Source organism: Chromobacterium sp. INPA-IVC, from assembly GCF_059047085.1.
The window spans coordinates 1-112,049 of sequence record NZ_JBTNLS010000009.1 but is presented as its reverse complement, the minus strand read 5'-3'; the positions used below and the strand labels follow the sequence as shown (position 1 = coordinate 112,049).

The following is a 112,049-nucleotide window of genomic DNA, read 5'->3' as shown; positions in this document are numbered from 1 at the left end:
GCGCGGATGGCGAGGAAGGCGAACACGAAGGACGCGGCGAAGCCGACGGCGAACACGCCGATGTCGTCGGCGCTCAGCGCGTCGCGGTGCTTGATGAGGCTGTACAGCGAGGCGGCGCCCAGGGTGGGGATGCCGAGGAAGAACGAAAACTCGGTCGCCGCCTTGCGCGACAGGCCCAGGAACAGGCCGCCGATGATGGTGGCGCCGGAACGGCTGGTGCCGGGAATCAGCGCCAGGCACTGGCACAGGCCCACTTTCAGCGCGTCTTTCAGGCTCAGATCATCGACAGATTCCACCGCCACTTTATGCTCGCGCTTTTCCGCCCACAGGATGATCAAGCCGCCGACGATGAAGGCGATGGCCACGCATACCGGATTGAACAGCACGGCCTTGATCTGTTTGGAAAACAGCAGGCCGGCGATGGCGGCGGGGATGAAGGCGATGACGATGCCGAGCAGCAGGTTGCGCTCGCTGCCGGAATGGACGGCGCCGGCCACTGTGCGGCCTATCTTGCGGCGGTATTCCCACACCACCGCCAGCATCGCGCCCAGTTGGATGAAGATTTCGTAGACGTCGCGCTTTTCCTTGTCGAGAAAGCCCAGCAGATCGCCGGTGAGGATCAGGTGGCCGGTGGACGAGATGGGCAGGAACTCGGTGATGCCCTCTACCAGGCCCATGATCAGGGAGTGGAACAGCAGGATCGGATCCATTTGACGCTCGGTTTGGGTGAGTTGATCAGAATGGACGCGATTATAAGCGAGAAGCATGAATGTTGTTGGCAGCTTGTTGCTGATGGCGGCGTGCGAGAAAGCGGCTGCGCCGGAAAGGCGCAGCCGGGATGGTGAGGATGTCCGTTACAGCCGGAAGCGGGTGGCCACGTTTTGCAGGTTGGCCGACAAGGTGCTCAGCTGGCTGGAGGTGGTGGCCAGTTCCTGCACGGTGGCGTTGTTCTCCTCCGCCATCCGCGACACTTTTTCCATGTCCTGCGCCAGGCTCAGGCTGGTGCTGCGCTGTTCGGTCAGCGCGCCGGTGATGCTGTGTATCGTGCGCATGATGGTGTCGGCGCTGCTTTCGATCTCGCGCATCGAGTTGGATGCCTGCTCGGCGGTGCCGGACACGCCCTCTACGCAGTCCAGGCTTTGGCCCATGCTGCTCACCACCTGGCCGACGCCTTGCTGGATCGACCCTATCATCGTGGTGATTTCCTGGGCCGACGTCGTGGTGCGTTCGGCCAGTTTTCTCACCTCGTCGGCCACCACCGCGAAGCCGCGGCCGGTTTCGCCGGCGCGCGCGGCTTCGATCGCCGCGTTCAGCGCCAGCAGATTGGTCTGATCGGCGACGTCGCGGATCACGGTGACGATGTTGCCGATCTGCTGTACTTCCTTGGTCAGGCTGTTCATCTGCCGGGCGGTATCGTCCACCGAGGTGGTGACGAAACGTATCTTGCCTACCGATTCCAGCACCTCATGGCCGCCGCGGTTCGCCAACTGGCCGGCCGCCTGGGCCTGTTCAGAGGCCTCGGTGGAGTTGTCCGCCACTTGGTTGATGCTGACCGTCAGTTGTTCTATCGAGGCGGCGGCCGAGGTGGTGGCCTCAGCCTGGGTCTGGGCGCCGTCGGCCACCTGCTGCGCCATGCCGGACAAAGCGCGGGCGGAGTCGGACACCTGATGGGCGTTGTCCTGAATGCTTTGCACCATCTGGCGCAGCTCCTCGCGCATTTCCTGGATGTCGCGGGCGATCAGCATCGCCTCGTCGCGGGCGGGCGGTATCGGCTCGCTGAGGCCGGACAGGTCGCCCAGCTTGATCTGATGCACCAGATCGGCCGAATGGCGCAGCGGCGAGGTGATCATGTTGGAGATGATCAAGGCCACGGCTGTCGCCAGCAGCAGCGAGGCCAGCGCGGTACCGAGCAGGATGGCGATCGCCTGCTGGCTGGACGCCATCGCCTCCTGCATCGACTTGTCCAGACGATCCTGCTGACGGTCGCGCAACGACAGCAATGCGGCGATGAAAGCGTTGTTGGTCGGCGCGAACTGGGTCTCCAGCATCTCGCGCGCGGCGTCGGTCTGGTGGCTGCGCATCAGCGCGTACAGCGGGTCGAACAGCGGGCGCTGGCTGTCCTGCGCCGCGCGTATCTTGGCATACAGTTGGCGCCCCTCCGGCGTGGACAGCATGGGTTCCATCTTGTCGAGGTCGGCCCGGTTGGCGGCGCGCAGGTTTTCCACGTTGCGGATCTGCCGCTCCACTTTCTGCGGGTCCCGGGCGAGCACGCCGTCGCGCACGCCGCGGCTGATATAGAGCAGGTTCAGCGCGATGCGCTGCGACAGCATGATCTTGGGATAGCGGTCTTCCTTGATCTCGGTGATGTTGTTCTGGATGGTGTGCAGCTTGTTGTAGGCGACGAAGACTACGGCGCAGAGCAGGAGGATCAGCAGCGAGAAGCCTCCCAGCAGCTTCTGGCGGACGGTGAATTGATGCAGCATGCGCGCCTCCCGGCAGGTATGTCGTGATATATCAATTCGTTCTAGCTCATTCACTAGTAGAAATTCATACGCATAAACGCGTATGGGGGACAGAATGCCGGGAGAGGTGGAAGGGCCGGCGAGGTGCCGGCCGTAGGGTCAGGCCAGGCTGGCCTGAAGACTGGCGGCGTAGTCCGCCACTTGTTGCAGCAGGCTGCGCTGGCCATCGGCCAGCTCGCCGGCCTGCAGCTCTGCCAATTCCTGCTGGAAAGCGGGCCAGGACTGGGTGAGCCGGTTCTGGCACCAGGCTTTCCAGCGTTTGGCCTCGTCGCCGGACAGGGTGTCCGGGAAGTTGCGCGCGCGGTAGCGGAACAGCAGCTCGGCCAGTTGCGGGTCTTCGAACAGCGCCATTTCGCCGGCCAGTTGTCCGGCGGACAGCCGGCGCATTTTCTGCAGCACTTTGCGGTCGTTGTTGGAGACGAAGCCGCCGTACAGGTTCTGGTCCACGTCTTGCTGTTCGCCGGCGTCTCGCTGATAGACGCGGCGCCACAGCGCCGACAGGTCGGGCAGGGCGCGGGCGGTTTCAGCGTGGCGGTGGATGGCGGCCAGGTCCATGCCCCAGCGGGCGGCGTTGTCGTCGCCCAGCGCTTTCAGGTTGGCCACCACGAACGGCGATTTGTTGATGTGGATGGTCTTGACCGGCAGCCGCGCCATGCCTTCGGGCAATTCGTCGGCGCGGGTGAACATGCGCTGGCGGATGTCGTCGGCGGAGAGGCCGCGCAGTTCGGCAGGATCGTGGGCCAGGTCCCAGACGATCACCTCGTTGGCGTTGGTCGGATGGGCGGCCAGCGGCCAGATCACCGCCATATTGCCGCGCTCGACGCCGTACATGCCCGAGACGTGCAGCACCGGCTTGGGGTCGTGCAGCGACAGCTGAACCTTGACCGCGTCCTTCTTGCGCAGCGTCAGGTAGTAGTCGAACAGCTTGGGCTGGCGCTGGCGGATCAGCCGCGCCAGCGCGATGGTGGCGCGTACGTCGGACAGCGCGTCGTGCGCCGATTCGTGCGCCAGGCCGTTGGCGGCGGACAGGTGTTCCAGCTTGAAGCTGGTGCGGCCATCCTCATGCTTGGGCCAGGCGATGCCTTCGGGGCGCAGCGCGTAGGTGGCGCGCACCAGATCCAGCAGGTCCCAGCGGCCGCAATGGTTTTGCCACTCGCGGGCATAGGGATCGATCAGGTTGCGCCAGAACAGGAAGCGGGTGACCTCGTCGTCGAAGCGCAGCGAGTTGTAGCCGACGCCGATGGTGGCGGGGGTGGCCAGCTCGCGCTCGATCACGCCGGCGAATTCATGCTCAGCCACGCCTTGCTGGCGGCACTGCTGCGGCGTGATGCCGGTCAGCAGGCAGGCTTGCAGCGTGGGCAGGTAGTCGGGGGCGGGACGGCAGTACAGCATCACCGGCTCGCCGATTTCGTTCAGCTCGGCGTCGGTACGGATGCCGGCGAATTGGGACGGCCGGTCTTGGCGCGGCACGGCGCCGAAGGTTTCGTAGTCGTGCCAGAAGAATGTGTGATTGGACATGGTGGCGGCGGAAGCGGTAAATGCGGCTATTGTCGCACCGCCGCCGCCCGCCGGGCCAGCCTCTAGTCCATCCAGCCGGGTTTGCGCATCTCGATCAGCGCGCGTATGCCTTCGCGTCCCTCGTCGCTCATCCGCACGGTCAGGCTGTGCTCGATGCAGCGCTGCATCACTTGGGGCGTGATTTCCTGCTTGCCGATCTCGCCGATCAGGTGCTTGGTGGCGCGCATCGCCGCCGGGCTGTTCAGCAGCACCTGGCTCGCCATGTGCTCCACCGCGGCGTCCAGCTCGTCGTTTTCCACCACTTGATGGACCAGGCCTAGGCGCTTGGCCTTGCCGGCGTTGAAGCGCTCGGCGGTGATGCTGTAGCGGCGGGTGGCGCGTTCGCCGATGGCGCGGATCAGATAGGGCGCGGTGAGCGCGGGAATCTGGCCGAATTTAACGTCGGCCAGGCTGTACAGCGCCTCGGATACGCTGATGGCGATGTCGCAACAGGCGACCATGGCCACGCCCAGGCCGAAGGCCGAGCCCTGGACCTTGGCCAGCGTGGGCTGGGGCAGGGTGTCCAGCGTGTGCAGCAGCCGCGCGATCTGTTGCGCGTAGCGGTTCAGCTCGTTGGCGGAAAACTGCGACAGCCGCCGCAGCCACTCCGGATCATGACCGGCGGAGAAGCTGATGCCGCTGCCGGTCAGCACCACCATGCGCACGGTGGCGTCCTCGGCCAGCGTTTCCAGCGTGGCGGCCAGGAGACTGATGGTTTCGTCGTCCAGCGCGTTGTGCAGGCCCGGGCGGTTCAGCGCGACGGTGGCGATGCCGCGTTTATCTACGTTCAGCGTTACGGCGTCGGTGCTCATCATGTTTCCCCCTGTCTTGAGAATGGTTGGCCGCCTCAGTCCTGGCGGAAGCGGACGATGGCGCGGGCAAAGGCTTCCACGGCCTCGATGTGCAGCACGTGGGCGGCGCCGGGCAGCACTTCCAGCTCCGCGCCCGGTATCAGTTCCTGCAGCAGCCGCGCCTGGTACAGCGGCGTCAGCCGGTCTTCGTCTCCGACCAGTATATGCACCGGGAGTTGCAATTGAGGCAGCCAGGTGCGGGCGTCGTGCTGGCGGACGCCGTTGATCAGCCGGATCACGGCGTCCCAGTCCACCATGCCCGCCAGCAGCTTCAGATCGTCCAGCATCGCGGCGTTGCCGGCGAGAAAGCGGCTGGAAAACAGCCAGGGCACGCTGATCTGGTAGCGCAGGTCCAGGCCGCCCTGGCTGTTGGCGGCGATCCAGCTGTCGCCGATGTGGTGGTTGACGGCATCGGCCCAGGCCAGCGTGCCGGCCAGCAGCAGGCGGCTCAGCCGGTCCGGATGGCGATGCGCCAGATGCTGCGCCACCATGCCGCCGTAGGACAGGCCCGCCGCGTACACTTGCGGCAGTTGCAGCCAGTCCAGCAGCGCGGCGGCCAGATCGGCCTGCTCGGCCAGCGCGTAGAGTTCGCCCGGCGGATGCTCGCTCTGTCCCTGGCCGAGGAAGTCCATGCGGATCACCCGGAAATGCGGCTCCAGCAGCGGCATCATCAGCGTCCAGCCGACGGTGGACATGGTGATGCCGTTCAGCAGCAGCAACGGCTGGCTGCCGTGGCCGCTTTCCTCGTAATAGATCTGATGTCCGGCTAGCTGGGCGTACGGCATGGCGGGCGCTCCTGTCCTGGGCGGTGTCGTGCTTATTCATTCTAGAACCGGGCGCGCCCGGCTGAACAGATGGCGGACGCAAATCGCCAGTGTAATGTCGATGACATTTATTGTCGGTAGATTATCCAGGTTGAGCGGAATTCAGGCAGTCGGTCGAGAAATATGCAAACTTGCGTCGAGCCATCCCCTCCGGCCGGGGTGGCGGGGTGGTGCCGGGAACTGGAGCAGATCATCGGACAGCGCCGGCTGCAGCCGGTGTTCCAACCCATCGTCGATCTGGAGGCTGGCAGCATCCTGGGTTACGAAGGGCTGATACGCGGCCCGTCCGACAGCACGCTGCATTCGCCGATGATGCTGTTCGAGGCGGCTGAGCGCTGCCAGATGCTGCTGTCGCTGGATTTGGCCTGCCTGCGCGCCTGCGCCGAACGCTTTGCCGAGCTGGATCTGCCCGGGCTGTTGTTCGTCAACATCAATCCCGAAACGCTGTTGGCCGAGGAATCCCGTCCCGGCGCGCTGCTGTCCTTCCTCGCCCGCATCGGCCTGGACCCCAAGCGGGTGATCTTGGAGTTGACCGAAACCCGACCCAACGGCGGTTACCTGGCCTTGCGCGAGGTGACCGCCCGGCATCGCGGCGACGGCCTGCGCATCGCGCTGGACGATCTGGGCGAGGGCTTTTCCAACCTCAGGCTGTGGTCGGAGCTGAGGCCGGACTTCGTCAAGCTGGACAAGCATTTCGTGCAGAACATCCATCTTGACCCCTTGAAAGAGCAGTTCGTCCGTTCGATGGCGGACATCGCCCGCGAGTCCGGCGCGCTGCTGGTGGCCGAAGGAATAGAGTCGGCGGCCGAGCTGCGCACGCTGTGCCGGCTGGGCGTGCGTTACGGCCAGGGCTATCTGCTGGCCCGGCCGCAAGCGGCGCCGACGCGCGAGATTCCGCTGCAGGCGGCCGCGCTGCCGTGGTTTGGCGGCCGCCGCCACGGGCTGCGCAACCAGCCGCTGGCGCGCGATCTGCTGCTGGAGGTGGAGCCTCTGGAAGCCGGCGTGCCGAACGAAACCGCCTACCGCCGCTTCGCCGACGATCCGGCCTGCTTCGCCATCCCGGTGGTGCAGGGCGGCGTGCCGGTGGGCCTGCTGCGCCGCCACCATCTGCTGGAAAGCTTCGCCAAGCCGTTCAACCGCGAGCTGTACGGCAAGAAACCCTGCCAGCTGATGATGGACAAGCAGCCGCTGGTGGTCAGCGCCGACCTGACCGTGCACGAGCTGTCCAGCCTGGTGGTGGCGGCCGAGCAGCGCTATCTGGTGGACGGCTTCATCATCGCCGAGAACGGACGCTACCTGGGCATGGGCACCGGCTTCGCGCTGATGCGCAAGATCACCGAGCTGCAGCTGTCCGCCGCGCGCTACGCCAATCCGCTGACCGGCCTGCCGGGCAATGTGCCGATCAACGAGACCATAGACCGGCTGCTGGAGATGCGGACCCCGTTTGTGGTGGTGTACGCCGATCTGGACCACTTCAAGCCTTTCAACGATTTGTACGGCTACGCCGCCGGCGATGCCCTGATCGAGCTGGTCGCCCATCTGCTGCTGGAGTGCGTGGATCAGGAGCGCGATTTTGTCGGCCATGTCGGCGGCGACGATTTCGTCGCGTTGATGCAGTCGGAAGATTGGGAATGCCGGCTGCGGCGGATGCTGGAGCAGTTCGGCGAGTTGGCGGCTCAGCATTTTTCCGACGTCCACCGCGCCGCCGGGGGCTTCGAGGTGGCCTCGCGCAACGGCGAGCCGGTGTTCCTGCCGCTGACCACGCTGTCGCTGGGCGTGGTGCGGGTGAGGGCGGGCCAGTATCTGAGCCATCACGAGATCGGCGCGGCGACGGCGGAAGCCAAGAAGCAGGCGAAGAAGCTGTCCGGCAACAGTCTGTTCGTCGAACGGCGTCAGCCGGGCGCGTCATCGTGCTGTGCTTGCGGCCGTTGAGCATGCGGGGATTGGATCTGGATTTTCTCTCCAAGTGTTTGATGTCTTAAACGCTGGCTTGCCGCAATGCGGCATTTTTCTGGCTGAGGCGCGCAAGCCACAGACAATCGTTCTAGCGCGATCAATCTTGCGATCCCTGCTTGTCAAATTTCTTAAACATGGCATAGGCTGTGTCCACGACTGGCGCATCAGACGCCGGCAGCCGCCCGCACCGCGGCGGGGGAGTGTGAGGACAGGCTTGCCGCAGGCCCGCGTCCTTCCCCTTTCATCGCTCCATCTTTCCCGGCAATGCCGGCAGCGCTTTGCCATGCTGTAAGCGTGCCGGCGGCGCCAAGAGGCGGACGGATTCGTCCGCCGCGTGTCTCAAGCGTCCAAAACAGCAAGCGGCGCCGGCAGGGCGCCGCAGTCGGAGGGAGTGGGAACATGTCGGAAGCCATCGCGGCCAGCAAGCAAGCAGCCAGCCCCATCGCCAGCGCGGTCCCGGCGGGCGTCGTCGCAGGGAGCGAGCCGCCGTACCTGAGGATAAGCGGCGTGGTGAAGAAGTTCGGCGACCACCTGGCGGTGGACCATATCGACCTCGACATCCGCCGCAACGAGATCTTCGCCTTATTGGGCAGCTCGGGCTGCGGCAAGTCCACGCTGCTGCGCATGCTGGCAGGGATGGAAACGCCGACTTCCGGCCGCATCATTCTGGACGGCCAGGACATGCAGGGCCTGCGGCCGTACGAGCGGCCGGTCAACATGATGTTCCAGAACTACGCGCTGTTCCCGCACATGACGGTGGAACAGAACGTCGCCTTCGGCCTGAAGCAGGACGGCGCGCCGCGCGACGAGATCGCCGAGCGGGTGGCGAAGATGCTGGATCTGGTGCAGATGCGCAAATACGCCGGCCGCAAGCCGCACCAGCTGTCCGGCGGCCAGCAGCAGCGGGTGGCGCTGGCGCGCAGCCTGGTGAAGCGGCCCAAGCTGCTGCTGCTGGACGAGCCTCTGGGGGCGCTGGACAAGAAACTCCGGCAGCAGACCCAACTGGAGCTGGTCAACACCATCGAGGCGGTGGGCGTCACCTGCATCATGGTCACCCACGACCAGGAAGAAGCGATGACCATGTCCAGCCGCATCGGCATCATGAGCGAGGGCAAGCTGCTGCAGGTGGGCACGCCGACCGAGATCTACGAATACCCGAGCTGTCGCTTCACCGCCGAATTCATCGGCGAGACCAATATGTTCGAAGGCGCGGTGGTGGTGGACGAGCCAGACCGGGTGGAGATCAATTCGCAGGAGCTGGGCGGCATCATCCACATCGACCACGGCATCACCGGACCCAAGGGCATGCATGTGTGGGCCAGCGTGCGGCCGGAGGACGTGCGGCTGGACAAGCAGCCGCTGCCGCCCGGCGCCAACCGCGCCGCCGGCACAGTGCGGGACATCGCCTATCTGGGCAGCTACTCCGTCTATCACGTGAAACTGGCCGGCGGCAAGATCGTCAAAGCCGTGGTGCCATCGTCGCGCTGGTGCGACGCCAATGAGACCGCGCCAACCTGGGACGAGACGGTCTACCTCAGCTGGCGCGCCGACTCGCCGGTGGTGTTGACCCAGTGACATCCGCGCCCCGGCTCGCCGGGGGCTTCCCTTTTGATCTGCCTTGAGGACTTTATGCTGCGTTTCGCCCATCAGCCGCATCCGCCATCCTATTACGCCGCCACCGCCCACGCCTGGGACCCGCAGCCTCCGCTGCGCGGCGAGGCAAGCTGCGACGTATGCGTGGTGGGCGGCGGGCTGGCCGGGCTGTCGGCGGCGCTGAACCTGCGGGAGAAGGGCTTTTCCGTCCTCCTGCTGGAGGGCTCGCATGTCGGCTTCGGCGCTTCCGGCCGCAACGGCGGCCAGGTGATCGCGGGCTATGCCGGCGATATCGACGGCATCCGCTCCCAGGTGGGCGAAGAAGCGGCCAAGGCGCTGTGGGACATGTCGGTGGAGGCGGTGGAAATCATAGACGAGCGTGTGCGCCGCCATGATATCCAGTGCGACTGGCAGCGTGGCTACGTCAGCGCGGCGGTGAAACCGCGGCACATGCGGGAGTTGGAGGACTGGCAGCGCGAAGCCGAGCAGCGCTACGACTATGGCGGCATGCAGCTGTGGGACCGAGCGGCGCTGCGGGACAAGCTGGCCAGCGAGCGTTACCAGGGTGGCTTGTTCGACCCGCGCTCCGGCCATCTGCATCCGCTCAACTACACCCTGGGCCTGGCCCGCGCGGCGCTGGCCGCCGGCGTGGCCATCCATGAGCAGACGCCGGCACTGAGCATCGAGCAGGGCGACGCGCCCAAGGTCTTCACTGAGCACGGCGTCGTGCGTTGCCGCCACCTGGTGCTGGCCTGCAATTCCTATATCGGCGCGCTGGCGCCGCAGCTGGAGCGGCGCATCATGCCGGCCGGCACCTATGTGATCGCCACCGAGCCGCTGGGCGAGGAGAGGGCGCGCGCGTTGATCGCCGACAATATGGCGGTGTGCGATACCAATTTCGTGCTCGACTACTACCGGCTGTCGGCCGACCATCGTTTGCTGTTCGGCGGCAAAGTCAGCTATTCCGGCCACGAGCCGCGCGATCTGGCGGGCTCCATGCGCGCAGACATGCTGCGCGTGTTCCCGCAGCTGGCCGATGTCGGCATCGATTACGCCTGGGGCGGATTCTGCGACATCACCGTCAACCGCGCGCCGGATTTCGGCCGCCTGTCGGGCAATGTCTACTATCTGCAAGGCTTCTCCGGTCACGGCGTCAACATCACCGGCCTGGCAGGCAAGGTGGTGGCCGAGGCGATCGCCGGCACCTCGTCGCGGCTGGACCTGTTCGCCAAGATCCGCCACCGCGACTTCCCCGGCGGCAAGCTGCTGCGCACCCCGGCGCTGGTGTTGGGGATGGCTTATTACAGGATGAGGGATTATCTATAGGGATAGACCTCGGTTTAGGCTATCGAAAATTTGTGGCCCTTCGCTTCATTTCCTATTTTCGCAAAAAATAGAACACCATTGAATAGACCTCTGTGGTCCATTCTAAACAGTTTGCTCGTAGTTTTAAAATCGGGCACATTTTATCGGTTATGAACTAGAAATGGTAGATAAGCTGCTCCAATCTATGAGGCTGATATCAATAGGTAGTGTCGTGATTGGAATCAGCTTCGTCTTGCTGAATTTGCACACGACGCACAGCTATGGCCCTGGCTTTTACTGTGGCAAGCATTTTTTCGATCCACTCTTGGTCTGTGAGCAGAGATGCAACATGCTGGTCTGTTAATAGTTGCCTATAGGAAGTTTGATGAATCAGTGTGGAAATTTCGTTACGCACAGCCGGCAGATCACTCAGACGAATCCCGCAAGGATCGGTCGTGAATGATTTCAAAGCAGCTTCAACGAGATCGGCTGGAATTTCGCCGCAAGCAAGAATCTCTTCCGCAACATCAGCAAGTGGGTCATGTGGAAACAACTTTTTTCCACCTTCAAACATTTCTAGAAAATGCTGTCCTACCCGATGATCATGATGGAATTGCAGCATCTCAACACCCGGCCATCCCTCGAATCCATGACGAAGCGGAAGTTCTACAACCCAAGCGCACTGCTCACTTGGTCGTGGTAACTTCTGAGGCCCAAGAGGGATGTAGTCGTCAAATGGGTTTTCAATGTTCCTTAGCTTAACCCGATATATCACGCCCACGCCTGAACTGATGGGTCGCCAGCCATCGACGTTTTCGCGACAGGTTGCAAAGAATGCACTTACATTGAAGTCATCAGTTAGATCTAGGTATCCAGTTGGAATTCCATAGTGCTGCGCGAGCGCAATTTCGTTCAAATCCAGATTCTGGCTGGCGGCATGATGGCTGATGGGGTGTCGGGTCAGTTCGCGGCCAAACCACCAAGATTGGGCTAGTCGAATAGCGATCTTAGCTTGATCAGAAATGGAGGCTTCGAAGATGTTCACTATATCTGTGGACTGTAAACCTCGAGTGATTGTTGTGAGCATCGGGGCGTGGCGAGCATTCTGGCCTCTGTAGAGCGTGGAGATAGAGAGCGGGATTGCTCCACCCTTTCCTTCATCAGAATACCAATACCAGCAGTCCTCACGGTGAGACCGATGGTCAACATAGTTTCTCGATATTTCGAGAAGCGCTGTAGCCGGGACTATTTGCATGGAGGGCTTCCTATGAGCTAATGGGAAACAGGGGATAAACCACGGCCCCCGACAGCCGAAACGGCGCAACCATGGCCTGTCCCAAATCTACCAAGCTCATTGGCCGTGCATGAACAATTTTTCCAGATCGCACATGGTCAGGGCCGTAGGTTGGACTAAGCTTGCGTAGCCCAACGTTTACCGTGAGATATGGCGATCAATATTTATGGGGCCGTGGGTTTTCTCGGAAAGCATTTGGCTTCATTTGTTTAGCCCAACTTACGGTCCAAGTGCAACGTCATTGTGCATATGGCGCGGGCATGCTCTATCACATAAGCGGCGCATCCCCTTAATGGTGATGCGCCGTTTTCTTTTGGGTCAAGCCAGAGTGGTGGATTAGGTACCGTGTAGGTCGATGCAGAGCAGGCGAAGCCCAGCGTCTACCGTGATGCATTGGAATCAATGGTCAGAACAAATACCCCCCTGCATACAGCGCTGTCGCCGCATTATTGATGATGGGCGCGTCCGGCGGCAGCCGGTCGGGCAGGAAGTTGGCGCCCAGCGTCGCGCCCATCAGGTAGACCCGGCTGCCGTTGACGTGGAATGCCGGGCCGCCGGAATCGCCGGTGGCGGTGCTGCTGTTGTTGGATGCCTCGACAATCAGCGCGTCGGTGAAGTAGAGGTCGGGACGGCTCTGGCGCAGAACCTGGGCCTGGCGGGACGCGATGGCGGCGTTGCGGACCTGGAAAGGGTGGGACAGGTTGAGCTGGCCGCCCTGGGCGTTCAGCACGTCGCCGAAGCCGGTGACGAACACGCCTTTGCCAGTCGGGTCCTGGCGGTAGAAGGCCAGGTCGCTGTTGCTGTAGGCCACGCGGTGCAGCGGGCTGGCGGCGATGTAGTCGCGTATCGGCAGCTTGGCCTTGAAAGAGATGAACATCAGGTCGTAGTCCCAGCGGCCGTGGCCGTTGCGGAATTCGATGTCGCTGCTTTCCGAGTCCAGTCTTTGCTCTTTCGCCGGCAATGGCTGGCGGGTGTTGTCCGGCGTGGTGGTGGGGTAGTCGTAACCGACTTTCAGGCCGTCGAGGAAGCCGGTGATCAGATTGGCGACTTGGTCTTCGTTCCACGCCGTCGGCGTGGCGATGCCGGCGCGCACGCACAGATTGTGCTTGGCGGTGACGATGCCCTGGATCTGGTTGGCGTCGATGACCAGCACGCCCGAGCCGGTGAAGCGGTCGTTGCTCAGCCTGACCGAGCTGAACTGGATCTGCTCCCTGACCGCTGGCGGCAGTTGGGCAAAGGCGTTCAGCGCGTCTCGCTTGGCGGTGTCGTTGAATTGCATGTTCCGCTCCTTCAGTCTGGGGCCGGCGGGGCGCGCGGCGTTCATTCGCAGGGACGAGGAGGGGGCCGGTTTGTGAAGGGCGGCCGGCGCGGGGCCCCGCGGAAGCCGGGAGGACTCAGTCGAAGACCAGCCGATTGCCGACGGCGATATTCGTTTGCCTGGGCAGGAAGTGGCGGGCGTAGCCGCTGCAATGGCAGGCGAAGAGCTGGGTGCCGGCCTGGGACTGGAAATAGCGGCGGACATTCAGCAGCCGCAGCGGGCCGGCGCTGCGCAGGTGGAAGCCGCCTATCACCGCCCGCACGCGGCTGTCGCCGCAGACTTCCATCGCGTAATCGACGGTGTGGCGGATGCCGGAGTGGGCGCAGCCGCTGAAGATGATCAGGCCTTTTTCCGTGCGGCAGACCAGAGCGGAGTCGTCTTCCACCCGGTCCGGCGCGCTGCGGCGGGTTTGCGGCCACTGCCGGCCCATGGCGCGCCGGCCTTCGCGGTAGGTTCGGCGCGGAATGCGGCCGAGAAACACGAAGTCGTCGGCGAAAGGGTAAGGCTCCCGGTGCAGCTGAAGATCGAAGCGATTCTCCATATCGGCCGGCATGGCCGGGATGCCCAGCCGCCGCAGCTGCCATGGGCCCAGCATGGCGGCGCGCGGCAGTAAGGCGTGAGGATGCGCGATCAGCTGCGGCCGCTTGTCCGCCGGCAGGATGGGGGACAGCGCGGCGAGGCCGCCGCTATGGTCGTAATGGCCATGGGACAGCACCAGATGGCTGAGCGTGGACAGATCGACGCCCATCTTTGCGGCGTTATCCAGCAGCAGGCCGCTGCGGCCGGTGTCGAACAGTACGCGGTGTCCGTTGTGCTCTATCCATAGCGACAGGCCGGCCTCTGCCTGCAGGGCTGGCCGGTGGCTATGGTTTTCCACCAATACGCTGACTCTCATCGGGGTTTGGCGAGCGTGCCGCGTCGCGTCGGGATCAATGCTGGTCTGGTCATTCTATGGGTGAGCAAGGATGGGATTACTGGCCGCGCATGAACAGCTTGTCGAGGTCGCGCATCGTCAACCGGCTCCAGGTGGGGCGGCCGTGGTTGCATTGGCCGGAGCGTTCGGTGGCTTCCATGTCGCGCAGCAGCGCGTTCATTTCCGGCAAGGTCAGCTGGCGGTTGGCGCGCACCGCGCCGTGGCAGGCCATGGTGGCCAAGAGCTCGTTGCGGCGCTCGGTCAGCACCTGGGTCAGGCCGAATTCGCGCACGTCCTTCAGCACCGCGCGAGCCAGGTCCACCGGATCGCCGTCCTTCAGCCACACCGGCACGCCGCGCACGGCGATCTGGGTCGGCGACAGCGGCGCCAGCTCCACGCCCAGCCGCTTCATCTCCTCGCCGTGTTCGTGGGCGGTGGCCACTTCCATGCGGTCGGCGGCGAAGGATACCGGCAGCAGCAGCGGTTGCAGCGGGATGGAGTCGGCTTCCAGCGCGGTTTTCAGCCGCTCGTAGACGATGCGCTCATGGGCGGCGTGCATGTCCACTAGGATCAGCCCTTCGGCGCACTGGCTGAGGATGTAGACGCCGTGCAGCTGCGCCAGCGCGAAGCCCAGCGGCGGGATGCCGTTTTCGTCGTGGGCGGGCATCGCCAGCACCGCCGGATGCGGGAGCGGCGCGGCGGGGGAGGGCATGGCCAGCTCGGAACGCGACAGCGCCCGCTCTTCCTCGCGCAGGCCGCCGAACATCTTGTCGTAAACGCCCACCGCCTCGCGCGCCACATTCAGCGGGATGGACTGCTGCTGATATTGGAAAGGCTGCGGCGCCGGCATGCCGGACGAGGCCGGCCGGGGCGAGGCGCTGGCGAACAGCGGCGCCGATTCGCCGCGCGGCAGCTGCGGCGCGGCCGGTTCCGCGCCTTCCACCTGCACCGTCGGCGCGGCGCCGGCGCTGGTGCCGGCCAATGCCTTGTGCACGCTGTGGAACAGGAACTGGTGCACCGCCTGGCTTTCGCGGAAGCGGACTTCGATCTTGGTCGGGTGCACGTTGACGTCCACGCCGGACGGCTCAAGCTGGAAGAACAGCGCGTAAGCTGGATGGCGGTCGTGGTGCAGCACGTCGCGGTAGGCCTGGCGCAGCGCGTGCTGCGCGGTCTTGTCGCGGACGAAGCGGCCGTTGACGTAGAAGTACTGGGCGTCGCGGCTGGCTTTGGAGTAAGTGGGCGAGGCGACGAAGCCGGTCAGCGCCAGCGGGCCGGCCTGGCTGTCCAGCGGGATGGCGGCGGCGACGAAGTCCTTGCCCAAGAGCGCTGCCACGCGGTCCTCGGCGCTTTGCGACGGCAGCCGCCAAGCCACCTTGCCGTTGTGGCGCAGCAGGAATTCGACATGGGGGTGCGCCAGCGCGATGCGCTCGAAAGTGGCCGCGCAGTGCGCGTACTCGGTGTTTTCGCTTTTCAGGAATTTGCGCCGCGCTGGGGTGTTGAAGTACAGATCCACCACTTCCACGCTGGTGCCGTGCGGATGGGCGGCCGGCTCCACCGGATGCAGCGCGCCGTCGATCGCGATGATCTGGTGGGCGTGATCGGCATCGTGCGGCCGGCTGATCAGCGTCAGCCGGGACACCGACGCCACGCTGGCCAGACCCTCGCCGCGGAAGCCCAGCGTGGATACCGATTCCAGATCGTCCAGCGAGGCGATCTTGCTGGTGGCGTGGCGGTCCAGCGCCAGCGGCAGGTCGTCGGCGGCGATGCCGGCGCCGTTGTCGGTCACCCGGATCAGCTTGATGCCGCCCTGGGCCAGGTCCACGCTGATCCGCGTCGAGCCGGCGTCCAGGCTGTTTTCCAGCATTTCCTTCAGCGCGGAGGCGGGGCGTTCCACCACCTCGCCGGCGGCGATCTGGTTGACGAGGTGGTCGGGCAGGCGTTGGATGCGTGTCATGGGCGGCGTTTGAGAGTGATGGCAATGCAAAAGGCCGCACTCAAGGCGGCCTTGTCGATTCTACTACGGATCAGCCGCGGGCGGCCGCGCGCTTGTGGCGCCAGATTTCGATCAGCCCGGGCAGGAACGAAACGAAGATGATGCCGAAGATCAGCAATTCCAGATTCTTGCGCACGAAGGGCAGGTTGCCGAAGAAATAGCCGGCGTAGGTGAAGCCGACCACCCAGGCGACGGCGCCCACCACGTTGTACTTGAGGAACTGCGGATAGTGCATCTTGCCGATGCCGGCGACGAACGGCGCGAAGGTGCGCACGATGGGCACGAAGCGGGCGAAGATGATGGTCTTGCCGCCGTGGCGCTCGTAGAAAGCGTGGGTCTTGTCCAGGTACTGCGGCTTGAGGATGCGCGGGAACATGTCGAACAGCCGCATGCCGACATTGCGGCCGATCGCGTAGTTGGTGGCGTCGCCCAGGATGGCGGCGACAATCAGCAACAGCACCAGCAGGTGCGGGTTCATCTGGCCCATCGCGGCCAGCGCGCCGGCGACGAACAGCAGCGAATCGCCGGGCAGGAAGGGCGTGACCACCAGGCCGGTTTCGCAGAACACGATCAGGAACAGGATGGCGTAGATCCAGAGACCGTAGGCGGCCACCAGCTGGGTCAGGTGGGTGTCGATGTGCAGGATGAAGTCGATCAGAAACGTGATGGCTTCCATGATTTCCGTTATGAGCTAGGTGGGCAAACGCGAAACTGGCCGGACAAGCCGGCCAGTCGTTCAGAAGGCGATGATCAGACCACCGCTTCCTCTTTTTGTTTCACCGGCTTGATCATGTGCTCGCGCTTCACGCCCAGCCACAACGCGATCGGGCTGGCCACCAGCACCGACGAGTAGATGCCGAACACGATGCCGATGGTCAGCGCCATCGCGAAACCGTGCAGCGCCGGGCCGCCGAATACCAGCATCGACACCACCATCATCTCGGTGGAGAAGTGGGTGATGATGGTGCGGCTCATGGTGGAGGTGATGGCGTTGTCGATCACTTCGGCCACCGCGTGGCCGCGCATGCCCGGCTTGCGGAAGTTTTCGCGGATCCGGTCGAACACCACCACCGACTCGTTCACCGAGTAGCCCAGCACCGCCAGGATGCCGGCCAGCACGGTCAGCGAGAATTCCCAGCGGAAGAAGGCGAAGCAGCCGAGGATGATCACCACGTCGTGCATGTTGGCGATGATGGCCGCGACGGCGAAGCGCCATTCGAAGCGGATGGCCAGGTAGAGCATGATGCCCACGCAGACCAGGATCACCGCGGTCAGACCGTGGGTGACCAGCTCCTCGCCGACGCTGGGGCCGACGAAGTCAACCTTGCGCAGCTGCACGGTCGGATCGGCGGCCTTGAGCTGGCCCATCACCTTGTCGGACAGCTGGGCGGTACTGGTGCCCGGCTTGTTCGGCAGGCGGATCATCACGTCGCGGCTGCTGCCCAGATTCTGCACCGTGGATTCGCCCAGCTTCAGCGCGTCTACTTTCTCGCGGATCTGGTCCAGGTTAGCCGATTGCTGGTACTGCAGCTCCAGCACGGTGCCGCCGGTGAACTCCACGCTGAAGTTCAGGCCGCGGGTGGCCAGAAAGAATACGGCGAGCACGAAGGTCACCAGCGAAATCGCGGTGGTGAGCCGGCCGTAGCTCATGAACGGGATGTCCCGTTTGATGCGGAAAAGCTCCATGGTTTAGCCCTTGTTTTCCGGTTTCCACACCTGGCCGATGGCCAGCGAGGTCAGTTTGCGGCGACGGCCGTACCACAGGTGAACCAGGCCGCGCGACACCACCACCGCCGAGAACATCGAGGTCAGGATGCCCAGGCAGTGCACGATGGCGAAGCCGCGCACGGGGCCGGAGCCGAAGATCATCAGCGCCAGGCCGGCGATCAGCGTGGTGACATTGGAGTCCAGGATGGTGTGCCAGGCGTGGTCGTAGCCGGCGTGGATCGCCGAGTGCGGCGGCATGCCGTTGCGCAGCTCCTCGCGGATGCGCTCGTTGATCAGCACGTTGGCGTCGATCGCCATGCCCAGCGCCAGCGCGATGGCGGCGATGCCGGGCAGGGTCAGCGTGGCCTGCAGCATCGACAGCAGGGCGATCAGGAAGAACACGTTGATCGCCAGCGACAGGCCGGAGAACACGCCGAACAGGCCGTAGTACAGCACCATGAAGACGACGATGGCGGCGAAGCCCCACAGCGTGGCGTGGAAGCCCTTCTCGATGTTTTCCTTGCCCAGGCTCGGTCCGATGGTGCGCTCTTCGATGATGTTCATCGGCGCGGCCAGGGAGCCGGCGCGCAGCAAGAGGGCGGTGTCGTTGGCTTCGGCGCTGTTCATGCTGCCGGAGATTTCCACGCGGCCGCCGCCGATCTCGGTGCGGATCACCGGCGCGGTGACCACTTCCTTGCGGCCTTTTTCCACCAGCACCATCGCCATGCGTTTGCCGACGTTTTCGGCGGTCAGCTGGCGGAAGATGGCGGCGCCGGTGCTGTCCAGGTTGATGCTGACGGCGGGCGCGCCGAACTGGTCGAAGCTGGGCTGGGCGTCGTTGATATTGTCGCCGGTCAGCTCCACGTCGCTCTTGAGCAGGATCTTGCTCTGGCCGCGGGAGGTGGCTTCGTCCAGCAGCTCGTAGCCTGCGGGCACGTTGCCGGCCAGCGCTTCGGCCACCTTGCCCTGGTCGTCCTCGACCATGTGCACTTCCAGCGTGGCGGTGCGGCCGATGATGTCCTTGGCGCGGGCAGTGTCCTGGATGCCGGGCAGCTGCACCACGATGCGGTTCGGGCCGGCCTGCTGGATGATGGGTTCGGTGGTGCCCAGCTCGTTCACGCGGTTGTGCAGCGTGGTGATGTTCTGCTTGACCGCGTCGTTCTGGATCTTGGTGATCTCTTCCGGCTTCAGCGTCAGCAGCAGCTTGTTGGCGGAGTCGTCGGTGCGGACCGCCAGGCTGGGCAGCATGCGGTAGGCCACGTCCTGGGCCGACTTCAGCGTGTCTTCGTCACGCAGCTGCACTTCCAGCGTGTTGCCGTTGCGCTTGATGTTGCCGTAGCGCACTTGCTTGTTCTTCAGCTCGCGGCGCAGATCGCCGGCATAGCGTTCCATCGCCTTGTCGGTGGCGGCTTGCATGTCCACTTCCAGCAGGAAGTGCACGCCGCCGCGCAGGTCGAGGCCCAGGAACATCGGGTTGGCGTGAAGCGCCGTCAGCCAGGACGGGGAGGCGGGCAGCAGGTTCAGCGCGATGATGTAGTTGTCGCCCAGCGCGTGCTGGATGGCGTCGCGCGCCTTCAGCTGGGTGTCGGTATCCTTGAAGCGGACCTTCAGGCTGTTGGCGTCGAGAAAGACGCCGTCGGGGCTGATGTTCTGCGACTTGAGCGCGTCTTCCACGCGGCCCATCACGGCGGAGTCCACCGGAATCGACTGGCGCGAGCTGGAGACCTGCACCGCGGGGGTCTCGCCGTAGAAATTGGGCAGCGTGTAGATTGCCGAGATGATCAGCGCCACCACGATGACGAGGTATTTCCAGAGAGGGTAGCGGTTCATGTTCTAGTTCTGGAGTGGGAAATGAACAAGGCCGCCTGCGGAGCGTTCCGGGGCGGCCGTGATGGGCTTACAGCGACTTCAGCGTGCCCTTTTCCAGCTTAGCGCCGACGGCGCTGCGCTGAACGTGGATTTCCACGTTGTCGGCGATTTCCAGGGTTAGGTATTGTTCGCTGACTTTGGATACGCGGCCGACGATGCCGCCCTGGGTGACCACTTCATCGCCCTTTTGCAGTTCGGACAGCATTTTCTGGGTTTCCTTCATGCGCTTCTGCTGAGGGCGGACCATCAGGAACCAGAACAGCACGAAGATCACGATCATGGGCAGGAAGCCCATCAGGTCGAAACCTGCGGGAGCTGCGCCGCCGGAGGCGAAGGCGGGAGTAATGAAGGACATCAGGGAAACTCCTAAATTTCGTTATGACTTCAAGTTCGAACAGGGCATTGTAGCCATGCTCCATATCTTTTCCAACTATGGAGCGCGGCAAGGGCCTGGGACCGTCGGCGCGGGGCCGCGGTTTCCCGCCCGGCGCGCTTAGTTGACGCCGCGCGCGCGTTTGGCCGCGAACTCCAGGCGGAAGTCCTCGAAGCGGTCTTCCTCGATCGCCTTGCGCATCTCGCGCATCAGTTCCTGGTAGTAGAACAGATTGTGGATGGTGTTCAGCCGCGCGCCCAGGATTTCGCCGACGCGATGCAGGTGGTGCAGGTAGGCGCGGCTGAAGTTGCGGCAGGCGTAGCACGCGCATTCCTCGTCCAGCGGCTTCTTGTCATCCTTGTAGCGCGCGTTCTTGATCTTGACGTCGCCCCACTGGGTGAAGATCCAGCCGTTGCGCGCGTTACGGGTCGGCATCACGCAGTCGAACATGTCGACGCCGTTGGCCACGCCGTGCACCAGGTCTTCCGGCGTGCCGACGCCCATCAGGTAGTGCGGCTTCTCGGCCGGCAGCATGTCCTTCAGCTCGGTCAGCATCCGGTACATTTCCGGCTTGGGCTCGCCCACCGACAGGCCGCCGATGGCGATGCCGTCGAAACCGACCTGCATCAGGCCTTCCAGCGACTCCTGGCGCAAATCGGTATAAAGGTTGCCTTGCACGATGCCGAACAGCGCGTTCGGGTTTTTCAGGTCGTCGAAGGCGCGGCGCGAGCGTTCGGCCCAGCGCAGGCTCATCTGCAGCGATTTTTGCGCGGTGGCGTGGTCCACCTGGCCCGGCGTGCACTCGTCCAGCTGCATCACGATATCCGAATTGAGCACGGTCTGGATCTTCATCGAGATTTCAGGGCTCAGGAACAGCTTGTCGCCGTTGATCGGGCTCTGGAAGGTGCAGCCTTCCTCGGTCAGCTTGCGCATGTCGGACAGGCTGAACACCTGGAAGCCGCCGGAGTCGGTCAGGATGGGTTTGTCCCAGCCGATGAACTCGTGCAGGCCGCCGAACTGCTCGACGATCTCCAGGCCCGGGCGCAGCCACAGGTGGAAGGTGTTGCCCAGAATGATCTGCGCGCCGATGTCGTTCAGCTCGACCGGGCTCATCGCCTTGACCGAGCCGTAGGTGCCTACCGGCTGGAAGACCGGGGTCTCCACGGTGCCGTGGTTCAGCTCCAGCGTGCCGCGCCGCGCGCCGCCGGAGGTCTTGTGTACGGTAAACTTCAACATTATTCGAAGTATCGCTTCAGGGTTTGTTTAGCAAAATCAGTCCGCTAGTATACAGCAAGCGCGCGGCCTGCGTCGGTGTCGCAAAAAAGTGCTTGCCAAGATGGGGAGGCTCTTATAATATGCACACCTCGACGACAGGCACGTAGCTCAGTTGGTTAGAGCACCACCTTGACATGGTGGGGGTCGTTGGTTCGAATCCAATCGTGCCTACCAAATTAAATGCATGGAGTTACAAGTGAAAGTCTTGCGAACTACCACAACCCGACATACTCACGGAAGCTGAGCCTTGCGGGTTGTACCATGCGAAAAAGAAGTGCGGCTCAGGCCGCACTTTTTTTTTACCCTTTTGCTTTAGACTCGATCACAAAAACCTCTCGCCCTCGTTGGAGTTGACATGCCAGACATTCGCTTGCCGGACGGCTCGGTCCGTTCTTTCGACAAACCGGTAACGGTTCATGAAGTGGCCGCGTCCATCGGCGCCGGTCTGGCGCGCGCCGCGCTGGCGGGCCGCGTGGATGGTCAGCTGGTGGATACCAGCTACCTGATCGACCGCAACGCGGATCTGGCCATCGTTACCGACAAGGATGCCGACGGCCTGTCCATCATCCGCCACTCCACTGCCCACTTGCTGGCCTATGCCGTCAAGGAGCTGTTCCCGGAGGCGCAGGTGACCATCGGGCCGGAGATCGAGAACGGCTTCTACTACGACTTCGCTTACAAGCGCCCGTTCACGCCGGAAGATCTGGCGGCGATCGAGAAGAAGATGGCCGAGCTGGCGAAGAAGGATATCCCGGTCGAGCGCTACGAGCTGCCGCGCGACGAGGCCATCGCCTACTTCAAGAGCATCGGCGAGGCCTACAAGGCCGAGATCATTGAATCGATCCCGCAGGGCGAGGTGCTGAGCCTGTACCGCGAAGGCGAGTTCACCGACCTGTGCCGCGGCCCGCACGTGCCGTCCACCGGCAAGCTGAAGGTGTTCAAGCTGATGAAGGTGGCCGGCGCCTACTGGCGCGGCGACAGCAAGAATGAAATGCTGCAGCGCGTCTACGGCACCGCCTGGGCCAAGAAGGAAGACCTGGACGCCTACCTCTATATGCTGGAAGAGGCGGAAAAGCGCGACCACCGCAAGCTGGGCGTGCAGCTGGATCTGTTCCACCTGCAGGACGAGGCGCCGGGCATGGTGTTCTGGCATCCCAAGGGCTGGCAGCTGTGGCAGAGCGTCGAGCAATACATGCGCGACAAGCTGAACCGAGAAGGCTACAAGGAAATCCGCACCCCGATGATGATGGACGCCAATCTGTGGGAGCGTTCCGGCCACGCCGCGAACTACCGCGAGAACATGTTCATCACCGAATCGGAAAAGCGCGACTATGCGGTGAAGCCGATGAACTGCCCGGGCCATGTGCAAGTGTTCAACAGCGGTCTGCGTTCCTATCGCGACCTGCCGCTGCGCTATGCCGAGTTCGGCTCCTGCCACCGCAACGAGCCGTCCGGCGCGCTGCACGGCATCATGCGCGTGCGCGGCTTCGTGCAGGACGATGGCCACATCTTCTGTACCGAAGACCAGATCAACCAGGAAGCCAAGGATTTCCATCGCCTGGTGATGGAAGTGTACGACCGCTTCGGCTTCGACAAGGTGTCGATCAAGCTGGCCCTGCGTCCGGAAAAGCGCATCGGCGAAGAGTCTACCTGGGACAAGGCCGAGGAAGGCATGCGCGAAGCGCTGCGCGCCTGCGGCGTGGAGTGGGAAGAGCTGCCGGGCGAGGGCGCTTTCTACGGTCCTAAGATCGAATACCACATCAAGGACGCGCTGGGCCGCTCCTGGCAGTGCGGCACGCTGCAGCTCGATTTCATGCTGCCCGAGCGCCTGGATGCCGAGTATGTGGCGGATGACAACAGCCGCAAGCGCCCGGTCATGCTGCACCGCGCGGCGCTGGGATCGCTGGAGCGTTTCCTCGGGATTTTGATCGAAAACCATGCCGGCGCTTTCCCGCTGTGGCTGGCTCCGGTGCAGATGGTGGTGATGAATATCACCGAAGCGCAGGCGGATTATGCCGGCGAAGTGGCCAAATCTCTTGAGAAACAAGGCTTCCGCGTTGCGCTTGACTTGAGAAACGAGAAGATCGGCTATAAAATTCGCGAACACAGCCTGCAGAAGTTGCCGTATCAGATCGTGATCGGCGACAAGGAAAAGGCAGGCGGTTTGGTTGCCGTGCGCGCCCGGGGCGAAGATCTGGGCCAGCTCACGCTGGATGCGTTCATCGCGCGCCTCAAGGCTGAGATGCCTGGGGCCTGATCCAGCGGCGGCATACTTATCATTTATTAGGAGATTTCAGCTATAGCTCAGGAACGCGAAGCACGGATCAACGGCGAGATTACCGCTCGTGAGATCCGTCTGGTAGGTAAGGAAGGTGAGCAGATTGGCATCGTCAGTCTGCGTGAAGCGATGGCTCTGGCCGAAGAGGGCGATGTGGATCTGGTGGAGATTTCCCCGACCGCTCAGCCCCCGGTGTGCAAGCTGATGGACTACGGCAAGTACAAGTACGAGATGTCCAAGAAGCGTCACGAAGCCAAGCAGAAGCAGAAGCAGGTTCAGATCAAGGAAATCAAGTTCCGTCCGGGCACCGACGATGGCGACTACAACGTCAAGTTGCGCAACCTGGTCCGTTTCCTGACTGAAGGCGACAAGGCCAAGGTCACCCTGCGCTTCCGCGGTCGTGAGATGGCACACCAGGATATCGGCCTCGCGCTGCTCAAGCGCGTGGAAGCCGACCTGGCGGAAGTGGGCACTGTGGAACAGTTCCCGCGACTGGAAGGCCGTCAGATGGTCATGATGATTGCGCCGAAGAAGAAATAATCGGTATAATCATTTTTCGACACGGCAGAGTGCGCTCTGCCGTGTCGATTTTGTAGGTCGGCAACGATCTGCTCAAAAGCGTGACGCAGCGGTTTCAAGAGCCTTCGGGCCACCCTGTGTCTAATCTAAACAAAATTCAGCAGGAGCATTTCCATGCCGAAAATGAAGACCAAGTCGAGCGCGAAGAAGCGTCTCAAAGTACTGGGTGGCGGTGGTTTCAAGCGTGCACACGCCTTCAAGCGTCACATCCTGACCAAGAAGACCACCAAGAACAAGCGCCAATTGCGCGGCACCTCCATGGTGGACGCGACCAATGTGGCCTCTGTTCGCGCCATGATGCCCTACGCTTAAGGAGACCTGAAATATGCCACGCGTAAAACGCGGTGTAACCGCACGTGCTCGTCACAAGAAAATCCTCGCCCTGGCGAAAGGCTATCGCGGCCGCCGGAAGAACGTCTATCGCATCGCCAAACAGGCGGTGATGAAGGCGGGTCAATACGCCTACCGCGACCGTCGTCAGAAAAAGCGTCAGTTCCGTCAACTGTGGATTGCCCGTATCAACGCAGCTTCCCGTGAAAACGGCCTGCCGTACAGCAAGTTCATGAACGGCCTGAAGAAAGCCGCTATCGAAATCGACCGCAAGGTCCTGGCCGATCTGGCCGTGTTCGACAAGCCGGCTTTTGCGCAGATCGTCGAAAAGGCGAAAGCAAGCCTCGCTGCTTAATCGCCGGGACGGATCTGAAGGGAGGCAAGCATTTGCCTCCCTTTTTTTCTTCCGGCCGCCCTTTCCAGAGCGCTGATCAGAGCGGGTATGCTCAATGCCCGGTGTGATCAGCCTTCTATTCGCATACGGTGTGGGACACGATGAACAACGTTGACGCGATTCTCCAAGCAGGCCAGGCGGCAGTCGCCGCCGCGGCCGATCTGATCGAGCTCGAGCAGGTCAAGGCGCGCTTCCTTGGCAAGAGCGGCGAGCTGACCGAACTCCTCAAGCAGCTGGGCAAGCTGGCGCCGGAAGAGCGCAAGTCCGCCGGCGCTACCATCAACCAGGCCAAGCAGGCGTTCGAAGCCGCGCACAACGACAAGCGCGACCAGCTCAACGCCGCCAAGCTGGAAGCCCAGCTGGCCGCCGAGGCGCTGGACGTCACGCTGCCGGGCCGCGGCTCGGCCGGCGGCGGCCTGCATCCGGTGGCGCTGACGCTGGAGCGCATCGCCGGCCTGTTCCGCACCATGGGCTTCGAAGTGGCCGACGGCCCGGAAATCGAAAGCGATTTCTACAACTTCCAGGCGCTGAACATTCCGGAAAACCATCCGGCCCGCGCGATGCAGGACACCTTCTACGTTGAAAACGGCGACGTGCTGCGCACCCATACCAGCCCGATCCAGGCGCGCTTCATGGAAAGCCACCAGCCGCCGATCAAGATCGTCGCGCCGGGCCGCGTGTACCGCGTCGACTCCGATGCTACCCATTCGCCGATGTTCCACCAGATGGAAGGCCTGTGGGTGGACGAGGGCGTCTCCTTCGCCGATCTGAAGGCGGTGGTCACCGACTTCCTGCGCCGCTTTTTCGAGCGCGACGACCTGCAGGTGCGTTTCCGCCCGTCCTTCTTCCCGTTCACCGAGACTTCGGCTGAAATCGACGTGCTGGACGAGCAGGGTAAATGGTTGGAAGTGGGCGGTTGCGGCATGGTGCACCCGAAAGTGCTGAGCATCGCCAATATCGACCCGGAAAAGTACACCGGCTTCGCCTTCGGCATCGGCCTCGACCGTTTCGCCATGCTGCGCTACGGCGTCAACGATCTGCGCCTGTTCTTCGAGAACGATCTCAACTTCCTGAAGCAATTCAACTGATCGCGCACGGAGCCGACTATGCAATTTTCCGAACAATGGCTGAGAAGCTGGGTCAATCCGGCGCTGAACACCGAACAATTGTCCGACCTGCTGACCATGGCGGGCCTGGAAGTGGAAGAGACCGTCGCCGCGGCGCCGGCCTTCAGCGGCGTGGTGATCGCCGAGGTGAAGGAGTGCGTCAAGCATGAGAACGCCGACCGCCTGCGCGTGACCAAGGTCGACGTGGGCACTGGCGAATTGATCCAGATCGTCTGCGGCGCGCCCAATGTCGCCGTCGGCGTGCGCATTCCCTGCGCGCTGCCGGGCGCGGTGCTGCCCGGCGACTTCAAGATCAAGCCGACCAAGATGCGCGGCGTGGAATCCAACGGCATGCTGTGCTCCGGCAAGGAGCTGGGCGTGCCGGAAGACGTCGACGGCCTGATGCTGCTGCCGGCCGACGCGCCGATCGGCCAGAGCATCCGCGATTACCTGGGCCTGGACGACCAGCTGTTCACGCTGAAGATCACTCCCAACCGCGCCGACAGCCTGTCGATCCGCGGCATCGCCCGCGAAGTGGCGGCGCTGACCGGCGCCGCGCTCGCGCCGGTGGCCATCGAGCCGGTGGCGCCGTCCATCGACGATACCCGCCCGGTCAAGATCGAGTCCCGCGAGGCTTGCGGCCGCTACCTGGGCCGCGTGGTCAAGGGCGTCGACGCCGCCGCGGCGACGCCGGCCTGGATGCGCCAGCGCCTGGAGCGTTCCGGCCTGCGCTCGATCTCCGCGATCGTCGACATCACCAACTACATCCTGCTGGAGCAGGGCCAGCCGATGCACGCTTTCGATCTGGCCAAGATCGAAGGCGGCATCGCCGTGCGCCAGGCGCGCGCCGGCGAGAGCCTGTTGTGCCTGAACGAAAAGACTGTCGAGCTGCAGGCCAAGCACTTGGTGATCGCTGACGATGCCAAACCGCTGGCGATGGGTGGGATCATGGGCGGCGAGCACAGCGGCGTCACCACCGCAAGCCGCGACATCTTCCTGGAATCCGCGTTCTTCGCGCCGGAAGCGATCGCCGGCAAGGCGCGCGAGCTGGGCTTCGGCTCCGATTCGTCCTACCGCTACGAGCGCGGCGTCGATTTCGCGCTGCAGCGCGAAGCGATTGAACGCGCCACCCGCCTGGTGCTGGACATCTGCGGCGGCGAAGCCGGCCCGGTGGTCGAGGAAGTGGCCGAGCTGCCGAAGCGCCAATCCGTCAAGCTGCGCGTGGCGCGCGTGGCCAAGGTGCTGGGCGTGGCGCTGTCCTCCGAGCAAATCGGCGACATTCTGTCCCGTCTGAGCCTGTCCTACACGCTGGCCGATGAAGTCTTCACCGTGCAGGCGCCGTCGTTCCGCTTCGATATCGAGATCGAGGAAGACCTGATCGAGGAAGTGGCGCGCGTCTATGGCTATAACGCCATCCCGGCCGACGCGCCGCGTTCCGGCATGCGCATGCTGGCGCAGCCGGAAGAGAAGCGGCCGGTGGATCAGCTGCGCCACCTGCTGGCTAGCCGCGATTACCAGGAAGTGGTCAGCTACGCTTTCGTCGATGAGCGCTGGGAGCGCGATTTCGCCGGCAACGACAACGCGATCCGCCTGCAGAACCCGATTGCCAGCCAGATGAGCGTGATGCGTTCGACGCTGATCGGCGGCCTGGTCGACGTGCTGGCCGGCAACATCAACCGCAAGCAGCCGCGCGTGCGGCTGTTCGAAGTGGCGCGCGTGTTCCTGCGCGGCGCGGACGGTTTCGACCAGCCGGAACGAGTGGCCGGTCTGGCCTGGGGTCCGCGTCTGTCCGAGCAATGGGGCGCCAAGGCCGAGCGCGTTGATTTCTTCGATGCCAAGGCCGATGTCGAAGCCTTGCTGCATCCGATCAAGGCCGAGTACCGCAAGGCGGCCCACCCGGCCTTCCATCCCGGCCGCTGCGCCGAGGTGCTGGTGGATGGCAAGGCGGTCGGCGTGATCGGCGAGCTGCATCCGCAGTGGGTGCAGGCCTATGATCTGGTCAACGCCCCCGTGCTGTTCGAGCTGGATCTGGCGGCGGCTATCGCGCGCAGCCGCATCAAGGCGCAGCCAGTCAGCAAGTTCCAGCCGGTGCGCCGCGATCTGGCGCTGCTGGTGGACGAGGCGGTGACTGTGGCGCAGCTGCTGTCCGCGTTCGATGCCAAGCGCGCTGAAATCGTCACCGATATCGCCTTGTTCGACGTTTATCGCGGCAAGGGCGTCGCCGAAGGCAAGAAGAGTCTGGCCTTTAGCGTGCTGATGCAGGACAATAGCCGAACCCTGACCGACGAGGATGTGGAGCCGGCGATGCAGGCCCTGCTGGACGCGGTGTCGGAACTGGGCGCGCAACTGCGCGTGTGATCAAGATGTGGGCGGGCGGATCCCAGTGGGTCCGCCCGTCGATTGTGGTTTAGAAGTTTGAGGGGAATGTCATGACTTTGACGAAGGCTGAACTGGCCGATTTGCTGTTTGACCAGGTTGGTCTGAACAAACGCGAAGCCAAGGACATGGTCGAGTCGTTTTTCGAAGAGATCCGGCTGGCGCTGGAGTCTGGGGATTCGGTTAAGCTGTCCGGTTTCGGCAACTTCCAGTTGCGCGACAAGCCGCAGCGTCCGGGCCGCAATCCCAAGACCGGGGAAGAGATTCCCATCACCGCCCGCCGTGTGGTAACGTTCCACGCAAGCCAGAAACTCAAGGGAATGGTTGAGCAATACCATGCTAACAAGCAAGGCTGATCTGCCGTCGATTCCGTCCAAGCGTTACTTCACCATCAGCGAAGTCGGCGAACTCGCTGGGGTGAAGCCGCATGTGCTGCGTTATTGGGAGCAGGAGTTTTCCCAGTTGCGCCAGGTGAAACGGCGCGGCAATCGCCGTTATTACCAGCATCACGAGGTTTTGCTGGTGCGCCGCATTCGCGAATTGCTGTACGACGACGGCTTCACCATTCAGGGCGCTCGCCAGCGGCTGGGAATGGGCGATGATAGCGAACGCCCGGTTACCGCGCAGGAAGTGCGCGCCGAATTGGAATCCATCCTTGAATGGTTGGATTCGGGTATTGGCAAAAAATAATAAATCAGTTACACTGTGTTTCTCTTGAGTCGGGGTGTAGCGCAGCCTGGTAGCGCACCTGCATGGGGTGCAGGGGGTCGGAAGTTCGAATCTTCTCACCCCGACCAATAAGACCTAAAGTTGTATCAAACTGAAACGCCAGCGCAAGCTGGCTTTTTTGTTTTCATCTCCCGACTTCTATTCGCATCACGATTTTATTTCTCCTTCCTATTATCGGTTTTATCCGATGCCAGTTTGTCCTTCTGTTGCTGATATACTCGTTTGGGTTTTATCGCGAATCGATAAACCGTTTTCAAGTCATTGTTTTTCCTAGCCGAGCATTCGAATGAGCGTTACCCGTCCCGATTCCCCTTGTGTCGCCCTGTGCTCCACCGCTTTGGGCGACAATGTTTGCCGCGGCTGCGCGCGCACTTTCGCCGAAGTGGGCCAGTGGTGCTTCATGTCCGCCGAGGAGAGGGAGGCGGTATGGCTGCGCTTGCCGGCGCGGATGCGTTTACTGCAACTGGCGGCAGCCTGCGGCGCGCTGCTGGAGCTGGATGAAATCGACGGCGTAGAGTGGGGGCGCTTGCCAGCAGGCGGGCATTACCGGCTGGACGAAGCGGGTTGGCTGCGCTGGCGCGACGCCGCATCTGCGGGCGAAGACGCATGCGATTGCGCGGGCCTGTCGCTGGAGCGGGCGGCGGCATGGCTGCGGGAGAGGTGAATCGAAAGGACGATATGGCGGACAGTTCCAAGGCGGATTTCTGGGAGCAGCGTTACCGTGAAGGCGTGATGCCATGGGAAGGCGGGCGGTTGCCGCCGTCCGCGCGCGAGTTTTTCGCCGCGCAGCCGCCGTGGCGGGTGTTGATGCCCGGTTGCGGCAGCGCGGCGGACATGCCGCCCTTGCTGGGCATGGGGCATGAGGTGCTGGCGGTGGATTTCAGCGAGGCCGCGATCGAGCTGGCGGCCAGGCAGTGGCCGGAGGCGGCTGGCCGATTATTGCTCGCCGATTTTTTTCTGCAAGAATTGCCCGTTTTCGACTGCGTGTTCGAGCGGGCTTTTTTGTGCGCCTTGCCTGTCGGCATGCGCAGGCAATATGCTGAACGGGTTTCCGCGCTGATTCGTCCCGGCGGGGCGCTGGCCGGCGTGTTTTTCGTCGCCGACACTGAGCGGGGGCCGCCGTTCGGCATTGATGCCGAGTCCCTGGCGGATCTGTTGTCGCCGTGGTTCAGGCTGGAAGCGGATGAGGCGCTGGGGCCGAGCGTCGCGGTTTTCCGCGACAGCGAGCGCTGGATGGTATGGCGCCGGCGTGGATTTGATGTGGATCAAGTTTCCGGGCGAGAATCGGCTGGCAATTGCGGCGCGCATCGGAAAAAATAACGTCCTAATAAAAAATAGCGGCGGCACAGCCGGCAAGAGGAGAGCAAATGGAGTGGTTTTGGCGCTTGTACACGTTTTCGGAAAAAACGTTCTGGAACACGCTTGGCAAGAAATTGTGCAGTTTTTTCTTCATCAGCCTGTTCCAGCTGCTGATGGTGGCCTACAGCTACCACGCCTTGTCCGACATTCGCGACAGCCTGCGCGGCGCTGGGGTGTCGCCGCAGATCATGGCGGGGGTCGAGGCGAGCATAGACAGCGCGCTTTACTGGACGCTGGGGCTGTGGGCGTTGAGCTTCGTTTTCATCGCTTTCATGGTCTGGTATCTGCGCTACCTGATCGTACGGCCGCTGCGCATGATCATTCAGATCTTCAACGAGATCGGCGCCGGCGCCGGCGATCTGTCGCGCGAGATTCCCACCATCACCTATGACGAGATCCGCGAGTTGTCGCTGTCTTACAACCGCTTCTTGCTGAAGATGCGGGAAATCATCAGCAAGGTGAGGCTGATGACGGTGCGCATCGCGATGGATTCCGCGGTGACGCGGCGCAACGTCACCGAATCTCTGGGCAGCGCCCGCCAGCAAGACGACCTGGCCAAGCAGGTGAGGCAGGCTAGCGATGATTCGACGCGCGGCGCGGGGCTGGTCACCGAGCAGACGGAGGCCATCTCCACCACCACCGCCGAGAACCTGAAAGTGGCGCGCGACTCTTACCAGGAGCTGCGCCTGGTGACGGATAGCATTCACGACATCAGCCGCAAGGTCGGCCATTTCAACCACACGGTGGAGGATCTGAGCCAGCGTTCGGCCAGCATCAAGACCATTGTCGATCTGATCAAGGACGTGTCCGAACAAACCAATCTGCTGGCGTTGAATGCCGCCATCGAGGCGGCGCGCGCCGGCGAGAGCGGCCGAGGCTTCGCGGTGGTGGCGGATGAGGTGCGCAAGCTGGCGGAGCGGGTGAAAACCGCCACAGACGAGATTTCGCACAATATCGACGGCATGCTGGGCCTGGTGGCGAATACCCAGCAGGAAACCGAGGCCATCACCGCCGATACCAATCAGGCGCGCGACGTGATCTCGCGCGCGTCCGAGCATTTCAGCAAAATGATGGGCGATTTCGAAGCGACGTCCAGCGGTCTGAGCCAGATCGCTTCGACCATGCATGGTTTCGCCGACAGCAACCAGCAGGTGAATCTGAATGTGGCTGAAATCCACCAGCTGGGGCAACTGGTGAGCGGCCGTCTGGGGCAGACGGAAAAGGCGGCGACCGAGCTGACGGTGGCGGCGGAGCAGGTGCAGGAACTGGTTTCCAAGTTCGTCATCGGCGACGGCGCTTTCGATCAGGCGGTGAATCGGGCGCGAGGCGTCCGCGATCAAGTGCAGGGATTGTTGCAGCAAACGCAGCAGAGCGGCCTGGATCTGTTCGATCAGCGTTACCAGCAGATTGCCGGCACCGCGCCGGCGAAATACCGCACCGCCTACGACGCCAAGCTGGAAAAGCTGTTGCAGCCGATGCTGGACGGGGTGGTGGGACAGATTCCGGGCGGCAAGTTCTGCGTGGCGGTGGATGGCAACGGCTACGCGCCGACCCATAACAGCTGGTACAGCAAGCCGCCTAGCGGCGATCCGGCCAAGGATTTGGTCGAGAGCCGCGACAAGCGCATCTTCAACGACGCCGCCGGCTTGCGCGCGGCGCGCAATGTGCAGCCCTTCCTGTTGCAGACTTACAGCCGAGATACCGGAGAAGTGTTGTCCGAAGTGGTGCTGCCGCTGGAGCTGCGCGGCCGGCATTGGGGCGCCTTGCGGGTGGGCTTCGATCCGCACGCCTTGCTGACGCAGGAGTGAGGGCTGGATGAAGAAAGGGAGGCCTCGGCCTCCCTTTTTCGTGTCCGCGATTACAGCGACAGCGGCGTCATCAGCGTGGCGATGCCTAGGCCGATGAACAGCGCGGCGGCGATGGCGTGCATCAGTTTCTGCGGCAGTTTTTTCGCCGCCACCTCGCCCAGCAGCACCGCCGGCACGTTGGCGATCATCATGCCCAGCGTAGTGCCGGCCACCACCATATAGAGCTGTTCGGGAAAGCGAGCCGACAGCGCCACGGTGGCGATCTGGGTTTTGTCGCCCATCTCGGCGATGAAGAAGGCGATCACGGTGGTGCCGAAAATGCCGAAGCGTTCGCGCAGCGCGTCGGTTTCATCCAGCTTGTCGGGTATCAGCATCCATACCGCCATGGCGACGAAGGACAGGCCCAGGCCCCAGCGCATGAGGTCGGGCCCGACCTGGCTCATCAGCCATTGGCCGACGGCGGCGGCGGCGAAATGATTGACCAGCGTCGACACGAAAATGCCGAGGATGATGGGAACGGGCTTCTTGAAGCGGGAGGCGAGCAGCAGGGCCAGCAATTGGGTCTTGTCGCCGATCTCGGCCAAGGCCACCACGCCGGTGGAAATCATGAAGGCTTGCATGGGAACTCCAGGGGCCGCGGACACGCCATGACAAGCCTGCGCCGCGGCCCCGCTGTGCGCAAACATGTCATGGGTCTTGCCAAACGGAAGATCGTCGCAGCGGCCATGGCGAATGCCAAGTATGTTGACCGGTGCCGGCGCTGTCGCGCGCCGAGGCTACTCCCCCAGAACGGAAGCGATTGTAGGGGAATCATTCGGCGCGAGCAAGCGCGGCGCCGATTTCGACGCCGCGGCCGACAGCGTTTCTAGTCAAGCTGGGAGGTGCAGCAGGGGCAGCGGGTGGCCTTTTCCGGGATGGCGGACAGGCAGTAGCGGCATTCCTTGGTGGCGGGCGCGGCAGGGGCGGGCGCGGCTTCTTCGCGTTTCAGCCGATTGATGGCCTTGACCAGCATGAAGATGGCGAAGGCGACGATGGTGAAGCTGACCAGCGCGTTGATGAACAGGCCCAGGTTCAGCGTGGTGGCGCCGGCTTGCTTGGCTGCGGCGACCGAGACATAGGGGCCGGCCTGCTTGGCGCCGTCCTTCAGCACGAAGAACAGGTTGGAGAAGTCGACATTGCCTATCAGCAGGCCGATGGGGGGCATGATCACATCGTCCACCAGCGACTTGACGATGGAGCCGAATGCGCCGCCGATGACGACGCCGACGGCGAGATCGATCACATTGCCCTTGACGGCGAATTCCTTGAATTCCTTCAGAACAGACATGGCTTTTCCTTTTATTTGATAGTGATTATTTTAACTGTTAGTGCATGTTTTGGGCAAAGCTACTGGGTCTGGACCTGCGGCGCCCGCCGGTCCGGCAGGGTGCCCAGCAGCGCGCCGCCCAGGATGAGGAGGATGGCGACGGTGGCCAGAGGGTTGAGTTCGCCTTGGCCGCTGGCGGTGAGCAGCAGCGTGGACAGCAGCGGGGTGGCGTAGGAGAGCGAGCCTATCTGCCGGGGATCGCCAAGCCTGAGCGCTCGCTCCCACAGGAAGAAAGCGCCGCCCATCGGGCCCAGGCCAAGCAGGACCAACGTCGCCCATTGCGCGGCGTTGGGTTGGGCGGCGGGCTCGAACAGCGCATGGCACAGCAGGGATAGCAGGCTGGATGCCAGGCAGAAGCCGCCCATCGCGCTGCCGGAAAAGGCTGGCAGGCGGCCGAGAAGCAGGCTGAAGGTCGACCAGACCACGGCGGCGGAGATCGCCAGCAGGTAGCCCGGCAGGTACTGCTGAGACAGCGCGAGCTTGCCGCCGGTGACGATCAGTCCGGCGCCGATGAAGCCTAGAATGCCGCCGATGATGTGGCGGCGCATCAATCGGGTGCCGGGGCGCAGCAGCGGCGACAGCATCACGATCAGCAGCGGCCACAGGTAGTTGAGCAGGTTGGCTTCAAGCGCGGGCGCCAGCCGGAAGGCGAAAAACAGCAGGAAGTGGTAGCCGAACAGACCGTAGATGCCGGCCAGCAGGGTCAGCGGCGGAACTTTCCAATCGCGGACGCGGTGAATGGACAGCAGGCTGCCGACGCACAGGCTGACGCCGACGACGAGAAAGGGCGGCAGACTTCGGGTCAGCGCGCCCAGCGTGGCCAAAGAGGCCCACAGCAGGATGGCGCCGATGGCGAGCGGTATCGGTTTGTTCAACATCGTTTCTCCGGTGGATGGAGACGATTGTAAAAGGGAAACGCGAAACGAAAAAGCCGCAGCGTGAGCTGCGGCTTATGTATTCTGGCTCCCCGAGCAGGGCTCGAACCTGCGACCTGCGGATTAACAGTCCGTCGCTCTACCAACTGAGCTATCAGGGAACAAAACTTTGAATTGGGTGCCGTGAGGCGGTGTGGCTCCCCGAGCAGGGCTCGAACCTGCGACCTGCGGATTAACAGTCCGTCGCTCTACCAACTGAGCTATCAGGGAACAAATGCACTCGAATTTGAGCCACAGAAGCGGTGGCTCCCCGAGCAGGGCTCGAACCTGCGACCTGCGGATTAACAGTCCGTCGCTCTACCAACTGAGCTATCAGGGAATTGAGTGAGGGCGAACTATATACGGAGCCCGTCGGCCTTGTCAATGCCTGCCGCGGTAAAAAATACGGCGGCGGATGGGCGGGCTGGGAGAGGGTATCTTAGGTGTTTGTTATGCAATGATATTTCATTGGTCATGCCGGAGGCCGCTGGCGATGGGATGGTCGTTGGCGGTAAGATCGGCTATCGAAATCAATGCGGAGTCGACAGAACATGAATGCATTTTGGGATGAATGGTTGAGACAAAAGGGCGTGGTTCGCAGCGAAAATGGCCAGGCGCCGTTGGCGTCCCATCTGGAGCAGGTGGCAGCCGTGGAAAACGGTTCGATATTGGCTCCGCTGGAAAACTTCGTGTTGATCCGGGTGGAGGGCGAGGATGCCGCCGCGTTTTTGCAGGGGCAGTTGTCGAATGATATTCGCGATGTGACGCCGGGCAGCGCGCAGTACAGCACCTATTCCACCGCGAAGGGGCGCATGCTGGCGAGTTTTCTGATCTGGCAGCATGAAGGCGCTTATTGCCTGATGGTTTCCGCGGATATCGCCGAAGCCGTTGCCAAAAGACTCGCCATGTTTGTGTTGCGTTCCAAGGTGAAGGTGACGCTGGATCGAGATTGGTCGTTATTGGGGATGTCCGGCATTTTGGCCAGGGAGGCGTTGCAAAAACATTTCCCTAGCTTGGGCTCGCTGGGAAAATTGCAGGTGGAAGCGCGATCTGAAGCCGCTTTGGTGGTCTTGCCGAATGGCGGCTATCTGCTGGCGCTGAAAGATGATAGCGGACTCGGGGAGGATATCGCTGGCACGGAAGGCTTGCTGCCGGTGCTGACGCAAGCATGGGCATTGCGGGATATTCAGGCTGGAATCGCCTGGGTGGCGCAGGCGACGCAGGAACAGTTTGTGCCGCAAATGGCGAATATGGAATTGATTGGCGCGGTCAACTTCAAGAAGGGGTGCTACCCGGGCCAGGAAATCGTCGCGCGAAGCCAGTATCTGGGCAAGATGAAGCGCAGAATGTTCATGGTGTCATTTGATACCGTCTTGCCGGTTGGGGCCAAGCTTTATAGTCCGCAATTGCCGGATCAGTCTATAGGCATGCTGGCGGCGGTATGTCAGTTGAACGATTCCGCTTATCTGGGCTTGGCCGTGGCGCAATCGCAGACGTGGGAGGCTGGCATATTTGCCGATGAAGAACATACTATTGCGCTGCGTCGGCTGGAATTGCCGTATGCAATCGAATCCGTGACAGAATAATGGGTAATCCATTTTCTTTTTAATCCTTGACTTGCGCCATTTCGATTAGCTACATTACATCCTGTAAATCGCTAAACCAATAATCAAGGGAACATGTCATGGATCTGTCCAAGCTGGAATTCACCGCGCTGGTCGCACTGAAGGCTGACGTAGAAAACGAAATCAAGCGTCGCGAAGTGGAAGAAAAGTCCAAGGCCAAAAAGCAGATTATCGAACTGGCCCGCGCCTATGGCTTGAGCGTGGAAGACGTGTTGAGCAAGGCCGTCGCAGTGCGCAAGCCGGTGGAAGCCAAGTATCGCCACCCCAGCGACAGCAACCTGACGTGGACTGGCCGTGGCCGCAAGCCGGCTTGGGTGCAAGCCTGGATCGACAGCGGCAAGAAACTGGAAGCCCTGGCTATCTAAGCTTGGATTCATATAAAGAAAGCGCCGACTCGGCGCTTTTTTTTTCTACTCGTCTTTCTTGCCCGGCAGCGGCGAGCATCGCTGCTTGCTATAAATAGTGATGGCAGCCTGCGTAGGCGGAACATTGCTTGGCGCGGGGTCTAAACGATACTGGACAAGAGCATGCTGGATTTCTTCGCAAGGGGATCCAAGGGCAAGCAAGATCCCTTGGCCAACGCATCGTCGGCGAAAGCCTATGCGGAAAAACTGAAACAAGAGTTCGGCGCCGGGGCGCACGACAAGGTGACCGAATTGCTGGCGGGTTTGAACTCGCCTTCTTTGGAGCTGTCCGCGGATCAGTTGGAAGCGGTGCTGGTTTTGAATGAGGAGACGCAGCCGCTGCACGATACGCTATGCGTGCAATATCTGATGAATGCCCGCATGCCCAAGGTGCTGGAAGCGCAGTTGCGCGCGCAGATCCTGAATTATGGCAAGCAGTTTACCGATTTTTACCAATATGCATTGCCAGTCCAGCCTGATAATTCTAATGGCGTAAAGGTGCAGGAGCATTTGCCGCTGGTTCTGGCGCGAATGTCCTATTACCTTACTGAATATGCTAAATGGCAGTATGTAAGAAACTATCAGCCAGATGAAGTATTTTGGCTGAATGTGAATCAGCTATACCGCTTTGCCGAGCAGCGCGGCTGGGATAGCCGGCCGGTATTCCTGTTTGGCGAGAAAAACGCCGCAACCACGGCGCAGGATCAGTATCTGGCGCTGCATATGATGTCGGTGCTCAGTAATGGCAATCTCAATGCCAGGCAGATTAATTTCTCCTATGAGCTGCTGGCCTTGCTCAGCAACCGGATAACCATCAGTCAATCGTATTTCGCCGATGCCAGCTTTTGCGTATCCCTGGCCGATCCCAAGCCTGCCGCGCGGGTGAAGGGGGAGGGCGGAGAATGGATGCGTTACTGGAATACGGCGGAGCTGGTGGAGATTCTGCATGGTTGGGCGATCATGATGGAAGGGGGGCGCATTCCCCCCGAATTGAAACGCCTGATCGAGCCAGGCATTGACGCTTCCTTGTTGCGCACCCTGACTCGGGAGTGGGCGGCCAAGCCGGTGCTGTTCGAGCGCGCGGAGCGGGTGGCGGTCAGCGACCGGCAGGTGGAGGTTGCGCATCGCCTGCATCTGCTGCACAAGCTGATCCGCAGGCCGGACGAAGAGCAGATGCAGAGTCAGCGCGGCGTGGACAAGGACAGCTACGAGGATGCCGCCAATATCCGCATCTATGGCTTCGTCACTAGCCGCAAGCGGGACAAGACGCTGTCGCCGTTGCCCGCCACCAGTTCGCTGTCGTTGTCCGGAGAGACCGCGGAAGCGGCGCTGCCCCAGGATTTTCAGCGCTGGTCGCTGGAGAACGTCAGCCAGACGGGTTTGGGCGTGTCGCTGGATGTGATGGGGAACGAGTGGGTCAGCCTGGGCAGCCTGATCGGCTTTCGCGAGCCTGAGCAGGAGGGCTGGAGCCTGGGCATCATTCGCCGGGTCAAGCGCACAGGCCGGGAGCGCATCTATCTCGGGGTGGAAACGCTCAGCACGCGGCCATTGGCGGCGTCGCTGCGACCGACTGATACCCGCCTGATCGATCCCACGCTGCCTCCGGACCAAGTCTGGCTGGCCGGCCACATCAGCCTGTTCATGCCATACCGGCGCGCGGGCAAGGTGGTCAACGCGTTGATTTTGCCCTTGTCGCTGTACATGCTGGGCAAGCAGTTTTACATGACTGCCAGGGGCAAGCATTTTCAGATCGCGCTGGGCAAGGTGCTGGAAAAGGGCAGCGATTGGTGCATGGCCGAGGTGGAGCTGGTGAAGACGCTGGACAAGCTGCCCGTGGCGATGTGAGCGGGACAAAGCATGAAAAAAGCCGGCGATTGCCGGCTTTTTTCATGCCGAAAGCGGCTTACTCGCCGCGGGCAAGATCATTGAGCACCGCGTAGATCGGGCTGAGCGCGGACTCGCCCAGTCGCAGGCTGCGTTGGCCGTTCCAGCCGAAATCGTCATCGGGCAGGTTATGGTTGTCCTTGAACGGCATTTCCAGCGTGAAGGCTAGGCAACCGAACTGTTCGCATACCCAGTTGGTGGCGATGCTCATATTGGCTTTGCCGGCCTCGTTGCGCGGGTAGCCGTGCTCGGTCTGGAAATCGGGGCTGGCCAGCAGGAAGTGATGGCGGAAGCTGTCCGCGAGTGTTTCCAGCTGGGCATTCCACGACGGCACGCCTTCGGTGCCGGCCAGGAACACATAGGGGATGTTCTCGTCGCCGTGGATGTCGAGGAACAGGTCGACGCCGGTTTCCAGCATCTTTTGGCGCACCGCCAGCACTTCCGGGCTGGTTTCCGCGCTGGGGTTCGCCCATTCGCGGTTCAGGTTGGCGCCGGCGGCGTTGGTGCGCAGATTGCCCAGCACCGAGCCATCCGGGTTCATGTTGGGGACCACGTAGAAGGTGGCGCGGTCCAGCAGCGCGCGGCTGGTCGGGTCCTGAGGATCGAGCAGGCGGTTGAGGAAGCCCTCGACGAACCATTCGGCCATGGTCTCGCCAGGATGCTGGCGCGCGGTGATCCAGATCTTCAGGTCCGACTCCACCTCGTGGCCGATGGTCAGCAGGTTCATGTCGCGGCCCTGCACGGTGGAGCCGAGGTCGGATACCTGGCACAGGCCGGAACCCTGGGCCTGGCCGATCAGGTTCAGGTGCTGGTCGTAGGTGTAGGGCTCGAAGTAGGCGTAGTAGATGCTGCCCGACAGCGGAACGTGCTCGATCACCATCACGCCGTCTTCATAATGGGTGGGCACGCGGAACCAGTTGACGCGGTCGTAGGAGGCCATGGCCTGGTAGTCTACCCAGCCTTGCGGGTACGCGCACTCGGCAGCGTTGAGGAAGCGGAAGGTGCAGTGTTGATAGGCAGCACCTTGCACGCGGAAGTAGAACCACTGCGCGAAGTCGGCCGCGTTGTCGCGGCGAATGCGCAGTTGGATGTCTTCAAGGCTGTCGGCGGAGACGATCTCGATGCTGCCGGCGTCGAAGTTGCTGCTGATTTTCATGCGGGGGAACCTGTCGTGCTTGCTCAATCTGGTAAAACGGGATTGTACCGCCGCAGCGTGGCGCGCGCATCCGTTAATGCGAAAACCCCGCCGTGAAGGCGGGGTTGCGGCGACGGGCGCGGGCCTCTCAGACAGTGGCGCGCTTGGCGGAGTTTTTCACCGCGTCCGCGGTGGCGCTGGTGGCGGCCTTGACGCTGCTGTCGGTGAACTCGGCCACTTGCTGGGCTGCCTTGCTGAAGGTGTTGACTGCGGCGGCGGCGGCGGCCACCGAGGTTTTCACCGCGTTCAGCGTGGCGTCGGAGCCGGCGGGCGCGTTCTTGGCCACGGATTCGATCGAGCTGATCAACGATTTGTTGAACAGGCCGACGCTTTCCTCAACCAGCTTGCTCAGCTCGCTTTGCGCGCCGGAGACCACTTCGTACAGATTGCGCGAATGGTTGACGAGCTTGTCGATGGACTGGGTGGCCAGTTTGTTCAGGTGGTTGATCGCTTCCTGGGAGTCCTTGAACTCGGTCAGTTGCCTGGCGGCCTTGGTGTGGTCCTCCAGCGACTGTTTGGACGCTTCCAGTTGCAGTTTGACCAGGCGTTCCGTGCTGTCCAGAGTGATCTGGGCGAAGCGCAGCGTGGACTCGAGACCGGTCAGCGAGAGCTTGTTCAGCTGTTCGTTGTTGTAGGACATGGTGTAAAACCTCCATTGCGTGGAAAATGGGGTCCGACTGTGTTCCGTTGAAGTGGTATTGTGCGCCGCACAATGACGCGTAAATGTAGCACAAGGGGCAGAGGGGTGGTAGAAGATTTGCTCTAGTTTGTTGTATTTATGTTAGATTGCCAGCGCACAACACCACGAAGATAAACCAGGAGCGATAAATGAGTGTTGAGAAACGGGTCATCAAGAAGTACCCGAACCGCCGTCTGTACGATACCGCCACGAGTTCCTACATCACCTTGGGTGATGTCAAGCAGCTGGTTCTGGACAATGTCGACATCCAAGTGGTGGACGCCAAGACTCAGGAAGACATCACCCGCAGCGTGCTGCTGCAGATCATTCTGGAAGAGGAAAACGGCGGCATGCCGATGTTCAGCTATGAGGTGCTGACTCAGTTCATCCGCTACTACGGTCAGGCGATGCAGGGCATGATGGGACCTTTCCTGGAGAAGAACCTCCAGCTGTTTTCGCAGCTGCAGCAAAAAATGCAGGAGCAGACCCGCGCGATGTACGGCGACAATGCGATGCTGAATACCACCATGTGGGGCGAGTTCATGAAGCTGCAGGGTCCTGCCATCCAGAACATGATGGCCAACTACATGGAGCAGAGCACCGGCATGTTCCTGGAGATGCAAAACCGCATGCAGGAGCAGACCAAGCAGCTGTTCGGCGGATTCGGTTTTCCGGGCTATCCGGGCTCGGAGGACAAGGACAAATCCTGAGCGGCGAAAGCCGGCAGGGATCATGCAGGGCCGGGGACGGAAACGCCCCGGCCTTGTTTTTTTGCCTGTGTTTTGACGGCCGGGGAAAGCGAACATGACGGTTGAAGACGAGCGCCTGCGGCGAGCGCAGCGGCTGCACCTGTCCGGCGACGCGGAGGCGGCGGAATCCGCCTACCGCGATCTGCTGGACGACGAGGCTCAGGGCGCCGCCGCCGGGCATTGGCTGGGCTTCCTGCTGATGCAGCGGGACCGCGTGGATGAAGCGCTGCCCTTGCTGGAGCGGGCGGTGGCGTCGGATGGCGGCCATGCCGAGTGGCATTTCAATCTGGGGCTGGCGCGCGCGCGGATGGGGCTGGACCAAGAGGCGGTGAGCGCATTGAGCAAAGCCGTCCGGCTCGACCCGGCCCGCTATTTTTACTGGACCAATCTGGGCGCGCAGCTGATGCGGGCCGGCCGGGATGCCGAGGCCGAGCAGGCGTTGTGCCATGCGGTGTCGCTGAACCAGCATTGCCCGGACGCCTTCCATCTGCTGACCGGCATGCTGCTGCGGCTGGGGCGCCACGGCGAGGCCCGGCGTTGTAATGCCTTGGGCGTGCTGGCCGAGCCGCCCGGGGCGATGGCGCCGATCGCGGTGGGACAGGCCTTGTGCGAGCTGGGGCGGCATGAGGAGGCGAGAGCGCTGGCTCAGGATTGGCTGCGGGAGCGGGGCGACAGCCCGGTGGCCCGGCACATGCTGGCGGCGTTCGGCGGGGGAGAGGCGCCGGCCGCCTGCGACGCCGAATACGTCGGCAGCGCCTTCGACGCCGCGGCGGCCAGCTTCGATCAGGATCTGGCGCGCCTGCGTTATCAGGGTCCGCAGTGGACGGCGGCTTGCCTGTCCCGGCTGGGCATCGCGGCGCATTCGTTGCCCGCGTTGGACCTGGGGTGCGGCACCGGCCTGGTCGGCGAGGCGGTCAGACCTTACGCCAGTCGGCTCGATGGCGTGGACCTGAGCGCCGGCATGCTGGAGCGGGCCAGCGCCAAGGGAATATACGACAGCTTGGACGAGCTGGAGCTGCGTGACTTTCTCCGGGCGGCCGGCAGCACTTACCAGCTGATCGTCTGCATGGACACGTTGCCTTATCTGGGCGAGCTGGACGAGCTGTTCACCCTGCTGGCGGCGCGGGCGATGCCTGGCTGCTTGCTGCTGTTCTGCACCGAAAGCCTGGACGACGGCGAGGCCGGCGATTTCCGGTTGCATCACAGCGGCCGCTACCGCCACCATGTCCGTTATCTGGACCGCTTGCTGCAACAAGGTTGGGAAGTGCTGGAAAGAACGCGGATGCCGGTCAGGGACGAGTCCGGCTGCCCGGTGTGGGGCGACTTCGCCTGCGCGCGAAAACGCTAGGCGTTACGATTGATTCGAAACAAATCATGATGGTATTTAAATGGTATTTGTAATTAATTCATATTGATCAATTGCTCTATTTTGGATATTCATAAAGCCATCGCCATGCGCAGGCGAGTGGCATCGCTTGCGCGTGTTTTTCGTCAATCTCATGAAGGATGACCGCGATGCGCGCCAAAACCACGCTTCCCCTGCTGTTGCTGCTTTCGCTTTCCCCTCTGGCCCATGCTTTGGGCAAGACCCCGGGCACTTATACCAACTACCGCTTCCCCGCCGCCGCGTCGGCGGGCATGGACGCCGTCGACTTCACCATCACGGTGGACCGCGATCCAGGCTATTCCGCCAATGTGTACTGGGCCAACCAGTTCGATCTGGTCGGCACGTCCGGCGCTTATACCGGCATGCAGAGCAATGGCGGCGGCAAGCGCACCTTCCTGTTTTCCGCTTGGGACACCACCGACGCCAAAGCGGGCAGCGCCGGCAGTTACTGCACCACTTTCTCCGGCGAAGGCACCGGCCGCAGCTGCCGCATCCACGTGGACTGGACGCAGGGGCACAGCTACCGCTTCCACGTCGCTTACGAGCCTGGCGGCTGGCTGGGGGTGACCGTCACCGATCAGACCAGCGGCGCGTCGTTCAAGCTGGGCAGCATCAAGACCGCGGCGAGCAAGATCTCGCCGCACAATATGGTCAACTGGGCCGAATACTTCGAGTGGAACAGCAACCGCGCCACTTGCCTGGGGCAGCCCTATAGCAAGGCGACATTCGGCGTGCCGTACGGCTTCGTCGCCGGCAGGCTGGTGCCGGCCAGCATCAGCGGCACCTCGGTCAGCGACGCCTGCCCGGCCTTTTCCAAGGTCACGGCCTACGGCCAGAGCAGCGCGCAGGAAAACGGCATCGGCAACAGCACCCGAGGGCCGATCGCCAATGGCGGCCAGTGCCTGGACGCCAGCGGCGGCGCGAGCGAGGGCGCGGCGGCGATCACTTATGGGTGCCACGGCGGCGGCAATCAGGCCTGGGTGCATGCGAAGGATGGCTCGCTGCAGCTGAAGGACAACTACTGCCTGGAAGAGCATGGCAGCGGCGTCGACATCCGCAGCTGCAGCGGGACATCCGCTTGGACGCGCAGCGGCAGCGCGATACGCAGCGCCAAGAGCGGCCTGTGCCTGAGCGCCAACCGTTCCGGACAGCCGGTCAGCCTGCTGCAATGCGGCGGCACCGCCAATCAGAGCTGGAGCTTGCCGACGCGCTGACGGGAGCGGGGCGAGTCCGGCCGAGACTGGCCGGATTCGCTCAGCCCTCGACTGCCGTTTTCAGAAACGCGGCCTGAAACAGGCACATCCGCAGCGCGCTGCGGTAACGGCCATTGACGAAGAACTCGTCTATCAGTTCGCCTTCCGGCTGGAAGCCCAGCTTCTGGTAAACGTGTATCGCTTTGGCGTTTTCCTTGTCGACGATCAGGTACAGCTTGTACAGGTTGAGCACGGCGAACGCGTAGCGCATCGCCAGCCGGGTTGCCTGGCTGGCGTAGCCGCGCCCCTGGTGTTCCGGGTGGATGATGATCTGGAACTCGGCGCGGCGATGGATGTGATCGATCTCCACCAGCTCGACCAAGCCCACCTTGCGCGCGCCGTCCTCGACCACGAAACGGCGTTCGTTCTGATCGTGGATATGCTTGTCGTACAGGTCCACCAGTTCGACAAAGGCCTCGTACGGCTCCTCGAACCAATAGCGCATGATGTTGGCGTTGTTGTTCATCTCGTGGACGAAGGCCAGATCGTCCCGTTCCAGCGGGCGCAGTTTGAGATTGACGGCAGGGGACGGCATTTGGGTTTCCTAATGAATGGCGAGGGGAAAATGGAAATCGGCGGGCGTTGACGCGACAGCGGTGTGACCGGCGCGCGGCGCGCGAGTTCTGGAGTGGGAGGCGATATCGCCGCAATTGGCGGCGCGTGAATCATGGCGGGATGCTTGGGGAGAGATGCATGAAAAGGAGCGTTCGAGGCTTGCTGCGTCGTTCCGCGCCTTTCCGTTTAAACCAAATGGGTATTGTTAGACAAACCGTTGTATAATCGCGCGATTTTGTTTCCGCCCAAGACGTTGAACATGAACAAGACTCCCCGCGTCGGCTTCGTCTCCCTTGGTTGTCCCAAGGCCGCGAGCGATTCCGAGCAGATCCTGACCCGCCTTCGCGCCGAAGGCTATGAAATCGCTCCTTCCTATGACGGGGCTGACCTGGTGGTGGTGAACACCTGCGGCTTCATCGACTCCGCCGTCGAGGAATCGCTGGGCGCCATCGGCGAAGCGCTGAACGAAAACGGCAAAGTGATCGTCACCGGCTGTCTGGGGGCCAAGGGCGATGTGGTGCGCGATGCGCATCCGTCGGTCTTGGCCGTGACCGGCCCGCATGCCACGGAAGAAGTGATGACGGCGGTGCATACCCACCTGCCCAAGCCGCACGACCCCTTTGTCGACCTGGTGCCGGACATCGGCGTGCGCCTGACGCCCAAGCATTACGCCTACCTGAAGATTTCCGAGGGCTGCAACCATCGTTGCACCTTCTGCATCATCCCGTCGATGCGCGGCGATCTGGAAAGCCGCCCCATCCACGACGTGCTGCGCGAGGCCGAGAGCCTGGCGAAAGCCGGCGTCAAAGAGATCCTGGTGATCTCGCAGGACACCTCGGCTTACGGCGTGGACACCAAGTACAAGCTGGGCTTCCACGACGGCCGTCCAGTCAAGACCCGCATGACCGAGCTGTGCGAGGAGCTGGGCCGCCACGGCATCTGGGTGCGCCTGCACTATGTCTACCCGTATCCGCACGTGGACGAGGTGATCCCGTTGATGCGCGACGGCAAGATCCTGCCGTATCTCGACATTCCGTTCCAGCACGCCAGCCAGAAAGTGCTGAAGCTGATGAAGCGGCCGGCCAACAGCGACAACGTGTTGGCGCGCATCAAGAAGTGGCGCGAAATCTGCCCGGAGCTGGTGATCCGCTCCACTTTCATCGTCGGCTTCCCCGGCGAGACCGAGGAAGACTTCGAAGAGCTGCTGGCGTTCATCCGCGAGGCGGAGTTGGACCGTGTCGGCTGTTTCACTTATTCCCCGGTGGAAGGCGCCACCGCCAACGAGTTGCCGAACCCGGTGCCGGAGGATGTGAAGGAAGCCCGCAAGGAGCGCTTCATGGAAGTGCAGGCCGAGATCAGCGCCCGCCGCCTGGAGCGCCGCGTCGGCCAGACCCTGAAAGTGCTGGTGGACGAGATCGACGACGAGGGCACCGCGGTTTGCCGCAGCTACGCGGACGCGCCGGAAATCGACGGACTGGTCTTTGTCGAGGACGCGGCCGGCATGCAGCCGGGCGAGTTCTACCAAGTGGAAATCGTCGATTGCAGCGAGCACGATCTGTGGGGCGAGCGCCGCTGACGCGCGCCGCGCGGACAAGACAAAGCGTCGGATTTCGATCCGGCGCTTTTTTATTTCGCGTGGGATAGAATTTTTGATATTACGGCCCTTGTGACAAGAGGGTTAACGGTATAATGGCCGTCAGCTTATGACGAGGCCATGTTTGTCAATGTCCTATCCGACTCAAACCCTGGCCGGCATCGCCTCTTGCGATCTCTTGTGCTGCCTCCCGTCCCTGCCCATTCGGGAAGCCGCCAGCCGGATGATGGCCGCCGCCTGCAGCTCCATCGTCGTGCGCGACGAAAAAGGGGAGGTGCTGGGCCTGTGGACCGAATCCGATGCGCTGGAGGCATCGCTGGGGCGCCGAGATCCGGACCTGCCCGTTGGCCAGGCGGTCAGCGCGCAGCTGGCCAGCCTGCCGCACGACATGCCGTTGCCGGACGCGGTGGAGGCCTTCCGCCGCCGCCAGCTGCGCCACGCGCTGGTGTGGAAGCATGGCCAGCCGCTGGGCATCGTCACCCTGACCGATATCGTCCGCAACCAGGGGCTGGAGTCCTTCCTGCTGGTCAAGCGCATCCGCGACCTGCCCGGACCGCCGGCGTGGTCGCTGCCGGCCGCGGCGACGCCGCGCGAGGCGATGGAGCGGATGCGCGAGCAGGGCTTGTCGGCATTGGCGGTGGCGCTGGAGGACGGCGGGCATGGCATCGTCACCCAGCGCGACGTGCTGCGCTGGCTGGCGTCGGACCAGCTACCGGCCACCCTGGGCGAAGGCTGCCGCCAGCCGCTGATCGGCGTGCCGGAGTTCGCCAGCCTGCTGCAGGCCCGGCGTTTGCTGCAGCAGCACAATATCCGCCACCTGGCGGTGTTCGGCGACGACGGCAGGTTGCTGCGGTTGCTCGGCTTCGACGACATCGTGCAGGGCATCGAGCACGAATACCTGCACGAGCTGAACGAGGCGCTGCGCCAGCGCGACGAGGCCTTGCAGCAGTCGCGCCACAGCCTGCTGCTGGCCGACAAGGTGTTCGAGTCGACGATGGAAGGCATCATCATCACCGACCGCAACGGCGTGATCCAGTCGGTGAATCCCGCCTTCGCCCGCATCACCGGCTACAGCCGCGAGGAGGCGCTGGGCAACACGCCGGCCTTGCTGAAATCCGGCAAGCAACCGCCGGAGTTCTACCAGCAGCTGTGGAGCAGCCTGCTGCGCTACGGCCGCTGGCAGGGCGAGGTGGTGAACCGCCGCAAGGGCGGCCTGCTGTACACCGAGCACCTGAGCATCACCGCGATCCGCGACGCCAACGGCGAATGCCTGCACTACGTGGCGGTATTCTCCGACATCACCCAGCGCAAGCAGGCCGAGGAGCGGCTGCATTTCCTGGCCAACCACGACGCGCTGACCAGCCTGCCCAACCGCACGCTGTTCCTGGAGCGGCTGCAGGGCGCGGTGGACCGCGCCGGCGCGGCCGGACAACAGCTGGCGTTGCTGTTCATCGACCTGGACCGCTTCAAGCTGGTCAACGACACCCTGGGCCATTACGCCGGCGACCAGTTGCTGATCCACATCGCGCGGCAGCTGCAGTCGCGGCTGCTGCCTGCCGAAACCGTGGCCAGGCTGGGCGGCGACGAATTCACGCTGCTGCTGGAAGGCGCGGCTGGCGAAGCCCAGGTGGCCGCGCGGGCGCAGGCGATGCTGGACGCGGTCACCGAGCTGTCCGGCGTGGCCGGCCAGCAGATGTTCATCTCCGCCAGCATCGGCATCAGCATGTTCCCGCTGGACGGCCGCGACGCCGATACCTTGCTGGTGCATGCCGACACCGCGATGTACCGCGCCAAGGACGGCGGCAAGAATGGCTTCCAGTTCTACACTCCGGACATGAACGCGCGCGCGCTGGAGCGGCTGAAGCTGGAATACAGCCTGCACCGCGCGTTGGCGCAGCAGGAGCTGGAGCTGTGGTACCAACCCAAGGTGGCGCTGGACAGCGGCGAGCTGGTGGGCGCGGAGGCGCTGCTGCGCTGGCGGCATCCCGAGCTGGGCCTGGTGCCGCCGGACCGTTTCATTCCCATCGCCGAGGAGAGCGCGCTGATCGCGCAGATCGGCGCCTGGGTGCTGGAGACGGCCTGCGCCGACGCCCGCCGCTGGCGCGATGCCGGCCTGGCGCCGGGCCGCCTGGCGGTGAATGTGTCCGGCCGACAGCTCAAGCACGGCGATTTCGTCGCCGAGCTGGAGCAGACGCTGGCCCGCCATGGCCTGGACAGCGGCGCGCTGGAGCTGGAAATCACCGAGAGCGTGGTGATGGAGGACGCCGGCGGCATGGTGGACACGCTGTTCCGGCTGCAGAAGCTGGGCATGTATCTGTCCATCGACGACTTCGGCACCGGCTATTCGTCGCTGTCCTATCTGAAGCGCTTGCCGGTGCGCGGGCTGAAGATAGACCGCTCCTTCATCGACGATCTGCATTGCGACGGCGACGACGCCGCCATCACCAGCGCCATCATTTCCATCGCCCGCAGCTTGGGGCTGGATGTGGTGGCGGAGGGGGTGGAAGAGGAGGCGCAGCGGCGTTTCCTGTTGGAGCAGGGCTGCAACTGCGCGCAGGGCTATCTGTTCAGCAAGCCCTTGCCGCGCGCCGATTACGAGGCGTTGCTGAGCCGCAGCTTGGCGGGCGCGACGGCGGAGGCGTAAAAAAAAACCGGCGTCGGGAGACGCCGGTTTTTCATCGGAAGCCGGAGCTCAGCCGCCGATCCTGTCCTTGCCCATGAACGGACGCAGCACGCTCGGCACGGTCACGCTGCCGTCGGCGTTCTGGTAGTTTTCCAGAATGGCCACCAGGGTGCGGCCCACTGCCAGGCCGGAGCCGTTCAGCGTGTGCACCAACTGGTTCTTGCCGTTTTCGTCCTTGTAGCGCGCCTTCATGCGGCGGGCCTGGAAATCGGTCATGTTGGAACAGCTGGAGATTTCGCGGTAGGTGTTCTGCGCCGGCAGCCACACTTCCAGATCATAAGTCTTGGCGGAGCCGAAACCCATGTCGCCGGTGCACAGCGTCACCACGCGGTAAGGCAGTTCCAGCGCCTTCAGGATGTTTTCGGCGTGGCCCACCATCTCTTCCAGCGCGGCGTAGGAGTGTTCCGGCTTCTCCACGCGCACCATTTCCACCTTGTCGAACTGGTGCTGGCGGATCATGCCGCGGGTGTCGCGGCCGTAGCTGCCGGCTTCGGAGCGGAAGCACGGCGAGTGCGCGGTCATCTTCTTCGGGAGCTCGCTCTCTTGCAGGATGGTGTCGGCGACGGTGTTGGTCAGCGTCACTTCCGAGGTGGAGATCAGGTACTGCGGCGCGGCTTCTTCATCGCCGCCGCGGGTCACCTTGAACATGTCGTCGGCGAACTTCGGCAGCTGGCCGGTGCCGAGCAGCGCAGTGTCGTTGACGATGTACGGGGTGTAGTGCTCTTCGTAGCCGTGGCTGCCGGTATGGGTGTTCAGCATGAACTGGGCGATGGCGCGGTGCAGGCGGGCGATGTCGCCCTTCAGCACGGTGAAGCGGGCGCCGGACAGCTTGGCGCCGGTGTCGAAATCCAGGCCCAGCGGGGCGCCGACGTCGACGTGGTCTTTCGCTTCGAAGTCGAACTGGCGCGGCACGCCGACGCGGCGCGCTTCCACATTGTCGTTTTCATCCTTGCCGGCCGGCACCGATTCGTGCGGCAGGTTGGGGATCACCAGCAGCCAGGCGTCCAGCTTGCCTTGCACGCCATCGAACGCCTGTTCGGCGGCTTTCAGCTCGTCGCCCAGGGTGGCTACTTCGGCCATGATGGCGGAGACGTCTTCACCCTTGCTCTTGGCGATGCCGATCTGCTTGGAAGTGGCGTTGCGCTTGGCTTGCAGTTCCTGCATCCGGGATTGCAGGGACTTGCGCTCGGCTTCCAGCTGATTGAATGCGGCGGTGTCCAGGGTGTAGCCGCGGTCCGCCAGACGGGCGGCGACGGCTTCGATGTCATTGCGAAGTAGATTGATGTCGAGCATGATTATTCCTGTTTTTCACTATCGGGATCTTGCTGGGCGTCTGCATCCAGCTGACGCAAAAAGGCCAGTTTATCCTGAATCTTGCTTTCCAGCCCGCGCGGCACCGGACGGTACCACTCGATGTCTTCCAGCCCCTCCGGAAGATAGGTTTCCCCGGCGGCGTAGGCGTGGGGCTCATCGTGCGCGTAGCGGTAGGCGTGGCCGTAACCCAATTCCTTCATCAGGCGGGTGGGCGCGTTCCGCAAGTGTACCGGCACCGGGCGGGATTTGTCCTGTTTGACGAAGGCGCGGGCCTGATTATACGCGTTGTATCCGGCATTGCTCTTGGCGGCCACCGCCAGATAGATCACCGCTTGTCCCAGCGCAAGTTCGCCTTCCGGACTGCCCAGTCTTTCGTAGGTCAGCGCCGCGTCGTTGGCGATCTGCATCGCGCGCGGGTCGGCCAGGCCGATGTCTTCCCAGGCCATGCGCACGATGCGGCGCGCGAGGTAGCGCGCGTCGGCGCCGCCGTCCAGCATGCGGCTGAGCCAGTACAGCGCGGCATCCGGATTGGAGCCGCGCACCGATTTGTGCAGCGCCGAGATCTGGTCGTAGAAGGCGTCGCCGCCTTTGTCGAAGCGGCGCGCGTTCAGCGTCAGCACTTCTTCCAGAAACGCCGGGTCGATCTCCGCCGAGCCGCGGGTCTGCGCCGCGGTGCGGGTCTGTTCCAGCAGGTTCAGGAAGCGGCGGGCGTCGCCGTCGGCGTAGCCGGTCAGCGTGGAGACGGCCGCATCGTCGAAATTCAGCCCATCCAGCGCGCCTTCCGCTTGCGCGCGTTCGAACAGCTGCTTCAGCTCATCCTCGCTCAGGCTGTTCAGCACGTAGACCTGGGCGCGCGACAACAGCGCGGAATTGACCTCGAACGACGGATTTTCCGTGGTGGCGCCGATGAAGGTGAGCAGGCCGGATTCGACAAAGGGCAGGAAGGCATCCTGCTGGCTCTTGTTGAAGCGGTGGACCTCGTCGACGAACAGGATGGTGCGGCGGCCAGAGCGCTGCAGCGCGGCGTTGGCGCGCTCAACCGCCTCGCGGATGTCCTTGATGCCGGCGAACACAGCCGAGATCGGGATGAACTCGGCGTCGAAGCTGGCGGCCAGGATGCGCGCCAGCGTGGTCTTGCCCACGCCGGGCGGGCCCCACAATATCATCGAGTGCGGCTTGCCGGACGCCACCGCCAGGCTCAGCGGCTTGCCCGGGCCGATCAGATGCTGCTGGCCGATCACCTGATCGAGCGCCTGCGGACGCAAGGCCTCGGCCAGCGGTTTTTGCGGTTCGATGGAAAAAAGATCGGACATGGCGCGATTTGGGCGGGATGGAGCGGAGAAACAGTATACCAGCTGGGGACGGGCATGAAAAAAGCGCCCCGCGGGGCGCTTTTCTCGGCACAACAATCCAGAAGGCTTAGGCGCGCTTCTTGAATTCGTTGGTGCGGGTGTCGATTTCGATCTTTTCGCCGGTGTTGACGAAGGCCGGAACCTGAACTTCGAAAGTGGTGCCAACCAGACGGGCCGGCTTCAGCACTTTGCCCGAGGTATCGCCGCGCACGGCCGGCTCGGTGTATTCCACTTCGCGGATCACGGTGGTCGGCAGTTCCACGGAGATGGCCTTGCCGTCGTAGAAGGTGACCTGGCAGATGTCTTCCATGCCGTCGACGATGAAGTTCAGGGTGTCGCCCAGGTTGTCGGCTTCCACTTCGTACTGGTTGAATTCGGTGTCCATGAACACGTACATCGGGTCGGCGAAGTAGGAGTAGGTGCAGTCCTTGCGATCCAGCACCACCACGTCGAACTTGTCGTCCGCGCGGTATACGGCTTCGCTGCCGGCGCCGGTCAGCAGGTTCTTCATCTTCATCTTGACGACGGAGGCGTTGCGGCCGGATTTGCTGAACTCAGCCTTTTGAACAACCATCGGGTCGCTGCCGACCATGAATACATTACCAGCGCGCAGTTCTTGTGCGGTTTTCATGCTTGTCTAATCCCAAACTCTTGAAATGAAGCCGGGAAAGATTCCCGACAAAACACGGCATTCTAGCTGATTTCGCCGACGAAGTGCAGCAGTCTGGCCGCGAGATCGCCGTCTTTCAGCAGATGCTGTTGCCAGTTTGTCGCATGTTCGCGCCACGCCGGCAGCCAGGGCGCGGCGTCGCGCCAGGCGGCGGCGATGTCGCCGTTTCGGTTCCAGGCCAGGTTCAGCGCGCGCAGCGCGGCGGCCATCCCGGCTGGCAGGCCGGCGCAGTATTGCTCGAGAAATGCTTCCAGCTTGGCGAGGTGGGCGTCGTCGTCCTGCGGGTAGATGTGCCACAGCATGGGCCGGGCCGCCCATTGCGAGCGCACCAGGCTGTCCTCGCCGCGCACGCAGTTGAAATCGCAGCTCCACAGCAGGCGGTCGTAGTCGTCCTGATCGCTCAGTGGCAGCACGTGAACGTCCAGATTGCCGAGGCGGGCATGGTCGCCGGCGCGCAGCGCGCGGCCGAACAGGCCGGCGACATCGGGCAGCACCTTGCCTTCCGGCACCAGGCAGCGCACCGGAAACGGGCCGTCGGCCCAGGCTTGCAGCAGCTGCGCCGCGGCCGGGTTGTGGTAGGCGAACAGGCTGACGCGCAGCTCACCCGGGATGCGCGTCGGCAGGCCGCGGCGCAGCCAGTAGGCGTTTTGCGCGGCGTCATCCGCTTGCCAGGCTGTGCGCGCGTCTATCAGCCCATCCTCGCAGATCAGCCCGCCGCTGGCGGGGTCGAAGCCGGGGAAGAAGAAATGCTTGGTCAGCGGCAGCCTGGGGTGGGGCGAGGGCATTTTGTGATGGCTGAGGGTCCAGTCCTCGGCCGACAGGTATTCCAGATTGATCCACGCCGGCTTGACGGCCTGGGCAGCCATCGCCGCCTCGAAGCTGTCCGGCAAGCGGCAGCCGAAGGCCTCGATCACCGCGTCGGCGGGGACGATATCGGCCGGGAAATCCGTCTGCGGCCAGTGGCGGATGTCGATGCCGGCCAGCGCCTGTCGCGGCAGGGCCGGGTTCAGTCCCGGCGCGATGCGGGCGAAGCTGGCCAGGTCGTCCACCCACAGCCGCACGTCGTGGCCGCGGTCGCGCGCCAGCCGGCGCGCCAAGCGCCAGGCGACGCCGATGTCGCCGTAGTTGTCGATGACGGTACAGAAGATATCCCAGCTGCGAGGTGACATGAGGCGAAACGGATGAATGGACGAACGCCGGCAGCTTAACATGGAAGCGCGGCGCTGCGGTCTTGAGCCGGCGGACCTTATAATCCAGCCATGCCGCGCCTACTCGCCCTGTTTTTGATCGCCCTGAGCCTGCACGCCCGCGCCGATGTCGCCGCGCTGCAGGCCGCGCTGCGCGCCGAGCGCCCGCAGGCGGAGACGGCGGTGGCCGCCTTGCAGCAGCTGGACGCCGCGCTGCTGCGGCCGGATTCGCTGTATCCGGCGCTGGGCCAGCTTCCTTTGGCCCAATTGCAGGCGCTATACCGCCACCGCGGCCAATGCCGCGCGCCGTTGCCGGCGCTGCCGGCCGATGCGCTGCGCTTCGAGCGCGCGCTGTGCGAGGGCGAGGCGCTGCCGCCGGACTGGTTCGCCGCCCATTCCATCCATCCGCTGGGCGGCAGCTACGCCTGGCACTATCTGCAGCGTCATCCTGAATCGGCATCGGCCCTGCAGCCTTATCTGCACGCGCGCGAACGTCCGGAAGCCTTCGCCGGCATCGGCAAACTGGGCGATGACAGCCTGGCCGCGCTGCTGTCCGGCGAGCGCTGGCTGCTGGACGGCGGCGATTTGTGGCGGCGCGACGGCGCATTCTGGCGGCGTTACGGCGCCGGACAATGGCGGCCGCTGGCGGAGGCAGCCGGCTTGGCGCTGAGCCCGCTGGCCGATGGCGACGCCTGTCCGCAGCCGCTGGGCCGGATCTGCGCGCGGGCGCTGCCGCCGTCGCCATGGTGGTGGCGGGCGTTGGCGGGCTTGTCTCTGTCGGTGCTTGCCGGCGCGCTGGTCTACGGCTGGCTGCAGCGCCGCCGGCTGGAGCGGGAGCGGCGCTTTGTGTTGCAGATGCTCACCCACGAGTTGCGCACCCCCATCGCCGGCTTGGGCAATGTGGTGGAGGATTTTCGCTCCGGTTTTGACCAGTTGCCGCCTAGCGCGCAGCAAGGTTTCGGCCGGCTGGCCGACGGCGTGCTGCGGTTGCGCCAGCTGGCCGATGCCAGCCGCCACTACCTGGCGGCGGACGGCCGGCTGGAAGCGCCGCAGCCGCTGCCCTTGTCTGAGTGGCTGGACAGCGTCGCGGAACGTCACGGGGCGACTTACTGTCTGGATCAGGATAGAAATCTGAATCTGCCCGTCTACTGGCTGGGCCTGTGCCTGGACAATCTGCTGCGCAACGCGCGCCAGCACGGCCAAGCGCCGGTCCGCATCCTGGCGGGCTGGGAAAAGGGCCGGCTGCGGCTGGAGGTCTGCGATGGCGGCGCGCTGCCGCGCTACCGGCTGTCCTTGCTGCGGCGCGAGCTGGGCGCCAGCGCCGGCATGGGGCTGGGACTGGCCATTGTGCGGCGGGTGATGAAAAGGCTGGGCGGCCGGCTGGCATTAGAGGGGCCGCCTACGACATTCACGCTGGAGTTGCCGTGTGACGATATTGCTGATTGAAGACGACGCCGAACTGGGCGCGGGCCTGCGCCAGTTCCTGCAACAGCAGGGCTATGATTGTCTGTGGCTGCGCGACGGCTGCGAGGTGGCCGCCCACTGGCGGCAGGCCGAGCTGGCGATACTGGACCGCCAGCTGCCGGACGGAGATTCGCTGCGCCTGCTGCCGCAATGGCTGGCGCTGAAGGCGCTGCCGGTGATCATGCTTACCGCCCGGGTGGAACTGGACGACCGGGTGGCCGGGCTGGAGGCTGGCGCGCGCGACTATCTGACCAAACCCTTCGCTCATGTGGAGTTGTTGGCCCGCGTGCGCGCCCAGCTACGGCCCTTGGGCGAGGGGCAGCTGGCCTGCGGCGGCCTCAGCCTGTTTCCGGCCAGGCAGGCGGCCGGCTGGCGCGGCGGCGAGGTGGCGCTGACCCGCACCGAGTTCGACCTGCTGGCGATGCTGGCGCGGATGCCGGGCCGGGTGTTCACCCGCGACGAATTATTGAACCAGGTGTGGGGCTACCAGCATTTCCCGTCCACCCGTACAGTGGACACCCATGTGCTGCAATTGCGGCAGAAGCTGCCCGACATCCCGATCGAAACCGTGCGCGGCGTCGGCTATCGCTTGTGCGAGGCTGAGGCATGAGGCCGCCGCTATGGCTGGCCCTGGCCTGGACGGCAAGCGCCGCGGCCGCGCCGTTGCTGCCCGCCACGCCGCTGGAGCCTGCCTACCATGCCTTGCTCTCCGGCGACCGCGCCGGCGCTTGGCGTCAGCTGGACGCGCTGGGCGCCGCATTGTCCAGCGCCGCGCAGCGCCAGGCCTGGCTTGCGTTGCAGCATGAGATAGCGGCCGGCCAGTGCGGCCGCGACGCGCCGGCTGCGCCGCCCGCCTGGCTGGGCGACCTGGAGTTGGATCTGATCCAGCGCGATATCCCGCTCAGCCGCTCCTATATTGTCAGGCTGAATGGCGTCAGCCCGCGGCGCGACCTGCGTTGGTCGCTGCGGCTGCCGGACGGCCGCGAACTGCTTGCCGCCGCCAAGACGCGCTACGACGGCAGCCTGTTCGCGCTGGAAAGCGAAGACCAGTCCGCGGCCTTGCCGCCGGGCGTGTATAGGCTGACCGCGCAAAGCGGCGGCGAGACCTGGCGGCAGGATCTGTCGCTGCCGGGCATGGCCGCGCAGGACTGGCTGCGGCGCGATGGGCGCAAGCTGGCGCCGCGTCCGCCTGTCCAGCCGCCCGCCTGTCCCCGGCCCTGGCTGGAGCAGGCGCTGCTGTCGCAGCCGGATTTCGAATTGCGCTGGTGGCAGCGGCGCGAGCTGGGCCAGCCGCTGCGCTGGCCGGCCAATCCCGGCGGCCAGAAGCTGTGGGCCAGCGTGTCGCTGCTGCGCGCCGAGTTTCGCGGCCCCATCGCGGTCCGCCAGATCCACCGCGTGGCCGCGCCGCTGGGACAGTTCTGAGAGCCTGTTCAAAGTCTAGCGAGCTAAGGCGAGACAAGGCGAAAACGGCTGAAGAAGCGGAGTGTACATACGGTACATGAGCATTCTGAAGCTGTTTTCAACGTCGTATCGCCGACGCGCAGCAGATATTGAACAGGTTCTGACATTATCCTGACAATCGTCTATCCCTTTTGCGTTGCAATACGGTCTATTCAAGTGACCGATTTGCGGGAGAGGGAATGACGCGTCTGATCAAAGTATTGCCGTTGGCTGCGGCGCTGGGCCTGCCGTTGCCGGCTTGGGCCGGACTGGTGTTGCAAAATCCTGAGTGGAAGGTGGAGCTGGAGCCGGCCACGCTGGCGGTGAAGGTGACGGCGGCGGGCGAGCCGGCGCGGCTGGTGTCAGATGGCGGACTGGCGCGCAAGGTGAGCGGGGTGCGTCAGGATGGAGAATCCGCAGACTGGCAATGGGACGATGGCCGCTACCGCTGGCAGGCCAGACTGAATGGCAGAGATCTGACGCTGACCCTGAACGCCAAAGCGCCAGGCGAGGTGGAGCTGCTGCGCCAGCCGGCGTCGGCGATGGGCAAGGGGCTGCTGCTGCCTTTGGCCGAGGGCAGCTACATTCCGGCCGGCAGCAAGCTGTGGCGGGATTTTCTGCCCGGCTTCGCCGGCGACGGCCTGGATACCTCGGAAAACCTCAGCCTGCCGCTGTGGGGCATGGACTACGGCCGCCGCAGCCTGCACTGGCTGCTGCTGGAGCCGTTCAACAATCAATTGGCCATCCGCGCCGAGGGCCAGGGCTTCGCCTTGAACCTGAGCCACGAATTCAACCCGCTCAACCAGCAGCGGCCGATGACGCTGCTGCTGCGGCTGGCCGACGACAACCTGCTGGCCGGCGCGCAACGCTACAAGCAATGGCTGGTGTCGGAAGGCCGTTATCAAACGTTGGCCGACAAGATCAAGGCGCAGCCGGACACCGCCAAGCTGATCGGCGCCAGCCACGTCTACCTGTGGGGCAATAATCTGTTGGATGCGTCCGACGTGCGCGACTGGCCCGCCTTCCTCAAGCTGTTGCGCGGACCGGACCCGCTGGCCGCCAGGCTGCGCGGCCGTTTCGACGCCGAGGCCGGCAAGGCTTTGCGCCAGGCCGGCGCTAAGCCGGACCATTACCAGCAACGGGTGCTGATGGAGGCCGTCAACCAGGCGCTGACCGCCGAGGCCCGCGCCGGTTGGCTGGGCAAGAAGCCTGGCTGGAACAGAATGGCCGCGCCCTATCTGCGGCTGCGCACGTTGGCGGAGCGGCTGTTCGGCCCCGCATTGCAGCCGGACGCGTCGCGCTGGGGCGGCGGCTTGTCGCGCAAAACGGTTGATGCCTTGCAGGCGGCTGGGCTCAAACGGCTGTGGCTGGGCGCGGACAACTGGGAGGGGGGCTTGTGGCAGCCGCAGGCGGTGAAGGCGGGCGTGGACGCCGGTTATCTGGTGACCGCCTATGACTCCTACGAAACCGCGTTGCGGCCGGGCGAGCGCGAGGACTGGCTCACCGCCCAGCAGGGCGAGGCGGTGTACCGCCAGTGCGGCGTGACGCTGGCCAATGGCAAGAAGAAGACCGGCTTCCAGCAATCCGGCTATTACACCAACCCGGACTGCGTGCGCGATACCTTGAAACAACGCACCCGCGCGCTGCATGCCGCCGCCGGTTTCAACAGCTGGTTTCTGGACGCCTACGCCACGGGCATGGTGTTTGACGACTACACCTCGGGCCGCAAAACCGGCAAGGCTGAGATGGCCATCGGCTATGAAAAATCGATGCAATGGGTGGCGGACGCCTACCAACTGCCGGTGGGATCGGAAATGGGCAATGCAAGCACCAGCCGCGGCATCGCCTTCGCCCACGGCATGCAGGTTCCGGTGATGGGTTGGGGCGACGCCGATCTGCAGAAGAACAAGCAGTCGCCGTACTTCCTGGGCCGCTGGTATCCGTCCGACCAGCCGGAAACCTTCTTCAAGAAGGTGCCGCTCAAGCAGCCGTATCGCGACCTTTACTATGGCGCGCCATACCGCTTGCCCTTGTACCAAGCGGTGTTCCATGGCTCGGTGATCACCACCAACCACTGGCTGTACGACAATCTGAAATTCTCCAACGCCTACGCCGACAATCTGCTGGCGCAATGGCTGTACAACGTGCCGCCGCTATTCCACTTGTCCGCCGCCAGCCTCAAGGCCCGTTTGCCGCAGCTGCAATGCGCGGACCGCGCCTTCCGTCCGCTGCACGAGCGCTTGGCTACCCAGGCGCTGACCGGCTTCGAGTGGCTGAATGCCGAGCATACGCTGCAGCAGACCCGCTTCGCCGACGGCAGCCGCCTTACCGCCAACTTCGGCGTGGCGCCTGCTGCTTATGGAGAACGGACACTGCCGGCGCAAAGCCTGCTGGCAGAACTTGCCGGCCAGCCGCCCAGGCTGCTGCGGGTGGCGGATTGTGCCGGGGCTTGAGCCGCGATGACAGTGCCGATGTCGTTTCGCAGGCCATGGCGCGGTGGTTTGCCATGGTTGGCGAACGGCGTCGCCTAGCGATTTGAGTGGCGATTTTTAGCGGGAAAATCGGTAGATTTCTGGCGTGGATTTTTATCTTTTAAAATCAGTCTCTTGAAATTGGCATGTTCCCCGTGTGGGCGGGGGGCAATGGCCGGTCCTTTGCTGAATACCTCAGATGCTCGCCATGCAAGCATGGTGTCGTTTGTCATTCAATCTTTCTTCCCGGCTTGCCGCTCTTGGCTGGCGCTTCCTATGCTGCAATGGTTGAGGCTGGAGGAGTCGCCATGCAGCAGTTACGAATTGGCTTGCTGGTTGCCGTGCTGTTTCTTACGGTGGCTGTCGTTTCCAGATCGCTGGCCAGTTCCGTTACGGAAACCTTGCCGGTTTGGCTGGGCAGCGGTGTGACTTTTTCCGCGCTGCTGATTTCTCCCCGCTGGCGCTGGCCCACCATTCTCGCGGGCGTGTGGCTGGCGTCGGTGATTTGGGGCATGGCGGCGCATGGCCTGAATCCGGTGGGGGCGGCGGCCTTTGCCAGCATCGAGGCGGTCAGCGGCGCCATGGGCTGCTGGGTGGCCAGCCTGGGGCGCAACGATCCGGATTCCCCGGCCGGCATGGCCCTGCTGCTGTGCGGGGCGGCGCTGGCCTCCTGCCTGGGCGGCGCGCTGGCCATGGCCTTGTGGCAATGGCAGCGGCCCGGCTTGAACCTGGCGCTGGAGGGGATCGCGTGGATGCTGTCCACCATGGTGGGCATCCTGCTGCTGACGCCGGTGGTGACCGCGTTCCGGGGATTCCATCTGCAATTGTCGGGCGGCATGACGATGATGCAGTTTCTGGGCGGCGGCGCGGCTTTCCTCTTGTTTCTATGCGCGGTGGCGCTGGTTTTCATCGATCACAGCGGCGAGCGCTATGGCCATGTGGCCGCCACGCTGGCCTATCTCCCCATGCCTTTCCTGCTGATCGCCGCTGCTTTGTGGGGGCCGCGTGGCGGGGCCGTCGCCCTGTTGCTGGGCGGATTGTTGATCATTGGCAGAACGGCGCATGGCGGCGGGCCGTTCGCGGTGGAGGAGGGCTTCTCCGGCGAGGCGGTGATCGAGGTCCAGGGCTTCGTGATGATCTGGGCCGCGGTGATGATCGCGGTGAGGGCGTTGTCGGACGGCCGCCGCCAGGCGTTGACCGATGCGCAGTCCTGGCGCCTGCGCTACGAGCGCATCATGCGCGAAGTGGGGGTGGCGACAGTAGAGTATGAGGCGGCCACCGGGCACGCCACCTGGGGCATGGGAGCGGACAAGGTGCTGGGCGAGGATGTCGCGCATATCTCCAGCCTGGACGAATGGCTGGAGCGGATCGAGCCGGACGAGCGCGGATTGGTGGAGGCCACATGGAGCAGCGTGGCCAGCGGCGAGACCTGGGCCAGCGAGCAAAGCTACACCGTGGTGCAGGCGGGCGGCGAGCGGCTGCGGGTGCGGGAGCGCCTGGCCTGCGTGCGCGGCGCGGACGACGAAGTGGAAATGGTGGTGGGCATGCTGAGGCCGGAGCCTCTGGAGAACGGCAATGGCTGACGCCGGCGTATTCCTGATCCACGGCCTGGGCGGCACGCAATACGATCTGGGCTCCATGCACAAGCGCTTGAAGAACGCGGGCTTCGTCACCCATGCGTTGACGCTGCCGGGCCACGGCACGCGGCCGGAGGATCTGTCCGCCGTCAAGATGGAGGCATGGCTGGACGCGGCGCGCGCCAAGTATCGCGAAATCGTCGGCCAGCACGAGGTGCTGCACGTGATGGGCATGTGCATGGGCGCCTTGCTGGCGCTGGAAGTGGCCAAGCTGGAGCGTCACGCCAAGGGCCGGCTGGTGGCGTTGGCCCCGCCGGTGTACATCGACGGCTGGGCCACGCCCTGGTATCGAGGCCTGCGTCCCCTGCTGTATCGGGTTCCCGGCCTGCCTGAGCGGATGAGGGTGACAGAGGAAGAGCCCTACGGCATCAAGAACGAGCAGCTGCGGGCCATCGTCAAGGCCAAGTTTGAGCGCGGTGAGAATTTCCATTACGGCTGGGTGCCGCTGGCCTGCATCCGCGAGGTGGATCGGCTGCGCGCCGCGGTGATTCGGGGTTTGGACCAGATCGCCTGCCCGACGCTGGTGGTGCACGCGCGCGAGGACGAACTGACCAGTCTGCGCTCCGCGCATTTTCTGGTCGAGCGCATCGGCAGCGGCAAGCGGGCTGGCCAGGCGCGCATGGTGGTGCTGGAGGACAGCTACCACATGGTGTGCGTGGACAACGACAGGGAAATCGTCGGCAAGCATGTGCTGGAATTTTTCAATGCCAATGCCGCGGGCGGCTTCGGCATGAACATGGTCGATCCAGCCATGGCCCCGGCGGAAATGGCGGAGCTGCTGGCCTCGGCGCGGGGCGCGCTGGAGCAGGGGGACTTCGCCGGCCTGTACCGCTTGGGCATTCCGGATTTCGCCTGGCTGCAGCCGGGGCGCAATCGCAGCAGCGGCGCGTTTCCCGGGAGCAAGGGCTTGCGGCGGCTGCGGAAGTGGACGGACGAGGGCGCGATATTTTCCGCCTTCGGCGCGGCGGTGATCAACGCCGGCATGGCGGTGCAGCCGGCCACGCTGCTGCATCGCGGCCTGGCCTCGCCCGGCGTGCTGGCCTTGCAGATGCGCAGGGGCAAACTGCTGGAGGCCAGGTGGTTTCCGGACGATCTGGACGCCGAGGACCGGCATTTCGGCGGCGAGCCGCTGTCGGATGGGCCCAGCGAACAGGAAAAGGCGTTCGAGGCCGCCGCCGCATTGTCGCGCACGCTGAACAAGGCACCGGACAACGCCACCTTGCTGACGATGTACGCCTTGTACAAGCAGGGCTCGCAGGGCGACGCCTCGGGAGAGCGGCCGGGCGTCATGGACATGGTGGGGCGGGCCAAGCACGACGCCTGGACCGCTCGGCGCGGGATGAGCCGCGAGCAGGCGATGACCGATTATGTGGCGCTGGTGAACCGTTTGAAGGATGGCGAGAGCCAGGGGGCTTGAGTCCGCCGCCTTGCCCGACTGTGGACGCCGATATGCTCAAGGGCGCTGTGCGGTCCATGATTCCGGGGTGCCGCGCCTGCACGCTATTGCTCGGCCTGCGCGCTTGGCAAGACCCGATAAGTACTGTCACCAATTGAAGCATTTCCCTGCGGCTGCCAGTCTGAATTCCCCAACGGAGCAGGAGATGCAAGATGGCCTTCCCCACCGCAGTCAACAGCCAGATCACCGATGCCGTCACCCAGTTCAACGTCAAGGTGGTGGGCGAGGCCCCCGCCATGGCGATGGGATCGATCTACCAGACCATGGCGCACTCCACCGGCATCCTGTTCGAGAACGCCGTCTCCTCGCAGCAGCAGATGACCACGCTTGCCCAGTCAGTAGCCAATATGGGGGTGATGCAGATTTACAGCGTGGACAGCGCGACAGGGGCGAGTAATGCGGTGCGGATTGACGGCGGCGCGGACAATTTGTCCAGTCTGCTTTCCGCGCTGCGGAACGCGCGCGGGCAATAAGAGCGGCTGACAAAATTCGGTCTCCTGCCCTCGGCCGAGGCGTTTAGCGGCCTGAGCGCAGTTTGGCGGTCAGGCGCCGCCGCGCAGATGCTCCAGCTGCAATGCCACCTCCAGCGCCAGCCGCTGCGTTTGAGCCTGCTTGTCGCGCCAGGCCGGCGTATCCGGCTCCAGCGCGGCCAGCTCCGCTCGCAGGACGCCCAGCTGCTGCATCATTTCCACCTCGGCCGGCACGCAGCCGGCATCCTTCAGGATCTTGTACGACATCCTGAGCTCGGCCGGCGCGGCGGCGTAGCCATCGTCCAAATCCAGCGGCTTGCCCCATCCCTTCGCGTGTTGCAGCTCTCCGCGCTGTTCGCTGGCGCGGATGCCGGCGGCGATCACCGCGTCAAGATCGCGTGGACTTTGCATGGTGGGCCTCCCAAGGGGTGGAAAGCCAAATTATAACATTGGGATGGTTTGCGGTTGGGATATCGCTGTTTCAGCCAGAAAGCGAACCAAGCGCAGCGTCAGGCTTTCCCGCGCGGCGTTGGCGGGCCAGACGGCGTAGACGCCTAGCGCTTCCACCTGGCAGTCGGGCAGGACGACGCGCAGCTTCTTCGCGGCCAATTCGCTTTCCACCAGAAAAGCCGGCGGCGTGGCCAGGCCGCAACCGGCGATGGCCAGTTGGCAGGCGGCATCGACGCTGTTGGCGGTGATGCGCGGCTGGATGGCGAAATCGTGCCGCTGTCCGGCGGCGTCGATCAGGGTTTTGCGTTTGCCGCGCATTCGTATGCCCAGCCAGGGCCAGTCGGCCAACTCGGCTGGAGAGGCCGGCGCGGCGCGCGCGTCCAACAGGCTGGGCGCGGCCACCAGCAGGCGGGGCATGTCGAACAGGCGGCGCGACTTCAGCGCGCTGTCCTGCAATTCGCCGATGCGGATGGCCAGGTCGATGCCGTCCCGGATCAGGTCGCGTTTCTCGTCGCTGTAATCCAATTCCAGCTCCACTTTGGGATGGCATTGGGAGAACGCCGCCAGGCTGGCGGTGAGCGGGCCGCGCGCGAAGAAGGCCGGCAAGCTCAGCCTGAGCGCGCCGCTGGGCTCGGACGCGCGCCCGGCCAGTTCGTTGAGGCCGGCTTCCGCCGCCTGCAGCATCGCCTGGGCGTGCTGGTACAGCGCTTGTCCGTCCGTCGTCAGCGACAGCTTCCGGGTGGAACGGTACAGCAAAGCCGCGCCCAGCCGGCTTTCCAGCTGCGTGACGTGGTGGCTGACCACCGAGGGCGCCAGTCCCAGCGCGCGGGCGGCGGCGCGGAAAGAGCCGGTTTCGATGGTCTTGGCGAAGACGGCTAGCGCGCGCAGTTCGTCTATCATTGTTCGATTTTTTCGATTATTAAATTTAAATTAGTCTTGATTGTAGATCAATTGGCGGCAGCGCATAGTGAGGCGGTACCTCATCATTGGAAGGAACCGCTCATGGACGATATCCGTTGCGCCATCATCATCGATCCCGATCTGCCGCCCGGCGTCATCGCCAATACCGCCGCTGTGCTGGCCATGTCGCTGGGCAAGCGCCACCCGGCGCTGGTGGGGCAGGACCTGCCCGACGCGCGCGGCGAGCCGCGCCTGGGCATCACCACGGTGCCGCTGCCGGTGCTGAAGGCCGGCGCGGACCAATTGCGCGCATTGCGCGCGGCGGCTTGCGGGATGGAACTGACGCTGGTGGAGCTGACCAGCGCCACGCGCGCCACCCGCAGCTATCAGGAGTACGCGGCGGCGCTGGCCTCCACGCCGGAGGAGGCGATCCAGTATCAGGGCCTGGCCCTGTGCGGGCCGGGCAAGCGGGTGCGGCAGCTGACCGGCAGCCTGGGCCTGTTGCGCTGAGGGGGCGGGCATGATCTGGAATTTCATCGCGGCGACCGCGCTGATCACCCTGATGCCGGGTCCGTCGTTGCTGCTGATCGCCGGGGCAGCCGCGCAACGCGGATGGCGCGCGGGCGCGGTCGTGACGCTGGGCGTGGTGCTGGCGGACGCCATCCTGCTGCTGGCGGTGCTGGGCGGCCTGGGTACGTTGGCGCGCGAAGCGCCTGTGGTCTTGTCAGGCTTGAAATGGCTGGGCGCCGCCTACTTGCTGTATCTGGGCGCGGCGCAGCTGCGCATGGCGGGGAAGGCGGGGCTTGCCGATGGCAGGGGAGGTTTTCGCCGCGGGCTGGCCACGACGCTGCTGAACCCGAAAATCATCGTCTTCCTGGCCTTGTACTTTCCGCAGTTCATCCAGCGGGGGGAGGACGCGGGATGGCAGATGCTATTGCTGGGGCCCTTGTTCCTGTTGACGGTGCTGGCAGTGTTCCTGCTGTGCGCGGCCGCCGCGCGGTGGTTGGGCGGCATGGCCCGGGAGCAGGGCGGAGCCTGGCTGGAACGGGCCAGCGGGCTCTGTCTGATCGTCTGTGGACTGTATTCCGCCTTCGTTTAGCGCAGCAGACAAAACTGTTGGCGCCGCGCCGGCGCGCCTTGAGCGGCTGCAAGGCCGGAGTGCGTTGTCCATTTCCTGTCGCCAGGGTTGAAAAGGGCAGGATGCCTGTTTTGCGGCATACCGATGTTTCACCCGGTGTTCGCGGCGGCGTTCAAGCTCAGGTTTGGGGCGCGCGGATGTCAGCCCGCTCCAGCCACTGCCATAGCTCCGGGGCGTTGAAGTCGGCGATCACGGCATCGGCGCCGGCTTCACGCAGCGCGGCTTCCGGCAACATGCCGGCTATGGCGAAGGTGTGCAGCCCGGCTTGCTTCGCGGCGCGGATGCCGGACGGCGAGTCTTCGAAGGCGCAAGCACGCTCGGCGCGTCCGCCCAGCCGGGCCAGACCGGCGAGGTAGGGCAGCGGGTGGGGCTTGCCGTAAGCCAGCTCGTCGCCTATCACCAGCGCGTCCACTCGGGAGGCGAGGCCCAGGCCGTCCAGCATCAACTCGGCATTGGCGCGCGGCGCGTTGGTGACGATGGCGATGGCCGCGCCTTTGGCCCGCGCCCAGTCGAACAGGCGCAAGGTGCCCGGCGTGGGCCGCAATTGGCCGACCGAGGCGCGGAACAGCTTTTCCTTGCGCTCGGCCAATTCCAGGTGCCGTTCGGGAATGTCCGGCAGCAGCGCGCGCATGATGGCTTCGTTGGTGGAGCCGTGGACATGCCGCAGATAGCTGTCATGGTCCAGCTCCCGGCCATGTTCGGACAGCAGGGCGCGGAAGGCGCGAAAGTGGAGTTCGTCGGTATCGGTCAGGGTGCCGTCCAGATCGAACAGCAGGGTGAAGTCGGCTTGGGGCATGGCGGATTCGTGTTCTGGTTCCGCGCCCATGGTAGGCGGCTTGCCGTCGCCGGGCAAGCCGCCGCTTCGCCGCCCGGCGGTTTTCGTCTAACGGGATGGGGCGATGCCCAGCCGGTAGATGGTGGTGCTGCGGTATGGCTGCTCCGGCCGCAAGACAGCGCTGGGGAAGTGGGAGACGTTGGGCGCGTTGGGGAAGTGCTGGGCCTCCAGGCAGAAACCGTCCGATTGCCGGTAGGCGCGGCCGGATGCGCCATGGTAGCGGCCGGTGAGCACATTGCCGCTGTGCAGTTGCAGGCCGGGCTCGGTGGTGAGCACATCCAGCTGGCGTCCGCAGCCGTCTTCCACCGCTCGCGCGGCCAGCCTGGGATAGGGTTCGGCGCCGTCTCGCGACAGCACGTAGCAATGGTCGAAGCCCCGTCCCAGGCGGATTTGCGCGTCGTCGGCGCGTATGTCCCGCCCCAGCGGCTTGGGTTCGCGGAAATCGAACACCGTGTCCTGCACGCCGCGGATCTCGCCGGTGGGAATCAGTTCTTCCGTCACCGGCAGAAAGTGGTCGGCCAAGATGGCCAGCCTGTGGTCCAGCACGCTGCCGCTGCCTTCGCCCGCCAGGTTGAAATAGGCGTGGTTGGTGGTGTTGAACACGGTGGGCCGGTCGCAGCTCGCTTCGTAGCTGATCACCAGATCGCCCGGCGGCTTCAGCGCGTAGCTGACGGTCAGGATCAGCTTGCCGGGAAAGCCTTGATCGCCGTCCGGGCTTTCCAGCCGCAGCAGCACTTCGGGCCGGTCGGGGAGATCGGCCACGGCGGCCACTTGCCACTGGCGGCGGTCGAAGCCTTCCGGTCCGCCGTGTATCGCATGGCGGCCTTCGTTCTGATCCACCTGATGCCACTGGCCGTCAAGCTGGAAGCGGCCGTTTTCGATCCGGTTGGCGTAGCGGCCCATGGTGGCGCCCAGGCGGCCGCCGGCCTGCCGGTAATCGTCCAGCCGGGTATAGCCCAGCACCACCGAGTCGAAACGGCCGTGCCGGTCTGGGCAGCACAGCGACTGCAGCGTGGCGCCCCAGGACAGGATGGCGGCGCTGATGCCGTTGCTCAGCGCCAGTTCTATCTTTTCGACGACTTCTCCGCCGGGCAGGATGCCGAATGCGGCGCGGGTGATCATGGGGTGGCCTCCGATTTGGGCGCGCGGACGGCGCGCAGCCGCATCAGCGCGTCGAAGCGTTGCAGAACGGCGGGCCGCTCGCGGCTGGCCCGCTCCGGATTGATGGGAAACAAGGCGGGATCGCGTTCGCCGCGCAGCAATAGCTTGGCGTGATGGCGGAACAGGTCGGCGGCTTCGTCTGACATCACCCAGCTCAGCGCCCTTCGCGCCAGTGTTTGCTGCTTGCTGCCGGCGAGGACGCCGTAGACTTCCGCTTCCGCGCCTATCGCATCCTGGGGCAGCGCCTGGATCAATGCGGGGTTGTCGCTCAGCCGGCGGCGGGCCGCCACCCGTACGGTGATGCCCAGCGCCGCGCCGTTCTGGCCGACGCGGGCGGCCGGCTCCCAGGCCGAGCCGGGGTAGTCGATCACGTTGCGGTCTATCTCCACCATCAGCCGCCAGCCGTCTTCCGGCCCGTAATATTGCAGGATGGTGGTCAAGGCCAGGTAGCCGGCGCCGGAGCGGCGGGGGTCGGGGAATAGCAGTCCTTGGCGAAGCGCCGGCGCGGCCAGATCGGACCAGCGCGTCGGCGGCTCGGAGCCGCGCGCTTGCAATAACGCGGGATCGGCGACGAAAGCCAGCGAAAAGCCGGTAGGACGGTAGAAACCGTCGGCGTCGCAGCCGCCGGCCGCCGGAGGCGCGATGCGGGCGGCGATGCCCGGGCTCTGCGCGGCGGTGTCGGCCCAGCCCAGCACCAGATCGCCCTCGGGGTCGGACAGCAGAAAGGCGGTCAGGCTGGAGGTGGGCATGCGCCACACGGTGATGGCGACATCGGGCAGCAGGCGGCTCAGCGCTTCGAGGTAGTCGGCCAGCTCATAGGGCTCGAACGAGCTGTAGGCCACCAGATGCCCGCCCGCGCCGCTGCCGGTGGCGGCTTCGATGCGGACGGCGTCGGCGGGCAGCCCCGTCGGGGGAACGGACGGGTTCATGCGCCGGACTCCTCAGCCTCCGCGCCGAGCTCCAGCGCGTCCAGCCGCCGCCATAGCTCGGCGGCGGTGAAGTCGGCGATCACCTCGTCGGCGCCGGCGTCAAGCAGCGACGCGGCGGGCAGCGAGGTGCCGATGCCGAAGGTATGGATGCCGGCGGCGCTGGCGGCGCGCGCGCCGGACAGCGAGTCCTCGAAGGCCAGCGCGCGCTCGGCGCGTCCGCCCAGACGCTGAAGCCCGGTCAGGTAGGGCAGCGGGTCCGGCTTGCCGCGCGGCAGCTCCTCGCCTATCACCAGCGCGTCTATCCTACCCAGCAGCTCCAGCCCGGTCAGCATGCGCTCGGCGTTGATGCGGGGCGCGTTGGTGACGACGGCGATCGGCACGCGGCGGGCCTCCGCCCATTCGAACAGCGCCAGTGCGCCGGGCGTGGGCTCCAGCTTGCCGATGGCGGCGCGGAACAGTTCCTCCTTGCGCTCGGCCAGCCGGCGGTGGGAGTCCAGGGACAGGTCGGGAAACAGCTCGCGCATGATCGCGTCGTTGGGCGCGCCCATGATCCGCTCTTTGTAGATCTGCATGGTGATGCTGCGCTTGTGATCGGCCAGCAGCGTTTGGTAGGCGCCGAAATGCAGGATGTCGGTGTCCACCAGAGTGCCGTCCAGATCGAACAGCAGCGTGAAGTCGGCTTGGCTCATCATTGTTCTCCTTTTTGCTCAAGTCTCAGGCTTTGTGCGGCAGCGCATGGCGGTAGCCGGCGGCCAGGCAGGCCACGGCCATCAGCAGCGGCAAGATAACCAGCATGCCGATCGCATTGACTAGGCCGGCCACTTGGCCGATATAGCCCAATGCGATGGGAACCACCAGCAGGGAAACGCCCACCGCCTGGGTGGCCCCCACCGAGATCAGGCCGACGTGGTCCGGCTCCAGCCGGATCGCGTTGCTGATCAGCAGCGGGAAGAAATTGCCCAGACACATGCCGGCCAAGGCCAGCGCGACGATGGTGGCGGACGGCAGCGCGCTGGCCCACAGCGCGAGAATGGCGCCGCCGCCCAGCAGGATCACCGCCATCAGCATGCTGCGGCCATCAAACCGGGCCAACAGCCGGCTGGAGACGATGCGGCCGAACACGGTGCCGCCGAAGAAGACCGACATCAGGCTCACCGCCTGCGCCGGGCCCAGGCCCAGCCGGCTTTCCAGAAACTGCGCGCCCCAGAAGCCTATGCCCCATTCCGCGCCTATGCCCAGCAACACCGAGCCCCAGCACAAGGCCACCGCCAGCGGCACGCCGCCGCGAGCGGGCTTGCTCGACGCCGCTGCCGGAGCCGGACGGCCGGCGGGCGCAGGCAGGGGCAGCACCAGCGCCAGGGCCAGCGCGGCCGCCAGCAGCGTCCAGCGCCAGGGAATGCCGGCCGCGGCCAGCTGGCCGACCAGCAGCGGGCCGGAAAACACGCCGGCGCCGGCGAAGATGAAAGCTTCCACCATCGCCATGTCGCGGTGTTCTGCCTGATGCCAGGCCAGGCCGGCCTGCACCGCCGATTGCAGCACGCCGCCGGTCAAACCCATGGCGATCGCGGCGGCCAGGGTGCCGGCGAAGCCGCGCGCCTGGGCGATGGACAACACGGCCAGCACCATGGCGACCGCAGCGCCGCGGACCAGCGGGCCGAGGCCCAGCCTGGGCAGCAGCCAACCCCCCAGCAGACCGGATGCGACCAGGCCGCCGGCGTAGCTGGTGAAATGCCAGCCGATCTGGATGGGATCGTAGCCGAACTCGGCGCGCAGGAAGGGCAGGGTGGAGCCCAGCACCGACTGTTGGAAGCCGAACACGGCCAGCACCAGATAGAGGAACCAGGTGGGTCCGTCGCGGCGGAATGGCCGGGTGGATCGGGGGCTGTCTGTCATAGCGGTTGATCCTGAGGTGTGGGGTGGGGGCATCTGAACGCATGCCGCGCCTGGCGGATGGCAGATCCCTGCGCCGCCGGCGGTGGCCGGAGGCCTTGCCGCTGGTGTTTCGACACGGTCCGCAGCGGGCGGCTTGGGCTCCTCAAAACCTGCCCGCCGCGGTGGTTTCTGCCTGTCTTAATCCAGCAGCCGGTGCAATTGCGCGTATTGCAGCAGCATGATGGTCTTGCCGTCGGCGATGTCGCCGCAGTCCACCATCGCCAGCGCCTGTTGCAGCGGCAGTTCCAGCACTTCCAGTTCCTCGCCGTCCTCCTCCACGCCGCCGCCATCCCCCACCTTGTCGCGGGGATGGTATTCGCCGACGAAGAAGAACAGTTTCTCGGTGACGGATCCGGGACTCATGAAGGCCTCGAATACCTTGCGCACATTGTCTATCCGGTAGCCGGTCTCCTCTTCGGTTTCGCGGCGGATGCAGGTTTCCGCGTCGTCCTGGTCAAGCAAGCCGGCGCAGGCCTCGATCAGCATGCCGTCGTGGCCGTTGACGAAGGCGGGGAAGCGGAACTGGCGGGTGAGGATCACCGTGCGGCGGGAGCGGTTGTACAGCAGGATCACCGCGCCATTGCCGCGGTCGTAGGTTTCGCGCGACAGCGTCTGCCAGCTGCCGTCGCGGCGCAGGTAGTCGAAGGTGGTCTTGCGCAGCACGTACCAGTCATCGGACAGCACTTCCACGCGTTGGATGCGCACTCTTTCCCGGGTCGCGGTGGTATTGCTCATGCAGCGTTTCCTTTTACTTGTTCGTCAATCGGTTTGCATTCGGCGCCACGGTCAGCAGCCGCGCCAGCATGGCGGGGTCGCGCTGTTCGGGCGCGGTCATGATGGCGGTGTCCAGCGCGCGGTCGCAGCCGCAGCGGCAGGCGCCGCCGTGACGGCCCAGGCGCTGCACGGCTTCTTCCACCAGCCGGCGCGCGCTGTCGCCGATTTCGGCCATCCGTTCCGCCACCAGCGCGGCGTTGACCGGCTCCTGCGATTCGAACCAACAGTCGTAATCGGTGGGGATGGCCACCAGCGCGTAGCACAGCTCGGCTTCGCGGGCGAGCTTGGCTTCCGGCATCGCCGTCATGCCTATCACGGTGCCGTCCCACTGGCGGTAAAGCCGGGATTCGGCGCGAGTGGAGAATTGAGGCCCCTCCATCACCACATAGGTGCCGCCGTCGCGCGCCGGGACGCCCGCGGCGGCGGCGCTGTCGGCCAGCGCTTCGCGCATGCGGCCGCAGACCGGGTCGCCGAAGGGCACGTGGCCGACCAGGCCGGGACCGAAGAAGGTCTTGTCGCGCATCAGCGTGCGGTCGATGAACTGGTCGACCAGCACGAAATGGCCGGGGGGCACGTCTTCGCGCAAACTGCCCACCGCGCTCATCGACAGGATCTGGGCGCAGCCCACGCTGCGCAGCGCGGCGATATTGGCCTTGACGTTGATGGACGCGGGGGGGATCGCATGGCCCGGACCATGGCGCTGCAGGAAGGCGACCGGCACGCCGCCGAGATAGCCGGTGACCACCGGCGACGACGGCGCGCCGAAGGCGGTGGCGCAGTGGACGGTGCGGGCGTCGGTCAGGCCCAGCAGCCGCTGGAAGCCGCTGCCGCCTATGATGCCGATGCGGGCCGGATGGGATTCAGTCATGGTGGATTCCTTGGGTGGAGAGGCGGCCGGCCAGCGGCGGGGCCACCAGCCGTTCGCGCAGTTCGGACAGCGCTGACGGCGCGTTGCCGCGACAGCGCAGCAGGCCCTCGCTGGCATGCTCGGTGTAGCGCGGGTCGTGGATTTTCAGGTGCCGGTCTATCGCCGGCAGGTAGTTCCAGCGCACGCCGGGGTATAGGGAATGGACGAGATGGTAGGCGTCCGAAGTGGGCGCGATGAACACCCGCACCAGCCAGCCGCTGACGCCGAAGTAATCGGTGGGGCGGCCCATCAGATATTCCAGCTCCAGCCTCTCCTGCGGGAAGCCGGGCATGAACCAGCGGTGCTCGGCCAGCAGCGACACCCAGGCGAACACCGGGTAGGAGGTGAACAGCGGCAGCAGCCAGCCGAAGGCCACGCCGGCCCAGCCGCCGACCCAGTAGAGCAGCGCGCCGGTCGCCAGCAGCGTCGCGCAGCGGGCCAGCGCCGTGGTTTTGGAATGGTTGAGCAGGCTATTGCGCGTCATCGTGCTCAGATTGTTCCAGAAGCCGGCCGGCCACAGCGGGTACAGCAGGCGGGCAAGGAAGGCGGCGTCCGACAGACCGGCCAGATAGCCGCCGGCGAACACCCGGGCGCGGTTGGGGTCCAGTTCCGGGTGGTTGGGCTTGCGGTGGTGGTCGCCATGGGTTTTGTGGCGGCTGTGCATGTCGCGCTTGAACACCGGGAACTGGTAAAAGATGTCGCTCAGCCACCATTGCCAGGCATGGGACGGGCACAGCGCGAAATGGACGGCGTTGTGGCCGAACTCCTGCAGCGCGCGCATGCGGCCGCCGCTCCACAGCGTCACCAGCGCCCAGCCCATGGCGGAGTCGGCCAAGGCGGCCGCCATCACCGCCGCCACGATGTCCAGCCAGGTCCAGACGAAGGGCAGCGGCGCGAGCCAATTGTCGAGCGGACGGTAATAGGTTTCCGGATTGTCGTTGATGCGCGGCAGCAGCCGCAGCCTGCGCATCACCGGCCCGCTGTCGCGGTAATAGAAATAGACGATGCCGCGCATCGCCAGCGAGGCGGCCAGCACCGCCAGCAGGGGATAGAGGGAATTCATGAGGGTTCTCCCGCCGCTGCCGGCGCGGACAGCGCCGGCAGCAGTTCCGCCAGGCTGGAGCAGACCGGCGCATCGCCTTCGTCGAGCCGCGCCCGGTCCTGATGGCCGGTTTCCACCAGCAGCGCGCGCCAGCCGACTTGCCGCGCCACCTCGCAGTCGTGCAGCGTGTCACCGATGAACAGCGTATCTGCCGGCGGCAGCGCCAGCCGGGATTGCAATGCCCAGGCTTCATCCAGCTTGCCCGAGGCGTGGGTGTGGTCCAGGCCGACCACGTGCTGGAAGCTGCCCAGCAGCCGCTTGGCGTCCAGCGTGCGCAACAGCACGTTGCTTTGCGACGCCGACAGTACCGAGGCGCCGATGCCGCGGGCGGCGGTTAGCTCCAGCAGTTCCGCGACGCCGTCGTGCATTGGACAGCGCGCGACATGAGCGTCGAAATGCTCGAGGTAGACGGCGACGATGTCGGCGAACGGATGGCGTTTGAAGTCGAAGCCCAGCCGACCGTAGAACTCGGCGATCGGGAAGCCGAACTCGCGCCGGTAGCGCTCGCGCGTGACCGGTTCCGCGCCGAAGCGCGCGCAGCAGCGGTTCACCGACGCCACCGCCAGATCAATGTCGTCGATCAGGGTGCCATTCCAGTCGAAGACCAGGTGGCGCACTCCGGCCAGCCACGATGCCGCGCTCATGGATGGCCTCCGCCGGGCCGCAGCGAGCCGAGCACGATGCGCGCGGCGATGGGCGGCGCGTATAGCCGGGACGGGCTGACGATCAGGTTGCTGACGCCGATCTGCGCTTCCAGCGCGCCGCGATGGTAGGCGGACAGCCGGGTCAGTCCGGCGCCGTACCAGTGCAGGAAACGGGTGCGCCAGTCGCGCTCGCCCTCGGTTTCCGGAAAGCGCAGGTCTTCGGTGACCGCCATCTGCCAGGCGGGGTCCAGCACCCGGCACAGCTTTTCCTGCAGCTCCTGGAAGCCCAGCCCGCCGGCCAGCAGCGCGTCTAGATTCCCGCCCAGGCATTCAGCCTCGAGCGCGCACAGCGTCATGCCCTGGCTGTACAGCGGATTCATGCTGCCCAGCGCGTCGCCGACCACCAGCAGGCCGTCCGGCCAGCGAGACAGCTGGTCGTAATGGCGGCGCAGGCTGCCGGGCATGCGGAATACCGACACGTCGGACAGCGGCTCGGCGTCCTGTATCACCTGGTGGATGTCCGGCATCGGCAACGCGGCCAGCGCTTTCAGGAACGCGTTCGGGTCGCGGTCCGGGTATTGGCCGAACCAGCCGCCGGTGGTCACCATCCAGCGATCGCCCTCTATCGGGCTGATAACGCCCATCGCGCGCTGATGCGGCGGCGTGGCCAGCACCAGCAGCACTTTCCATTGGCTGGCGAACTCGGGGCGGCGCCGGTAGATGCGCGATGCGTAGCCGAGGTCGGTTTTCACCATGCTTTTTTCCACCGCGCCGAAACCGGCGGTTTCCAGCCAGCCGGGCAGGCGGGTGCCGCGGCCGCTGGCATCCACCAGCGCGTCGGCGTCCAGCGTCCAGGCGTGGTCGTCGTTGCGCAGCCGGACGCCGGCGACCGCCAGCTTGTCGCCGTCGCGGCGGAAATCCACCCCTTCCATCTGGGTGCGCGACAACACCGTGATCTGCGGCAGCCGCGAGACGCGGCGGCGCAGATGGGTGTCGATCAGCCGGCGGCTGCAGTAATGGGCGTGGATGCCGCAGCGATAGCGGTTTTTCCAGCGCCCGGCCTGGTACCACTTGACGTCGTGGCCCAGGTCGGCGACCAACGCGCCGGCCTGCTCCAGCTCCGACAGGAAACCGGGGAAGATGGCTTCCATGATCTCTTTGCCGCGCTGCAAGAGCAGATGGACGTGGTGTTCTTGCGGCACGCTTTGGCGCGCGCCGGTTTCATCGTGGAAATCGCTTTTTTCTACGATGGTGACGCGGGCGTAGCGGCGGGCCAGCGCGGCGGCGGCTAGGCAGCCGGCGATGCTGCCGCCCAGCACCACCGCGTGGCCGGCTTCAACTCGGGGAGTAGTCATTCAATGTCCTCGCGATGTAATCGAGGTCTTCGCCAGTCAGGTCCGGATGCAGCGGCACCGTGGTCAGCGAGCGCAGCAGCCGGGCGGCGTTGGGGCAGTCGCGGCGGTAGCGTTCCAGCAGCGGTAGCTGGTACAGCGGCTGGTTGTCGTACTTGCCGATATCGGACGGGATGCCGCGCGCCATCTGATAGCGCACCAGTTGCCGGCCGTCGTGGCCGATCGCCTGCAGCAGCAGCGCGTAGCCATTGGCCTGGCCATGCGCGGGCAGCGGCAATTCGCGCAGCGCCGGGTTGTCCAGCGCGGCCAGCAGCCGTTCGCGGTTGCTCAGGCGGATGTCGAGATGCCGGGTCAGTTGGCGGCTGCGCGCCAGCCCCAATGCCGCCTGCAGGCCGCCCAGCTTCAGATTGATGCCCACGCTCTGGCCGGTGAGGTTGCCGAAACGGGTGTAGGCGCGGATGCGTTCGGCCCGTTGCGCATTGGCGGTCATGACGAAGCCGCCTTCGCCGGTGGACATGAATTTGCAGTCATGGGTGCTGAAACAGCAGATGTCGCCGATGCGCGCCAGCCAGTCGCCGTTGAGCCGGGTCAGGTGACAATGGGCCAAGTCCTGGATCAGCGGGATGCCGCGTTCGCGCAGCAGCGTCCAGGTCCGGTCAGAGGGAATGGGATAGCCCCACATCGGCACCTCGATCACCGCGCGGGTGCGCGGCCCCAGGCAGCGTAGCAAATCGTCCGGGTCCAGGCCGAAGCTGTCGGGCGCCACATCGCAGAACACCGGCACCAATCCTTGCGCCAGGATGGGCAGCACGGTGCAGATCGGGCAGGTGGGCGCCAGTACCACCTCGTCGCCTGGCGCGAAATCGACGCCGGCCAGCGCGGCGTGGACCGAGGCGGCGCCGGAGGAGACGGCGATCACATGGGGCAGGCCGTACAGCCCGCCCAGCGCCGCTTCGTATTCGGCGACGATGTCGGCGGTGCCGGACAGGCCGCCGCGCAGCGCGCGCGCCAGCTCGGCGATATCGTCCGGCGTGTCGTGGATGCAGGTTTCGGCGATATGGCGCGTTTCCAGCGCAATCGTGCTCATCATCGGACTCCCTGCTGTACCGCCTGCCACACGGCATCGTCGTCGTACAGACGCTCCAGCATGCGGCGGAAATTGGCGAACATCGGCAGCTGCTCCAGCCGTTCGCGCGGGAAGAAGCCGACCTCCACCGCCTCCCGGCCCGGGGGGCAGCGCCGCTCGGGCGTGGCGCACAGATAGATCAGGTCCAGGTGGTAGTGCGGGGTTTTCGGATCGGCGATGTACTCGCACAACACCCGGTACGGACGGTGCAGCGCGGTGACGTCGGCTTCTTCGTCCTCCAGCGCGATGTCGCGCTCGCCCAGCAGCTTGGCGTGGATGCCGGTCTCCTCCCGCACCTCGCGCAGCGCCGCCTCATCCGGCGTTTCGTGCCGTTCGACGTGGCCGCCTGGGTACAGCCAGACGCCGAGCTTGCGGTGGCGCAGCAGCAGTACTTCGCGGTGGGGGTTGAGCACGAAGGCCGAAGCGGTGAAATGCCGCTCCAGCCCGGCGCGCTGCATCGCGCGGTCGGTGATCATGGCGCCTGGTATCCGTTGATGACGTCGGCCATATAGTCCAGCTCCGCTTCGCTCAGCGCGGGGTGTACGGGCAGCGTGGTCATGCCGGAGAGCAGCGCCTCGGCGTTGGGGCAGTCGAGGCGGTATTCGGCCAGCGCCGGGAAGCGATACAAGGCCTGGCAGCCGTAGCGCTTGATGTCGGACGGGATGCCGCGGGCGTCCAGATAGTCGATGAAGGCGCGGTTGTCGGCGAAGCCCAGCTCCAGATTGAGGAAGTAGTAGTTGGGATTGCCGCCTTCGATGATTCGTTTTTCCCGCACCTGGGGATGGCGCAGCCGCTGCAGCAGGCGGCGGGCATGGGTCCGCCGGCAGTCTATCTGTTCGGAAAGCTTGTCCAGCCGGCTGTGGCCCAGCGCCGCCGGCAGCGCGGCCAGCTTGTAGTTGAGGCCGAAATCCGCGCCGTTGAGGTTGCCGAAGCGGCTGTAGGAGCGGCAGCGCTCGGCGAGCTCGGCGTCGTCGGTCAGCACGAAGCCGCCTTCTCCGGTGGCCAGCGGCTTGCGCTCGTGAGTGCTGAAGCAGGACAGGTGGCCGTAGGCGGACAGATGCTTGCCGTGCAGCGTGCTGCCGTGCGAGTGGGCCAGGTCCAGGATCAGCTTCAGGTCCAGTGAGTCGGCCAGTTCGCGCAGCTCGTCCACCTCGGTGGGATAGCCCCACATGGGGATGTCGATCAGCGCGACGGCGCGGGGAGAGACGCGGTCGCGCACCGAGTCGGGGTCGGCGCCGAAGCCGTGGACGCGGGTATCGACGAACACGGGGTTGGCGCCGGCGGCGATGATGGGGTAGACGGTGCACAGCGGGCAGCTGGGCGTCAGCAGCACGTCGTCGCCCGGCCGCACGCCGGCGGCGTGCAGCGCCACGCTGACCGCCGCGCCGCCGGAAGACAGGGCGACGGCTTCGGCGGCGCCGAACCAGCTGGCCAGCGCCTGCTCGTAGGCGACGACGGTGTCGCTGGTGCCGGACAGCGCGCCGCGCAGCGCCCGCTCCAGCGCGGCGAGGTCGTCCGGATACTGCGGACGGTATTTGTCGGAGATCACGCGGTCGGCGGTTTGCGCCGCGGCGATGGTTTCGGTCATGAAAAGCTCCTGTTCGATTACAGCGACAGCGATTCGATGCCGGTGCGTATCCGGCTGTGGGGGTTCTGCAGGCCTTGGGCCACGGCGTCGGCGGAGCAGATTTCCTCGATCACGCGATAAGTGGGCAGCAGGCTGGCGAAGTCTGCCTCGAAGCGGCGGTGTTCGCGTATCGCCTGAAAGAACTGGTGCAGCTCGCCGTGGTAGCCGCTGCGTTCGTAGCCGGAGTCCAGGGGGCCCGGCTGCCAGGCGCCGCGCCAGCGCTTGGCGGCGCCGGTGGGGCGGGTGGCGTGCTCAGGCTCGTGCAGCGTGATGTTCCACAGGTTGTCCAGCTCCACCAGCGTTGAGCTGGAGCTGACCAGCTTCATGTCGAATTCGAAGTAGGGGAAGCTGGTGCCGGCCAGCAAGCTGGCGGTGGCGCCGGAGGAGAAGGCCATGTCGGCCTTGACGATCAGCGCGTCCTCGTGGCGCTGGACGCTGGACTGCACCCGGCGCAGCTCGCCGTCGCCGAAGGTGATGGCCAGGTCTATGGTATGGATCGCCTGCGCCAGCAGGAAGGAGCGCAGCGTGGAGTCCAGGCCCCATAGCGGGGCGCGGGGCTTGTTGGCGTAGTGGTTGAGCTGGATGTGCAGGGTTTCGCCGAATTCGTCCACCTGGGTCATTTCGCGCAGCTGGCGCACCGGGCGGGCGAACTTGAAGTTCATGCCCACGCCGGACACCACCTCGCTGCGGTTCGCGGCGTCGATCAGCGTTTCCAGCTCCTCCAGCGTCGAGCACGGGGGCTTCTCGACGAACACGTTGACGCCCTTGCCCATCGCCAGCAGCCCCATTTCGAAGTGCAGCTGCGGCGGGCCGGCCATGATCACCGCGTCCAGCTGGACCTGGTTCAGCATGTCCGGCACGTTGTCGTGCACCGGGATGTCTGAGATGAAGCGGTGGATGCGCCGCGCCCGCTCCAGATCGCTGTCGCAGGCGGCGACGATCCGTATGTCCTGCATCTGCAGCAAGGACGGCAGCAGGTTTTCCTGCATTTGCGCGCCGATGCCGACAAGGCCAACTTTGATCAAACTCATCGTGAATCTCCATGACGGCCCCCGCGCGGCGCGCGGCGGACCTGTCTTGCTCGGGATTGATGAAAAAGCCTCGGCCCTGCGCGGGTAAGCGCATGGCGGAGTCATGCCCCAATGAGGAAAAGCGACACAGCCACTAGCGAGTTTTTATCGTTGGCATCCGGATTCGCGGGACGCGACGCCCGATGCGAGCGGGAAGGCTCTGAAGGCCTTGCGGGAAACGGTTTCGGACCGGTTATGCGGCGAGTATGTGCCGCAGCCGGCGGGGGAGGCTGCGAATACTGATAGAAAAGACAGGTCTGTTTTAGTCGGAACTGTCAGGCGGAGATGGTCAGGGCGCGTGGAATGTCAGATGCGGCGGGGTTCGCGCGGTGTTGCCATTCGCGCCACATGCAAAAACGCCGCCGGGTAGCCGGCGGCGTCGATGGGAACTCGCGGGGGTCAGGCCGCGTCGTCGACCCAGCGGATGGCCTGAGTGGGCACCGCCTTGTTCTCCACCTTGATCTGCAGCGCGAGGCCGCCGCAGGAGGTTTCACGGTACTTGGCGTCCATGTCCTTGCCGGTTTCGTACATGGCGGCGATCACCTTGTCCAGCGACACCTTGGGGCTGCTGACGCGGTGCATGGCCATGCGGGCGGCGTTGATCGCCTTGACCGCGGCGATGGCGTTGCGCTCGATGCAGGGGATCTGCACCTGGCCGGCCACCGGGTCGCAGGTCAGGCCCAGGTTGTGCTCCATGGCGATTTCGGCCGCCATGCACACCTGGGACGGGCTGCCGCCCATCAGTTCGGTCAGGCCGGCTGCGGCCATCGAACAAGCGACGCCCACTTCGCCCTGGCAGCCCACTTCGGCGCCGGAGATGGAGGCGTTCAGCTTGAACAGGCAGCCGATGGCGCCGGAGGACAGGAAGAAGCGCAGGCAGCTGTCGTCGTCCAGCGGCTGGATGAAGTGGTTGTAGTAGGCCAGCACCGCCGGCACGATGCCGCAGGCGCCATTGGTGGGCGCGGTCACCACGCGGCCGCCGGCGGCGTTTTCCTCGGACATCGCCATCGCGTACATATTGACCCAGTCCATCACGCTCATCGGGTCCTTGGCCACGGTGAGCGAGCTGGTCAGCATCCGGTGCAGGGCCGGCGCGCGGCGCGGGATACGCATCGGGCCGGGCAGGTTGCCTTCGGTGCGCATGCCGCGCTCGACGCTGCTCTTCATCACTTCCCACACGCGGCGGAAGTGCGCTTGCACCTCGCCCACTTCGTGGAAGGCTTTTTCGTTTTCCATCACCAGCGCGGCGATGGACAGGCCGGTTTCTTCGCACATGTCCATCAGTTGCTGGGCGGTGACGAAGTGGTAGGGCACCGGGGTGTCGCTGCAACTGGACTGGTTGAAGTGCTCTTCGTCGACGATGAAGCCGCCGCCGATCGAGTAATAGGTTTTGGTCAGAACTTTTTCGTCATCGACGAAGGCGTGGATCTGCATGCCGTTTTCGTGCAGCGGCAGGTTAGCGGTGTGGAAATCCATGCCGAAGGCCACGCGCTGGTGGGTGCGGCCCAGCGTCAGCTGGCTGGTTTGTTCCACGTCGGCCATCAGGCTGGCGGTGGCGTCCGGGTCCACGGTGTCCGGCAGGTTGCCGGCGAGGCCGAGGATGATGGCCTGGTCGGTGCAGTGGCCCTTGCCGGTGAGGGCGAGCGAGCCGTAGCAGTCGACGTGGACACGGTTCACTTGGTTGAATTTGCCGGTTTCCTTGAGCGCGCCGAGGAACTGGTGTCCGGCCTTCATCGGGCCGACGGTGTGGGAGCTGGAGGGGCCTACGCCGATTTTGTAGATGTCGCTCATGCTGAACATGATGCTACCTCTTTGAAGCTGGTACAGAAGGAGAACAGGCCGCGATCCGCGGCCTGTTTGCTTACGATCAGGCGATCAGATCGTAGAAGATGGCGGAGATGGCGATCAGGCCGATCAGCGTCACGAAGATGTTGCTGGGTTGGCCGGCATATTTCTTCATCGCCGGGATTTTCTTGATGGCGTACATCGGCATCAGGAACAGCAGCATCGCGATCACCGGGCCGCCCAGGGTTTCGATCATGCCCAGGATGGACGGATTGAAGGTGGCCACGGCCCAGCAGGTCACGATCATGAATACGGCGGTGTAGCGGTCCAGCTTGGACGACTCGATGGTCTTGCCCTTCTGGCGCAACTGCTTGATCACCAGGCCGTTGAAGCCTTCCTTGGCGCCCAGGTAGTGGCCCAGGAAGGACTTGCTGATGGCGACCATGGCGATCACCGGGGCGACCCATTCAATGACCGGGTTCTGGAAGTGGTTGGCCAGGTAGGACAGGATGGAAATGTTCTGGGCCTTGGCTGCCGCCAGGTCGGCCGGGCTCAGGCTGAGCACGCAGCTGAACACGAAGAACATCACGGTCAGCACCATCATCATGTGGGCGCGGATCAGCACGCGGCTGGAAGCCTGCTCGGCGTCGTCGCCGTGCAGCTTGCGCTGATCGACGGAGAAGGACGAGATGATGGGCGAGTGGTTAAACGAGAACACCATCACCGGGATGGCCAGCCACAACGTCTTGTAGAAGGCGCCGCTGGACAGCGCGTTACCGAGGCTGCCGGCTTGGTCGATGGCGGCGGTGCTCCATTGCGGGATCAGGTACAGCGCCAGCAGCATCAGCACGACGACGAACGGGTAGACCAGGATGCTCATCGCCTTGACGATGACCTGGCCGCCGAGGCGGACGATGGACATCAGGCCCAAAATCAGCGCCAACGCGAATACCGCGCGGACGGCCAGGCTGGAGCCGACGTCGATGTGCAGCTGGTGAGTCAGGAAGGACAGCACGGTGTTGGTGATGGCCACGCTGTACATCAGCAGGATGGGGTAGATGGCGAAGAAGTACAGCAAGGTGATCAGCTTGCCGGCGCCGAGGCCGAAGTGTTCTTCCACCACTTCGGTGATGTCCGCGCCTTCCTTGCTGCCGGACAGCACAAAGCGGGTCAGGCCGCGGTGGGCGAAGAAGGTCAGCGGCAGGGCCAGGATGGCCATCAGCATCAGTGGCCACAGGCCGCCGATGCCGGCGTTGATCGGGAGGAACAGGACGCCGGCGCCGATGGCGGTGCCGTACAGGCCGAGCATCCAGGTGGTGTCGTGCTTGGTCCATCCGGACGAGCCGGAACGGGGAGCGGTTGAGGCGATTGCTTGAGACATGATGAGGTGCCTTTTACAAAACGAATATTTCGCAATTACTAGGTCCGATGTCCTGAGCCTTGTCTTTCAAACCAGGCCATCGGGAGAAAGCTGTTCTAACCGGCGCGATCCCGAGCGGTGGATGCCTATCCGGTTGACTTGCTGCTCATCGTAAGTGCTTTGTAGTTTGAAAGGTACACATTTAAGAACATCAGTTGATTCTAATCAAGATAAATTTGTCATCAAATGAACAAATGAACACAGTCAGGAAGCTAAAATCGAAATTAATTCATCATGCTTTATGGGTTTTATTGAAATTATTTTTAATTATTAGATATTTTGAGCAATAAAATTTCTTGAAAATGTTTTAATTCATAAATTATTCCAATTTTTATATTTCGCGCATCTTGCAAGGCAAGCTTGGCATCAATTGCTGTGTGGAGTAATTGCTCGGCAACAAATTTGCGTCGCCAAAGAGGCTGAAGTGATGAATCTCAGGATGGAAACCGGCGTTGTCATGCATGCGGATGCGTGGCCTGTCTGCCGGGCGCAATCAGAGTTTTCTTTTCAAGATGCTGAATTAAAACGATTTTTAAGTTTTTTGATTGGGGTGGTGGGGCGAGGGGCGGGAAGGTTGAGCTGTTTGTTCGATTATGATTGAAGTTGTTCGAAACAGTACTATCTCCAGTTGCTGGCATGGTCATAAATGTTCAGTTTCGAAAAATAATTATCAAAAATGAACAATATTACTTTCGAAACTGGTGAGCTTCAGACTGGGGCGCGGCCAGTCCTGGCTTGGGTTTGATCCATGGCCGGCCGCGAGGAGTCAAGCCTGCGGTGGACAGGTTGCCTGATACGATGGCTGATATTGCCAAATTATTTTTTAAATCAATCGCTTGATTTTCTACGTGGCTATTCCGCTGGATAGGGATGGGATGATCGTGCGCTGGCGGCCGTCAACCGGGTGGACGCGGAACGGGACCGGATGCAGTGTTGATTGTTATCAAACACAAATTTACTAAAACGAACATAAAATTTGCGGGAAGTCGCACTGGATGCGAACGGCCCCGGCCCGCGTCCGCTCTGCGCCAGCTTACCCACTATTGAAGAGACGAAACGAAATGAGCCACCCATCCACCCTCGCCTACGTGGTCGACGAGGCAGCCAGCAAGCAGGAAGTGCTGCTGTCCGAGCCCGGCCGCTATCTGCTCAGCGCCGCCATGGCCGGCGCCCTGATCGCCGTCGTGCTCGCGGTCAGCCTGAAACTCGGCCAGGTGTTCTTCGCCGCCGGCGATTCCGGCTATTACATCGCCACTTCCGGCTTCTTCGGCGTGGCGCTGGTCAGCATCATCGTCTGCAAGGTGGAGCTGTTCACCAGCAATGTGATGTATTTCACCGTCGGCCGCCTGAGCGGACGCTGCCGCACCTGCAACCTGTTGCGCAGCTGGGCGGTGGTGTATATCGGCAACCTGATCGGCGTGCTGCTGTTCGTCGCCGTGCTGGCCGGCGCCGGCGGCATGGGCGCGCTGCCCGCCAACCATCTGCTGTTCAGCGTGGTGGAACATAAAGTGCATGCGTCTTTCCTGGAGATCTTCTGGAAGGGCGTGCTGTGCAACTGGGTGATCTGCCTGGCGGTCTGGGTGCCGATGCGGCTGGCCAACGAGGCGGCGCGCTTGCTGATCATCATGTTGCTGGTGTTCGTGTTCTTCTTCTCCGGTTTCGAGCACAGCATCGCCAACATGGCCTTCTTCGCGCTGGCCAAGCTGCAGGGCATGGCCGGCCTGGAGTGGGGCGACATCCTGCATAATATGGTGCCGGCCACGCTGGGCAATATTGTCGGCGGCGCCATCGGCGTCGGCCTGGTGGTGTTCCAGCTGGAACGCCACACGCTGCAGACGGTCTGATGCTGTAGGGAAACATTCCGGCCGGCGGACGGCATGTGGATGTTCGATTTCGAATGTAGTCGGCGCGGTACATGGCGTACCGTGCCGATTTTGCTATAAACCATTGAGAAAATAAGGACATTGGACGCATCTGGCATGTTGCGCCGCGGGATCGAAAACGCGCCGAAAGCGGTGGCTGACTTGACTAAGATCAAGCGAAATTTTCGAATCCGAATGTACGATGTGTTCAATATCTAACACTTACTGGATCAGCCAAGAAGGAGGCACCAGATGGACGCCATCACTCAAAATGCTACCCAAGCCAACCCGTGGCGCGACTTCGCCGCAGGCGACTGGCAGAGCAAGGTCGATGTCCGCAACTTCATCCAGCTGAATTATCAGCCGTACGAAGGCGACGACAGCTTCCTGGCTGGCGCGACCGATCGCACCAAGAAGCTGTGGGATACCCTGGGCGAACTGCTGAAGCAGGAACGCGCCAAGGGCGTGCTGGACGTGTCCGCCGACCGCGGCTCCTCCATCACCGCGCACGACGCCGGCTACATCGATCAGGCCAATGAAGTGATCGTAGGCCTGCAGACCGACGCGCCGCTGAAGCGCGCCATCATGCCGAACGGCGGCCTGCGCATGGTCGAGAACGGCCTGGAAGCCTTCGGCTTCAAGCTGGACCCGATGATCAAGGAAGTATGGGAAAAGTATCGCAAGAGCCATAACCAGGGCGTGTTCGATGTCTACACCCCGGAAATCATGGCTTGCCGCAAGTCCGGCGTGATCACCGGCCTGCCGGACGCCTACGGCCGCGGCCGCATCATCGGCGACTACCGCCGCGTGGCCCTGTACGGCACTGACTTCCTGCGCGCCGAGCGCCAGCAAGTGTTCCACGAGCTGGACAACGCCACTTTCACCGACGAAGTGATGCGTCAGCGCGAAGAGCTGTCCGAGCAATTCCGCGCGCTGGACGAACTGAAGCAGATGGCCGCCAAGTACGGCTACGACATCAGCCGTCCGGCCGCCAACGCCCGCGAAGCGGTGCAATGGGTGTACTTCGCCTACCTGGCCGCCGTCAAGGAACAGAACGGCGCCGCCATGTCCTTCGGCCGCGTGTCCACCTTCCTGGACGTGTACATCGAGCGCGACATCGCCGCCGGCGCGCTGACCGAGGCTGACGCCCAGGAAATGATCGACGATCTGGTGATCAAGCTGCGCATCGTCCGCTTCCTGCGCACTCCGGAATACGATCAATTGTTCTCCGGCGACCCGACCTGGGTGACCGAATCCATCGGCGGCATGGGCGAAGACGGCCGCACCCTGGTGACCAAGAACAGCTTCCGTTTCCTGAACACCCTGTACAACCTGGGCCCGGCCCCGGAACCGAACCTGACCGTGCTGTGGTCCACCCGCTTCCCGCAGGGCTTCAAGAACTTCTGCGCCAAGGTCTCCATCGACACCAGCGCCATCCAGTACGAAAACGACGATCTGATGCTGCCTTACTGGGGCGACGACTACGGCATCGCCTGCTGCGTGTCGGCGATGAAGATCGGCAAGCAGATGCAGTTCTTCGGCGCCCGCGCCAACCTGGCCAAGGCCATGCTGTACGCGATCAACGGCGGCCGCGACGAGAAGAGCGGCGCGCTGGTGGCGCACGGCTTCGAGCCGATCACCAGCGACGTGTTGACCTACGACGAGCTGATGCCCAAGTTTGAGAAGATGATGGACTGGCTGGCCGCCACCTACGTCAAGGCGCTGAACTGCATCCACTACATGCACGACAAATACGCCTACGAACGCATCGAAATGGCGCTGCACGACCGCGACATCATCCGCACCATGGCTTGCGGCATCGCCGGCTTGTCCGTGGCCGCCGACTCGCTGTCCGCCGTCAAGTTCGCCAAGGTTCACATCATCCGCAATGAAGAAGGCCTGGCCGTCGACTACAAGATCGAAGGCGACTACCCGGCTTACGGCAACAACGACGACCGCGTCGACGACATCGCCGTGTGGCTGACCCAGTCCTTCATGGACAAGATCAAGGCCCAGCCGTACTTCTACCGCGACTCCAAGCCGACCCAGTCGGTGCTGACCATCACTTCCAACGTGGTGTACGGCAAGAAGACCGGCAACACCCCGGACGGCCGCCGCGCCGGCGAACCGTTCTCCCCGGGCGCCAACCCGATGAACGGCCGCGACGTGAAGGGCTTTGTCGCTGCGGGCGCTTCGGTGGCCAAGCTGCCGTACGACTCGGCGCTGGACGGCATCAGCTGGACCGCTTCGGCCACGCCTGACGCGCTGGGCCACACCGCCGAAGAGCGCATCCTGAACCTGGCCAACTGCCTGGACGGTTTCTGCTCCGCGCACCCGACCGAGTTCAGCAGCGCCAACTGCACGCCGTTCGATTGCGAAGGCGAGCGCCACATCGCCGGCGGCGGCTTCCACGTCAACGTCAACGTGTTCAAGCGCGAAACCCTGCTGGACGCGATGGAGCACCCGGAACTGTACCCGCAGCTGACCATCCGCGTGTCGGGCTACGCCGTGAACTTCATCAAGCTGACCCGCGAGCAGCAGATGGACGTGATCAACCGCACCTTCCACGGCAAGATGTAAGCTGAGTTAGCCTCAAGCAGCAATGGGCGGGGCTTCCATCCGGAACGCCCCGCCTTTTTCATGGATATACCGGAGATACGGCAATGACCCCACCCATCGCCGCAGACCATACCGCCCAAGGCGCCAGCGCCGGCACCATAGGCTATTTGCATTCCACCGAAAGCGGCGCCGGCGTCGACGGCCCCGGCATGCGTTTCGTGTTTTTCACCTCGGGCTGTCAATTCCGCTGCCTGTACTGCCACAACCCGGATACCTGGAAGCTGCACAACGGCCGCCAGGTCACGGTGGAGCAGGCGCTGTCCGAAGTCGCCTCTTACGCGCGCTTCCTCAAGTTCGCCGGCGGCGTCACCATTTCCGGCGGCGAGCCGCTGATGCAGCACGAGTTCGTCGGCGAGCTGTTCCATGCGATCAAGCAGCGCTTCGGCCTGCATACCGCGCTGGATACCCAGGGCTTCCTGCACGAGCGCGTGCCGGATGAATGGTTCGACGATGTCGACCTGGTGATGCTGGACATCAAGCATTCCGATCCCGACAAGTACCAGGCCCTGACCGGCCAGCCGCTGCAGCCGACGCTGGACTTCGCCCAGCGTTTGCAGAGGCTCGGCAAGAAGATGTGGATACGCTACGTGCTGGTGCCCGGCCTCACCGATGGCGATGCTGACATCGAACACCTGGCCGATTTCATCGCCACGTTGGGCGATGTGGTGGAGCGGGTGGAAGTGCTGCCTTTCCATCAACTGGGCAAGGACAAGTGGGCGCAGCTGGGCATGGAATACCAGCTGGACGACACGCCTATCCCCACCGCCGAGCAAGTTGCGCATGCGCGCGCGCTGTTCGCCAGCCGGGGCATGAAAGTCACCTGAGCTTTCTCTGCGCCATTCCCGCAAACCGCCGCCGCGCTTCGCGCCGGCGGTTTTTTGCGCAGGCGCGGCACGGTAGCCAGTCAAATGCCGCAAGAGTGGGCATGGTCGTGGCAGGGTATGGTGAAGCGAGAGTGGTAAATAATGAGCGGTTTTTGAAAGCCCAATGTCGAAATATGTGCAAGCATTATGTGGTTAATCTAGGCAATCGGTATGATTGATGAATTCGCTTTCCTTTTCTACCCACTCCGGCTGTGATTTGCCGGATTTATTGAGCGATGCCGTAGTGCGGCTGGGCTTTCCCCGTGAAGCGCTCGGAAAATTGGAGTCCCAAGCCACATTGGCAATAGGACTGCAGGATTTGCCCGATGTGATGTTGGCGACGCACGACGATCGTTTATGGATTTGGAGCATATTGCCTGATCTTGGCGATGCTCATTTGTTTTCCATGGCGGAAGCGGTATTGACAGTTCTGATGGATCCAGTTTCTGATGTCGAAGGAGGACAGCTGATTTTGGGGCGTGGCGATAGTGGATTTGAACTAAGAGGACTTGTCAATCTGGCGTGTCTCAGCCAGGAGTCTGGTCTTTCACCAGTTTTGACCGGATTCCGAGAGCGACTGGATTCGCTATGCCAAATACTTGGCTTGGGCGGATGAGCCTAAGCTATGAATAGGCTTCAGAAGAGAAATTAATCAATTTCTTGAATTCTCGATTGACGTGGCTGGTTTTTATCGAAGGTATTTTATTTTAAGGTCGGCCACTTTATAATGCTTTTTAAGACCATTCGTATGAATGGATCGGGGGCAATGTGGGATCATCAGTTTCAAGCTGTTCTGGCACATCGGCAACTTCAGTTTCAGATGTGGGGCCGAATGATAGGCGTATAGATAGGGGGGGCGTCACAGGGCTTTCCACATCTAACGCAACGCCAAGCATTTCTTTGGCTGCCGATTCTCCGATTAGGATAGGCAGAGGCGCGGATTCTCAGCGTGTCGCTGGAATGGTAAGCTTGACGGTTAATAATATTGACACCAGTAGGCATGAAATCAGCTATCAGATCAAATGGGGAGAGAGCGTTGCGCCAGGCGGGACACATCTAGGCCAGACGCCGGGCGTGGCCGGGGATTGGCGGGAAGACAAGGGGCCTGACATTTTTGATTCAAATGGAAACGTTGTGAGCTCAGGTAGTACTGCGCAGGAGATTATCTTCAGCCAGCAAAGGGCGCTGCAAGAGGTGGAGGATGGCGAGCCTGTCCAGTTTGAAGAGTACACGTGGAATGATGGCATAGAACAAGATGCCAAGCCATGGTTGGACCATGGTGCCACGCCTGATGGGGGCGAGAGCAACAAATGGTACTTCAAGGCAAATATCCGCGATCGCGATAGTGGCGCCGTTGTAGCAGAGGCACCGCCGGTGGAAGTAGATTGGTCGAATGTACTGCGCAGCGTCCCAAACCCTACTTCATAGTCATTTAACCGAACCTGCGATGAATATGGCTCTTGAAATCTGTGCGGCTTCGCTGGCCTCTTGCCTGGCTGCTCAGGAAGGGCGGGCGCAGCGGGTGGAGCTGTGCGACAACCTGGGCGAGGGCGGCACCACGCCGTCCTACGGCGCGCTGGCGATGGCCCGCGGCAAGCTGGAGATCAGGCTGCACGCCATCATCCGCCCGCGCGGCGGCGATTTTCTGTATTCCGCGCTGGAGTTCGACGCGATGGCGCATGACGTCGAGGTCTGCCGCAGTCTGGGGCTGGACGGCGTGGTGCTGGGTTTGCTGACCGCGGACGGCGATGTCGACGCGGCCCGCACCCGCGAGCTGGTCAGCCTGGCCGGGCCGATGGCGGTGACTTTCCATCGCGCTTTCGACTTGGCGCGCGAGCCGGAGCGGGCGCTGGAGGAGGTGATCGCCGCTGGCTGTAGTCGTCTGCTCAGCTCCGGCCAGGCGCCGACCGCGCCGGAGGGCGCGGCGTTGTTGTCGCGTTTGCGCGAACAGGCCGGGACGCGGCTGACGGTGATGCCCGGCGCCGGCGTGCGCGCCGGCAATATCGCCGAACTGGCGGCGGCGAGCGGCTGCCGGGAATTCCACGCGTCGGCGCGGGGCATGGTGGATAGCGCCATGCGTTATCGGCGGGGCGGCGTCGGCATGGGGGCGCCGGGCGTCGATGAATACGCGCGGCAGGAAACCTTGGCGGCGCTGGTGAGGGAGCTGCGGGACGCGCTGGATCGGTTATGAGCGGCCGCTTATTGAATCGGAGCGGAATATTGCCAGCCTGAATTTACCTTAAATGTGTGGCACACTTTCTTAACAAATGGCATAAGCATGATATGTCAGCCTACTGAGGAGGTGAGCTATGAAACTGGTTTCCATGTCCCGCAATGCGCTGGCCGGCGGCGGTTTGTTGCTGATCGCCCTGCCTGCGCTGGCGGGCCAAGGCGCGGTGGCCTCGCCGGACCAATACGGCGCGGAAGTCGCCGCGCGGATTCTGAAATCCGGCGGCAATGCGGTGGATGCCGCGGTGGCCACCGCCTTCGCGCTGGCGGTCACCTACCCGGAGGCCGGCAATATCGGCGGCGGCGGCTTCATGACCATCTACCAGGGCGGCAAACCGTATTTCCTCGATTACCGCGAAGTGGCGCCCAAGGCCGCCAGCCGCGACATGTACCTGGACAAGGACGGCAAGGTCTCGCCGGATATGAGCCTGGTCGGCGCGCGCGCCGCCGGCGTGCCGGGCACGGTGATGGGCTTGTGGCAGGCGCATCAGCGCTTCGGGAAGCTGCAATGGAAGCAATTGCTGGAACCGGCGATCAACTACGCCGAGCAGGGCTTCACCGTAGCCGCCCGCCAATACCAGTACCGCGACGAGGCGGTGAAGCTGTTTGAAGGCAAAACCAATTTCGCCCAGTACTTCGGCAAGATGAAGGGTGGCGAGACCTTCCGCCAGCCCGAACTGGCCTCCACGCTGAAACGCATCGCCCGCTACGGCGCGGCCGAGTTCTACCAGGGCGACACCGCCAAGCTGCTGGTGGCGCAGATGAAGCGCGACAAGGGCCTGATCACCGCCGACGACCTCAACGACTATCGCGCCAAGTGGCGGGAGCCGATCAAGATCAGCTGGCGCGACCGGACGGTCTACACCGCGCCGCCGCCCAGCTCCGGCGGCATCGCGCTGGCGCAGCTGCTGGGCATCAAGCAGGAGCGGGCGTCGGACTTCACCGGCGTGGCGCTGAACTCCGCCCGCTACATCCACCTGCTGGCGGAGATCGAGAAGCGGGTGTTCGCCGATCGCGCCGACTACCTGGGCGATCCGGACTTCGTCAAGACGCCGGCGGCGCAGCTGATCGATCCGGCCTATCTCGAGCGCCGCGCGGCCGAGATCAACCCCACCGCCATTTCGCCGACGCCGGACATCAAGCCCGGTCTGGATCCGCGCCAGACCACCCACTTCTCCATCGTCGACAAGTGGGGCAACGCGGTGGCCAACACCTATACCTTGAATTTCGATTTCGGCAGCGGCGTGGTGGTCAAGGGCGCCGGCTTCCTGCTCAACGACGAGATGGACGATTTCAGCGCCAAACCCGGCGTGGCCAACGCCTTCGGCGTGGTAGGCAAGGACGCCAACGCCATCGCGCCCGGCAAGCGCATGCTGTCGTCGATGTCGCCCACCATCGTCACCCGCGACGGCAGGGTGGAGCTGGTGATCGGCACGCCAGGAGGTTCGCGTATCTTCACCTCCATCTTCCAGGTGTTGAACAATCTGTACGACTACAAGCTGTCGTTGAAAGACGCGGTGGCGGCGCAGCGCGTCCATCACCAGCTGCTGCCCAAGGACACCATTTTCTACGACCAGTACGCGCCGCTGACTGGCCAGGCCGCCCAGGAGTTGAAGGCGATGGGCTACACGCTGAAGGACCAGGGCTGGCGGATGGGCGACATCCAGGCGGTGAGGGTGATCGGCGACAAGACCGAAACCGCATCCGATCCGCGCGGACGCGGCGTCGGCCTCGTCGTTGATTGAGCGATTTTGAACAGAGAAAAACGAGAAAGACATGCAGTACAAAACCGTGTTGAGCGATGCGGCGGACGCCGAAACCAGGGCGGCGATCGTCGCGCCCCTGGTTGCCTATAACGACGCCCAAGTCGGTGCCGGCGGCCATCGGCCGCTGGTGATCCGGGTGGAGGACGAGGAGGGCCAGGTGGTCGGCGGCCTGTGGGGCTACACCCGTTACGGCTGGCTGTACACCGAGCTGCTGGCCGCGCCGTCCGGCGCGCGCGGCCTGGGGCTGGGCCGCCGTCTGATGGAGGAGGCGGAGGCCGAGGCGAGAAAGCGCGGCTGCGTCGGCGCCTGGGTCGACACCCATAGTTTCCAGGCGCCGCGTTTTTACGAAAGCCTGGGCTACCAACGCTTCGGCGAACTGGACGACTATCCGCCCGGCCACAGCCGCATCTTTTATCGGAAGTCGTTGCGGGACTGATTTGGCCGTTGGGCATCCCAACGCCCGGCATTGGAAGATTTATCGAATCATGACTGGTGATTGGTTCGAGTCTCGACTAAAACGCTATGTGTAACTACCTAGGCAGTAGGGAGCATAGCGTGATTCAACTTCTTGCCCAATTCAGCATCCGCGCCAAAATTTTCGGTTTGATCGTCCTCGGCGTGCTGGCCGCGCTGATCATCGGCGTCAACGGCATTTCCGGCGCTTCCAGCATGTTCGACCTGACCAAGGACATGCACGACAACGCGCTCAAACCGGTCTACCTGCTGGGCCAGGCCGCCAAACAGGCGGCTTACATCAACCGCGCCGATTACCGTTACATCGCCGAGACCGAGAAGGCGCAGATGGACCTGGTGCAGGCCAACCGCGACAAGTTCGAGGCGGCGATGAAGGGCTTCATCGACCAATACCGCCAGACTTACCTGACCCCGCCCGAAGTGGATGGCCTGAAGCGCTTCGACGCAGCCTGGGCGGCGATGGAAGGACCGTGCAAGCAAGTGCGCGACCTCAGCTATACCGACACCGGCAACGGCGAGAACAACAAGAAGGCGCTGGTCATCATGTCCAAGCAATGCCGGCCGCTGTTCACCGCCGCCGATGACGTGCTGACCGAGCTGTCCAACATCAATATCAAGCTGGCGGACAAATCGCTGGACGATGCCCAAGGCAAGTACCAGTCGCTGCGCACCATGGCGATTACTGTGCTGGCGGTGGGCCTGGTGGTGTTGGCCGCGCTGGGGCTGGCGATTCAGAATGGCATCGTCGGCAGCCTGAAAGAAGCCTGCCGGGCGATGGAAAAGATGGGCGGCGGCGACCTGACCGGCGAGGTCAAGGTCAGCGGCCGGGACGAAATCGCGGACATGATGCGTTCTTTGTCCGATACCCAGCATCGGCTGCGCACCACCGTGGGCGAGATCATCCGCTCGGCGGCCAGCGTGGCGGCCACTTCCGAGCAACTGGCCGCCTCCACCGAGCAGGTCAGCGCCAGCATCGGCCAGCAGGTCAACGCCACCTCCAGCGCGGCGGCGTCGATTGAGGAGCTGACGGTCAGCATAGACCTGTGCGCCAGCAACGCCGGCCAGGCCAACGAGCAGGCGGCGGAGGCCGGCCAGCAGGCCAAGGCCGGCAACAAGGATGTGCAGGACTCCACCGTCCGGGTGAAGCGGGTCAACGAGAGCGTCACCAGCTCGGCCGACAGCCTGGAGTCGCTGTCCGACCAGGCGCAGCAGATCGGCAGCATCGCCACCGTGATCAAGGATGTGGCCGACCAGACCAATCTTCTGGCGTTGAACGCGGCGATCGAAGCCGCGCGCGCCGGCGAGCAGGGCCGCGGCTTCGCCGTGGTGGCCGACGAGGTGAGAAAGCTTGCCGAGCGCACCACCAGCTCGGCGCAGGAAATCACCAATATGATAGGCAAGATCCAGGATGGCGCGCGCGAGGCGGTGGACGGCATGCGCAGCAGCCGCCAGATCGTCGCCGACGTGGTGGTGGCGGCCGAGAACGCGTCGGCCACCATCAGCACGGTGGAGGAGCGCGCCGCCGGCGTGGTGTCGGCGATCAACGAGATCGCGATGGCGGTGGGCGAGCAGCGCCAGGCCAGCACCGAACTGGCGGGGCGGGTGGAGGCCATCGCCGAGATGTCCAAGGAAAACGGCATCGCGGTGGATGTGTTCTCGCAGGCGACGCGGGAGCTGGCGATGGTGGCGGAAAAACTGCAGCAAACCACGCTGGCTTTCCGCATGGATTAAGCAGCAATGGTCTTTCCAACGCCCCCGGCAGTGTCGTCCGCTGCCGGGGGCGTTTTGACATGCCCCTGCATCGCCAGCTTGGCGAGCGCTTTCAGGCGGGTTGCGCCATCGGGCGGCGGTGGATGGCCAGGCTTGGTGATTGCTTCCAGTCTCAACTAAAACGCTAGGTGTAATGACCTCTGGCAGCTTGGAGCATAGCGTGACTCAATTTCTCTCCCAATTCAGCATCCGGCTGAAAATCTTCAGTCTGATCGTCGTCGGCGTCGCCGCCGCGCTCATCATCGGCCTCAACGGCATTTTGGGCGCCTCAAGCATGTTCGAGCTGACCACCGACATGCATAAAAATATGCTGCAACCCGTCCGCTGGCTGGGGCAGGCCGCCAAGCAGGCGGCTTATGTCAGCCGCTCCGACTACCGTTACATCGCCGAAACGGAAAAGACGGTGATGGATCAGGTCGGGGCGCGGCGCGAGGCGCAAGAGGCCGAAGTGAGGCGATATCTGGATATGTATCGCAAGACCGAGCTGACGCCTCCCGAGGTGGATGGACTGAGGCGCTTCGATGCCGCCTGGGCGGCGATGGAGGTACCGTGCAAGCAGGTGCGCGATCTCAGCTACAACGACACCGGCAACGGCGAGAACAACAAGAAGGCGCTGGCCATCATGGCCAAGCAGTGCCGGCCGCTGTTCCAGACAGCCGACGACGTATTGACCGAGTTGTCAAAAATCAACACCCAGCTGGCGGACAAGGCGCAGCAGGAGGCGGAGGCGAAATACCAGCAAGTGCGAACGACGGCGATCTCGGTGCTGGCGCTCGGCTTGCTTTTGCTGATCGGCCTGGGGCTGGCGATACAGAGCGGCATCGTCGGCAGCCTGCGCAGCGCAGGCGCGGCGATGGAGAAAATTGGCGGCGGCGATCTGACCGGCGACATTCGGCCGCAAGGCAAGGACGAGGTCGCCGACATGATGCGCTCGCTGGCCGATACCCAGCAGCGGTTGCGCGCTACCGTGGGCGAGATCGTCCGTTCGGCGGCGATGGTCGCCGCCACCTCGGAAGAACTGGCGGCCTCCACCGAGCAGGTCAGCGCCAGCATCGGCCAGCAGGTCAACGCCACCTCCAGCGCGGCGGCGTCGATTGAGGAACTGACGGTCAGCATAGACTTGTGCGCCAGCAATGCCAGCCACGCCAACGAGCAGGCGGCCGAAGCCGGCCAGCAGGCCAAGGCCGGCAACAAGGACGTGCAGGATTCCACTGCGCAGGTGAGGCGGGTCAACGAGAGCGTCAGCAGTTCGGCCGACAGCCTGGAGTCGTTGTCCAACCAGGCGCAGCAGATCGGCAGCATCGCCACCGTGATCAAGGATGTGGCCGACCAGACCAATCTTCTGGCGCTGAACGCGGCGATCGAAGCCGCGCGCGCGGGCGAGCAGGGCCGCGGCTTCGCCGTGGTGGCCGACGAGGTGCGCATGCTGGCCGAGCGGACCACCAGCTCGGCGCAGGAAATCACCAATATGATAGGCAAGATCCAGGGCGGCGCGCGCGAGGCGGTGGACGGCATGCGCAGCAGCCGCCAGATCGTCGCCGACGTGGTGGTGGCGGCTGAGAACGCGTCGGCCACCATCAGCACGGTGGAGGAGCGCGCCGCCGGCGTGGTGTCGGTGATCCACGAGATCGCGATGGCGGTGGGCGAACAGCGTCAGGCCAGCACCGAGCTGGCGGGGCGGGTGGAGGCCATCGCGGCGATGTCCAAGGAAAACGGCGTGGCGGTGGAGGTGTTTTCGCAGGCGACGCGCGAACTGGCGGTGGTGGCGGAGCGGATGCAGCAGACCACGCTGGCTTTCCGGATGGAATAAGGACGAGGCTCGTCCCGCCGCGCAGGCGGGGGCAAAACCAGAAGGGGATGTCGGCGAGGCCGGCAGCCCCTTCATCACATCCGCTGGAACAGATGGGCGTAGCTGCGGCTCACCTCCAGCGGCTGCGGATAGCCGCGCAGCAGCAGCTGCATGCCGCGCTCGTCGCGGCGCACCTGCTCGATGGCGGCCACCCGCACCAGGGTGGAGCGGTGCACCTGCCAGAATTCGTCCGGGTCCAGCTGCGGCAGCAGCTCCTTGATCGGCATGCGGATCAGCGCCTCGCCGCCCGCGGTCTGCACCCGGGTGTATTTCTCGTCGGATTGGAAAAACAGCACCTCTTCGGTGGCGATCATCCGCATAGAGCTGCCCACCGACGCGCGTATCCAGCGCAGGTGGGCGGGTTTTTCCAGTTGTCGGCTCAATTGTTTCAGCGCGGACTGCCAGTCCGGCGCGGCGGTTTCCGGCGCGCGTTGCTGCCAGCGCTGGCGGGTGCGGGCCAGCCTGTCGTCCTCCACCGGCTTGAGCAGGTAATCTATGGCGCCTTCCTCGAAAGCCTGGATCGCGTACTGGTCGTAAGCGGTGACGAATACCACCGGGCACAGGCCGTCCAGCTCCATGGCCGCGGCGATGCCGCTCTGCACCGGCATGGTGATGTCCAGAAAGGCCAGATCCGGCCGATGCTCGCGCGCCAGTTCCACCGCCTGCCCGCCATCGCGGGCTTCGGCGACGATTTCCAGTTCCGGCCAGACCCGTTCCAGCGCGGCGCGCAATTGCTCGCGCATCAGGCGTTCGTCGTCGGCGATCAGGGCGGTCAGCTTGCTCATGGTTTCCTTTCAGCTCAGGGCGAAGGGCAGGACGATGGTGGCGCGGGTGCCGCCGGATTCGGGCGCTTCCAGCGCCAGTTCGGCTTGCGGTCCGTACAACATGGCCAGCCGCTCGCGGATATTGGCGAGGCCCATGCCCTGGCCCGGCTGTTCCGGAAAGCCGGCGCCGTCGTCGCGCACTTCCAGCCTGAGCCTGCCGTCCAGCACCTTGGCGCCCACCTCGATGGAGCCGCCCTCGGCCTTGGGCTCCAGGCCATGCTTGATGGCGTTCTCCACCAGCGTTTGCAGCATCATCACCGGGAAGCGGGCCGCCAGCAGCGATTCAGGCACTTTGAGTCGGACCTGCAGCCGGTCTTCCATGCGCAGCTGCATGATTTCCAGATAGGCGCGGGACAGCTCCAGCTGCTGGCCCAGGCTGGTTTCGCCGGGAGAGTCGCGCCATTCCGGCAATGAGGAGCGCAGGTAGCGGATCAGCGCTTTCTGCATGGACAGCGCCTTGACCGGCGAGTCCTCCATCAGCTGGCACACCGACGACAGGGTATTGAACAGGAAGTGCGGCTCGATCTGCGCTTGCAGCGCGCCCATCCGCGCTTCCGCCAGCTGGCGCTGCAGCGTTTCCAGCTCGGCCTGCTGCTCGGCCTCCTCGCTGCGGGCGATGGCCTGGTCGGCGACGCGCTCGGCCTGGTATTTGCCGCCGGCGAGTATTTTCACCAGGATCGACACCAGCACCAGGGTCAGCGCCAGCATGTGCAGCTGCAGAATGCCGCCGAGGATCATCGCTAGCAGGGAGGCCAGCGCCAGCCGGCCCCACCCCAGCCGCGCCACCTTGTCGACGAAGCTCCACCAAACTCGCTCTACGGTTTGCAGAATCGCGCCGGCGTGGTCCTGGCTCATCGCCGGGCGGTTGTGATTATCCATGCTTCACCTCTTTGCGCTGCGACGGAATCTTGAAATGGGTCTGGCGGAACAGCCGCTTGGGCTGCGTGAAGTCCAGCGACAGCCAGACCAGCGCCGCGGGCACGATCACGGCGTTGACGGCCAGGATGGTCAGCAGCGCAGACAGGACGAGATGGCCCCAGTCCATATTGCCCGCCCAGTCCGTCAATTGCAGCCAGTACGACGGGATATGATGGCAGAGCTGGATCAGAGCGTCCAACAGCGCGGCAGTGTTGAAGTAGTTCATGGCGTTTCTCCTGTTTGGTTTGTGATGTGACTGTAGGAGAGGGCCCCAGAGGATGATATCGACATGCGACGGACTGCCGAAAGCGTGGGATGAAACGCGTTTGGCGCGGATGAAACGCCGCCGATTCGGCTGGGAGGAAAAATCCCCCGGAGCGCCGCATGGCGTCCGGGGGAGGGGGTTACAGGCCTAGCGCTTGTTCAAGCGCCTGCATTTCGTCGCGCCACGTCTGCTGCAACTGAGGCTTCTGATGCCTGGGCTTGCGGGCAAGGTCAGCCGCCAGCAGCGCTTCCAGTTCGCACAGCCGCTGCCATTGCGCGTCCTCGCCGTTTGGCTCCGCCGGCGCGGGCGCGTCGGATGCCGGGGCCGGCCGCTCGGGGGTGCCGGCGGGAGCGGTGAACAGCGCGGCGTAGGCGCTGTCGGCGTCCGGCCATTCTCGCAGCCGGCCGTCGTCCAGCACCCAGAAGCGGTTGCACGCGGCTTCGATCAGCTCGCGATCGTGCGAGACCAGCAACGCGCCGCCGGGGAAGGCCTCCAGCGCGCCGGCCAGCTCGCGCTTGCCGTCCAGGTCCAGGTGGTTGGTCGGCTCGTCCAGCCACAGCAAATGGTGGCTGGCCAGCGACAAGGCCAGAAACAGCAGCCGCGCGCGTTCGCCGCCGCTGAGGACGCTGACTTTCTGGCCGTGCCGGGCATAGGCGAAGCCGGCGGCGATCAGCGCGTGCCGGCGCGCCGCTTCCGGCAATGGCGCCAGCGGATAAAGCGCGTCGATCAACGTCGCCTCGTCGGCCAGCTGCCGCAGCGACTGGTCGTAATAGGCGATGCTGGCCGCGGGATGCCAGCGCCAGCCGGTGCGCGGCTCGCCGTCTTGGACATCGCGCCAGCATTGGCGCAGCAGCGATGACTTGCCGGCGCCGTTGGCGCCCAACAGCGCCACCCGGTCGCCGGGCCGCAGCCACAGTTCGGCGGCGGCGAACAGCGGCGGCAGGCCGGGCGCGGCCGACACCGGCAGCGACTCGAAAGCCAGCAGGCTGTCGGCCGACAGCGCCTGGCCTTGCAGGCTGAGCCGCCATGGGCTGCCGCGGCTGACGAAAGTCTGCTCGTCCTTCAGCCTGTCGATGCGCTTCTCCATCGACTTGGCCTTGCGGACCAGCTTTTCGTTGTCGTGCTCGCGGCCCCAGATCGCCAGCCGCTTGCTGCTGGCGGCGAGGCGGTCTATCTCCTTCTGCTCGCCGGCATGGCGCGCGCGCGCGGCCTCGTCGGTTTCGGCCTGCTCGGCCAGCGCCTGGCTGCACGGCAGCTCGAAACGGTACAGCCGCGTGTCGCGCATCACCCAGCTGTGGCGGGTGGCGCGGTCCAGCAGCCTGGCGTCGTGCGACACCAGGATGAAGCCGCCCTGCCAGCGGGAGAGGAAATCTTCCAGCCACAGCAAGGACGGCAGGTCCAGGTGGTTGCTGGGTTCGTCCAGCAGCAGCAGATTGGGCTGGCGCAGCACGGCGCGGCCCAGCAGCAGCCGGGTGTGCTGGCCGCCGCTGAGGCCGGAGACCGGCGTGTCGGCCTGGGCGCTGAGCTCCAGCTCGGCCAGCAGGCTGTCCGCCCGCCAATGCTGGTCCGGCTCCACCGCCTCCAGCAAGGCCTGGCGCGCGCTCAGCGCGTACAGCCGCTCGGGCAAGTGTTGTTCGACATGCTGCAGCCGGCAGGCGGACGCGTATTGAATCTCCCCGCTATTGGGCTCCAGCTGGCCGGACAGCAGTTTCAGCAGCGTGCTTTTGCCGCAGCCGTTGTGGCCGATCAGGCCGATGCGGTCGCCCAGTTTTACGGTGAAGGACAGATCCTGGAACAGCGGGCCGTGGCCGGCATCCAGTTGGATGGACAATGCGGAAATCAGGGTTGTCATGCTTGTGCTCTCGCTTGCTCGGGACGTGGCAGTCCCTGTCAACAGGAGCGCTGGCGACAACGGGGATGAGTCGAGAAAGGACTCTGAAAGATGGGAGTGTGGCTTTGCTCGAACCCGCTTATCGCAGCGCGATGGATGGCAGGCAAGAGCTTTCAAATGCGCTGAGCACGCGAGCCAGCATGATTGGGCGCGCAGAGAAAACCATATTTACCTCCTTTCTTTACGTAAGAGGAGTGGAAGATTGCGCAGTATAAGCCAGCGCGGCGGCGGGCCGCTAGCGTCTGAAAACCTGCATGAAATCAAATCTGTCTGGTAAGGCAGCCTTGGAAACAGCGGCGGTGTGTACACACACTATTTATCCGTTCCGCCGCTTCCGCTGTTCTGTGCGGGTTTTCGCGCAGCCTTATTTTTGCCGGGTGGCCCAGGTGCGCAGCGGCACGCCGCCAGGAATGCCGCGGCATTGCGGGGCTTCTTCGGCCGACATCAGCTGGAAATCCTTGCCGGTCCAGGCCCAACTGGCGCCGCCGCCGCAATCGCCGATGCCGCGGCCCTTGGCGTAGCTGGACAGCACGCCCTTGTCGAAGGCGGCGTTCATCAGGAAGGTTTCCTTGCCATCCTCGCCGCGCAGCTTGATTTCGCGCGGGCGGAAGGGCGGAGCGTCGCCGCTGATCCAAACCTTGTAGTCGCCCTGGTAAGCGCCGCGGCCGCATTCGCGCAGCGCCAGCACTTGGTTGGCGCTCAGCCGGTATAGCCCGGTATCGGGATGCTCTTCATCCGGCAGCTCGTTCCAGCATTCCTTGTTGGCGGCGCGCAGCTGCTTGAGTATGGCGGGCAGCAAGGCCTGATCGCCAGGCTTGGAGGCGGGAGGCTGCAGTGGAACCAGCAATGGCGGGGTCTGGGGGGCCGGCACTGCGGATTCCGGCTTGCCGCCCTTTTTCACCAGCGCGCCCTGAGTGCCTATCCGGCCCTGCAGATCATCCATTTTCAGCAGCGCGGCTTTCAGGCCGGCCAGCGACAGCGTCCATTGATGCTTGCCGTCGGCCAGCGCCACTTCGTCGGCATCCAGCATGGCGGCCAGCAGCTGCGTAGTCTGCGCGGGGCTGAAAACCTGCTCGGGGCCGATATTGGCCCACTTGAGCTTGCCTACCTGCAGCGTCAATTTCCCTACCTTGCCGTCGTCCGGATCGGCTACATCCAGTCGGGCGTTCAGTTTGCCGCCGGGGCCGGCTTCTCGGGTCAACAGCAGGCTGACCGGGTTGTCGCCGTCCTCGGCCTGGGCGCCGTTGGCTTGGCAGCGGCGGACGTTGTCGCAGGCGACGGCCCAATCCTTGAATTGGTAAACCTTGGCCGAGGCGGGCAGGGCCAGCGTCAGCAGAGCGGAAGCGAGCAGGGCGAGTTTCATGCGGATTCCTTGTTTTGCATTGCCGGGATGGTGGGCGCGGGACTTGCGGCGCGTGTTGATTGCCGCAACACGCGTGCTTCGCGGTCTATCCGCCGAACAGCCCCGGCGGCGCGCTGCGCTCCAGCTCGAAACGCAGCAGCGCGGCCTTCAGCGGCAGGCCGCCGGCGTAGCCGGTGAGGCTGCCGTCCGTCCCCAATACCCGGTGGCAGGGCACGATCAGCGCGATGGGATTGGTGGCGTTGGCCCGGCCCACTGCCCGCGCGCCGTCCGGATTGCCCAGAGCGCGCGCCAGTTCGCCGTAGCTGACGGTATGTCCATAGGGAATCTCGCGCAACGCCGCCCATACCTGTTGCTGGAACGGCGTGCCTTGCGGCGCCAGTGGCAGATCGAAGGCTTGGCGTTCGCCGGCCTGGTATTCCGCCAACTGGCGCGCCACCTCGGCCAGCGCCGCGTCGTCGCGCGGGCAGGCGTGAGCTGCCAGCTGTTCGGGCGTGGGGTTGAACAGCAAGCGCAGCAGCGCGCCGCGGATGTCCAGCCAGGCGGCTACCGGGCCGAAACGGGTATCGATCAGGCCGTGGCAGGCGGCAGTGGTCATGGGGCTTACCTTGAAGCAGGGCGGGATGACGCGATTGTAGCGCCATCCCGGCAGGGATTCGATATGGATCAGGCGGCCGACGGCAACGCCAGCTTCGCGTTCACCATCGTCTCATCCGGCGCGTAAGCGCCCGCATGGCCGGCGGTGCAGGCGGCGGTGGCGGCGGCGAAACGCAGATGTTCCGCCATCGTCCGGGCCGGGTGTTTCAGCAGGCTGGCGATCAGGCCGCCGATGGAGGCGTCGCCGCAGCCTATGGTGTCCGACACCGAGGCGGGCAGCGCCGGCTGTTCCTGTACGCCGTCCCGGCCAATTAAGCTCATGCCGTCCGCGCCGCGGGTGAACAGAATGCTTGCTTGGGGCGCGAGGCGGCGCAGCGCTTCCAGCGCATGGGTTTGATCCTGCGCGGGAAACAGCTGCTGCAGATCCTCATCCGAAACCTTGATGTAGCTGGCCAGGTGGGCCAGCGCCTCGAAGCGGCGGCGGTAGCCGGCTTCGCTCATCGCGCTGCGCATATTGGGGTCGAAAGCAATGGCCACGCCGCGCGCGGCCAATTCATGCGCCAGTTCCAGCAGCCGGTCGGCCAGCGGCGGCCTGGCCAGGCTGATGCTGCCGAAGTAGGCGATGCGCAGCGCGTCCAGCCCATCCGGCGGCAGCCGGGCCGGATCGAAATGCAGGTCGGCGCTATTGTCGCCGACGAAAAAATACGAAGGAGGCTGGCTGGACGGCACCATCGCCAGTAGCGGCGGATAGGGCAAGGGCTGGATGAAGCGCGTGTCCAGGTTGGCGGCCACGGACGCTTCCAGTAGTTGCCGGCCCAGCAGATCGTCGCTGACCGCGCCGGCGAATGCGGCGCCCACTCCCAGACTGCCCACCACCCTGGCCACATTCCAGCCGGCGCCGCCCGGCCGGGATTGCCAGGTATCGGTGTCCACGCGGATGAAGTCGGTCAGGGCTTCGCCAAAGGCGATGAACTGTGGGGGAGTCATTTTCTTATGCTTCTCCAGGGCGCGCGCGATGTGCTGGGAGTTTAAAGGGCGATGCCCCTAGGTCCACTGGCGCGGATATAAGTCAAAAGGCTGGTCCAAATCGTATCGGATATGATGGTGAATGCTTGAAGCGTCATTGTCCAGCTTGTATTTGGCATGTCGCATTGCTCTGGGTCAGGCTTTGAACGTCAGCCAGGGGCGCAGTCGAACCGCGGCTTGTATCAGTCCGGCTTCTTCTTGCGCGGCGATCACGGGGCCGACGGGCTTGTAGGCATGCGGAGCTTCTTCTATGCGCCTTTCCTCCCGCAGGGTCACGCATTGCCAACTGCCAGGCGCGACCTCTGTCGCCAGTCGCCTCATCGCCTGGCGGCGCATGCTGCGGCCCGCGCCATGGCTGCAGGACCATAGCCAGTCGGGATGGCCAAGACCGGCTGCGACATAGCTGAAATCGCCCATGGATCCGGGTATCAACGCCAGCTCGCCTTCGCGCGCCGGTGTGGCACCCTTGCGGTGGATGTTGAGGCCCTGTTCGCGCAGTACCACGTTATGTGGTACGTCCACCACCAAGCGGCTATTGGATTGGCCCAGCGTTACCTCAATGGCTGAGCGCACCATTTCGGTTAGTGCCATGCGGTTGGCCCAGGCATAGCGGGCCGCCGTGCCCATCGCGATCAGGTATTCATCCGCCAGCGGACCGGATAGGCCAAACAAGCCATGCTCCGGATACTTCATCTGGCGAGGCCAAGTTGCGCGCGCCTTGTCCATCCAGCGCTTACCAACATAGAAGCCGACATCGCGGGAACCTGTGTGGATCATGAACACCACATCGTCTTTGGCCAAGCCCGCGGCGTAAGCCGCGTGGCGGTCCAGCACTTGGTCTACGACTTGGAGCTCAACGAAGTGATTGCCCGCACCTTGGGTTCCCAGGCTCGGGTCGCGTATCAGCTCGCGTGTGCCTACCAGCGCCTCTGGCGCGTAGCGGGCTGCGGAGTCAAAGCTATCCGGGCTGATGCAGGCCGCCAGCTCATTCAGCAGGCGGGTTCGGTTTACGCCGGCCGGCCCATAGGCCTTCGCGTGGCAGCAGGTCGATGAAGGCATCCGGTCCTGCGTCGAATAGCGCGGCAAAGCCGCGACTGAATACCGGCAGGTTGCGGCCGTTATCCAGCAGCACATGGGTGAGCCGAGATTGCAGCGCGTCTTTGTGTGGGGCGATGGTCTCGTACTGGAGGCCTGTGTTCACCAGGCGTAGGCCGCAGTTGATATCGGTGCCGATGGCGGCGGGAATGACGAATTCCGGATCGGTAGCCACTATGGCGCCAACTGGCGCGATGCCTCCTGGGTGGAAGTCCGGTGTAGCGCAGGCTTTGCATACGCCGTGGCGGCCATCGGCGGAGCGGGTGGCTGCGAAACCGAGTAGCTGTTTGACGGCTTTTTCTTCCAGAGGGAGGCTATCCGGCAGCAGTACGGCGGCTTCGGAGTCGGTAGTCCGCAGTTGGTAAACATTGTTGGTACGTTCAACATGAATGCCCTGGCGTTGTAGGGCGGCTTTCAAGCGGGAAATGGAGGTCATGATGGCATCTGATGCAATAGGTACAGTAACCCCTCCGGTTATTCGGACGGGCAGGTACCTCCAGCAGCAGCGCCAGGAGGGTAAGGCGACGATTATAGCATGAGGATGTGCTGGGGGAAATGGCATAGAGTAGGATGTTCCAGTAGCGTACCCAGACTCTAGTTGGTTTGGGTACGCTTCCAGATATACTTGCTCAGATAATCTTTTAGCCTGTTATGGGCTGATTGCACAGTCTATTGTTTTCGGATTAAAAAGCATGTGTAGTTTTCTAGAAATTATCACGGGGTGAGACAGCTTTTCTTGATGTCGTTACTAAATATTTTCGATTATTCCGCTAATCGCTTCTTTTGTTTTTTGTATTGACCTTGTTTCTGTAAGAGATGCTGGTTTGTCCCAGTTTTGATTTTTTATCAATACGATAATAAATCTTCCATCAGGGTCAAATGATGGCCTCCATGATACATCAATTAATAAATTTTGGTCATTTTTTTCAAGCTGAAGCATATCTTCTTTTAAATAGTCTTGCTGTGAGACTGGATCGAAATTCGTATCTAAAAATGAGATGTCATCATATGCGACGTGCCAGTCTTTTATGTTGATTCCCCAGAACATAACTATCTCCTTGTTAATTTATTGTATTCGGTTTGGCTAATCGAGTTGCAGGTGTTTGACTTGCTAATCCAAGTGTGCCTACCCACTCAATTGGATTCGATACATAACTATGAAAATTCATCTCACCCATCAAACTAGTAGGATTCCGCGAAATAAACCGTCCAATATCGGGATCATAGTAGCGATGGCGCTTGTAGTGCAGCCCGGACTCGTCGTTATGATGCTGCTCAATACCGGAGGGACGTCGCCCTCATCCTCGAGATCGCCGCCACGCGTATTCGTTATGGCGCACGCCGCATCTACGTCCTGCTTCGGCGTGAGGGCTGGCACATCAATTACAAGAAGACCTACCGGATTTACTGCGAAGAAGGCCTGAACCTGCGGCGCAAACGTCCCAAGCGGCGAGTGGCGGCCGCGCACCGGCAAGCCCGGCCGGCGGTCTCCAGTTTGAATGCCTGCTGGAGCATGGATTTCGTCGCCGATCAGCTGTTCAACGGGCAAAGAATCCGGGTGTTAACTGTGGTGGATAATTTTAGCCGGGAGAGCCTGGCGATCACGGTGGATTTCGCGCTGAAAGCCGCGGACGTGGTCGCGACGATGCAGCATGTGCAAGCCTTGCGCGGGACGCCGCAACGGATTTAGGTCGACAACGGCAGTGAGTTTATTTCCCAGGCGCTGTGGATCAGTGGGCCTATGAGCAAGGCGTCACGCTGGACTTCTCACGACCAGGGAAACCCACGGATAATGCCTTTATCGAGTCATTTAACGGCAGTCTGCGGGATGAGTACCTGAATGTGCATTGGTTTTTATCGCTGGATGACGCACGTGAAAAGATCTAGCGTTGGCGGCAGGATTACAACGAATTCAGGCCGCACCGTTCGCTGGGCGACCAGATCCCGAGCGAGTTCAGACTTGCTCACCTTGAAGCCGGAAATCTCTAGACTAGACCGCTCGGTTAGCCGGGTGGAGGTCAACGTCAAAACGTAAGTGTGAACGTGGGCTAATTGTTCTTTGTTTTTGCAAATTTCTCTAGAAAATCATTCCCAATATCTTTTATATCTTCGTCTTCGTTTTTAGATGCGAGAGATGCAAGCTCAAAGGCTTTGTTTGTGTCAAATTCATAGTACAGACTAATCATGGAAGTATACTCTTCGTAAGTGCCATCTTTTAAAATTTTGTCGATATAGGGGGGAATATTTTTTCTAAGCCAATTGTTATCTATTGATAATATTATCTGTTGTGCTTCTGCTGTGAATCCATTTACATAGCTTGCGCATGCAATTAATTCCTCTAGAAAGGTTATCTTAATCTCTTCTGGAAGGTTTGTAATTATGTTTAAAGCGAGTGATGTTTCGTTTGAGTTGCCTAATAGAGATTTTTTAATAATGGGGATGTAATTTTTAATCTCTTTTGTAATGGCTGTTCTGCTTTTAATGAATTCATGATGCTTTTCTAGTAGACTATCCCAAGTAACCATTTTTATGTCTTTTTCCATTTATCTCTTTCCTGCTTTTTGCCAAGGTAAGTTGTTGAATTTTTGAATAAACTCACTGCCCTGCATTTTCTTCAAAGGGCAAATTGTATGATGTGTCTCCGCATGGGTTCCACCTACATCCTTTCCGTCGGCGATTACGCCAAGCCCATCAGGTAGCTCAGTACCTGCTGGTAGCTTGTAGTAAGTACCAATAATTGGTGCCTTTGCGGGGTTGCTAAAGGTAGATGCCCCCTCTTCATATGTTGCGTGCACATTACCTGCTACATCAGTATTCAAGTCACTCTTTTGACCAGGTTTTGTATTGACTCCTGATACCCGTGGCTCTCTAGGCTTTGTTGCATTGCCAAATGCGTAAAGATCGCAGGTGGTTTTGGTCAATCCAAGCGGATCTATCCAATGGATAGGGTTACTTGCATATGCAAATATATTAGTTCCACCAACTAGTCTGATAGGATCCTTTGAGATAAACCGGCCGATCTCCGGATCATAGTAGCGATGACGGTTGTAGTGCAGCCCGGACTCTTCGTCATGATACTGCCCCTGGAAGCGGAACGGGTTGCGGATGCCGGCTTTGCCTGCGGCGTCGGCGATCACTTCACGTGCTTGGCCCCAGGCCTGGTAGTCCATTTCCAGCGCCAGCGCGCCTTGCTCGTCGGTCAGTGCTTGTGGGGTGCCCAGATGGTCGGTGTGGTAGTAGTACACCGCCTTGGGGGCCTCGGGTTCCGGCGCGGGCTGGCGCAGCGGGTCCTTGTCCGGGTCGTAGGGGTTGTGCTGGCTCCAGGCCGGCACCTTGACGCCGCGGATGGCGTCGGTGTGCACCTGCGCCAGCGGCACGAAGCTGTCCGGCTCGAACAGGTAGTGCACCGCTTCTTCGTCGCGGGTTTCGAAGGCCAGCACGTCGCCGTCCCAACCGTACAGCGTGGCTTGGCCCTGGCTGATCTTGGCGATGCGGCGGCCCAGCGGGTCGTAGTGGTAGTCGGTGCGCTGGCCGTCCGGGGCGATGAGGCGGGAGAGGCGGTTGTGGCTGTCCCATTCCAATTTGGTGAGGCTGCAGTTGACGCGTTTTTCCACCAGATTGCCGCGGCTGTCGTAGCGGTAGTGGCGGCCGGCGTACTGGCTGAGCAGGTTGCCCAGCAGGCTGTTGTCCTGATGGCCGTCGGCGGCCGGGGCGTTGTCCAGCAAATTGCCTGCCGGGTCGAAGTTGAAGTTGAAGTTCTCCACCCCCTGGGGGGGGGCGGCTTGCAACAGGCGGCCAACCGGATCATAGCGGTAATTCAATTGGCCACTGCGGCTGTCGGCGATGCCGGTGAGCTGGCCGGCGGCATCCATGAATGAACATCATGATGTCGCACTAGCCTAGCAATGGGCGGAATTCACTGGCTCAGGTATGATCTATGTGTTTGGGATGCCTCTTGTTATTTTGTGCTATCGATTGGTTTAACTATTTCCTGATTGATGGCAATTACATCTGCGTGATTATTATACGAGAAATTCAGTATTGAGTCTTGGAGGTGAATGTGTTCAACCTCATTAAGCTCCATCTCGTATGCGGCATTAATGAGAAATATTCCGAGCTCTCGAATGACCTCCGGGCTTGCGAGAATAGATATTTCATCTAATTTTTGAGATTTATCATTGCCTTCAATAGTTCCAAAAATCTTTAAATCTTCAAGGTTTTTCATATGTTAAATCCCTGGTTGCGCAAATAATCTTTCTCTGCCCGAGTAAGCCCAGAAACATCACCACGTGATCCGTGACTTTGAGAACCATCTTTGTTCACAACTACCTCTTGTTTTCGTGACTTACATTGGCAATGAGCATGGGTCTGTTGGTTTGTATTTTCTACATGAGGTGGATCAATACGTATCCTGCCATTGCCAACAGTAACCCATTGTCCAGACCTAGCCAAGCCAAGCGGGTCAGTCCATTCAGTCGAATTCGGCGCATATTGATAAATATGAATCCCTCCTTTTAACCTGATTGGATCCCTCGATATGAATCGCCCTATCTCTGGGTCATAGTAACGATAGCGGTTGTAGTGCAGCCCCGACTCTTCGTCATGATACTGCCCCTGGAAGCGGAAGGGGTTGCGGATACCGGCTTTTGAGGCGGCGTCGGCGATGACTTCGCGCGCTTGGCCCCAGGCCTGGTAGTCCATTTCCAGCGCAATCGCGCCTTGCTCATCGGTAAGCACTTGCGGGGTGCCCAGGTGGTCGGTGTGGTAGTAGTACACCGCCTTCGGCGCTTGCGGTTCCGGACCTGCTTGGCGCAGTGGGTCTTTGTCCGGATCGTACGGGTTGTGTTGGCTCCAGGCCGGCACTTTGACGCCGCGGATGGCGTTGGTGTGCACCTGGGCCAGCGGCACGAAGCTGTCCGGCTCGAACAGGTAGTGCACCGCTTCTTCGTCGCGGGTTTCGAAGGCCAGCACGTCGCCATCCCAGCCGTACAGCGTGGCCTGGCCCTGGCTGATCTTGGCGATGCGGCGGCCCAGCGGGTCGTAATGGTAGTCGGTGCGCTGGCCGTCCGACGTGGTGAGGCGGGACAAGCGGTTGTGGCTGTCCCATTCCAGCTGGGTGAGGCTGCCGTTGATGCGCTTCTCTATCAGATTGCCGCGGCTGTCGTAGCGGTAGTGGCGGCCGGCGTACTGGCTGAGCAGGTTGCCGAGCAGGCTGTCGCTCTGATGGCCGTCGGCGGCCGGGGCGTTGTCCAGCAGGTTGCCGGCGGGGTCGAAGCGGAAGCTTTCCACTCCCTTGGGGGGGGCGGCCTCCAGCAGACGGCCCACCGGGTCATAGCGGTAGTTCAGCTGGCCGCTGCGATTGTCGGCGATGCCGGTCAGCTGGCCGGCGGCGTCGTACTGGTACTGTCGGCTCCACTGGGTGGCGCCCATCAGCCGCTGGCTGGATAGGCGGCCGGCCTTATCGTAGGCCAGGGTCTGCTGCAGCGCATTGCCCAGCACGCGCTGGGTTTCGCGGTGCAGCTTGTCACGCTCCAGGTTGAAGATGTCGCGCTGGCCGAATAGCAGGCCGTGCACGTGGCCGCTGCCGTAGTTGAGCACGTTCACGCGGTGGCCGTCCGGCCGGACGGTGGCGATGCGGTTGCCCAGCTTGTCGTGCTCGTGTTGCCAGCGATAGGTTTCCTTGACGCCGGCGACGTGGTAGCCGTGGTGCTCCTCTGAAACGTTGCCGACCGCGTCGTACACCCAGCGCAGGCTGGCGTAGCGGTTCTTGGCCTGGAACAGGCGGCCGGCAGGGGCGTAGCCGAAGCTTTCCTTGCTGTTCGGCGCGCTGCGCTCGATCAGGCGGCCGGCGCGGTCATAGCGGAAGTCTGTGGCGACGTCGCCTTCCACCTGCTGCGCCAGGCGGCCGGCGTTGTCGTAGACATAGCGGGTGGCGCTGCCGTCGAAGCCGGTTTCGGCCGTCAGGCGGCCGCCATCGTCGTAGTCGAAGCGGTAGTAGCGGTGATTTTCGTTGCGCAACGCGGTGAGGCGGCCCAGCTTGTCGTACTGGTAGCCCAGGCTGTGGCCGTTGGCGTCGGTGCGTTTTTGCAGCCGGCCGGCCTTGTCGTATTCGTAATGGGTGCCGCGGCCCAGCGGGTCGGTGATCTTCAGCAGGCGGGCTTCCGAGTACAGAGGCCCAGCCCGTCACTCTCTACTCTGATCTTCGCTCCAATACCAAATCGTTGCACCGTAACTCGAATTTTTGAATTCAGGCATGGCATCGCTTTGTTCAAACCAACGGCGGGACTCTTCTTGTGAAAAGGTGAACCAGTAGCCGCTGCGGGGGCAAGGTTTACCAGCATCACAGCGGCCACGATAGGCGGCCATTACTGCAGGTTCTTGCTCTGACTCAATGGTAGGTTCGGGAATTGGATTGAGGAAGTGGGATTCGTCTGGAATAACGCCATCAAGGTAGCGAGTATCCTCCCATACCAGGCGCCAGGTGGCCGGTAGAGCATGTTGTTTGCCAGATTGGTCATCGTAATTGGTATCCTCAATCCACGGTACCGCAGCGCCCTTGACGAAATAGTTGAGTGCATCTGTCTCACCGGGAGTGCGATGCGGTTGTACTAGTTCCCAGATGCCATCCTTTGGTACGCGATCACCACTTTCAACTAGGATGTTACTTGGATCAGGCGTAGGTGGGGGGGTGACCGGCCAGGGTTGAAATCGGCCGCCAAAATGCAAATCTTCAAAGTACTGCCTGAGATCTTCTTCTCCAATGAGCGCTTCAGGTAACCAATCTATGTATCTTGGACGCTGCTCAAAGACCAAGGCTGCGCCCTCGGGTGTTGCCGCTACTTTCAGTTGGTATAGATATTCTAGCCGGGACGTCCAAACCGGATAGAAAGGCATCCCATGATCACCCTGAAATTCGTTATTGACCTCTTCGGAGTCAATAATATTCATAGCATCGAATGCTACAGACTTTGCTTCTAGGAGGTAGGCATCATCGCGTTGGCGCCATATAGAACGATCCCCACGTGCCAGCACGGCCAAGCCTTTCTGATATAAATCCTGTGCGGCATAGGCGAAACGGAGATTGTATTCTGAAGGACGTTCGCCTTCCGGCCAGGTAGCCAGTGCTTCTTCATAGGTTTTGACAAAGATATCGAACTGCTGAGCGTAGTGTGCCCACACGGTATAGCTGGACCATTTCTGCAGTATCCAGAACAAGCGACGGCGGGTGGGTTGAAAATTCATCGTGTAGTTTCCTTCTGTTGACTACCGCCTTTTACGACGGCCACTGTTTTGCTGTTCGTCATCTTGGATTTTATTTCATCGGCCTCAAGCTGACGGGTAACGGCGCGGCGTGACAAATCATCCCCCTCCTTCGCATAGCCGTATTTACCTTCCACATCGGTCCAGCCAGTCTTGCGCACTTCAATTTTGACGCCCATCACTTCAGCGCTGCCCAGTTTTCCAGCCTTGGCTGCCTCACCCAGTTCAGCCAGCTTGGCTTTGATCGCCGATGGCAGTTCACCCATACCAAGCTGCTTGCCCCCGCCGGCCAAATATTGGTTTTTGATCTTGCTACCAAATTGCTCGGCAATACTGCCATACCAGCCCTTAAGCGCGACCTCCAGCTCTTTTTCCTTGCGAATCCGCTCCAATGGCGGAAAGGTGACCAGTACCATCAAACCATTAGCATTCCATTCATCCAATACCGCCGCCAACTCTCGCCATTCCTTGGCATTCTGCGGAATACGGCCAGCTCCCCAGAAATATCCCCCTGCATGAGAGGGCCCGGCTAGTTTGCCTCCAGCGCCAAAAGCTCGGTAAAGCGTTTGCCCCGCAAATTGCTCCGGCCCCCAGGCTGTAACTTTCCCGCTGAAGGTGCATAGAGAGTTGTAATATTCAACTTCACCATGCCCTGGTAATTTGACTTTGGTTCGCAGCAAATTCGGCCAACCTTCGGCAATTTTTCTACTATCGAAGAGTTTGGCCAGTTTTTCCGGTTTAGTTTTTCCGTCAGCAATAATCAGATTCTGTGGCCATTTCCCCGCTTTGATCGCCGCACGTACTTCTTTTTCAAGCAGGTATGCTTCAGCTTCTCGGGTCAGATTTTTCTGCCCTGTGGCCAGCATATGGGTTTCGCCCTGATACACCATCTCCTGCAAAACCTTTAACTTAGCATGTAGTTCTTTCAGGGCCAGAGGAATCATTCTGTCGCCTAAGTCTCGCAATGCAAGCAGTCCGCTCTGAACGTTTTGCAATTTGGCACGCATGCTATCTGTCAGAAGGATACCCATCCTGGATTTAAGAACTTCGCCAATAGTATTGGCGATGCCATTGCAGAAATCCTTGAACTTGCCAATCAATTGACTTTGATACTTGAGTACATCCAATTTCTGAAACCATTTTAGAGCATCGCCACGGCCCATACGGTTCAATAGATGAATAATTTCCTGTAGTGCTTTTCGATTTTGTGCTACATCTTTTCCTACTTTTAGCACCAGCAGGCCCACTCCTTTGATTAGGCCTCCCGCAACGGGAATCAAGGCAAAGATCAGAATGACTAGCAATACCCATTCACTGACTTGCTCACGTCTTTGTGGCTCATTGCTTAAGCGAATAGAAACCGCCAGTAGATCGCGTGCGGCGGTGGCATCGCCCACCAGAGGAATCATTCCAATAACGGCGTCTACCAGGATTTGCGATGTGGTTTGGCGTTCGTTGAATGCACCTTGCACGGTCCCCCATATCCATTCACTTGTTTCTACCGCGATGCTTTTCTTTTCTGCGACACTGATGCCTGCCATCTCAGGCTCCTCCATGTTTGTTAATCAGCGCGCGAATATCTCCGGTAGAGAACGTGGACTTATACTCCGGGTTATCTTGCTTATCTTTGCGTTGGTATGTTCGTGGATCTGGGCCAAATATCACCTGTGCAGCTCCCGGCGGCACATCGTCCAACGTAGCCTGCCCATTGCTGTCCAGAGCACCCTTTCGGACACTTCCATCTGCAAAGGTCGCGGTGTACTTGGCCCCCACAAGCGGCTCCTCATCGTGATATTCCCGCCCAAATTGTAATTGTGACTTGCCTACTGGCATCGGCGGAGGCGGTACCTTCAAGCTGGCTGGCCCACTCAAGCTATGGCTGGCGCCCTTTACGCTCACTTCGCTGGGGCAGTGGATTTCGATATTGCCGCCGGCGATGCGGATGTAGCCGCCGCCGCTGGTGAGCAGCACTTCCTGGCTGGCGGCGATCTGCACCTTGCCTTTGGCCGAGGTGATGGTCAGGTCCTTATCCGCCGTCAGCTCCATCGCGTCGCTCTGCGCCTGCACCTGCACCTTCCCTTTTGCCGCGATCAGCTTCAGCGCCACCTTGTCCTTCACTCCCGCCACGAACAGGCTGATGTGCTGGCCGACGTTGTGCAGCCAGCGCCGGC

Annotated in this window: 103 protein-coding genes, 5 tRNA genes and 1 pseudogene (1 of these 109 running past the window's edge); 45 read left to right on the top strand and 64 right to left on the bottom strand. The window is 63.2% G+C overall.

The window, feature by feature from the left end; genetic code table 11:
* The 5 genes from ACX17K_RS17830 to ACX17K_RS17810 all read right to left on the bottom strand — a co-directional run.
* A protein-coding gene (locus tag ACX17K_RS17830; RefSeq protein ID WP_493775824.1) for an undecaprenyl-diphosphate phosphatase crosses the window boundary here: on the bottom strand, positions 1-710 show its 5' portion. It extends 115 nt beyond the left edge of the window; 710 of the gene's 825 nt are visible here — the first part of the coding sequence; it begins with the start codon at positions 708-710; its stop codon lies off the left edge, out of view.
* Between the two features lie 144 nt (positions 711-854).
* On the bottom strand, positions 855-2,483 hold the full coding sequence (locus ACX17K_RS17825; RefSeq protein WP_493775823.1) for a methyl-accepting chemotaxis protein: 1,629 nt from the start codon (positions 2,481-2,483) through the stop codon (positions 855-857).
* A gap of 138 nt (positions 2,484-2,621) precedes the next feature.
* On the bottom strand, positions 2,622-4,040 hold the full coding sequence (sbcB, locus tag ACX17K_RS17820; protein ID WP_493775822.1) for an exodeoxyribonuclease I: 1,419 nt from the start codon (positions 4,038-4,040) through the stop codon (positions 2,622-2,624).
* A 62-nt stretch (positions 4,041-4,102) separates the two neighbouring features.
* Complete coding sequence (locus ACX17K_RS17815) at positions 4,103-4,891, bottom strand: enoyl-CoA hydratase-related protein (RefSeq protein WP_343481425.1); 789 nt, start codon at positions 4,889-4,891, stop codon at positions 4,103-4,105.
* 35 nt (positions 4,892-4,926) lie between these two features.
* A complete protein-coding gene (locus ACX17K_RS17810) occupies positions 4,927-5,715 on the bottom strand; it encodes an alpha/beta fold hydrolase (protein ID WP_231151498.1) in 789 nt (262 codons plus the stop codon).
* Positions 5,716-5,877: 162 nt separating this feature from the next.
* Between ACX17K_RS17810 and ACX17K_RS17805 the strand changes: the two genes are divergently transcribed.
* The 3 genes from ACX17K_RS17805 (at position 5,878) to ACX17K_RS17795 (ending at position 10,629) form a co-directional block, all read left to right on the top strand.
* Entirely contained in the window at positions 5,878-7,686 is a 1,809-nt protein-coding gene (locus ACX17K_RS17805) for a GGDEF domain-containing protein (RefSeq protein ID WP_493775821.1), read from the top strand.
* Positions 7,687-8,109: 423 nt separating this feature from the next.
* The gene (locus ACX17K_RS17800; RefSeq protein ID WP_493775820.1) at positions 8,110-9,285 is read left to right on the top strand and encodes an ABC transporter ATP-binding protein; all 1,176 of its coding nucleotides are present in this window, start codon (positions 8,110-8,112) and stop codon (positions 9,283-9,285) included.
* Positions 9,286-9,339: 54 nt separating this feature from the next.
* Positions 9,340-10,629, top strand: coding sequence for an NAD(P)/FAD-dependent oxidoreductase (locus ACX17K_RS17795; protein WP_493775819.1), 1,290 nt, complete (start codon positions 9,340-9,342; stop codon positions 10,627-10,629).
* A 196-nt stretch (positions 10,630-10,825) separates the two neighbouring features.
* On the opposite strand, the gene ACX17K_RS17790 is transcribed toward ACX17K_RS17795, so the two are convergent.
* From ACX17K_RS17790 to tgt, 9 genes are all read right to left on the bottom strand, one after another.
* Positions 10,826-11,863, bottom strand: coding sequence for an FRG domain-containing protein (locus tag ACX17K_RS17790; RefSeq protein WP_493775818.1), 1,038 nt, complete (start codon positions 11,861-11,863; stop codon positions 10,826-10,828).
* Positions 11,864-12,308: 445 nt separating this feature from the next.
* Complete coding sequence (locus tag ACX17K_RS17785; RefSeq protein WP_493775817.1) at positions 12,309-13,181, bottom strand: trypsin-like serine protease; 873 nt, start codon at positions 13,179-13,181, stop codon at positions 12,309-12,311.
* A gap of 115 nt (positions 13,182-13,296) precedes the next feature.
* Positions 13,297-14,115, bottom strand: a complete 819-nt coding sequence (locus ACX17K_RS17780; RefSeq protein ID WP_493775816.1) for an MBL fold metallo-hydrolase — start codon at positions 14,113-14,115, stop codon at positions 13,297-13,299.
* 76 nt (positions 14,116-14,191) lie between these two features.
* On the bottom strand, positions 14,192-16,087 hold the full coding sequence (gene mutL, locus ACX17K_RS17775; protein WP_493775815.1) for a DNA mismatch repair endonuclease MutL: 1,896 nt from the start codon (positions 16,085-16,087) through the stop codon (positions 14,192-14,194).
* Positions 16,088-16,157: 70 nt separating this feature from the next.
* Positions 16,158-16,802 carry a DedA family protein gene (locus ACX17K_RS17770; protein ID WP_347369769.1) on the bottom strand — a complete coding sequence of 215 codons (645 nt, stop codon included), beginning with the start codon at positions 16,800-16,802 and terminating at the stop codon, positions 16,158-16,160.
* A gap of 74 nt (positions 16,803-16,876) precedes the next feature.
* Entirely contained in the window at positions 16,877-17,812 is a 936-nt protein-coding gene (secF, locus tag ACX17K_RS17765) for a protein translocase subunit SecF (protein ID WP_347369768.1), read from the bottom strand.
* A 3-nt stretch (positions 17,813-17,815) separates the two neighbouring features.
* Positions 17,816-19,663: a protein translocase subunit SecD gene (gene secD / locus ACX17K_RS17760; RefSeq protein WP_021477045.1), complete on the bottom strand. Its 1,848-nt coding sequence runs from the start codon at positions 19,661-19,663 to the stop codon at positions 17,816-17,818.
* Between the two features lie 67 nt (positions 19,664-19,730).
* Complete coding sequence (yajC, locus tag ACX17K_RS17755; protein WP_021477046.1) at positions 19,731-20,057, bottom strand: preprotein translocase subunit YajC; 327 nt, start codon at positions 20,055-20,057, stop codon at positions 19,731-19,733.
* A 138-nt stretch (positions 20,058-20,195) separates the two neighbouring features.
* Positions 20,196-21,311, bottom strand: coding sequence for a tRNA guanosine(34) transglycosylase Tgt (gene tgt, locus ACX17K_RS17750; protein ID WP_081528127.1), 1,116 nt, complete (start codon positions 21,309-21,311; stop codon positions 20,196-20,198).
* 136 nt (positions 21,312-21,447) lie between these two features.
* Between tgt and ACX17K_RS17745 the strand changes: the two genes are divergently transcribed.
* From ACX17K_RS17745 to ACX17K_RS17685, 13 genes are all read left to right on the top strand, one after another.
* Positions 21,448-21,524: transfer RNA gene (locus tag ACX17K_RS17745), tRNA-Val, on the top strand.
* Between the two features lie 181 nt (positions 21,525-21,705).
* The gene (thrS, locus tag ACX17K_RS17740; protein ID WP_493775814.1) at positions 21,706-23,607 is read left to right on the top strand and encodes a threonine--tRNA ligase; all 1,902 of its coding nucleotides are present in this window, start codon (positions 21,706-21,708) and stop codon (positions 23,605-23,607) included.
* A 33-nt stretch (positions 23,608-23,640) separates the two neighbouring features.
* A complete protein-coding gene (gene infC, locus ACX17K_RS17735) occupies positions 23,641-24,168 on the top strand; it encodes a translation initiation factor IF-3 (RefSeq protein ID WP_080509618.1) in 528 nt (175 codons plus the stop codon).
* Positions 24,169-24,321: 153 nt separating this feature from the next.
* Complete coding sequence (gene rpmI / locus ACX17K_RS17730; protein ID WP_011134904.1) at positions 24,322-24,519, top strand: 50S ribosomal protein L35; 198 nt, start codon at positions 24,322-24,324, stop codon at positions 24,517-24,519.
* Positions 24,520-24,532: 13 nt separating this feature from the next.
* Complete coding sequence (rplT, locus tag ACX17K_RS17725) at positions 24,533-24,892, top strand: 50S ribosomal protein L20 (protein ID WP_021477050.1); 360 nt, start codon at positions 24,533-24,535, stop codon at positions 24,890-24,892.
* 140 nt (positions 24,893-25,032) lie between these two features.
* Entirely contained in the window at positions 25,033-26,019 is a 987-nt protein-coding gene (pheS, locus tag ACX17K_RS17720) for a phenylalanine--tRNA ligase subunit alpha (protein ID WP_493775813.1), read from the top strand.
* Positions 26,020-26,037: 18 nt separating this feature from the next.
* Entirely contained in the window at positions 26,038-28,395 is a 2,358-nt protein-coding gene (gene pheT / locus ACX17K_RS17715) for a phenylalanine--tRNA ligase subunit beta (RefSeq protein ID WP_493775812.1), read from the top strand.
* Positions 28,396-28,466: 71 nt separating this feature from the next.
* Positions 28,467-28,769: an integration host factor subunit alpha gene (locus ACX17K_RS17710; protein WP_011134908.1), complete on the top strand. Its 303-nt coding sequence runs from the start codon at positions 28,467-28,469 to the stop codon at positions 28,767-28,769.
* The gene (locus ACX17K_RS17705; protein WP_021477053.1) at positions 28,750-29,103 is read left to right on the top strand and encodes a MerR family transcriptional regulator; all 354 of its coding nucleotides are present in this window, start codon (positions 28,750-28,752) and stop codon (positions 29,101-29,103) included. The genes ACX17K_RS17710 and ACX17K_RS17705 overlap by 20 nt, the downstream gene beginning before the upstream one ends.
* A gap of 30 nt (positions 29,104-29,133) precedes the next feature.
* Positions 29,134-29,210, top strand: a tRNA-Pro gene (locus ACX17K_RS17700).
* Between the two features lie 218 nt (positions 29,211-29,428).
* A complete protein-coding gene (locus tag ACX17K_RS17695; protein WP_493775811.1) occupies positions 29,429-29,806 on the top strand; it encodes a DUF1289 domain-containing protein in 378 nt (125 codons plus the stop codon).
* The gene (locus tag ACX17K_RS17690; RefSeq protein WP_493775810.1) at positions 29,707-30,462 is read left to right on the top strand and encodes a methyltransferase; all 756 of its coding nucleotides are present in this window, start codon (positions 29,707-29,709) and stop codon (positions 30,460-30,462) included. The genes ACX17K_RS17695 and ACX17K_RS17690 overlap by 100 nt, the downstream gene beginning before the upstream one ends.
* 47 nt (positions 30,463-30,509) lie before the next feature.
* Entirely contained in the window at positions 30,510-32,309 is a 1,800-nt protein-coding gene (locus ACX17K_RS17685; protein WP_493775809.1) for a methyl-accepting chemotaxis protein, read from the top strand.
* Positions 32,310-32,359: 50 nt separating this feature from the next.
* Here ACX17K_RS17685 and ACX17K_RS17680 read toward each other — a convergent pair whose 3' ends face one another.
* From ACX17K_RS17680 to ACX17K_RS17655, 6 genes are all read right to left on the bottom strand, one after another.
* A complete protein-coding gene (locus ACX17K_RS17680) occupies positions 32,360-32,929 on the bottom strand; it encodes a TMEM165/GDT1 family protein (protein ID WP_070981002.1) in 570 nt (189 codons plus the stop codon).
* Between the two features lie 245 nt (positions 32,930-33,174).
* Positions 33,175-33,636, bottom strand: coding sequence for a large conductance mechanosensitive channel protein MscL (gene mscL, locus ACX17K_RS17675; protein WP_011134914.1), 462 nt, complete (start codon positions 33,634-33,636; stop codon positions 33,175-33,177).
* Positions 33,637-33,695: 59 nt separating this feature from the next.
* Complete coding sequence (locus tag ACX17K_RS17670) at positions 33,696-34,553, bottom strand: DMT family transporter (RefSeq protein WP_493775808.1); 858 nt, start codon at positions 34,551-34,553, stop codon at positions 33,696-33,698.
* Between the two features lie 82 nt (positions 34,554-34,635).
* A tRNA-Asn gene (locus ACX17K_RS17665) sits at positions 34,636-34,711 on the bottom strand.
* Between the two features lie 33 nt (positions 34,712-34,744).
* Positions 34,745-34,820 (bottom strand) — tRNA-Asn (locus tag ACX17K_RS17660).
* 33 nt (positions 34,821-34,853) lie between these two features.
* Positions 34,854-34,929 (bottom strand) — tRNA-Asn (locus ACX17K_RS17655).
* 211 nt (positions 34,930-35,140) lie between these two features.
* Between ACX17K_RS17655 and ygfZ the strand changes: the two genes are divergently transcribed.
* The 3 genes from ygfZ (at position 35,141) to ACX17K_RS17640 (ending at position 38,463) form a co-directional block, all read left to right on the top strand.
* A complete protein-coding gene (gene ygfZ, locus ACX17K_RS17650) occupies positions 35,141-36,175 on the top strand; it encodes a CAF17-like 4Fe-4S cluster assembly/insertion protein YgfZ (protein ID WP_493775807.1) in 1,035 nt (344 codons plus the stop codon).
* Between the two features lie 98 nt (positions 36,176-36,273).
* On the top strand, positions 36,274-36,579 hold the full coding sequence (locus tag ACX17K_RS17645; RefSeq protein ID WP_021477061.1) for an H-NS histone family protein: 306 nt from the start codon (positions 36,274-36,276) through the stop codon (positions 36,577-36,579).
* Positions 36,580-36,741: 162 nt separating this feature from the next.
* A complete protein-coding gene (locus tag ACX17K_RS17640) occupies positions 36,742-38,463 on the top strand; it encodes a cyclic-di-GMP receptor FimW-related protein (RefSeq protein WP_493775806.1) in 1,722 nt (573 codons plus the stop codon).
* Positions 38,464-38,521: 58 nt separating this feature from the next.
* Here ACX17K_RS17640 and ACX17K_RS17635 read toward each other — a convergent pair whose 3' ends face one another.
* Together ACX17K_RS17635 and ACX17K_RS17630 are read right to left on the bottom strand one after the other, a co-directional pair.
* The gene (locus ACX17K_RS17635; protein WP_493775805.1) at positions 38,522-39,658 is read right to left on the bottom strand and encodes a M14 family metallopeptidase; all 1,137 of its coding nucleotides are present in this window, start codon (positions 39,656-39,658) and stop codon (positions 38,522-38,524) included.
* Positions 39,659-39,785: 127 nt separating this feature from the next.
* Positions 39,786-40,337, bottom strand: coding sequence for a phasin family protein (locus tag ACX17K_RS17630; RefSeq protein WP_493775804.1), 552 nt, complete (start codon positions 40,335-40,337; stop codon positions 39,786-39,788).
* A gap of 188 nt (positions 40,338-40,525) precedes the next feature.
* On the opposite strand from ACX17K_RS17630, the gene phaR reads away from it, so the two are divergent.
* The 3 genes from phaR to ACX17K_RS17615 all read left to right on the top strand — a co-directional run bounded on the left by phaR (position 40,526) and on the right by ACX17K_RS17615 (position 43,726).
* Positions 40,526-41,086: a polyhydroxyalkanoate synthesis repressor PhaR gene (gene phaR / locus ACX17K_RS17625; RefSeq protein WP_021477065.1), complete on the top strand. Its 561-nt coding sequence runs from the start codon at positions 40,526-40,528 to the stop codon at positions 41,084-41,086.
* Between the two features lie 94 nt (positions 41,087-41,180).
* Positions 41,181-42,473: a class I SAM-dependent DNA methyltransferase gene (locus tag ACX17K_RS17620; RefSeq protein WP_493775803.1), complete on the top strand. Its 1,293-nt coding sequence runs from the start codon at positions 41,181-41,183 to the stop codon at positions 42,471-42,473.
* A gap of 167 nt (positions 42,474-42,640) precedes the next feature.
* A complete protein-coding gene (locus ACX17K_RS17615; RefSeq protein WP_493775802.1) occupies positions 42,641-43,726 on the top strand; it encodes an RICIN domain-containing protein in 1,086 nt (361 codons plus the stop codon).
* 40 nt (positions 43,727-43,766) lie between these two features.
* On the opposite strand, the gene speG is transcribed toward ACX17K_RS17615, so the two are convergent.
* Positions 43,767-44,300, bottom strand: a complete 534-nt coding sequence (speG, locus tag ACX17K_RS17610; protein ID WP_493775801.1) for a spermidine N1-acetyltransferase — start codon at positions 44,298-44,300, stop codon at positions 43,767-43,769.
* A gap of 279 nt (positions 44,301-44,579) precedes the next feature.
* Here speG and rimO point away from each other — a divergent pair, with 279 nt between their 5' ends.
* Complete coding sequence (gene rimO, locus ACX17K_RS17605) at positions 44,580-45,896, top strand: 30S ribosomal protein S12 methylthiotransferase RimO (protein ID WP_493775800.1); 1,317 nt, start codon at positions 44,580-44,582, stop codon at positions 45,894-45,896.
* 148 nt (positions 45,897-46,044) lie between these two features.
* Positions 46,045-48,558 carry an EAL domain-containing protein gene (locus ACX17K_RS17600; RefSeq protein WP_493775799.1) on the top strand — a complete coding sequence of 838 codons (2,514 nt, stop codon included), beginning with the start codon at positions 46,045-46,047 and terminating at the stop codon, positions 48,556-48,558.
* A 48-nt stretch (positions 48,559-48,606) separates the two neighbouring features.
* Here the strand turns inward: ACX17K_RS17600 and serS are convergent, their stop codons facing one another.
* The 4 genes from serS to earP all read right to left on the bottom strand — a co-directional run bounded on the left by serS (position 48,607) and on the right by earP (position 53,102).
* Positions 48,607-49,890 carry a serine--tRNA ligase gene (gene serS, locus ACX17K_RS17595; RefSeq protein ID WP_493775798.1) on the bottom strand — a complete coding sequence of 428 codons (1,284 nt, stop codon included), beginning with the start codon at positions 49,888-49,890 and terminating at the stop codon, positions 48,607-48,609.
* Between the two features lie 2 nt (positions 49,891-49,892).
* Entirely contained in the window at positions 49,893-51,224 is a 1,332-nt protein-coding gene (locus ACX17K_RS17590) for a replication-associated recombination protein A (RefSeq protein ID WP_493775797.1), read from the bottom strand.
* Positions 51,225-51,330: 106 nt separating this feature from the next.
* The gene (efp, locus tag ACX17K_RS17585; protein ID WP_343481447.1) at positions 51,331-51,894 is read right to left on the bottom strand and encodes an elongation factor P; all 564 of its coding nucleotides are present in this window, start codon (positions 51,892-51,894) and stop codon (positions 51,331-51,333) included.
* Between the two features lie 62 nt (positions 51,895-51,956).
* Positions 51,957-53,102, bottom strand: coding sequence for an elongation factor P maturation arginine rhamnosyltransferase EarP (gene earP / locus ACX17K_RS17580; RefSeq protein ID WP_493775796.1), 1,146 nt, complete (start codon positions 53,100-53,102; stop codon positions 51,957-51,959).
* Between the two features lie 90 nt (positions 53,103-53,192).
* Between earP and ACX17K_RS17575 the strand changes: the two genes are divergently transcribed.
* The 4 genes from ACX17K_RS17575 (at position 53,193) to ACX17K_RS17560 (ending at position 58,477) form a co-directional block, all read left to right on the top strand.
* Positions 53,193-54,566 carry an ATP-binding protein gene (locus ACX17K_RS17575; protein ID WP_493775795.1) on the top strand — a complete coding sequence of 458 codons (1,374 nt, stop codon included), beginning with the start codon at positions 53,193-53,195 and terminating at the stop codon, positions 54,564-54,566.
* Positions 54,547-55,194, top strand: coding sequence for a response regulator transcription factor (locus tag ACX17K_RS17570; RefSeq protein WP_493775794.1), 648 nt, complete (start codon positions 54,547-54,549; stop codon positions 55,192-55,194). The genes ACX17K_RS17575 and ACX17K_RS17570 overlap by 20 nt, the downstream gene beginning before the upstream one ends.
* Positions 55,191-56,006 carry a DUF2861 family protein gene (locus ACX17K_RS17565; RefSeq protein WP_493775793.1) on the top strand — a complete coding sequence of 272 codons (816 nt, stop codon included), beginning with the start codon at positions 55,191-55,193 and terminating at the stop codon, positions 56,004-56,006. The genes ACX17K_RS17570 and ACX17K_RS17565 overlap by 4 nt, the downstream gene beginning before the upstream one ends.
* 218 nt (positions 56,007-56,224) lie before the next feature.
* Positions 56,225-58,477: a glycoside hydrolase gene (locus ACX17K_RS17560; protein ID WP_493775792.1), complete on the top strand. Its 2,253-nt coding sequence runs from the start codon at positions 56,225-56,227 to the stop codon at positions 58,475-58,477.
* A 74-nt stretch (positions 58,478-58,551) separates the two neighbouring features.
* Here the strand turns inward: ACX17K_RS17560 and ACX17K_RS17555 are convergent, their stop codons facing one another.
* The gene (locus ACX17K_RS17555; protein WP_493775791.1) at positions 58,552-58,728 is read right to left on the bottom strand and encodes a hypothetical protein; all 177 of its coding nucleotides are present in this window, start codon (positions 58,726-58,728) and stop codon (positions 58,552-58,554) included.
* Between the two features lie 75 nt (positions 58,729-58,803).
* On the opposite strand from ACX17K_RS17555, the gene ACX17K_RS17550 reads away from it, so the two are divergent.
* The 3 genes from ACX17K_RS17550 to ACX17K_RS17540 all read left to right on the top strand — a co-directional run bounded on the left by ACX17K_RS17550 (position 58,804) and on the right by ACX17K_RS17540 (position 62,061).
* Positions 58,804-60,078 carry an MASE1 domain-containing protein gene (locus ACX17K_RS17550; protein WP_493775790.1) on the top strand — a complete coding sequence of 425 codons (1,275 nt, stop codon included), beginning with the start codon at positions 58,804-58,806 and terminating at the stop codon, positions 60,076-60,078.
* On the top strand, positions 60,071-61,549 hold the full coding sequence (locus tag ACX17K_RS17545) for an acyl-CoA-binding protein (RefSeq protein WP_493775789.1): 1,479 nt from the start codon (positions 60,071-60,073) through the stop codon (positions 61,547-61,549). Before ACX17K_RS17550 ends, ACX17K_RS17545 begins: the two co-directional genes overlap by 8 nt.
* A gap of 191 nt (positions 61,550-61,740) precedes the next feature.
* Positions 61,741-62,061 carry a RebB family R body protein gene (locus ACX17K_RS17540; protein ID WP_493775788.1) on the top strand — a complete coding sequence of 107 codons (321 nt, stop codon included), beginning with the start codon at positions 61,741-61,743 and terminating at the stop codon, positions 62,059-62,061.
* Between the two features lie 69 nt (positions 62,062-62,130).
* Here the strand turns inward: ACX17K_RS17540 and ACX17K_RS17535 are convergent, their stop codons facing one another.
* Both ACX17K_RS17535 and ACX17K_RS17530 read right to left on the bottom strand, forming a co-directional pair.
* Positions 62,131-62,469, bottom strand: a complete 339-nt coding sequence (locus tag ACX17K_RS17535; protein ID WP_493775787.1) for a DnaJ family domain-containing protein — start codon at positions 62,467-62,469, stop codon at positions 62,131-62,133.
* A 30-nt stretch (positions 62,470-62,499) separates the two neighbouring features.
* Positions 62,500-63,408, bottom strand: coding sequence for a LysR family transcriptional regulator (locus tag ACX17K_RS17530; RefSeq protein WP_493775786.1), 909 nt, complete (start codon positions 63,406-63,408; stop codon positions 62,500-62,502).
* A gap of 102 nt (positions 63,409-63,510) precedes the next feature.
* Here ACX17K_RS17530 and ACX17K_RS17525 point away from each other — a divergent pair, with 102 nt between their 5' ends.
* Positions 63,511-63,918 (top strand): DUF2000 domain-containing protein, encoded by a 408-nt coding sequence (locus tag ACX17K_RS17525; protein ID WP_493775785.1) that lies wholly within the window; start codon positions 63,511-63,513, stop codon positions 63,916-63,918.
* A 10-nt stretch (positions 63,919-63,928) separates the two neighbouring features.
* A complete protein-coding gene (locus tag ACX17K_RS17520; RefSeq protein ID WP_493775784.1) occupies positions 63,929-64,507 on the top strand; it encodes a LysE family translocator in 579 nt (192 codons plus the stop codon).
* Positions 64,508-64,664: 157 nt separating this feature from the next.
* Here ACX17K_RS17520 and ACX17K_RS17515 read toward each other — a convergent pair whose 3' ends face one another.
* The 16 genes from ACX17K_RS17515 to ACX17K_RS17440 form a co-directional block, all read right to left on the bottom strand.
* Complete coding sequence (locus tag ACX17K_RS17515; RefSeq protein ID WP_493775783.1) at positions 64,665-65,342, bottom strand: HAD family hydrolase; 678 nt, start codon at positions 65,340-65,342, stop codon at positions 64,665-64,667.
* Between the two features lie 87 nt (positions 65,343-65,429).
* On the bottom strand, positions 65,430-66,503 hold the full coding sequence (locus ACX17K_RS17510) for an aldose epimerase family protein (RefSeq protein ID WP_493775782.1): 1,074 nt from the start codon (positions 66,501-66,503) through the stop codon (positions 65,430-65,432).
* The gene (locus tag ACX17K_RS17505) at positions 66,500-67,471 is read right to left on the bottom strand and encodes a substrate-binding domain-containing protein (RefSeq protein WP_493775781.1); all 972 of its coding nucleotides are present in this window, start codon (positions 67,469-67,471) and stop codon (positions 66,500-66,502) included. The genes ACX17K_RS17510 and ACX17K_RS17505 overlap by 4 nt, the downstream gene beginning before the upstream one ends.
* Positions 67,468-68,160 (bottom strand): HAD family hydrolase, encoded by a 693-nt coding sequence (locus ACX17K_RS17500; RefSeq protein WP_493775780.1) that lies wholly within the window; start codon positions 68,158-68,160, stop codon positions 67,468-67,470. The genes ACX17K_RS17505 and ACX17K_RS17500 overlap by 4 nt, the downstream gene beginning before the upstream one ends.
* A gap of 25 nt (positions 68,161-68,185) precedes the next feature.
* On the bottom strand, positions 68,186-69,364 hold the full coding sequence (locus tag ACX17K_RS17495) for an MFS transporter (protein ID WP_493775779.1): 1,179 nt from the start codon (positions 69,362-69,364) through the stop codon (positions 68,186-68,188).
* 177 nt (positions 69,365-69,541) lie between these two features.
* Entirely contained in the window at positions 69,542-70,138 is a 597-nt protein-coding gene (locus tag ACX17K_RS17490) for an NUDIX domain-containing protein (RefSeq protein WP_021474968.1), read from the bottom strand.
* Positions 70,139-70,151: 13 nt separating this feature from the next.
* Complete coding sequence (gene mtnP / locus ACX17K_RS17485) at positions 70,152-71,045, bottom strand: S-methyl-5'-thioadenosine phosphorylase (protein WP_493775778.1); 894 nt, start codon at positions 71,043-71,045, stop codon at positions 70,152-70,154.
* The gene (locus tag ACX17K_RS17480) at positions 71,038-72,147 is read right to left on the bottom strand and encodes a fatty acid desaturase family protein (protein WP_493775777.1); all 1,110 of its coding nucleotides are present in this window, start codon (positions 72,145-72,147) and stop codon (positions 71,038-71,040) included. The genes mtnP and ACX17K_RS17480 overlap by 8 nt, the downstream gene beginning before the upstream one ends.
* The gene (locus ACX17K_RS17475; protein ID WP_493775776.1) at positions 72,144-72,830 is read right to left on the bottom strand and encodes an HAD family hydrolase; all 687 of its coding nucleotides are present in this window, start codon (positions 72,828-72,830) and stop codon (positions 72,144-72,146) included. Before ACX17K_RS17475 ends, ACX17K_RS17480 begins: the two co-directional genes overlap by 4 nt.
* Positions 72,827-74,185 (bottom strand): NAD(P)/FAD-dependent oxidoreductase, encoded by a 1,359-nt coding sequence (locus ACX17K_RS17470; RefSeq protein WP_493775775.1) that lies wholly within the window; start codon positions 74,183-74,185, stop codon positions 72,827-72,829. Before ACX17K_RS17470 ends, ACX17K_RS17475 begins: the two co-directional genes overlap by 4 nt.
* Positions 74,166-75,272 carry a DegT/DnrJ/EryC1/StrS family aminotransferase gene (locus ACX17K_RS17465; RefSeq protein ID WP_493775774.1) on the bottom strand — a complete coding sequence of 369 codons (1,107 nt, stop codon included), beginning with the start codon at positions 75,270-75,272 and terminating at the stop codon, positions 74,166-74,168. The genes ACX17K_RS17470 and ACX17K_RS17465 overlap by 20 nt, the downstream gene beginning before the upstream one ends.
* Positions 75,269-75,784 (bottom strand): NUDIX hydrolase, encoded by a 516-nt coding sequence (locus ACX17K_RS17460; RefSeq protein WP_493775773.1) that lies wholly within the window; start codon positions 75,782-75,784, stop codon positions 75,269-75,271. The genes ACX17K_RS17465 and ACX17K_RS17460 overlap by 4 nt, the downstream gene beginning before the upstream one ends.
* Positions 75,781-76,896 carry a DegT/DnrJ/EryC1/StrS family aminotransferase gene (locus ACX17K_RS17455; RefSeq protein ID WP_493775772.1) on the bottom strand — a complete coding sequence of 372 codons (1,116 nt, stop codon included), beginning with the start codon at positions 76,894-76,896 and terminating at the stop codon, positions 75,781-75,783. The genes ACX17K_RS17460 and ACX17K_RS17455 overlap by 4 nt, the downstream gene beginning before the upstream one ends.
* A gap of 17 nt (positions 76,897-76,913) precedes the next feature.
* A complete protein-coding gene (locus ACX17K_RS17450) occupies positions 76,914-77,966 on the bottom strand; it encodes a Gfo/Idh/MocA family protein (protein ID WP_493775771.1) in 1,053 nt (350 codons plus the stop codon).
* Between the two features lie 438 nt (positions 77,967-78,404).
* Positions 78,405-79,805 (bottom strand): L-serine ammonia-lyase, encoded by a 1,401-nt coding sequence (locus tag ACX17K_RS17445; protein WP_493775770.1) that lies wholly within the window; start codon positions 79,803-79,805, stop codon positions 78,405-78,407.
* Positions 79,806-79,872: 67 nt separating this feature from the next.
* Positions 79,873-81,171, bottom strand: coding sequence for an HAAAP family serine/threonine permease (locus ACX17K_RS17440; RefSeq protein WP_493775769.1), 1,299 nt, complete (start codon positions 81,169-81,171; stop codon positions 79,873-79,875).
* A gap of 466 nt (positions 81,172-81,637) precedes the next feature.
* On the opposite strand from ACX17K_RS17440, the gene ACX17K_RS17435 reads away from it, so the two are divergent.
* The 11 genes from ACX17K_RS17435 (at position 81,638) to ACX17K_RS17385 (ending at position 94,603) form a co-directional block, all read left to right on the top strand.
* Positions 81,638-81,811, top strand: a complete 174-nt coding sequence (locus ACX17K_RS17435) for a hypothetical protein (RefSeq protein WP_493775768.1) — start codon at positions 81,638-81,640, stop codon at positions 81,809-81,811.
* A 460-nt stretch (positions 81,812-82,271) separates the two neighbouring features.
* Positions 82,272-83,054 (top strand): formate transporter FocA, encoded by a 783-nt coding sequence (locus tag ACX17K_RS17430; RefSeq protein WP_231151443.1) that lies wholly within the window; start codon positions 82,272-82,274, stop codon positions 83,052-83,054.
* 270 nt (positions 83,055-83,324) lie between these two features.
* Positions 83,325-85,652, top strand: coding sequence for a formate C-acetyltransferase (pflB, locus tag ACX17K_RS17425; RefSeq protein ID WP_046168155.1), 2,328 nt, complete (start codon positions 83,325-83,327; stop codon positions 85,650-85,652).
* Positions 85,653-85,735: 83 nt separating this feature from the next.
* A complete protein-coding gene (pflA, locus tag ACX17K_RS17420; RefSeq protein ID WP_493775767.1) occupies positions 85,736-86,515 on the top strand; it encodes a pyruvate formate-lyase-activating protein in 780 nt (259 codons plus the stop codon).
* 217 nt (positions 86,516-86,732) lie between these two features.
* Positions 86,733-87,170, top strand: a complete 438-nt coding sequence (locus ACX17K_RS17415; RefSeq protein WP_493775766.1) for an InvB/SpaK family type III secretion system chaperone — start codon at positions 86,733-86,735, stop codon at positions 87,168-87,170.
* 353 nt (positions 87,171-87,523) lie between these two features.
* Positions 87,524-87,982 carry a hypothetical protein gene (locus ACX17K_RS17410; RefSeq protein ID WP_493775765.1) on the top strand — a complete coding sequence of 153 codons (459 nt, stop codon included), beginning with the start codon at positions 87,524-87,526 and terminating at the stop codon, positions 87,980-87,982.
* 19 nt (positions 87,983-88,001) lie between these two features.
* Entirely contained in the window at positions 88,002-88,745 is a 744-nt protein-coding gene (locus ACX17K_RS17405) for a copper homeostasis protein CutC (RefSeq protein WP_493775764.1), read from the top strand.
* 118 nt (positions 88,746-88,863) lie between these two features.
* Complete coding sequence (ggt, locus tag ACX17K_RS17400; protein WP_493775763.1) at positions 88,864-90,528, top strand: gamma-glutamyltransferase; 1,665 nt, start codon at positions 88,864-88,866, stop codon at positions 90,526-90,528.
* Positions 90,529-90,559: 31 nt separating this feature from the next.
* On the top strand, positions 90,560-90,985 hold the full coding sequence (locus tag ACX17K_RS17395; protein ID WP_493775762.1) for a GNAT family N-acetyltransferase: 426 nt from the start codon (positions 90,560-90,562) through the stop codon (positions 90,983-90,985).
* Positions 90,986-91,104: 119 nt separating this feature from the next.
* Positions 91,105-92,754, top strand: coding sequence for a methyl-accepting chemotaxis protein (locus ACX17K_RS17390; RefSeq protein WP_493775761.1), 1,650 nt, complete (start codon positions 91,105-91,107; stop codon positions 92,752-92,754).
* Between the two features lie 199 nt (positions 92,755-92,953).
* Complete coding sequence (locus tag ACX17K_RS17385; RefSeq protein ID WP_493775760.1) at positions 92,954-94,603, top strand: methyl-accepting chemotaxis protein; 1,650 nt, start codon at positions 92,954-92,956, stop codon at positions 94,601-94,603.
* Between the two features lie 74 nt (positions 94,604-94,677).
* Here ACX17K_RS17385 and ACX17K_RS17380 read toward each other — a convergent pair whose 3' ends face one another.
* From ACX17K_RS17380 to ACX17K_RS17330, 11 genes are all read right to left on the bottom strand, one after another.
* Positions 94,678-95,427 carry a LytR/AlgR family response regulator transcription factor gene (locus tag ACX17K_RS17380; protein WP_493775759.1) on the bottom strand — a complete coding sequence of 250 codons (750 nt, stop codon included), beginning with the start codon at positions 95,425-95,427 and terminating at the stop codon, positions 94,678-94,680.
* 9 nt (positions 95,428-95,436) lie between these two features.
* Positions 95,437-96,345 carry a sensor histidine kinase gene (locus ACX17K_RS17375; protein WP_493775758.1) on the bottom strand — a complete coding sequence of 303 codons (909 nt, stop codon included), beginning with the start codon at positions 96,343-96,345 and terminating at the stop codon, positions 95,437-95,439.
* Positions 96,338-96,610, bottom strand: a complete 273-nt coding sequence (locus ACX17K_RS17370; RefSeq protein WP_493775757.1) for a hypothetical protein — start codon at positions 96,608-96,610, stop codon at positions 96,338-96,340. Before ACX17K_RS17370 ends, ACX17K_RS17375 begins: the two co-directional genes overlap by 8 nt.
* Before the next feature lie 178 nt (positions 96,611-96,788).
* Positions 96,789-98,501 (bottom strand): ABC-F family ATP-binding cassette domain-containing protein, encoded by a 1,713-nt coding sequence (locus ACX17K_RS17365; RefSeq protein WP_493775756.1) that lies wholly within the window; start codon positions 98,499-98,501, stop codon positions 96,789-96,791.
* Between the two features lie 403 nt (positions 98,502-98,904).
* Positions 98,905-99,903, bottom strand: coding sequence for a DUF1176 domain-containing protein (locus tag ACX17K_RS17360; RefSeq protein ID WP_493775755.1), 999 nt, complete (start codon positions 99,901-99,903; stop codon positions 98,905-98,907).
* Between the two features lie 85 nt (positions 99,904-99,988).
* Entirely contained in the window at positions 99,989-100,498 is a 510-nt protein-coding gene (locus ACX17K_RS17355; protein ID WP_347936827.1) for a methylated-DNA--[protein]-cysteine S-methyltransferase, read from the bottom strand.
* 68 nt (positions 100,499-100,566) lie between these two features.
* The gene (locus tag ACX17K_RS17350; protein ID WP_493775754.1) at positions 100,567-101,484 is read right to left on the bottom strand and encodes a carbohydrate kinase family protein; all 918 of its coding nucleotides are present in this window, start codon (positions 101,482-101,484) and stop codon (positions 100,567-100,569) included.
* Positions 101,485-101,658: 174 nt separating this feature from the next.
* Positions 101,659-102,582, bottom strand: a complete 924-nt coding sequence (locus ACX17K_RS17345; protein ID WP_493775753.1) for an RtcB family protein — start codon at positions 102,580-102,582, stop codon at positions 101,659-101,661.
* Positions 102,509-103,054 (bottom strand): RtcB family protein, encoded by a 546-nt coding sequence (locus ACX17K_RS17340; RefSeq protein ID WP_493775752.1) that lies wholly within the window; start codon positions 103,052-103,054, stop codon positions 102,509-102,511. Before ACX17K_RS17340 ends, ACX17K_RS17345 begins: the two co-directional genes overlap by 74 nt.
* A 312-nt stretch (positions 103,055-103,366) precedes the next feature.
* The gene (locus ACX17K_RS17335) at positions 103,367-103,666 is read right to left on the bottom strand and encodes a hypothetical protein (RefSeq protein WP_493775751.1); all 300 of its coding nucleotides are present in this window, start codon (positions 103,664-103,666) and stop codon (positions 103,367-103,369) included.
* Between the two features lie 13 nt (positions 103,667-103,679).
* Positions 103,680-103,832: a hypothetical protein gene (locus ACX17K_RS17330; protein ID WP_493775956.1), complete on the bottom strand. Its 153-nt coding sequence runs from the start codon at positions 103,830-103,832 to the stop codon at positions 103,680-103,682.
* A gap of 86 nt (positions 103,833-103,918) precedes the next feature.
* Here ACX17K_RS17330 and ACX17K_RS17325 point away from each other — a divergent pair.
* A pseudogene (locus tag ACX17K_RS17325) lies at positions 103,919-104,607 on the top strand (IS3 family transposase); the annotation flags it as partial.
* 59 nt (positions 104,608-104,666) lie between these two features.
* Here ACX17K_RS17325 and ACX17K_RS17320 read toward each other — a convergent pair.
* From ACX17K_RS17320 to ACX17K_RS17290, 7 genes are all read right to left on the bottom strand, one after another.
* Positions 104,667-105,161: a hypothetical protein gene (locus ACX17K_RS17320; RefSeq protein WP_493775750.1), complete on the bottom strand. Its 495-nt coding sequence runs from the start codon at positions 105,159-105,161 to the stop codon at positions 104,667-104,669.
* Positions 105,162-106,490: an RHS repeat domain-containing protein gene (locus tag ACX17K_RS17315; RefSeq protein ID WP_493775749.1), complete on the bottom strand. Its 1,329-nt coding sequence runs from the start codon at positions 106,488-106,490 to the stop codon at positions 105,162-105,164.
* Positions 106,491-106,576: 86 nt separating this feature from the next.
* Positions 106,577-106,843 (bottom strand): hypothetical protein, encoded by a 267-nt coding sequence (locus tag ACX17K_RS17310; protein WP_493775748.1) that lies wholly within the window; start codon positions 106,841-106,843, stop codon positions 106,577-106,579.
* On the bottom strand, positions 106,840-108,636 hold the full coding sequence (locus ACX17K_RS17305; RefSeq protein WP_493775747.1) for an RHS repeat-associated core domain-containing protein: 1,797 nt from the start codon (positions 108,634-108,636) through the stop codon (positions 106,840-106,842). Before ACX17K_RS17305 ends, ACX17K_RS17310 begins: the two co-directional genes overlap by 4 nt.
* Positions 108,637-108,801: 165 nt before the next feature.
* Entirely contained in the window at positions 108,802-109,860 is a 1,059-nt protein-coding gene (locus tag ACX17K_RS17300) for an Imm72 family immunity protein (protein ID WP_493775746.1), read from the bottom strand.
* On the bottom strand, positions 109,857-111,419 hold the full coding sequence (locus ACX17K_RS17295) for a hypothetical protein (protein ID WP_493775745.1): 1,563 nt from the start codon (positions 111,417-111,419) through the stop codon (positions 109,857-109,859). The genes ACX17K_RS17300 and ACX17K_RS17295 overlap by 4 nt, the downstream gene beginning before the upstream one ends.
* Before the next feature lies 1 nt (position 111,420).
* Positions 111,421-112,049: DUF2345 domain-containing protein (locus tag ACX17K_RS17290; protein ID WP_493775744.1), on the bottom strand; the 629-nt coding region annotated here is incomplete at its 5' end.

Excerpts from the sequence above, each read along its gene's own strand:
- ACX17K_RS17825 (WP_493775823.1), bottom strand. The coding sequence starts at position 2,483 with ATGCTGCATCAATTCACCGTCCGCCAGAAGCTGCTGGGAGGCTTCTCG.
- sbcB (WP_493775822.1), bottom strand. The coding sequence starts at position 4,040 with ATGTCCAATCACACATTCTTCTGGCACGACTACGAAACCTTCGGCGCC.
- ACX17K_RS17815 (WP_343481425.1), bottom strand. The coding sequence starts at position 4,891 with ATGAGCACCGACGCCGTAACGCTGAACGTAGATAAACGCGGCATCGCC.
- ACX17K_RS17810 (WP_231151498.1), bottom strand. The coding sequence starts at position 5,715 with ATGCCGTACGCCCAGCTAGCCGGACATCAGATCTATTACGAGGAAAGC.
- ACX17K_RS17805 (WP_493775821.1), top strand. The coding sequence starts at position 5,878 with ATGCAAACTTGCGTCGAGCCATCCCCTCCGGCCGGGGTGGCGGGGTGG.
- ACX17K_RS17800 (WP_493775820.1), top strand. The coding sequence starts at position 8,110 with ATGTCGGAAGCCATCGCGGCCAGCAAGCAAGCAGCCAGCCCCATCGCC.
- ACX17K_RS17795 (WP_493775819.1), top strand. The coding sequence starts at position 9,340 with ATGCTGCGTTTCGCCCATCAGCCGCATCCGCCATCCTATTACGCCGCC.
- ACX17K_RS17790 (WP_493775818.1), bottom strand. The coding sequence starts at position 11,863 with ATGCAAATAGTCCCGGCTACAGCGCTTCTCGAAATATCGAGAAACTAT.
- ACX17K_RS17785 (WP_493775817.1), bottom strand. The coding sequence starts at position 13,181 with ATGCAATTCAACGACACCGCCAAGCGAGACGCGCTGAACGCCTTTGCC.
- ACX17K_RS17780 (WP_493775816.1), bottom strand. The coding sequence starts at position 14,115 with ATGAGAGTCAGCGTATTGGTGGAAAACCATAGCCACCGGCCAGCCCTG.
- mutL (WP_493775815.1), bottom strand. The coding sequence starts at position 16,087 with ATGACACGCATCCAACGCCTGCCCGACCACCTCGTCAACCAGATCGCC.
- ACX17K_RS17770 (WP_347369769.1), bottom strand. The coding sequence starts at position 16,802 with ATGGAAGCCATCACGTTTCTGATCGACTTCATCCTGCACATCGACACC.
- secF (WP_347369768.1), bottom strand. The coding sequence starts at position 17,812 with ATGGAGCTTTTCCGCATCAAACGGGACATCCCGTTCATGAGCTACGGC.
- secD (WP_021477045.1), bottom strand. The coding sequence starts at position 19,663 with ATGAACCGCTACCCTCTCTGGAAATACCTCGTCATCGTGGTGGCGCTG.
- yajC (WP_021477046.1), bottom strand. The coding sequence starts at position 20,057 with ATGTCCTTCATTACTCCCGCCTTCGCCTCCGGCGGCGCAGCTCCCGCA.
- tgt (WP_081528127.1), bottom strand. The coding sequence starts at position 21,311 with ATGTTGAAGTTTACCGTACACAAGACCTCCGGCGGCGCGCGGCGCGGC.
- thrS (WP_493775814.1), top strand. The coding sequence starts at position 21,706 with ATGCCAGACATTCGCTTGCCGGACGGCTCGGTCCGTTCTTTCGACAAA.
- rpmI (WP_011134904.1), top strand. The coding sequence starts at position 24,322 with ATGCCGAAAATGAAGACCAAGTCGAGCGCGAAGAAGCGTCTCAAAGTA.
- rplT (WP_021477050.1), top strand. The coding sequence starts at position 24,533 with ATGCCACGCGTAAAACGCGGTGTAACCGCACGTGCTCGTCACAAGAAA.
- pheS (WP_493775813.1), top strand. The coding sequence starts at position 25,033 with ATGAACAACGTTGACGCGATTCTCCAAGCAGGCCAGGCGGCAGTCGCC.
- pheT (WP_493775812.1), top strand. The coding sequence starts at position 26,038 with ATGCAATTTTCCGAACAATGGCTGAGAAGCTGGGTCAATCCGGCGCTG.
- ACX17K_RS17710 (WP_011134908.1), top strand. The coding sequence starts at position 28,467 with ATGACTTTGACGAAGGCTGAACTGGCCGATTTGCTGTTTGACCAGGTT.
- ACX17K_RS17705 (WP_021477053.1), top strand. The coding sequence starts at position 28,750 with ATGCTAACAAGCAAGGCTGATCTGCCGTCGATTCCGTCCAAGCGTTAC.
- ACX17K_RS17695 (WP_493775811.1), top strand. The coding sequence starts at position 29,429 with ATGAGCGTTACCCGTCCCGATTCCCCTTGTGTCGCCCTGTGCTCCACC.
- ACX17K_RS17685 (WP_493775809.1), top strand. The coding sequence starts at position 30,510 with ATGGAGTGGTTTTGGCGCTTGTACACGTTTTCGGAAAAAACGTTCTGG.
- ACX17K_RS17680 (WP_070981002.1), bottom strand. The coding sequence starts at position 32,929 with ATGCAAGCCTTCATGATTTCCACCGGCGTGGTGGCCTTGGCCGAGATC.
- mscL (WP_011134914.1), bottom strand. The coding sequence starts at position 33,636 with ATGTCTGTTCTGAAGGAATTCAAGGAATTCGCCGTCAAGGGCAATGTG.
- ACX17K_RS17670 (WP_493775808.1), bottom strand. The coding sequence starts at position 34,553 with ATGTTGAACAAACCGATACCGCTCGCCATCGGCGCCATCCTGCTGTGG.
- ygfZ (WP_493775807.1), top strand. The coding sequence starts at position 35,141 with ATGAATGCATTTTGGGATGAATGGTTGAGACAAAAGGGCGTGGTTCGC.
- ACX17K_RS17645 (WP_021477061.1), top strand. The coding sequence starts at position 36,274 with ATGGATCTGTCCAAGCTGGAATTCACCGCGCTGGTCGCACTGAAGGCT.
- ACX17K_RS17640 (WP_493775806.1), top strand. The coding sequence starts at position 36,742 with ATGCTGGATTTCTTCGCAAGGGGATCCAAGGGCAAGCAAGATCCCTTG.
- ACX17K_RS17635 (WP_493775805.1), bottom strand. The coding sequence starts at position 39,658 with ATGAAAATCAGCAGCAACTTCGACGCCGGCAGCATCGAGATCGTCTCC.
- ACX17K_RS17630 (WP_493775804.1), bottom strand. The coding sequence starts at position 40,337 with ATGTCCTACAACAACGAACAGCTGAACAAGCTCTCGCTGACCGGTCTC.
- phaR (WP_021477065.1), top strand. The coding sequence starts at position 40,526 with ATGAGTGTTGAGAAACGGGTCATCAAGAAGTACCCGAACCGCCGTCTG.
- ACX17K_RS17620 (WP_493775803.1), top strand. The coding sequence starts at position 41,181 with ATGACGGTTGAAGACGAGCGCCTGCGGCGAGCGCAGCGGCTGCACCTG.
- ACX17K_RS17615 (WP_493775802.1), top strand. The coding sequence starts at position 42,641 with ATGCGCGCCAAAACCACGCTTCCCCTGCTGTTGCTGCTTTCGCTTTCC.
- speG (WP_493775801.1), bottom strand. The coding sequence starts at position 44,300 with ATGCCGTCCCCTGCCGTCAATCTCAAACTGCGCCCGCTGGAACGGGAC.
- rimO (WP_493775800.1), top strand. The coding sequence starts at position 44,580 with ATGAACAAGACTCCCCGCGTCGGCTTCGTCTCCCTTGGTTGTCCCAAG.
- ACX17K_RS17600 (WP_493775799.1), top strand. The coding sequence starts at position 46,045 with ATGTCCTATCCGACTCAAACCCTGGCCGGCATCGCCTCTTGCGATCTC.
- serS (WP_493775798.1), bottom strand. The coding sequence starts at position 49,890 with ATGCTCGACATCAATCTACTTCGCAATGACATCGAAGCCGTCGCCGCC.
- ACX17K_RS17590 (WP_493775797.1), bottom strand. The coding sequence starts at position 51,224 with ATGTCCGATCTTTTTTCCATCGAACCGCAAAAACCGCTGGCCGAGGCC.
- efp (WP_343481447.1), bottom strand. The coding sequence starts at position 51,894 with ATGAAAACCGCACAAGAACTGCGCGCTGGTAATGTATTCATGGTCGGC.
- earP (WP_493775796.1), bottom strand. The coding sequence starts at position 53,102 with ATGTCACCTCGCAGCTGGGATATCTTCTGTACCGTCATCGACAACTAC.
- ACX17K_RS17575 (WP_493775795.1), top strand. The coding sequence starts at position 53,193 with ATGCCGCGCCTACTCGCCCTGTTTTTGATCGCCCTGAGCCTGCACGCC.
- ACX17K_RS17565 (WP_493775793.1), top strand. The coding sequence starts at position 55,191 with ATGAGGCCGCCGCTATGGCTGGCCCTGGCCTGGACGGCAAGCGCCGCG.
- ACX17K_RS17560 (WP_493775792.1), top strand. The coding sequence starts at position 56,225 with ATGACGCGTCTGATCAAAGTATTGCCGTTGGCTGCGGCGCTGGGCCTG.
- ACX17K_RS17555 (WP_493775791.1), bottom strand. The coding sequence starts at position 58,728 with ATGACAAACGACACCATGCTTGCATGGCGAGCATCTGAGGTATTCAGC.
- ACX17K_RS17550 (WP_493775790.1), top strand. The coding sequence starts at position 58,804 with ATGCAGCAGTTACGAATTGGCTTGCTGGTTGCCGTGCTGTTTCTTACG.
- ACX17K_RS17545 (WP_493775789.1), top strand. The coding sequence starts at position 60,071 with ATGGCTGACGCCGGCGTATTCCTGATCCACGGCCTGGGCGGCACGCAA.
- ACX17K_RS17540 (WP_493775788.1), top strand. The coding sequence starts at position 61,741 with ATGGCCTTCCCCACCGCAGTCAACAGCCAGATCACCGATGCCGTCACC.
- ACX17K_RS17535 (WP_493775787.1), bottom strand. The coding sequence starts at position 62,469 with ATGCAAAGTCCACGCGATCTTGACGCGGTGATCGCCGCCGGCATCCGC.
- ACX17K_RS17530 (WP_493775786.1), bottom strand. The coding sequence starts at position 63,408 with ATGATAGACGAACTGCGCGCGCTAGCCGTCTTCGCCAAGACCATCGAA.
- ACX17K_RS17525 (WP_493775785.1), top strand. The coding sequence starts at position 63,511 with ATGGACGATATCCGTTGCGCCATCATCATCGATCCCGATCTGCCGCCC.
- ACX17K_RS17520 (WP_493775784.1), top strand. The coding sequence starts at position 63,929 with ATGATCTGGAATTTCATCGCGGCGACCGCGCTGATCACCCTGATGCCG.
- ACX17K_RS17515 (WP_493775783.1), bottom strand. The coding sequence starts at position 65,342 with ATGCCCCAAGCCGACTTCACCCTGCTGTTCGATCTGGACGGCACCCTG.
- ACX17K_RS17510 (WP_493775782.1), bottom strand. The coding sequence starts at position 66,503 with ATGATCACCCGCGCCGCATTCGGCATCCTGCCCGGCGGAGAAGTCGTC.
- ACX17K_RS17505 (WP_493775781.1), bottom strand. The coding sequence starts at position 67,471 with ATGAACCCGTCCGTTCCCCCGACGGGGCTGCCCGCCGACGCCGTCCGC.
- ACX17K_RS17500 (WP_493775780.1), bottom strand. The coding sequence starts at position 68,160 with ATGAGCCAAGCCGACTTCACGCTGCTGTTCGATCTGGACGGCACTCTG.
- ACX17K_RS17495 (WP_493775779.1), bottom strand. The coding sequence starts at position 69,364 with ATGACAGACAGCCCCCGATCCACCCGGCCATTCCGCCGCGACGGACCC.
- ACX17K_RS17490 (WP_021474968.1), bottom strand. The coding sequence starts at position 70,138 with ATGAGCAATACCACCGCGACCCGGGAAAGAGTGCGCATCCAACGCGTG.
- mtnP (WP_493775778.1), bottom strand. The coding sequence starts at position 71,045 with ATGACTGAATCCCATCCGGCCCGCATCGGCATCATAGGCGGCAGCGGC.
- ACX17K_RS17480 (WP_493775777.1), bottom strand. The coding sequence starts at position 72,147 with ATGAATTCCCTCTATCCCCTGCTGGCGGTGCTGGCCGCCTCGCTGGCG.
- ACX17K_RS17475 (WP_493775776.1), bottom strand. The coding sequence starts at position 72,830 with ATGAGCGCGGCATCGTGGCTGGCCGGAGTGCGCCACCTGGTCTTCGAC.
- ACX17K_RS17470 (WP_493775775.1), bottom strand. The coding sequence starts at position 74,185 with ATGACTACTCCCCGAGTTGAAGCCGGCCACGCGGTGGTGCTGGGCGGC.
- ACX17K_RS17465 (WP_493775774.1), bottom strand. The coding sequence starts at position 75,272 with ATGATGAGCACGATTGCGCTGGAAACGCGCCATATCGCCGAAACCTGC.
- ACX17K_RS17460 (WP_493775773.1), bottom strand. The coding sequence starts at position 75,784 with ATGATCACCGACCGCGCGATGCAGCGCGCCGGGCTGGAGCGGCATTTC.
- ACX17K_RS17455 (WP_493775772.1), bottom strand. The coding sequence starts at position 76,896 with ATGACCGAAACCATCGCCGCGGCGCAAACCGCCGACCGCGTGATCTCC.
- ACX17K_RS17450 (WP_493775771.1), bottom strand. The coding sequence starts at position 77,966 with ATGAGTTTGATCAAAGTTGGCCTTGTCGGCATCGGCGCGCAAATGCAG.
- ACX17K_RS17445 (WP_493775770.1), bottom strand. The coding sequence starts at position 79,805 with ATGTTCAGCATGAGCGACATCTACAAAATCGGCGTAGGCCCCTCCAGC.
- ACX17K_RS17440 (WP_493775769.1), bottom strand. The coding sequence starts at position 81,171 with ATGTCTCAAGCAATCGCCTCAACCGCTCCCCGTTCCGGCTCGTCCGGA.
- ACX17K_RS17435 (WP_493775768.1), top strand. The coding sequence starts at position 81,638 with ATGAATCTCAGGATGGAAACCGGCGTTGTCATGCATGCGGATGCGTGG.
- ACX17K_RS17430 (WP_231151443.1), top strand. The coding sequence starts at position 82,272 with ATGAGCCACCCATCCACCCTCGCCTACGTGGTCGACGAGGCAGCCAGC.
- pflB (WP_046168155.1), top strand. The coding sequence starts at position 83,325 with ATGGACGCCATCACTCAAAATGCTACCCAAGCCAACCCGTGGCGCGAC.
- pflA (WP_493775767.1), top strand. The coding sequence starts at position 85,736 with ATGACCCCACCCATCGCCGCAGACCATACCGCCCAAGGCGCCAGCGCC.
- ACX17K_RS17415 (WP_493775766.1), top strand. The coding sequence starts at position 86,733 with ATGAATTCGCTTTCCTTTTCTACCCACTCCGGCTGTGATTTGCCGGAT.
- ACX17K_RS17405 (WP_493775764.1), top strand. The coding sequence starts at position 88,002 with ATGAATATGGCTCTTGAAATCTGTGCGGCTTCGCTGGCCTCTTGCCTG.
- ggt (WP_493775763.1), top strand. The coding sequence starts at position 88,864 with ATGAAACTGGTTTCCATGTCCCGCAATGCGCTGGCCGGCGGCGGTTTG.
- ACX17K_RS17395 (WP_493775762.1), top strand. The coding sequence starts at position 90,560 with ATGCAGTACAAAACCGTGTTGAGCGATGCGGCGGACGCCGAAACCAGG.
- ACX17K_RS17380 (WP_493775759.1), bottom strand. The coding sequence starts at position 95,427 with ATGAGCAAGCTGACCGCCCTGATCGCCGACGACGAACGCCTGATGCGC.
- ACX17K_RS17375 (WP_493775758.1), bottom strand. The coding sequence starts at position 96,345 with ATGGATAATCACAACCGCCCGGCGATGAGCCAGGACCACGCCGGCGCG.
- ACX17K_RS17370 (WP_493775757.1), bottom strand. The coding sequence starts at position 96,610 with ATGAACTACTTCAACACTGCCGCGCTGTTGGACGCTCTGATCCAGCTC.
- ACX17K_RS17365 (WP_493775756.1), bottom strand. The coding sequence starts at position 98,501 with ATGACAACCCTGATTTCCGCATTGTCCATCCAACTGGATGCCGGCCAC.
- ACX17K_RS17360 (WP_493775755.1), bottom strand. The coding sequence starts at position 99,903 with ATGAAACTCGCCCTGCTCGCTTCCGCTCTGCTGACGCTGGCCCTGCCC.
- ACX17K_RS17355 (WP_347936827.1), bottom strand. The coding sequence starts at position 100,498 with ATGACCACTGCCGCCTGCCACGGCCTGATCGATACCCGTTTCGGCCCG.
- ACX17K_RS17350 (WP_493775754.1), bottom strand. The coding sequence starts at position 101,484 with ATGACTCCCCCACAGTTCATCGCCTTTGGCGAAGCCCTGACCGACTTC.
- ACX17K_RS17345 (WP_493775753.1), bottom strand. The coding sequence starts at position 102,582 with ATGCCTTCATCGACCTGCTGCCACGCGAAGGCCTATGGGCCGGCCGGC.
- ACX17K_RS17340 (WP_493775752.1), bottom strand. The coding sequence starts at position 103,054 with ATGACCTCCATTTCCCGCTTGAAAGCCGCCCTACAACGCCAGGGCATT.
- ACX17K_RS17335 (WP_493775751.1), bottom strand. The coding sequence starts at position 103,666 with ATGTTCTGGGGAATCAACATAAAAGACTGGCACGTCGCATATGATGAC.
- ACX17K_RS17320 (WP_493775750.1), bottom strand. The coding sequence starts at position 105,161 with ATGGAAAAAGACATAAAAATGGTTACTTGGGATAGTCTACTAGAAAAG.
- ACX17K_RS17315 (WP_493775749.1), bottom strand. The coding sequence starts at position 106,490 with ATGGATGCCGCCGGCCAGCTCACCGGCATCGCCGACAGCCGCAGTGGC.
- ACX17K_RS17310 (WP_493775748.1), bottom strand. The coding sequence starts at position 106,843 with ATGAAAAACCTTGAAGATTTAAAGATTTTTGGAACTATTGAAGGCAAT.
- ACX17K_RS17300 (WP_493775746.1), bottom strand. The coding sequence starts at position 109,860 with ATGAATTTTCAACCCACCCGCCGTCGCTTGTTCTGGATACTGCAGAAA.
- ACX17K_RS17295 (WP_493775745.1), bottom strand. The coding sequence starts at position 111,419 with ATGGCAGGCATCAGTGTCGCAGAAAAGAAAAGCATCGCGGTAGAAACA.